At 71.6% G+C, this 86,089-nt stretch carries 77 protein-coding genes and 7 pseudogenes (1 of these 84 running past the window's edge); 50 read left to right on the top strand and 34 right to left on the bottom strand.

Translation table 11 applies throughout. The features are described 5' to 3' along the window. Positions 1-180 precede the first annotated feature (180 nt). The 5 genes from BIV25_RS07530 to BIV25_RS07515 all read left to right on the top strand — a co-directional run bounded on the left by BIV25_RS07530 (position 181) and on the right by BIV25_RS07515 (position 6,693). Positions 181-789 (top strand): hypothetical protein, encoded by a 609-nt coding sequence (locus BIV25_RS07530; protein WP_107485969.1) that lies wholly within the window; start codon positions 181-183, stop codon positions 787-789. Between the two features lie 5 nt (positions 790-794). Further along, positions 795-1,691, top strand: a complete 897-nt coding sequence (locus BIV25_RS07525) for an SgcJ/EcaC family oxidoreductase (protein ID WP_071371354.1) — start codon at positions 795-797, stop codon at positions 1,689-1,691. A 16-nt stretch (positions 1,692-1,707) separates the two neighbouring features. Continuing rightward, entirely contained in the window at positions 1,708-2,583 is an 876-nt protein-coding gene (locus tag BIV25_RS54230; RefSeq protein ID WP_218158444.1) for an NAD(P)H-binding protein, read from the top strand. A gap of 95 nt (positions 2,584-2,678) precedes the next feature. After that, positions 2,679-3,899 (top strand): permease, encoded by a 1,221-nt coding sequence (locus BIV25_RS07520; protein ID WP_071371353.1) that lies wholly within the window; start codon positions 2,679-2,681, stop codon positions 3,897-3,899. Positions 3,900-4,395: 496 nt separating this feature from the next. Then, on the top strand, positions 4,396-6,693 hold the full coding sequence (locus BIV25_RS07515) for a transglycosylase domain-containing protein (RefSeq protein ID WP_256255655.1): 2,298 nt from the start codon (positions 4,396-4,398) through the stop codon (positions 6,691-6,693). A gap of 79 nt (positions 6,694-6,772) precedes the next feature. On the opposite strand, the pseudogene BIV25_RS46520 reads toward BIV25_RS07515, so the two are convergent. Both BIV25_RS46520 and BIV25_RS07510 read right to left on the bottom strand, forming a co-directional pair. Further along, a pseudogene (locus tag BIV25_RS46520) lies at positions 6,773-7,213 on the bottom strand (MFS transporter); the annotation flags it as partial. Between the two features lie 181 nt (positions 7,214-7,394). Then, positions 7,395-7,589, bottom strand: coding sequence for a hypothetical protein (locus tag BIV25_RS07510; RefSeq protein WP_143076591.1), 195 nt, complete (start codon positions 7,587-7,589; stop codon positions 7,395-7,397). Positions 7,590-8,401: 812 nt separating this feature from the next. Between BIV25_RS07510 and BIV25_RS07500 the strand changes: the two genes are divergently transcribed. Then, a complete protein-coding gene (locus BIV25_RS07500; RefSeq protein ID WP_071371350.1) occupies positions 8,402-8,848 on the top strand; it encodes a hypothetical protein in 447 nt (148 codons plus the stop codon). A 198-nt stretch (positions 8,849-9,046) separates the two neighbouring features. Continuing rightward, positions 9,047-12,190: a BTAD domain-containing putative transcriptional regulator gene (locus tag BIV25_RS07495; RefSeq protein WP_071371349.1), complete on the top strand. Its 3,144-nt coding sequence runs from the start codon at positions 9,047-9,049 to the stop codon at positions 12,188-12,190. Here the strand turns inward: BIV25_RS07495 and BIV25_RS07490 are convergent. Together BIV25_RS07490 and BIV25_RS07485 are read right to left on the bottom strand one after the other, a co-directional pair. Then, positions 12,168-12,962, bottom strand: coding sequence for an ABC transporter permease (locus BIV25_RS07490; RefSeq protein ID WP_071371348.1), 795 nt, complete (start codon positions 12,960-12,962; stop codon positions 12,168-12,170). The genes BIV25_RS07495 and BIV25_RS07490 overlap by 23 nt on opposite strands. Continuing rightward, complete coding sequence (locus tag BIV25_RS07485; protein ID WP_071371391.1) at positions 12,959-13,954, bottom strand: ATP-binding cassette domain-containing protein; 996 nt, start codon at positions 13,952-13,954, stop codon at positions 12,959-12,961. Before BIV25_RS07485 ends, BIV25_RS07490 begins: the two co-directional genes overlap by 4 nt. 599 nt (positions 13,955-14,553) lie before the next feature. Between BIV25_RS07485 and BIV25_RS07480 the strand changes: the two are divergent. From BIV25_RS07480 to BIV25_RS07445, 8 genes and pseudogenes are all read left to right on the top strand, one after another. Continuing rightward, positions 14,554-15,162: pseudogene (locus BIV25_RS07480) on the top strand (lipase family protein); the annotation flags it as partial. Positions 15,163-15,285: 123 nt separating this feature from the next. Further along, positions 15,286-16,296: an STM4015 family protein gene (locus BIV25_RS07475; protein ID WP_107485965.1), complete on the top strand. Its 1,011-nt coding sequence runs from the start codon at positions 15,286-15,288 to the stop codon at positions 16,294-16,296. A gap of 261 nt (positions 16,297-16,557) precedes the next feature. Beyond that, positions 16,558-17,106: a hypothetical protein gene (locus BIV25_RS07470; protein WP_071371347.1), complete on the top strand. Its 549-nt coding sequence runs from the start codon at positions 16,558-16,560 to the stop codon at positions 17,104-17,106. A gap of 143 nt (positions 17,107-17,249) precedes the next feature. Further along, positions 17,250-19,067, top strand: coding sequence for an FAD-dependent oxidoreductase (locus BIV25_RS07465; protein WP_071371346.1), 1,818 nt, complete (start codon positions 17,250-17,252; stop codon positions 19,065-19,067). A 172-nt stretch (positions 19,068-19,239) separates the two neighbouring features. Further along, the gene (locus BIV25_RS07460; protein ID WP_071371345.1) at positions 19,240-19,818 is read left to right on the top strand and encodes a HutD family protein; all 579 of its coding nucleotides are present in this window, start codon (positions 19,240-19,242) and stop codon (positions 19,816-19,818) included. A 138-nt stretch (positions 19,819-19,956) separates the two neighbouring features. Further along, on the top strand, positions 19,957-20,673 hold the full coding sequence (locus BIV25_RS07455) for an NADPH-dependent F420 reductase (RefSeq protein ID WP_071371344.1): 717 nt from the start codon (positions 19,957-19,959) through the stop codon (positions 20,671-20,673). A 117-nt stretch (positions 20,674-20,790) separates the two neighbouring features. Next, positions 20,791-21,093 carry a hypothetical protein gene (locus tag BIV25_RS07450; RefSeq protein ID WP_071371343.1) on the top strand — a complete coding sequence of 101 codons (303 nt, stop codon included), beginning with the start codon at positions 20,791-20,793 and terminating at the stop codon, positions 21,091-21,093. Between the two features lie 97 nt (positions 21,094-21,190). Continuing rightward, positions 21,191-21,808 carry a GNAT family N-acetyltransferase gene (locus BIV25_RS07445; protein WP_071371342.1) on the top strand — a complete coding sequence of 206 codons (618 nt, stop codon included), beginning with the start codon at positions 21,191-21,193 and terminating at the stop codon, positions 21,806-21,808. A 19-nt stretch (positions 21,809-21,827) separates the two neighbouring features. Here BIV25_RS07445 and BIV25_RS07440 read toward each other — a convergent pair whose 3' ends face one another. From BIV25_RS07440 to BIV25_RS07430, 3 genes are all read right to left on the bottom strand, one after another. Beyond that, a complete protein-coding gene (locus BIV25_RS07440) occupies positions 21,828-22,130 on the bottom strand; it encodes an ATP-binding protein (protein ID WP_256255654.1) in 303 nt (100 codons plus the stop codon). A 366-nt stretch (positions 22,131-22,496) separates the two neighbouring features. Beyond that, positions 22,497-22,682: a hypothetical protein gene (locus BIV25_RS07435; protein WP_071371341.1), complete on the bottom strand. Its 186-nt coding sequence runs from the start codon at positions 22,680-22,682 to the stop codon at positions 22,497-22,499. A 121-nt stretch (positions 22,683-22,803) separates the two neighbouring features. Further along, complete coding sequence (locus tag BIV25_RS07430; RefSeq protein ID WP_071371340.1) at positions 22,804-23,859, bottom strand: aldo/keto reductase; 1,056 nt, start codon at positions 23,857-23,859, stop codon at positions 22,804-22,806. A gap of 108 nt (positions 23,860-23,967) precedes the next feature. On the opposite strand from BIV25_RS07430, the gene BIV25_RS07425 reads away from it, so the two are divergent. Beyond that, positions 23,968-24,609, top strand: a complete 642-nt coding sequence (locus BIV25_RS07425) for a TetR/AcrR family transcriptional regulator (RefSeq protein WP_071371339.1) — start codon at positions 23,968-23,970, stop codon at positions 24,607-24,609. A gap of 422 nt (positions 24,610-25,031) precedes the next feature. Here the strand turns inward: BIV25_RS07425 and BIV25_RS07420 are convergent, their stop codons facing one another. Next, the gene (locus tag BIV25_RS07420) at positions 25,032-25,763 is read right to left on the bottom strand and encodes a hypothetical protein (RefSeq protein WP_071371338.1); all 732 of its coding nucleotides are present in this window, start codon (positions 25,761-25,763) and stop codon (positions 25,032-25,034) included. Between the two features lie 276 nt (positions 25,764-26,039). On the opposite strand from BIV25_RS07420, the pseudogene BIV25_RS52445 reads away from it, so the two are divergent. The 4 genes and pseudogenes from BIV25_RS52445 to BIV25_RS07405 all read left to right on the top strand — a co-directional run. Beyond that, positions 26,040-26,303 (top strand): annotated as a pseudogene (locus BIV25_RS52445) (2,4-dichlorophenol 6-monooxygenase); the annotation flags it as partial. An 85-nt stretch (positions 26,304-26,388) separates the two neighbouring features. Beyond that, positions 26,389-27,270, top strand: a complete 882-nt coding sequence (locus BIV25_RS07415; protein WP_071371337.1) for a dioxygenase — start codon at positions 26,389-26,391, stop codon at positions 27,268-27,270. Further along, positions 27,267-27,978, top strand: a pseudogene (locus BIV25_RS07410) (iron-containing alcohol dehydrogenase); the annotation flags it as partial. The gene BIV25_RS07415 and the pseudogene BIV25_RS07410, both read left to right, overlap by 4 nt. A gap of 151 nt (positions 27,979-28,129) precedes the next feature. Further along, positions 28,130-28,402, top strand: a complete 273-nt coding sequence (locus tag BIV25_RS07405; protein WP_256255653.1) for a carboxypeptidase-like regulatory domain-containing protein — start codon at positions 28,130-28,132, stop codon at positions 28,400-28,402. A 62-nt stretch (positions 28,403-28,464) separates the two neighbouring features. Here BIV25_RS07405 and BIV25_RS07400 read toward each other — a convergent pair whose 3' ends face one another. Next, entirely contained in the window at positions 28,465-29,148 is a 684-nt protein-coding gene (locus BIV25_RS07400; RefSeq protein ID WP_071371335.1) for a response regulator, read from the bottom strand. After that, positions 29,145-30,791 (bottom strand): sensor histidine kinase, encoded by a 1,647-nt coding sequence (locus BIV25_RS07395; protein WP_071371334.1) that lies wholly within the window; start codon positions 30,789-30,791, stop codon positions 29,145-29,147. Before BIV25_RS07395 ends, BIV25_RS07400 begins: the two co-directional genes overlap by 4 nt. A 201-nt stretch (positions 30,792-30,992) precedes the next feature. Here BIV25_RS07395 and BIV25_RS07390 point away from each other — a divergent pair, with 201 nt between their 5' ends. After that, positions 30,993-32,549, top strand: a complete 1,557-nt coding sequence (locus tag BIV25_RS07390; protein WP_177235179.1) for an SLC13 family permease — start codon at positions 30,993-30,995, stop codon at positions 32,547-32,549. Positions 32,550-32,645: 96 nt separating this feature from the next. Continuing rightward, positions 32,646-33,212, top strand: coding sequence for a DUF6817 domain-containing protein (locus BIV25_RS07385; protein ID WP_071371332.1), 567 nt, complete (start codon positions 32,646-32,648; stop codon positions 33,210-33,212). A gap of 48 nt (positions 33,213-33,260) precedes the next feature. Here BIV25_RS07385 and BIV25_RS07380 read toward each other — a convergent pair whose 3' ends face one another. The 4 genes from BIV25_RS07380 to BIV25_RS07365 all read right to left on the bottom strand — a co-directional run bounded on the left by BIV25_RS07380 (position 33,261) and on the right by BIV25_RS07365 (position 37,015). Next, complete coding sequence (locus BIV25_RS07380; protein ID WP_071371331.1) at positions 33,261-34,838, bottom strand: serine/threonine-protein kinase; 1,578 nt, start codon at positions 34,836-34,838, stop codon at positions 33,261-33,263. Between the two features lie 208 nt (positions 34,839-35,046). Then, entirely contained in the window at positions 35,047-35,490 is a 444-nt protein-coding gene (locus BIV25_RS07375; RefSeq protein ID WP_071371330.1) for a hypothetical protein, read from the bottom strand. Continuing rightward, positions 35,487-35,975 (bottom strand): hypothetical protein, encoded by a 489-nt coding sequence (locus BIV25_RS07370; protein WP_071371329.1) that lies wholly within the window; start codon positions 35,973-35,975, stop codon positions 35,487-35,489. Before BIV25_RS07370 ends, BIV25_RS07375 begins: the two co-directional genes overlap by 4 nt. A gap of 62 nt (positions 35,976-36,037) precedes the next feature. Continuing rightward, the gene (locus BIV25_RS07365; protein WP_177235178.1) at positions 36,038-37,015 is read right to left on the bottom strand and encodes an Lrp/AsnC family transcriptional regulator; all 978 of its coding nucleotides are present in this window, start codon (positions 37,013-37,015) and stop codon (positions 36,038-36,040) included. 194 nt (positions 37,016-37,209) lie between these two features. Here BIV25_RS07365 and BIV25_RS07360 point away from each other — a divergent pair, with 194 nt between their 5' ends. Continuing rightward, complete coding sequence (locus BIV25_RS07360; RefSeq protein WP_071371328.1) at positions 37,210-38,640, top strand: M14 family zinc carboxypeptidase; 1,431 nt, start codon at positions 37,210-37,212, stop codon at positions 38,638-38,640. A 9-nt stretch (positions 38,641-38,649) separates the two neighbouring features. On the opposite strand, the gene BIV25_RS07355 is transcribed toward BIV25_RS07360, so the two are convergent. The 3 genes from BIV25_RS07355 to BIV25_RS07345 form a co-directional block, all read right to left on the bottom strand. Continuing rightward, positions 38,650-41,319, bottom strand: a complete 2,670-nt coding sequence (locus tag BIV25_RS07355; protein WP_079176476.1) for a lectin — start codon at positions 41,317-41,319, stop codon at positions 38,650-38,652. Then, positions 41,312-42,373: a hypothetical protein gene (locus BIV25_RS07350; protein ID WP_256255652.1), complete on the bottom strand. Its 1,062-nt coding sequence runs from the start codon at positions 42,371-42,373 to the stop codon at positions 41,312-41,314. The genes BIV25_RS07355 and BIV25_RS07350 overlap by 8 nt, the downstream gene beginning before the upstream one ends. A 171-nt stretch (positions 42,374-42,544) precedes the next feature. Continuing rightward, positions 42,545-43,105, bottom strand: coding sequence for a nitroreductase family protein (locus BIV25_RS07345; protein ID WP_071371326.1), 561 nt, complete (start codon positions 43,103-43,105; stop codon positions 42,545-42,547). Between the two features lie 317 nt (positions 43,106-43,422). Between BIV25_RS07345 and BIV25_RS46515 the strand changes: the two genes are divergently transcribed. The 12 genes and pseudogenes from BIV25_RS46515 (at position 43,423) to BIV25_RS54225 (ending at position 54,887) form a co-directional block, all read left to right on the top strand. Then, the gene (locus BIV25_RS46515) at positions 43,423-44,010 is read left to right on the top strand and encodes an MFS transporter (protein WP_079176475.1); all 588 of its coding nucleotides are present in this window, start codon (positions 43,423-43,425) and stop codon (positions 44,008-44,010) included. 6 nt (positions 44,011-44,016) lie between these two features. Next, positions 44,017-44,692 (top strand): annotated as a pseudogene (locus tag BIV25_RS07340) (cyclopropane-fatty-acyl-phospholipid synthase family protein); the annotation flags it as partial. Positions 44,693-45,111: 419 nt separating this feature from the next. Beyond that, positions 45,112-46,584, top strand: a complete 1,473-nt coding sequence (locus BIV25_RS07335; RefSeq protein WP_177235185.1) for an MFS transporter — start codon at positions 45,112-45,114, stop codon at positions 46,582-46,584. 113 nt (positions 46,585-46,697) lie between these two features. Next, positions 46,698-47,570, top strand: coding sequence for an alpha/beta fold hydrolase (locus tag BIV25_RS07330; RefSeq protein ID WP_071371324.1), 873 nt, complete (start codon positions 46,698-46,700; stop codon positions 47,568-47,570). 140 nt (positions 47,571-47,710) lie between these two features. Then, the gene (locus BIV25_RS07325) at positions 47,711-48,793 is read left to right on the top strand and encodes a hydrogenase expression protein HypE (protein ID WP_071371323.1); all 1,083 of its coding nucleotides are present in this window, start codon (positions 47,711-47,713) and stop codon (positions 48,791-48,793) included. 19 nt (positions 48,794-48,812) lie between these two features. Continuing rightward, positions 48,813-50,594, top strand: coding sequence for a nickel-dependent hydrogenase large subunit (locus BIV25_RS07320; protein WP_071371322.1), 1,782 nt, complete (start codon positions 48,813-48,815; stop codon positions 50,592-50,594). Between the two features lie 34 nt (positions 50,595-50,628). Continuing rightward, positions 50,629-51,540 (top strand): NifU family protein, encoded by a 912-nt coding sequence (locus BIV25_RS07315; RefSeq protein ID WP_071371321.1) that lies wholly within the window; start codon positions 50,629-50,631, stop codon positions 51,538-51,540. Then, positions 51,537-52,166 (top strand): DUF5947 family protein, encoded by a 630-nt coding sequence (locus BIV25_RS07310; protein ID WP_071371320.1) that lies wholly within the window; start codon positions 51,537-51,539, stop codon positions 52,164-52,166. Before BIV25_RS07315 ends, BIV25_RS07310 begins: the two co-directional genes overlap by 4 nt. Further along, positions 52,163-52,810, top strand: a complete 648-nt coding sequence (locus tag BIV25_RS07305; protein WP_071371319.1) for a DUF6084 family protein — start codon at positions 52,163-52,165, stop codon at positions 52,808-52,810. Before BIV25_RS07310 ends, BIV25_RS07305 begins: the two co-directional genes overlap by 4 nt. Continuing rightward, the gene (locus BIV25_RS07300) at positions 52,807-54,210 is read left to right on the top strand and encodes a hypothetical protein (RefSeq protein WP_071371318.1); all 1,404 of its coding nucleotides are present in this window, start codon (positions 52,807-52,809) and stop codon (positions 54,208-54,210) included. The genes BIV25_RS07305 and BIV25_RS07300 overlap by 4 nt, the downstream gene beginning before the upstream one ends. Beyond that, positions 54,207-54,767 carry a hydrogenase maturation protease gene (locus BIV25_RS07295; protein WP_071371317.1) on the top strand — a complete coding sequence of 187 codons (561 nt, stop codon included), beginning with the start codon at positions 54,207-54,209 and terminating at the stop codon, positions 54,765-54,767. Before BIV25_RS07300 ends, BIV25_RS07295 begins: the two co-directional genes overlap by 4 nt. A 3-nt stretch (positions 54,768-54,770) precedes the next feature. After that, the gene (locus tag BIV25_RS54225; protein ID WP_371272998.1) at positions 54,771-54,887 is read left to right on the top strand and encodes a hypothetical protein; all 117 of its coding nucleotides are present in this window, start codon (positions 54,771-54,773) and stop codon (positions 54,885-54,887) included. Here BIV25_RS54225 and BIV25_RS07290 read toward each other — a convergent pair. Continuing rightward, positions 54,863-55,282, bottom strand: coding sequence for a helix-turn-helix transcriptional regulator (locus BIV25_RS07290; protein ID WP_071371316.1), 420 nt, complete (start codon positions 55,280-55,282; stop codon positions 54,863-54,865). The two genes, BIV25_RS54225 and BIV25_RS07290, sit on opposite strands and share 25 nt — an antisense overlap. A gap of 95 nt (positions 55,283-55,377) precedes the next feature. Here BIV25_RS07290 and BIV25_RS07285 point away from each other — a divergent pair, with 95 nt between their 5' ends. From BIV25_RS07285 to BIV25_RS07255, 7 genes are all read left to right on the top strand, one after another. Next, positions 55,378-55,776 carry a hydrogenase maturation nickel metallochaperone HypA gene (locus tag BIV25_RS07285; RefSeq protein ID WP_071371315.1) on the top strand — a complete coding sequence of 133 codons (399 nt, stop codon included), beginning with the start codon at positions 55,378-55,380 and terminating at the stop codon, positions 55,774-55,776. A gap of 3 nt (positions 55,777-55,779) precedes the next feature. Further along, positions 55,780-56,529: a hydrogenase nickel incorporation protein HypB gene (gene hypB, locus BIV25_RS07280; protein WP_071371314.1), complete on the top strand. Its 750-nt coding sequence runs from the start codon at positions 55,780-55,782 to the stop codon at positions 56,527-56,529. Further along, positions 56,526-58,898, top strand: coding sequence for a carbamoyltransferase HypF (gene hypF / locus BIV25_RS07275; protein ID WP_071371313.1), 2,373 nt, complete (start codon positions 56,526-56,528; stop codon positions 58,896-58,898). Before hypB ends, hypF begins: the two co-directional genes overlap by 4 nt. A gap of 10 nt (positions 58,899-58,908) precedes the next feature. Then, positions 58,909-59,253 (top strand): HypC/HybG/HupF family hydrogenase formation chaperone, encoded by a 345-nt coding sequence (locus tag BIV25_RS07270; RefSeq protein WP_071371312.1) that lies wholly within the window; start codon positions 58,909-58,911, stop codon positions 59,251-59,253. Next, positions 59,250-60,371 carry a hydrogenase formation protein HypD gene (gene hypD, locus BIV25_RS07265; RefSeq protein WP_071371311.1) on the top strand — a complete coding sequence of 374 codons (1,122 nt, stop codon included), beginning with the start codon at positions 59,250-59,252 and terminating at the stop codon, positions 60,369-60,371. The genes BIV25_RS07270 and hypD overlap by 4 nt, the downstream gene beginning before the upstream one ends. Positions 60,372-60,462: 91 nt before the next feature. Next, positions 60,463-61,452 (top strand): hydrogenase expression/formation protein HypE, encoded by a 990-nt coding sequence (gene hypE / locus BIV25_RS07260; RefSeq protein ID WP_177235184.1) that lies wholly within the window; start codon positions 60,463-60,465, stop codon positions 61,450-61,452. 65 nt (positions 61,453-61,517) lie between these two features. Continuing rightward, entirely contained in the window at positions 61,518-62,480 is a 963-nt protein-coding gene (locus BIV25_RS07255; RefSeq protein ID WP_256255650.1) for an alpha/beta fold hydrolase, read from the top strand. 116 nt (positions 62,481-62,596) lie between these two features. On the opposite strand, the pseudogene BIV25_RS52440 reads toward BIV25_RS07255, so the two are convergent. Further along, positions 62,597-62,894 (bottom strand): annotated as a pseudogene (locus tag BIV25_RS52440) (PadR family transcriptional regulator); the annotation flags it as partial. A 117-nt stretch (positions 62,895-63,011) separates the two neighbouring features. Between BIV25_RS52440 and BIV25_RS50825 the strand changes: the two are divergent. Next, on the top strand, positions 63,012-63,155 hold the full coding sequence (locus BIV25_RS50825) for a hypothetical protein (RefSeq protein ID WP_177235177.1): 144 nt from the start codon (positions 63,012-63,014) through the stop codon (positions 63,153-63,155). A 28-nt stretch (positions 63,156-63,183) separates the two neighbouring features. Here BIV25_RS50825 and BIV25_RS07250 read toward each other — a convergent pair whose 3' ends face one another. The 5 genes from BIV25_RS07250 to BIV25_RS07230 all read right to left on the bottom strand — a co-directional run bounded on the left by BIV25_RS07250 (position 63,184) and on the right by BIV25_RS07230 (position 67,906). Next, entirely contained in the window at positions 63,184-64,050 is an 867-nt protein-coding gene (locus tag BIV25_RS07250) for an RNA polymerase sigma-70 factor (protein ID WP_071371308.1), read from the bottom strand. Next, complete coding sequence (locus BIV25_RS07245) at positions 64,047-64,604, bottom strand: carboxymuconolactone decarboxylase family protein (protein ID WP_071371307.1); 558 nt, start codon at positions 64,602-64,604, stop codon at positions 64,047-64,049. The genes BIV25_RS07250 and BIV25_RS07245 overlap by 4 nt, the downstream gene beginning before the upstream one ends. Positions 64,605-65,067: 463 nt before the next feature. Continuing rightward, positions 65,068-65,868: a cupin gene (locus BIV25_RS07240; protein ID WP_071371306.1), complete on the bottom strand. Its 801-nt coding sequence runs from the start codon at positions 65,866-65,868 to the stop codon at positions 65,068-65,070. After that, the gene (locus tag BIV25_RS07235) at positions 65,862-66,794 is read right to left on the bottom strand and encodes a PmoA family protein (RefSeq protein ID WP_071371305.1); all 933 of its coding nucleotides are present in this window, start codon (positions 66,792-66,794) and stop codon (positions 65,862-65,864) included. The genes BIV25_RS07240 and BIV25_RS07235 overlap by 7 nt, the downstream gene beginning before the upstream one ends. Beyond that, the gene (locus tag BIV25_RS07230; protein ID WP_071371304.1) at positions 66,791-67,906 is read right to left on the bottom strand and encodes a Gfo/Idh/MocA family protein; all 1,116 of its coding nucleotides are present in this window, start codon (positions 67,904-67,906) and stop codon (positions 66,791-66,793) included. Before BIV25_RS07230 ends, BIV25_RS07235 begins: the two co-directional genes overlap by 4 nt. Positions 67,907-68,178: 272 nt before the next feature. Between BIV25_RS07230 and BIV25_RS07225 the strand changes: the two genes are divergently transcribed. Beyond that, entirely contained in the window at positions 68,179-68,949 is a 771-nt protein-coding gene (locus tag BIV25_RS07225) for a maleylpyruvate isomerase N-terminal domain-containing protein (protein WP_218158443.1), read from the top strand. Positions 68,950-69,021: 72 nt separating this feature from the next. Here the strand turns inward: BIV25_RS07225 and BIV25_RS07220 are convergent. Then, positions 69,022-69,873, bottom strand: a pseudogene (locus BIV25_RS07220) (C45 family autoproteolytic acyltransferase/hydolase); the annotation flags it as partial. 177 nt (positions 69,874-70,050) lie between these two features. Then, positions 70,051-71,166: an alcohol dehydrogenase catalytic domain-containing protein gene (locus BIV25_RS07215; RefSeq protein WP_177235176.1), complete on the bottom strand. Its 1,116-nt coding sequence runs from the start codon at positions 71,164-71,166 to the stop codon at positions 70,051-70,053. A gap of 149 nt (positions 71,167-71,315) precedes the next feature. On the opposite strand from BIV25_RS07215, the gene BIV25_RS07210 reads away from it, so the two are divergent. Beyond that, positions 71,316-72,209, top strand: a complete 894-nt coding sequence (locus tag BIV25_RS07210; RefSeq protein WP_071371303.1) for a LysR family transcriptional regulator — start codon at positions 71,316-71,318, stop codon at positions 72,207-72,209. A gap of 43 nt (positions 72,210-72,252) precedes the next feature. On the opposite strand, the gene BIV25_RS07205 is transcribed toward BIV25_RS07210, so the two are convergent. Next, on the bottom strand, positions 72,253-73,323 hold the full coding sequence (locus BIV25_RS07205; RefSeq protein WP_071371302.1) for a RimK family alpha-L-glutamate ligase: 1,071 nt from the start codon (positions 73,321-73,323) through the stop codon (positions 72,253-72,255). 201 nt (positions 73,324-73,524) lie between these two features. Further along, positions 73,525-75,516: a protease pro-enzyme activation domain-containing protein gene (locus tag BIV25_RS07200; protein WP_256255649.1), complete on the bottom strand. Its 1,992-nt coding sequence runs from the start codon at positions 75,514-75,516 to the stop codon at positions 73,525-73,527. Between the two features lie 402 nt (positions 75,517-75,918). On the opposite strand from BIV25_RS07200, the gene BIV25_RS07195 reads away from it, so the two are divergent. Further along, entirely contained in the window at positions 75,919-77,058 is a 1,140-nt protein-coding gene (locus tag BIV25_RS07195) for a serine hydrolase domain-containing protein (RefSeq protein WP_371273000.1), read from the top strand. Continuing rightward, positions 77,055-78,632 carry an alpha/beta hydrolase gene (locus tag BIV25_RS07190; protein ID WP_071371301.1) on the top strand — a complete coding sequence of 526 codons (1,578 nt, stop codon included), beginning with the start codon at positions 77,055-77,057 and terminating at the stop codon, positions 78,630-78,632. The genes BIV25_RS07195 and BIV25_RS07190 overlap by 4 nt, the downstream gene beginning before the upstream one ends. 25 nt (positions 78,633-78,657) lie before the next feature. Here the strand turns inward: BIV25_RS07190 and BIV25_RS07185 are convergent, their stop codons facing one another. After that, on the bottom strand, positions 78,658-79,551 hold the full coding sequence (locus BIV25_RS07185) for a virginiamycin B lyase (RefSeq protein ID WP_071371300.1): 894 nt from the start codon (positions 79,549-79,551) through the stop codon (positions 78,658-78,660). Positions 79,552-79,873: 322 nt separating this feature from the next. Here BIV25_RS07185 and BIV25_RS07180 point away from each other — a divergent pair, with 322 nt between their 5' ends. Beyond that, positions 79,874-80,095, top strand: a complete 222-nt coding sequence (locus tag BIV25_RS07180; RefSeq protein WP_071371299.1) for a hypothetical protein — start codon at positions 79,874-79,876, stop codon at positions 80,093-80,095. Between the two features lie 18 nt (positions 80,096-80,113). Here BIV25_RS07180 and BIV25_RS07175 read toward each other — a convergent pair whose 3' ends face one another. Beyond that, complete coding sequence (locus tag BIV25_RS07175; RefSeq protein WP_071371298.1) at positions 80,114-81,121, bottom strand: LacI family DNA-binding transcriptional regulator; 1,008 nt, start codon at positions 81,119-81,121, stop codon at positions 80,114-80,116. A 109-nt stretch (positions 81,122-81,230) separates the two neighbouring features. Here BIV25_RS07175 and BIV25_RS07170 point away from each other — a divergent pair, with 109 nt between their 5' ends. After that, positions 81,231-82,385 carry a Gfo/Idh/MocA family protein gene (locus BIV25_RS07170; RefSeq protein WP_071371297.1) on the top strand — a complete coding sequence of 385 codons (1,155 nt, stop codon included), beginning with the start codon at positions 81,231-81,233 and terminating at the stop codon, positions 82,383-82,385. A 46-nt stretch (positions 82,386-82,431) separates the two neighbouring features. Here the strand turns inward: BIV25_RS07170 and BIV25_RS07165 are convergent, their stop codons facing one another. Together BIV25_RS07165 and BIV25_RS07160 are read right to left on the bottom strand one after the other, a co-directional pair. Then, entirely contained in the window at positions 82,432-83,133 is a 702-nt protein-coding gene (locus BIV25_RS07165; RefSeq protein ID WP_071371296.1) for a metal-dependent hydrolase, read from the bottom strand. A gap of 147 nt (positions 83,134-83,280) precedes the next feature. Next, positions 83,281-83,784 carry an LURP-one-related/scramblase family protein gene (locus BIV25_RS07160; protein ID WP_071371295.1) on the bottom strand — a complete coding sequence of 168 codons (504 nt, stop codon included), beginning with the start codon at positions 83,782-83,784 and terminating at the stop codon, positions 83,281-83,283. Positions 83,785-83,895: 111 nt separating this feature from the next. On the opposite strand from BIV25_RS07160, the gene BIV25_RS07155 reads away from it, so the two are divergent. Further along, positions 83,896-84,306 (top strand): hypothetical protein, encoded by a 411-nt coding sequence (locus BIV25_RS07155; protein ID WP_071371294.1) that lies wholly within the window; start codon positions 83,896-83,898, stop codon positions 84,304-84,306. Between the two features lie 114 nt (positions 84,307-84,420). On the opposite strand, the gene BIV25_RS07150 is transcribed toward BIV25_RS07155, so the two are convergent. Next, entirely contained in the window at positions 84,421-85,500 is a 1,080-nt protein-coding gene (locus BIV25_RS07150) for a S1 family peptidase (RefSeq protein ID WP_071371293.1), read from the bottom strand. 414 nt (positions 85,501-85,914) lie between these two features. Beyond that, positions 85,915-86,089: the end of an isoprenylcysteine carboxylmethyltransferase family protein gene (locus BIV25_RS07145; protein WP_071371292.1), read on the bottom strand. 467 nt of this gene lie beyond the right edge of the window; the window shows 175 of its 642 coding nt (coding positions 468-642); the start codon falls outside the window, past its right edge; it ends in the stop codon at positions 85,915-85,917.

Below are 86,089 nucleotides of genomic sequence, written 5' to 3'. Positions count from 1 at the left end.
CCTTTGACCCTTGAAGTTCGTGAACTCTCAAGTAAACTCCCGATCGCCCGCCCTCCCCTCCGGACTCCTCACCCCCACCTCAACGGAGACCCACCCCCCATGTCCGTCATGGCGAACACACCTGAATCGGCATTACCGAACGCCCGATGTAGCACCCCCGAAGGCTCCGCCGCTCTCGGCGTGACGCCCGCTCTCCCCACCGTCCTGATGGACGAGCAGGCACTCACGGACTTCCTCGAAGCCGCCGTCGGCGAGTACCAACTCATCACCGCCCAGGCACCGTTGCCCTGCTTCGCTCTCCTGCTCGGCCACGCGGAGGCGGCGACGTACCACGTACGGCGCATCGCCCTCGGCCGGAACGCCCGCACAACGGATCCGTCGGCACGGCGGGAGTTCCGCGACACGATCGTGCCGGCGTTCGGGCCGGCCTACGAGAACGAACACCGCGGCTGGTGGATGGACTCCCGCGACCTTCTCCGCGCGTCCCGCGAAGCCGACGCCCTGGGGATGGATCTGCTCGGCTCCATCCACATGCACCCGGACTGGCACCGGTTGGGCCCGCCGTCGGAACGGGGGCAGGTGCTCAGCGAGCGCCCGACACCCATGGACCGCCATCTCTTCGGACGGACCGGATGGCCCCTCAACCTCATCTGCTATCTGGAGCGCCGCGGCGACGCGTACTACCACGCGCTGGCAGCCTGGGCCCCGCCTTCCCCGCACCCGTCCGAGGACATCGCCTGCCCCGAACTCGCCCTGCTCGTCCCGACGAGTTCCCTGCTGAAGGTGTGAGAACGATGCATCAGCCCGAAGAAACGCACGCCCCTGGCTCGCACGGCTCCCACGGACACACCCACGACGGCGCCGCCGGGGACGACACTCAGGAGATCCGGGCCCTGTGGTCGCGGATGACCCGTGGCTGGGCGGCGGGTGACGCCGCACTCTTCGCCGCGAGCTTCACGGAGGACTGCGACTTCACCACCGTACGGGGCGAGAAGCCGTCCGGCCGAAGCGGCATCGAGGCGGGCCACGAGGCCCTGTTCCAGGGGCCGTTCGCCGACACACTCCTCGACATGCGGATCGTGGCCGTCCGATTCCTCCACCGCGGTCTGGCCACCGTCGAGGCGGAGTCGACCATCACCTCCCGCAGCGGCGAACCGTTCATCTCCACACACGCGTTGGCCGTCGTGGAACGGACACCTGAGCGTCCCTGGCTGATCAGGGCGTTCCACAACATGGTCCCCGCACCCCGCCCGACCGAGGACACCCTCGACGCGAAGGATTCCGCCATGGACGAACCCACCGGCCGGCCAAAACTCCGCCACCTGGCCATCGTGGCCCGCGACCCGGAGAAACTGGCCGAGTTCTACTCCTCGGTGTTCGCGATGGAGCTCTTCCACCGTGATCCGGACGGCAGTTGCTTCCTCTCCGACGGCTGTCTGTCCCTCGCCCTGATCAAGCACCGGCTCGACGGCGAGACCCCGGTGGGAATGAACCACTTCGGCTTCCATGTCGAGGACACGGCAGCCACGTCCGAGGCGCTGGTGTCGGCGGGCACCCCGAAACCCGCGGAGCGCTTCACCGATCGCCCCTTCGCCGAGTACCGGGCCATGGATCCGGAAGGGAACTGGTTCGACCTCTCGGAACACGGCTTCGGCGGCCCCCGCCCGAAGCCCGACCCCACCGGAACCTGACCACCTGCCGCCCCTGATGATTCTGGTGACTGGCGCGAGCGGGAACGTCGGAACGGCTCTCCTCACCCCTCTGCGTGCCGACGGCATGGCCGCGCGGGCGGCTTACCGTGATCCGCAGACCGCGGCCCAGGTGATCACGTCGGGCGGTCGGGCAGTGACACTCGACCTGGCCGCGCCGGAGACGATCGGTCCCGCACTCGACGGCATCGAGACGGTGTTCCTCATCGGCGCGACGGGCCCCGACCAGGCGAAGCACGAACTCAACATGCTGGATGCCGCCCGCGCGGCGGGCGTCCGGGTGGTCAAGCTGTCGGTCTGGCGGGCCGACGAGGGACTCACACCGATCGCCCGGCTCCATCAACCCGTCGAACAGTCGCCGGCGACCTCCGGCCTGCCCTGGATGATCCTGCGCCCTGACTTCTCTCCGCAGAGCTTCCTCCGGCAGCCGTCCATCCGCGAGGCCGGGCAATTCGGCTTCCCCCCTGATCACCGCGCCCATCAGCTTCATCGACGTCGCCGACATCGCCCGTGTCACGGCGCGGGTGCTCACCACCGGCGGCCACGACGGCCGCGTCCACGACCTCACGGGGCCGAAGGCGCTGATCTACGCCGAAGCCGCCGAAGAGTTCTCCGACGTCCTCGGCAGGCCCGTGCGCTACGTGGGCCTGCCGGACCACGAGTCGCGCACCGCGATGCTGAGTCGCGGGATGCCGGAGTTCCACGTCGATGCCCTGATCGCAGTCGCCCGCGCCTACCGCGACGGTGGTGCCGAGACCGTCATGTCGACCGTGGCCGACCTCACCGGCCACGCACCCCTCGAGCGCCGATTTCGTACGCCAGGACCGCGACGCCTTCGCCTGACCGTGAGGCGAGGCACTGCTTCCCCGGCTGAGGCCGCGGATACTGCGCCGCACGACCTAAATACCCCGAGGGGGTATAGACTTCGTCCCGACGGCGGCGGCCCACGGCGAAGGGCAGGCGGGCACCATGCATGCGATCGTGCACGCGCTCTCCCTTGCCGGGTCGATGACCTGGGAGATCACCTGGGCCTTGATCCTCGGCTTCGCCCTCTCCGCGGTCGTGCAGGCGGTGGTGCGCCGCGAGACGGTCGTACGGCTCCTCGGGGACGACCGGCCCCGTACCCTCGCCCTGTCCGCGGGACTCGGCGCGGCGTCCTCGTCCTGCTCCTACGCCGCTGTCGCGCTCGCCCGCTCGCTGTTCCGCAAGGGCGCCGACTTCACCGCGGCCATGGCTTTCGAGATCGCCTCCACCAACCTGGTGATCGAGCTGGGCGTGATCCTGGCCCTGCTGATGGGGTGGCAGTTCACCGCCGCGGAGTTCGTCGGCGGCCCGATCATGATCATCGTCCTCGCCCTGCTGTTCCGGTTCCTGCTGCGCGAGCGGCTGCTGCGCCGGGCGCGCGAGCAGGCCGAGCGCGGACTGGCCGGCTCCATGGAGGGGCACGCGGCGATGGACATGTCCGTGGGCGGTGAGGGCGGATTTGCCCGGCGGCTCTTCTCCCGGGACGGCCTGACGTCCGTGTCGCACATCTTCGTCATGGAATGGGCGGCGATCCTGCGTGACCTGGTGGCGGGACTGCTGATCGCCGGGGCGATCGCCGCGTGGGTGCCGGACGACTTCTGGCACACGTTCTTCCTGGCCGGCCATCCGCCGACGGCCAGGCTGGTCGGGCCGCTGATCGGCCCACTGGTCGCGATCGCCACATTTGTCTGCTCCATCGGCAATGTGCCGCTTGCCGTGGTGCTGTGGAAGGGCGGCATCAGTTTCGGCGGAGTGATCGCCTTCATCTATGCCGACCTGCTGATCGTGCCGATCCTGAACATCTACCGGAAGTACTACGGCGCCCGGATGGCCGCCTTCCTGCTGGTCACGTTCTTCACGGCGATCGTGGTGGCCGGGTACGTCGCGGAATTCGCCTTCGGCGGTCTCGGGCTCGTCCCCGACCAGGCCGACGCCAGGATCCCCGAGGATGGGATCACCTGGAACTACACGACCTGGCTCAACATCGCCTTCCTGCTGCTGGCCGCAGCCCTGCTCGTCCGCTTCCTGCGCACCGGCGGTCCGGCGATGCTCCGCATGATGGGCGGCCCGCCGGACCACGAGGAACGCGACGACGGGCATGGAGACGGACACCGGTACGGGCATGGGCACGGGTATGGGAGCATGCACGGCGGGCACCGCGGATAGGCCGCCGGACGGTCGTCGTCCGCGCCGCAGGACTTTGCCCGGGGGCGGTTGTCGGCGCACACCGAGCACCGCTTACTCTTACAACTTGTAGGAGATGCCGGGAACGGCAATCCACCCCAGGTCAAGCCCCCGTCAGGCTCTGCGCCGGGACGGGCCGGCCGCAGCGCAGCGGGGGCGTACGCCTGGTTGAGGAGTGGCGAGTATGAGTGAACACCGGCGCCGAACGTCGGGGAATGCCGGGCCGTCCGGCTCGGACGGCGTGCCCTACGGCGGCCGGGCCGAGGCGCGCAGGGCTGCCCGGGGAGACGGCGGACGGCGACGTCGCCCGGCGGACACCGAACGTGCGACGGACACGCGGCGTGCGGCGACGGGTACTCGGCGTGCTGCGCCGGACGGTCGGCGCGCACCGGCCAGGCGTTCCGGCCGGCGCCGTCTCATCAACTACCCGCAGGCGGACAGACACGGCTTCCGGCGGTGGCTTCCCTCGTGGAAGCTGGTGTCCGGCACGTTCCTGCTGTTCCTGGGCGGTGTGGTGGGCCTGTTCGGGTACGCCTACGCCACGACGACGATCCCCAGTGTGAACCCCAGCACACAGGCGCAGAGCAACACGTACTACTGGTCGGACGGCTCGGTCATGACGACGCAGGGGTCGACCAACCGGCAGAACATCGACCTCGCCCAGGTCCCGAAGCTGGTGCAGTGGGACTTCCTCGCGGCGGAGAACGCCACCTTCTACACGGACCCCGGCGTCGACACCCAGGGCATGCTCCGCGCGGTCTACCACATGGCCTCCGGCGGCGAGGTGCAGTCCGGGTCCACCATCACCCAGCAGTTCGTGAAGAACACCTACCTGACCCAGGACCAGTCGGTCACCCGCAAGCTGAGGGAGATCATGATCTCCCTGAAGATCGGTGGCCAGCTGTCCAAGCAGCAGATCCTGCAGGGCTATCTCAACAGCTGCTACTACGGCCGTGACGCCTACGGCATCGAGGCCGCGGCGCGCACCTACTACCACGAGCACGCCTCCCAACTGACCGTCAGCCAGGGCGCGTTCATCGCCGCCACGGTCAACGAGCCGAGCCTGCTCATGCACGCCGACACCGACCCGCAGGCCAAGGCCCAGGCCACCGGGCGCTGGAAGTACGTGCTGGACCGCATGGCCAAGATCAACAAGATCACCGCCGCGCAGGAACAGCAGTACCTGACCGCCGGGTTCCCGACGCCCAAGGCCTACACTCCGTCGGCGGGGATGGACGGGCAGACCGGCTATCTGGTGCAGACCGCCGAGAAGTACGTCGAGGCCCACACGTCCCTCACGGACCAGCAGTTGGGCCACGGCGGTTACCAGATCTACACCACCTTCAACAAGAAGAAGGTGAACGCGCTGTCGGCGTCCGTGGCGGCGATGGAGAGCAAGCACCTCGACCCGAAGCAGCGCTCGGCCGACAAGGACGTCCAGGTCGGCGCGGCGTCCATCGACCCGTCCACCGGTGCAGTCGTGGCCCTGTACGGCGGCGCGGGCTGGAACAAGGGCCACTGGACCAACAACGCGGATGCCACGGGTGTGCCGGTCGGCTCCACCTTCAAGCCCTTCGACCTGGCCGCCGGCCTCGACCACGGCGCCGTCCTCTCCCCGGGACAGCCGGCCTCGCCGATCACCCCGGACTCCAAGTTCAACGGCGACGACGGCATCACCATCAAGAACCAGCAGGGCCAGCAGATGCCGGACCCGGGCGACCCCTCGGGCCTCCTGCACCAGCGCAACGACGTGCCCACGAAGTGGGGTTACATCACTCTGCGCAAGGCGATGGAACAGTCGGTCAACACCCCCTACGTCCAGCTCGGCGAGTACGTCGGCTACGACAACGTGGAGGGCGAGGCCATCAAGGCGGGTCTGCTGCGCAAGAGCCTTCAGTACGACACCCCCGGCTTCTACATCGGCACCTCCACCCCCTCGGCGATCCGCATGGCCGACGCGTACGCCACCTTCGACGACAGCGGTGTCCAGCACGAGCCGTACTCGGTGACCAAGGTCGTCGCGGACGGCCACCAGCTGCCCGGCTTCGAGGCACCCAAGGGCACCACCGCCATGCCCTCCTCGACCGCCGACACCGTGACCGACGTCCTGCAGGGTGTCGTGAAGAGCGGAACCGGCACCAACGCGCAGGCCCTGGGCCGCCCGGTGGCCGGCAAGACCGGTACGACCGACGACTACAAGTCCGCCTGGTTCATCGGCTACACCCCGCAACTGACGACGGCCATCAGCATGTTCAAGGAGGACCCGAAGAACTCCGGCCTCCAGTCGATGAAGGGCGTCGGCGGCTTCTCCAAGGTCTTCGGCGCCGACATGCCCACCGAGGTGTGGACCGGCTACATGACCGCCGCTCTCCAGGGACAACCCGTCCAGCAGTTCCCGCCCGCACCCACGCTGGGTCAGGGCGCGAACGAGTTCGGCATCCCGACGGCCACGCCCTCCCCGACCGCGAGCACGCCCTCGGCCACGCCGAGCAAGTCGGGCGCCCCGGGCTCGTCCACCGGACCCTGCCGCCACCACAAGAAGAACTGCGTCAGCCCGAGCCCGACGGACAGCTCCGGCGCCACCACCGGCGGCACCGGTGGCCTGACCGGCGGCGCAGGCAACGGCGGCCTGCTCGGCGGCGCCACCGGAGGGACGAACGGCGGAACGAACGGCGGAACAAACGGCGGCACCACCGGGGGCACGACCGGCGGGACGACCTCCGGCACCACCGCCGGCACGTCGTCCAACCCCACCGGGCCCGGCCGGCATCCCTGACAGCGCCTGACGTCACGGACTCCGCGCTCCGCGCACCCGACACCGAGGCCCCCGGCTCCCCCGAGCCGGGGGCCTCCTCCCCGAGGGGCACCGCGGAGAAGATCACTGACGTGGCGCGACCGACCGACCCCACCGGCACCAGGCGCTCGGCCAGTCCGGCACCGATGGACCAGAAGCCGCCGATGACCACACCCACGACGGCACGGGAGACCAGCACCAGCCAGTAGCCGGGCGCCACCGCGGCCAGGAAGTTCGCGACGGCCAGCAGCAGCGTGAAAACGCACAGCATCAGCCGCCGGTCGAGGCGCGCCGTCGCCACCGTGACCAGCGGCGCGGAGACGGCTGCGAGGAGCCCGGGCATGGTCATCATGAGGCCCGCCATGCCGTCGGAGACCGCGAATCCGGATCCGATCCGGGTGAGCAGGCCGATCGGCAGGATCTCCGTCGTGACGATCGAGAAGATTCCCAGCATCACCGACACCACGGCCGGCCACCCGCTCGACGGATACCGCGTCGGCATGACGTGTGGTGCCGGTATGCGTCGCGGCCATGGTGTCCGCCCTTCCACGCTGCTGGAGGCCTGTCGTTGCACTGCCAGCTCACCAGGCTCCACGCGCACGAAGCCGGCAGTTCAGCGACATCACCCCTGCGGGAGGACGGTGATGTCGCGGAGCTGCCGACGAGGCCTCCTGGTTCCCCCGTCAGTCGCAGGCGGAGGCGTTGCCGAGCACGTCGTCGACGTGGCAGATGAGGCTCACCGGCGTGTCCAGGACCGAGAGGCCCGTGGCGTCGTCGTTGGTGCCCGGGGCGGAGCCGCTGTGGGCTGCCGCGGTGGTCGCGCCTCCGAAGGCCGTTACGGCGGCGGCAAGGACAACAGCAGCGAGAAACGTACGCACGTGCATCACACTCCCTTGTCTCAGAAGGACCGAACGCCTCAGGAGATGACCGCCTCGCCGCCCGCCGAACCGACCGGGGCTGAAGATCACTCACAGGGACGCACGCGCACGGCACCGTTGCGCGGCCATTGGCCCGACGCGACGGTTACCCGATTCGGCCGCCGGCAATTACGGCGGGCCACGGTGGAAAGGTGCAGTTGGCACAGATCGTGCGCCAGGGGTGAACTGGTGGGCGGCGCCGGGCCGTTGGTCTCGGGCGCCCGCCACCCCTCTCCGTGAGCAGGCGACCCATCTGCGGCGCGCAATCGAGGAGTTGGACCGTCTGCCCATCTCGGAGCTCCGCGGAACGTCTCGGACGGGGTCGGGCAGTCGGCGCGTGCCGCCGTGACCGCGTCGGAGAGCGCGGCCGCGACGAGCGAGGTCACCCAGGGCGGGGCGGCGCCCGGCGGCAGCACGGTCCCCCAGGTCCGGGCGCCAGGCATCAGAACGGCCGAGCCTCTGCGCAGTGGCGCCGCCGGCTGTGGTCAGCTGCCGCGCTACGACCGCGAGAGCGAGCCGGGGGGATCAGCCGACCGGGCGAGCCCATTCGTGTCGTACACGGGCATTCGTGTCGTCCACGACCCCGCCACGCCGCGCGCTGACTGGCGGGCCCCGCACATCACACTGATCCTGTTCATGGTCGGCAGGCAACGCGGCGCGAGGGAATTCCGTCTTGCGGGGTATCAGGCTGCGGTCGAAGTGCAGTCGCCGACACCGGTCATGGGCGGCGGCCAGGCCGCGGATGGGGACCAGATGAGGGGCAGGACAGCAAGATGAACCGTGGTATCGGCTCCGCCGGGAAATCCGGCTTCCGCCGTCAGGGGGCCAGGGTCGTCGCAGTGGGCGCTCTGGGTGCGGCCGCGGCCGTGCTGGCAGTGACACCGGCGTTCGCCAAGGGCGACGTCGTTCTGACCGCGTCGCCCGGCACGGTCCGGACAGGTCACACCGTCCATGTCACCGGGCACGGCGGCAGCGACGCGGTGCGCTACGCCAGGCTCTGTGCGCAGGAGCGCACGGGGACCCGCGGCGCGTGGCACACCGTCGCATGTGGCCGGATCGTGGAGATCGGGGGCCACGATGCCAAGGTCGACGTGAAGACCAAGGTCACTCACCGCGGCGTCGTGCAGTTCCGCGGCGTGCTCTACGGCGTCGACGGCCTGCGTGGCGGCCACCCCCACGCGGACATCAGCACGTCGGCCAGGACCGTCCACGTGCGCTGACACGCTCACCGCACACGACTCCTCGGCCGGCACGGGTGTGAACACGGCCGGCCCGGTGCGGCGCCGAACCGGACGTCCCGCGCGAAGTCCCTCGACCGCAGGGCTTGTTGGGGACCTCGCTGCGGTACGACGTGCTCAGCCGTCGGGAAACGCCACTGGCCAGGTGCGTCTCGACGCCCCGCTGGCTAACCTTCACGCGTGACCATCGAGTTGACCCTGCTGCCCCGAGTCGCCTGTCGCGGACAGGAGATCACGGCGCCTCGGCTGCGCGGACTGCTGGCGTTGCTCGCCGAGGACCTGCGCACCGGGTGCAGCACGGGCCGACTGGTCGAAGGGCTGTGGCCGGACGAACTGCCAGGGCGTCCGGGCAAGGCGGTGCAGGTGCTGGTGTCGCGGCTCCGGGCACAGCTGGGTGCCGGACTGATCGAGAGCACACCGACGGGATACCGGCTCGCGCTGGCCGAGGCGCAGGTCGACAGCTCGGCGCTGCTGGCACACGAAGCCGCGAGTGCCGAGTGTGCCCGTACGGGGGATCACGAGGGCGCCCTGGCCCGGGCCGAGGCGGGCCTGGCGCTGTGGGACGGCGGTCTGAGCGCCGCGGCGGGCGAGGAACGGCACGACCCGGTGACGGCGCTGCGTGCCGCCCGGGTCCGGGCGTTCCGTTCACTGGTACGGACCCGGGCGCTCGCGCTGGCCCGGCTCGGGCGCACGGAGGAGGCCGCGGCGCCGCTGGCCGAACTGGCCGGCGAACTGCCCCGTGACGAGGAGCTGTTGACAGAGCTGCTGCGCTGCGAGGCGGCCACGGCGGGGCGGGCAGCGGCACTCACCCGGTACGACACCTATCGACGCGGGCTGCGCGACGAGCTGGGCACGGATCCCGGGCCCCGGCTCAGGACCGTGTACCAGGAGTTGCTGCACGCGGACGCACCGCCCGTGCGTCACGGCGTGCCGCACGAGCCGAACCCGCTGCTGGGGCGGGACGCCGACGTCGCCGCCGTCGGCCGACTGCTGCGCGACGCCCGGGTGGTCACCGTCACCGGCCCCGGCGGGCTGGGCAAGACGCGGCTCTCCCACGCGGTGAGCAGGGCGGCCGAGCAGCCGTTGGTGCACTTCGTCGCCCTGGCCGGTGTCACCGCCGACGAGGACGTGGTCGGCGAGGTGGCCTCGGCGGTCGGCGCCGGGGACGGCCGGCAGTTCACCGGCGGGGACGCGGTGAGCGGCATCGTCGCCGCGCTGGGCCCCCGCCCCGCCCTGCTGGTGCTGGACAACTGCGAGCATGTGCTCGCCGGCGCGGCAGGCCTCGTACAGGCACTGGTGTCGCGCTCGAAGGAGCTGCGGGTACTGGCGACCAGCCGGGCGCCGCTGGGGCTGACCTCGGAGTCCGTGTACTCACTGCCGGAACTGTCCCTGACCACCTCCTTCGAGCTCTTCGAGCAGCGCGCGCGGGCGGCCCGGCCCGGCGTGGAGCTGCCCGCCGACAAGGTGGCCGAGATCTGCCGTCACCTGGACGGGCTGCCGCTGGCCGTGGAACTCGCCGCGGCCCGGGTGAGAGTGCTCTCCGTGGCCGACATCGCGTGCCGGCTGCGGGACCGCTTCGCACTGCTGCGCGGCGGCGCCCGGGACGCGCCCGAGCGGCATCGCACGCTGCAGGCCGTGGTGGAGTGGAGCTGGAACCTGCTGGGGAACGACGGCCGAAGGGCGCTGTGCGCGCTCTCGGTCTTCCCCGGGGGCTTCACCGTGGAGGCTGCGGAGTACGTGCTCGGGGAGACCGGGGGCGCGCTGGATCTGCTGGAGCAGCTGGCCGGGCAGTCTCTGATCAAGGTGGGTGACAGCCCTTCCGGGGTGCGCTTCCACATGCTGGAGACACTGCGGGAGTTCAGCGCCGCCCGGCGGTGGGAAGCGGGCGAGGACGAGGCCGTGACCGGGCGATTCCTCTCCTGGGCCCGGGACTTCGGCCGGGCGCACCACGACGCGATGTACGGCGCCGACGCGGTGTCCTCCGTCGACCGCCTCCGCGCCGAGCAGGACAACCTCGTCCTGGCGTTGCGGCACGCCCTGACCCGTGCCGACGGGCCGGCCGTCGCCGCCGCCACCGCCGTACTGGCCTCCTTGTGGTCCACCGGCAACAACTACACCCGGTTCCTCACCCTCGCCACCGAGACTGGCGGGCCGTTGTCCCGTTTCCGCCCGGGGCCGGAGCACCCCGAGGACGTGGAGGTGGTCCGGAGCGCGGCGGTGGTGTGCACGGCCGGCCTGTTGATGGGCTACGGCCCGCGCGCCGTACGGCAGTTGGCCGTCCTGCGCCGGCTGCCGCCCGGCCGTCCGGACACCGTGCTGCGGGCACTGTCCGTCGTGCTGTGCGCCGTGCCGGACCTGCACCCGCCGCAGTACTCCCGGTTGCGGGAGCTGTGCGACGCCGACGAGCCGATGCTGGCGGGCATCGCGTCGGGCGTCGCCAGTTATGTGTGGGAGTCCGAGCACGAGACGGAGCGTGCGCTCGGGTGCGCGCGCCGCATGCTCGCCGCGCTGGAGCCGTTCGGCAATCCGTTCATGCTGCTGCTCAGCCACGGGCGGATCAGCGAGCTGTGCCTCAAGACCGAGCGGGGCGCGGAGGCGTACGACCATCTGCGGGCGGCGGACGCACTCGGCGTGGTCGGCGACTGGTCCGACTCCATCGGCGTCCGCTACGGGCTGGTGTCCGCATGTCTGCAACGCGGGGAGGTGGACGAGGCGGAGTACTGGCTGGGCCTCGCCGCCCAGGACCGGCAGTTGGAGTCCGCCCAGGACTTCACGGCCGAACTGCAGGCGGCCAGGGCGGAGGTCGCGCTGGCCCGAGGACTGAGCGAGCTCGGACTCGGCCTGTGGCGCAAGACGGTGGAGGGAATGCGGGAGTACAGCCTGCTGCACCCCGGTGATCCCTTCCTGGATCAGTGGTGCCTTCAGCTGCAGGCGACCGCGCTCGCCGCGCACGCGCAGCACGGCCGGCTGGAGCCGGTGGCCGACCTCCTCGTCCACCTGCGGGAACGGCTGCTCGACCTGTTGTCCGGCTCCCCCCGCACCGTGGACATGGTGGAACTCACGGTGTACGGCACGGTTCTGCTGGCGCTCGGCCACGCCGGACTCGCTCGTGGTGACACGGCGGCGGCGCGGCTGATGGCACTGGCGGAGCGGATGCCGGTGCTGCGCGACTACCCCACCCTGTCCTCGGCACGGTCCCGGCAGGCGGTCGGGAACGCCGGCAGGGCGGCGTACACCGAGGCGTGCTCGGCGTACGCCGCCCTGGGGCGGGAGGAGTTGCGGGCCGCGGCGCTGCGCGAGCTCACCGCCGCGGCTCACGGTTGAACCGCGCCTTGGACCACAGGTAGCCCAGCAGGCTCAGCCCCAGGGACCAGGCGACAGCGAGCACCGCGTTCCCGGTGCCGACGTGGGTGCCCAGCAGGAGCCCCCGCAGGGTCTCGATGGCGGGCGAGAACGGCTGGTACTCGGCGAACCAGCGGAAGCCGTCCGGCATGGTGCCCACCGGTACGAACGCGCTGGAGAGCAGCGGCAGCAGCGTCAGCGGCATCCCGAGGTTGCTGGCTCCTTCGGCGTTGGGACTCACCAGGCCGATGCCGACCGCGATCCAGGTCAGCGAGAGGCTGACCAGAGCCATCAGCCCGGCGGCCGCGAGCCAGTCCAGCGGCGTCGCGTGGGGCCGGAAGCCGATGGCCAGTGCGATACCCAGGATCAGCACCAGAGCCAGCAGTGTCTGGATCACGCTGCCGATCACATGGCCGACCAGCACCGAGGGGCGGGAGATCGCCATGGTGCGGAACCGGGCCATGATGCCCTCGGTCATGTCGGTGGCCACGGACACCGCGGTGCCGAGCGAGATCATGCCCACGGTCATGAGGAGAACGCCGGGGACGAGGTAGGCGACGTACTCGGCACGGTCCGCGTGGCCTCCGGTGATGCCTGCGCTCATCGCGTTGCCGAAGACGTAGACGAACAGCAGCAGGAGCATCACGGGGGTCAGCAGGACGTTCAGGGTGAGCGAGGGATAGCGGCGGGCGTGCAGGAGGCTGCGGCGCAGCATGGTCAGGTTGTCGCGGAACGCGTAGCCGGCGACGCTCATCGGGCGGTCTCCTTGTCTGCGGCACCGGCGGAATGTGCGGAGCCGGTGGACTGGGTGGGGACGGGGTTCCCGGTGAGTGCGAAGAACACGTCGTCCAGGTCCGGGGTGTGCACGGACAGTTCGTCGGCCTCGATGCCGGCGCTGTCGAGCCAGTCGAGGATGGCGCGCAGTTCGCGCTGGGTTCCGTCGCTGGGAATCTGCACGGCGAGCGCGGCGTCGTCCCGGGTGGTCTCGCGCAGTGCGGTGGCCGCCTGTTCGTAGGCGACCGGGTCGGAAAAGCGCAGCCGCACATGGCCGCCGGGGACGAGCCGTTTGAGTTCCTCGGCGCTGCCTTCGGCGACGAGCCGGCCGTCGTTCAACACCGCGATGCGGTCGGCGAGTTGATCGGCCTCGTCGAGGTACTGGGTGGTGAGGAAGACGGTGACGCCGCCGGAGACCAGTTCGCGGATGATCTGCCACATGGTGTGCCGGGAGCGGGGGTCGAGGCCGGTGGTCGGTTCGTCGAGGAAGATGATCCGCGGGTCGCCGACCAGGGTCATGGCGATGTCGAGGCGGCGCTTCATGCCGCCGGAGTAGGTGGAGGCGGGCTTCTTCGCGGCGTCGGCGAGGTCGAAGCGCTCCAGCAACTCGGTGATCACCCGGCGGCCCGCGGTACGGGAGAGGTGGTGCAGGTCGGCCATGAGCAGCATGTTCTCCTCTCCGGTGATCAGGCCGTCCACGGCGGAGAACTGGCCGGTGACCCCGATGGCGGCCCGCACCGACTGCGCTTCCGCGGTGAGGTCGTGCCCGGCGATCCGCGCCTGCCCGGCGTCGGCGGAGATCAGGGTGGAGAGGATGTTGACCGCCGTGGTCTTGCCCGCGCCGTTCGGCCCGAGGAGGGAGAAGACCGTGCCGGCGGGCACCCTGAAGTCGATGCCGTCGAGGACGGTCCTGTCCCCGTAGGACTTGCGCAGCCCGGTGGCCGCGATCGCGAATTCGTGGTGCTTCGTCATGCCGCAGAGCGTGCGGCCGAGGCGGTTCAACGTGGTCTCAGTGCGGATTCAGTGCGGTGTCAGCCGAGGGAAGGCCTGGGGGGGGGAGAGACGGTTCGGTCCCGCGTCCGGTGGTGGGTGGTGATGGCGGCGTTCCTGGAGGGCCGGGGGTCCGGCTATGAGGCGGGCACCGGGCACGGATCCTCGCGTCGAGATCGAGACGCTCGGCATCAGGCACGCGGACGAGAGCCTGCTCGGCGTGGTGATGTTCCACCCCGGCAGCCCCGGCCACGCCCGGCAGGCTGGTCTGCCTCTGCACCGGCGGGCAGGTGGGCGGCGGCGCCCACGACCGCACGGCTTGGGCGTACGGCGCGACCATGACGCTGCGACTCGGCATCGGCCCGGCCGCGTGGTCGGCCACCGGCCGGCGCCGGAGACCCCGGCTCCGGTGGCCGCCGAGAACGGCATCGCCCGGGACCGGATCGGACTCGCCGGCGCGAGCGGCGGCGGGGCGGCGGGAAGGCGGGGCGCCCGCCACGGTCACCGCGCTCATCATCCGCGACCGCGGCGACCGCTGTCCGCGGCCGCTGTGGCCGAACTACCCGATGCTGGACGAACGCGACGTCCCACTCGCCGGCACCTACGCGGGCGCGCCGCCCGCCGATCTGACCGCGGTCACCAAAGCCATCGACGGCAGCGAGCTGGCCGGCGCCCTGGGCTGGTCCCTCAACGGCTTCCTCCAGTCCGACCCCTCGCTCAGGCCCCTCGCCGAGGCACACCTCAACGCCGCCGGCAAGGCCGCCCTCTCCGATCTGTCGGCCATGTGCGTCGGGGACGCCATCTTCGGCCACGGGTACGCGAAGAGCACCAAGTGGACGACCGACGGACGGTCCGTCAGCGACATCATCGCCGCCACTCCCGCGCTGCAGCGGTTCCTGGACCAGCAGCGCATCGGCACACTGAAGCCGTCCGGGCCAGTCCGCGTCGCGACGGGCGTCAGCGACAACCTCGTTCCGCACGGCCAGGAACGTCAACTCGCCGTCGACTGGTGCCACAAGGGAGCCGACATCGCCTACAAGCCCGTCGTGCTTCCCGACGTCGGCAGCGCCCTGCTCAACCACTTCGCCCCGCTGCTCACCGACCAGGGCGAAGCCATCGGCCGGCTGACCGACCGTCTCTCCGGCGAACCGGCCCCCGCCACCTGCCCGTCCCTGCCCGCCCAGCCCTGACCGGTCGGCCGCGCCCGGTACAGGAACCCGAGAGGCGCGAGGGAAAGGAGTGGGCCTCCTGCTCGCTGCTGGTAAAACTGCTGCCTGCAACCACCCCTTGACACGTCGGCACATCGCACGTCAATGAAGACCCAGGACGACCACCTCAAGGAACTGTTCGGTCTCCCCGCATTCGCCTTCCCCCTGCCCGGCGAGACGACAAGGCTGCCTGAGCCGGACACCGTGGCCTGGCGGATCGGCCACGAGAGGTGGACGTCCAGCGAGCTGTGGGGTGATGCATTCGGCCGCTTCTGCGCCGAAGTCGACCTCACCCGGGTCCGCGCTCTGATCATCGGCATCTGGGACGACGTGGAAGACACCGATCCCTCCGAGGTCGTCGAAGCGCTGTTGGCCGTGCGTGACCGGCTGCCCGCCCTGCGGTCGGTATTCCTCGGGGACATCACGGACAAGGAGTGCAAGCTCTCCCGGATCAGCCAGACCGACGTCACACCGCTGCTGGCGGGCTTCCCCGCGCTGGAGGAGTTCGGCGTGCGCGCGGGCGAGGGCACCAGCGTGGGCGAAACCCTGAGGTTGAGGTTCCCCGCACTGCGTCACGACTCGCTGCGCAGGCTGGTCGTGGAGAGCAGTGGCCTGCCGGTCGACGTCGTGCGTGGTGTGGGCGCGAGTGAACTGCCCGCGCTGGAGCACCTCGAACTGTGGCTGGGTCGCTCGGACGACGGTGCGGACTGCACGGCGGCAGACCTGGAGCCGGTTCTGTCCGGTGCCCGGTTGCCCCGGCTGCGGCACCTGGCCCTGCGTAACTGCGAGATCCAGGACGAGGTGGCCGCCGCCGTGGCGTCGGCCCCGGTGGTCGGTCAGCTCAAGGTGCTCGACCTGTCCATGGGCACGCTGAGCGACGAGGGCGCCGCCGCGCTCCTCGGCGGCCGGCCGCTGACCCACCTCAAGAAGCTGGACCTGCACCATCACTTCCTCAGCGAGCCCTTCCAACAGCGCATACGCCGAGCGCTCGAACCCGCGGGCGTCGAGGTGGACCTCGGCCAGGACTGCGTCCTGGACATCAACGGCCCCCGCCTGCCCGACACACATGACGACCTCTGCGAGTCTGACATCTGCGTCGGACCAGTCAGCCACTGAGGAGGAGCGTCTTGCCCAACCAGGCCTGCGGCCACCTGAATTCCCCCATCGACACCTGTCGGCTCACACGTCCGGTGCACCACTCGACCATGAAGCGGACACAAGGCTCCGCATGCCTTCCTCACCCCGAGCGAAACCATGCATGCCGAGTCGTCGAGGAGGCGCGAACGCCGGCCGGGCACTGGTCTGGGTGGTGGAAGTCTTCGGTGCCCGACGGTGTCTGGGCGGGCGGCAGCGCCTTCGCTGGGTGAAGCTGAATGCGTGAGCATCAGGAGCGGGAGCCCGGTAAGCACTGAGCAGATCCACGCAGCGCTGGCTGCACTGGGGGCTGAGCCGCCGGCAGATCCCAAGAAGCGGCCCGAGGGGCCACAGGAAGATGACCGCCTGCGGCTGCTCGGCGGTCTTCTGGCGAAGACAGAGCTTGAGATCACCGACGCGACCCGGCTGACCGAGGAAGAGGAGATCGAGGACGTCCTAGAGACGCTGCTCGGCTGGGGAGACCAGGTGGGGGCGGATCCCGGTCTCGAAGTCAACGTCGTGACGAACCGACTGCAACGCACCGCGGTACAGATCTCCCAACCCGAGGAGGAAGAGCTGCCGCCCGGCCGCGAGGCCGCCTTCGCCGCCGTGATGACAGCGGTCTACACGCTCGGCGCCCAGCTGCACGCGGAACGCGGCGATACGGAGGGAACCCGACGCGCTCTGAGCGGGGCGGAAGAAGCCCTCATCGACATCCTGCAAGGCATGCACGACCTGCGCGTCGCCATCGGGGACACGGCCGGCCCCGAGGACGAGGCGACCGACGGCTGACCCCCTCATCCCAGGATGTGTACTGACCTGCCCGAACAGGACACCCACGGGCACGGCTGGCCAACACCACCATCGTGAGGATGCTGTGGAGGACGAGAAACACACTTCCGGGCCCCCGGAACCCTCTCTACCCTCCCGGAATCATGGCAACAGACCACGCGCAGCAACCCCAGCCGACCGCCGGACATTCCCGCAGACGCTTCCTCACGGCCGCCGGCGGCGCGGTCGGCGCGACCGCGTTACGGCCCGCAACGCGAGCAGCCGCGGCCACCCCCTCCCGCCGGCACGTCGCCGTCCTCGGCGGCGGCGTCTCCGGGCTCAGCGCCGCCCACGAACTCGCCGAACGCGGATACGCCGTCACCGTCTACGAGTACTACGACATCCTCGGCGGCAAGGCCCGCTCGATGGACGTCCCCGGCACTGCCGCCGGCGGCCGCAAGCCGCTGCCCGGCGAGCACGGCTTCCGCTTCTTCCCCGGCTTCTACCGGAACCTGCCGGACACGATGCGCCGCATCCCCTTCCCCGGCAATGCCTCCGGCGTCCACGGCAACCTCCGTAATGCCACGGAGGAGTTGTTCGCCCGCGGCTCGGGCCGCCCCGACCTGCACTTCCCGCTGCGCCGGATCACGACCCCGCCGGCGCCCGGCGACATCACCGCGTCCTGGCTCCGCGACCAGATCCTGTCCGCCCTGGATGTGGTCACCCGCCTGCCCGCCCGCGAGGTCGCCTACTTCGCCGACCGTCTCCTGGTCCACCTCACCAGCTGCGACGCCCGCCGCGAGGACCAGTGGGAGAAGGTCGCCTGGTGGGACTTCATCCGTGCGGGCGAGATGAGCAAGGAGTACCAGACGCTCCTCGGCATCGGGCAGACCCGTAACCTCGTCGCCACGCGCGCCGAGGTGGCGTCGACCAGGACCGTCGGCCGCGTCATCATCGAGGCCCTGATCCTGTGGGGCCTGCTCGGCCGCGGGCTGGACGGCGACGCCGACATCGACCGCGTCCTGAACGCGCCCACCAGCGAGGCCTGGATCGACCCCTGGGAGGCACATCTGCGCTCGCTCGGCGTCGACTTCGTGACCGGCACGCAGGTGCTGGAGGTCGGGTACCAGGGCGGGCGGGTGACCGGAGTCCGCGTCGCGGCCCGCGACGGCGGCCACGAGCGCACGGTCACCGCCGACCACTACGTCTCCGCCATGCCCGTCGAACACGCCCGCGCCACCTGGGGCGGGGCCCTGCGCGCCGCCGACCCGCAGCTCGGCCGGTGCGACGCGCTGAGGACGGACTGGATGACCGGCGTGATGTTCTACCTGCGCACGCCCACACCCGTCGTGCACGGGCACATCAACTGCCTCGACTCGCCCTGGTCGGTGACGGCCATCGGCCAGGCGCAGTTCTGGGACGTACGGGACTTCTCCCGCGACTACGGCGACGGGCGGGCCCACGACTGCCTCTCCGCGATCATCTCGGAGTGGGACAAGCCCGGCATCCTGTACGGCAAGACGGCCAAGGAGTGCACCCGGGACGAGATCGTCGCCGAGCTGTGGGCGCAGCTGAAGGACGGGCTGAACGACGCGGGCAAGACCACGCTCAGGGACGAGGACCGCCTCGGCTGGTTCATGGACCCGGCGGTGACGGGCCTGGGCGGCCCCGACCCGCACAACCGCGAACAACTCCTCATCCACCCGACGGGCACGCTCTACCATCGCCCCTCGGCGCGGACGGCGATCCCGAACTTCTTCCTCGCGGGCGACTACGTACGCACCGACGTCGACCTCGCGACCATGGAAGGCGCGAACGAGTCCGCGCGGCGAGCCGTCAACGCCCTGCTCGACGCCGACGGTTCGGATGCCGAGCGGTGCCGTGTGTGGGAGCTGTACCGGCCGCCGGAGATGGAGCCCCTGAAGCGGATCGACGAGGCGCGCTACAGACTGGGGCTGCCCAACACCTTCGACCTGGGCTGAGCCGGAAGGACCGCTGCTCCGGCGGGAGCGACGAGAGGGCCGTCGCGTACAGTGCGGTGTCGAGGGCCTCACGGTCCGGGCGCGCAGCCTGACCCACGCGGTCCTCTCGTCCTGTCCGCCGCCGATCCGCGACGAACGGGCTCGGTGGCCGTCCCATCCGGAAGGAAAGCGCATGGCACTGCGGATTCTGCGGGCGCAGGACAGAACTCCCGCGCCGTGGAAGAACGGCGGCGGTGTCACTTCCGAGGTCGCCGCCCACCCCGAGGGCGCACGGACCGACGATTTCGTCTGGCGTGTCAGCATCGCCGATGTCGCCCGGAGCGGGCCGTTCTCGGTGTTCGAGGGTGTGGAAAGGATCATCACCGTCCTCGACGGTCCCGGCATGGCCCTGACGGTCGACGGCGTCCGGCATGTGGTGGCCGTCCCGTACGAGCCGTTCGCCTTCGCCGGTGGCTCCGACACGCAGTGCGACCTGCTCGGCGGCCCGATCGTCGACTTCAACGTCATGGTGCGGCGCGCCGATGCGTCGGCACGGGTCCGGATCGTGCGCGACCGCGTCACGGTACGGCCCGAGGCCGGCACGTGCCTGCTCGCCGTGGTCCTTCACGGGGCTGCCACCCTCGGCCGGGAGTCCGTCCGCCTCGACCACCTGGATGCCGCACTGTTCGCCGCAGGAGACGCCGACGACATCGACATCGACATCGACGGAGTTCTCGCAGTGGTCACTGTCACCGACCACACCTCCGACTGACCCGGCGCCTCCCGCGTGCGGAGTCTGTCTGCCGAGCTGCTGCTGTACGGATCTCGGCAGATGCGCTTCGAGCGCTGGCGTTCGCGTTCGTGCAGGACTCGGACGGAATACGCGCGAATCCCTGCTGGTTGGCTCAGCGTGGCTACTTTAGGACTGATCGGCAGCGGACGGATCGGCACCACGCTCGCGCGACTGGCCGTGAACGGCGGACTCGACATCGTGCTGAGCAACTCACGCGGGCCGCGGACACTGGCCGGTCTGGCCGCGGAACTTGGTCCCCGGGCCCGGGCTGCGACAGTGGCGGAGGCCGCGGGCGCAGGCGACTGGGTGGTCGTCAGCGTGCCGTTCAGAGCGTACGACTCCTTGCCGCGCCGGCCTCTCGCGAGCAAAACGGTGATCGACACCGGCAACTACTCTCCGCAGCGCGACGGCAGCGTCGAGGCCCTGGACGACGGCTCGACCACGAGCAGCGAGCTGCTCCAGCGCTACCTCGGTGAATCGGCGCACGTCGTAAAGGCGTTCAACAACATCCACCACACACACCTCGCCGTCCTGAACAGGCCGGCAGGCGCCGAGGACCGCACCGCGCTCCCCATCGCCGGAGACAGCGACGAGGCCAAGCGGCACACGACCGAACTACTCGACGCCCTTGGGTATGACGCCGTCGACGCGGGATCACTCGCGCAGGGCAGGCTGTTCGCACCGGGCACGCCGGCATACGGCGCCCCGTACACGGAGCTGCCCGGCGAGTCGTTCGGCTCCCTGGCAGCCGGCGCTGCCCCAGCTGCGTTCCTCTCTCTGAAAGCAGGCCCGGCTTCGGCAGCCGAGGTACGAGCGCTCCTGGCGAAGGCGTAGTCAGAGCGGCGGGGGAGCCCGCGTCGGCCGGCTTCGTCACCCGCAGTTCCGTTGAACCCGGGGCACGCCTCCGTGCGTCGGCCCCGACGGCAACCTCCTCGGCGTGCGGCAGGACCGATGAACGCCGAGCCCGCACCGGTGGCCGGCACATCGCCGAACGGCGCCCCGTACCAGGAGCCGCTGTCCTTCGACTGGAACGGCGGAGCACTGCTGGTGGCCACTCCGGCCGACAGCCCGACCGGCAGGAACCTGGCCGCCACCCGGACCACCCCGCCGGCGCTGGGACACACCCGTGACGTCGCCGTACTCGCGGGCACGGTCGAGATCGTCGAGATCGACGCGCTGCCGCCTCAAGAACTACGCGCACGCGAGTTGATGCGCGACGGGCGTTGTCTGGTGTCACACTCGCCGGACACCTGAACGCGCAGACAGATGAACGGGCTTGTCCAAGCGGTGACTTGGCCTTGTGCCGAACACCAGGAAGACGCCGGGCTGGTCGGCCGGACACAATGCCACCATGGTTGATCACGTGCGAAGTGCTTCACGCCCCGCCTTCCTCAGCAAGCCCTCGCTGAAGGGAGAACAGGTGCTGCTCCGGCCGGTCACGGTGGATGACGTGCCTGCGCTGATGCCGATGTTCCGGGACGCGGAGGCATCACGGCTGACGGGCGGTCATGACGGGGAGGAGCCCGACGAGGCGCGCATACGCACCTGGTACGACACTCGCCAGGAGCAGGACGACCGGCTGGACCTGGCCGTGGTCGAGCGGGCGACGGGGAACGTCATCGGCGAGGCGGTGCTCAACGACTGGGACCCGGGCAACGGCAGTTGCGGCTTCCGTATCTGCCTGGTGCCCGGCGCATACGGCCGCGGCCTGGGGACGGAGGCGACCCGTCTGATCGTCGGTTACGGCTTCGAGGAGCTGGGGCTGCACCGCGTCTCGCTGGAGGTCTACGCGTTCAATCCGCGGGCCCGCCGCGTGTACGAGAAGGTGGGGTTCGTCGCCGAGGGCGTCCTGCGCGACGCTCTGCTCTGGGAGGGCGAGCGGGTGGACGCGACGGTGATGTCGATCCTGGCGCCGGAGTGGTTCCGGCACGGTGGGCGTCCGGACGCAGGCGCCTGCGCGTCACCTTGACCGGTCGCCGGATTCCTCATCACTCCTCATCACCGTACGGCTCCTGGTCCAGGGCAGGGATCCGGAACCGCACGAGGACGGCCTTGCCGTCGTGATCGACGGCCTTCTCCGCGCTGACGCCGCCGTTGTAGTCGGCGGCCAGCTCGGCCACCATCCGCAGCCCGGCGCCCATGCGGTCGTCGGTGAGGACGGGCAGTCGCGGTTCGGCGTCCTCAACGCTGACGACCAGTTCCCCGCCCGTGATCGCTATCCCCACGTCCGTCACGGGGGAGCCTGCCGCATGCCGTAGCACGTTGGTGACCAGCTCACTGACCACCAGCACCACCCGTCCGCGAAAGCCGAACCCGGAGCGACACCGGCCCGGATGAACTGTGCCGCCACCGCTTCCCGGGCCTGGCGGACCGCGTCCGGCCCCACCCGCACCGACACGACATGCCGCAGCCCCCGCGGCGGGACGTGTTCCACCACCGCGGCGGGACGTCGCCGGGACCAGGGCAGCCGGAACCCGCGCACGCCGCCGGTCACCGCACCGCGACCGTGGTGCGCGTGCGCGGTCCACCGAGAAGGTCTTGGCGCCCGGCCGGCTCATACGTCGACGAACGACGCGGCGCCACCAGCTGCTGAGACGAATTCGACGGCTCGGCCTCGCTCTTCGTCTTCGCCTCGTACACCGGAACCGGCATCCCCGTCACCCCTCGCCCGCCCCCGGACCGGTATCGGCGTCGATCCCGTGGCGCAGCGCCACCCGCAGCGCGTCGTCCAGCTCGTCCTGCGCCACGGCCACCTCATACGCGTCCTCGTCCTGGAGAGCCGCCGAGAGCGCGGCGCGCGCATCGCGCACCCGCTCCCGAACGGCATCGGCGAACCCACCCACCGACGGCCACTCCTCCCTCAGGACATGCCTGGATTGGAAACTGGCGAATTGAAGAACTCTTCAAGAGTACGTCTCCCTGTCCGGCCGTACGCTCTGAACCGGTGTCAGACGGCAGCGGGTGTCAGGCCGCAGCCGAGGGCCCGAAGGCCACCGGCGGGTTGAGCCGGGCGAAGCCCTCCTGGCGCTCGTAGGGGAAGTATGGATACGGCGCCGGCTTGCTGCTGGCCGCGTCGAGTCGTGCCGCCTGGTCGGCGGTCAGGGACCAGCCGACGGCACCGAGGTTCTGGCGGAGCTGCTCCTCGTTGCGGGCTCCGATGATGACGGAGGACACGGTCGGCCGTCGTAGCAGCCAGTTGATGGCGATCTGCGGGACGGCCTTGCCGGTCTCCTGCGCGATCTCGTCGAGCGTGTCGACCACACGGTAGAGATGTTCGTCGTCGACCGGCGGGCCGTAGGCGGCGGTGTCGTGCAACCGGCTGCCGGCGGGCAGCGGTCGGCCACGGCGGATCCTGCCGGTGAGCCGTCCCCAGCCGAGCGGGCTCCACACCAGCGCCCCGAGTCCCTGGTCGAGGCCGAGGGGCATCAGTTCCCACTCGTAGTCGCGGCCGACGAGGGAGTAGTAGACCTGCTGCGCGACGTAGCGTGGGCGGCCGTACCGCTCCGCGAGTGCGAGGGACTTCATCGTCTGCCAGCCGGAGAAGTTGGAGACTCCCAGGTAGCGGACTTTTCCCGCGCGGACGAGGTCGTCGAGCGTGGACAGGACCTCCTCGATCGGGGTGCCGGCGTCGAAGGCATGCAGCTGGAACAGGTCGATGTGGTCGGTCCCGAGCCTGCGCAGCGCGTCCTCGCACGCGGTGATCAGCCGCGACCGGGACGAGCCCGCGTCGCCAGGGCCGTCCCCCATCGGGAGGCTGGTCTTGGTGGACACGATCACCTGGTCCCTGCGGCCCTTGATCGCCTCGCCCAGCACTTTCTCGGACGCACCACCGGAGTAGACGTCAGCGGTGTCGAACATCGTGATCCCGGCGTCCAGGCAGACGTCCACGAGCCGACGCGCCTCGCGGACATCAGTGGTGCCCCAGGCGCCGAACACCGGCCCCTGGCCGCCGAAGGTGCCGGCGCCGAAGCTCAGCGCGGGGACCTTCAGCCCGGACGCGCCCAATCGCCTGTACTCCATGACTACTCCCCCATTCTCCTCAGCCCGCCAACTAATGGGCCATGAGTTCCGTTAGGATCTGCCTTCAACGTAACATGCAAAGACGACTAATGAAACTGGAGTACCGTTATGGATGGGGTGGGTGCCGATCCGACGTCCTCCGAGCCGGGTACCGTCCGGCCCGGCGGACGTACGGCGCGGGTGCGGGCGGCGGTGCTCCGGGCGGCCGGGGACACCCTGGCCGAACAGGGCTTCGCCCACCTGGACCTCGGGGAGATCGCCCGGCGCGCCGACGTGGGCAAGACCACGGTCTACCGTCGCTGGGGAACCGTCACCGGCCTGGTGGCCGACCTGCTGACCGACATGGCCGAGCAGTCACTGCCACGCGCCGAGACCGGCTCCCTGCTCGGCGACCTCACGGCCAACGCCCGCCTCGTACAGCGGACTCTGGCCGATCCGCGCCAAGGAGCCCTGTTCAAGGCCGTCATCGCGGCCGCCACCTGCGAGGCCAGAACGGCCGAGGCCCTGCATCGCTTCTACGAGGTCCGCGTCACCGAGTGGGCTCCCTGCGTCCAGCAGGCTGTCGACCGGGGTGAGGTACCCGAGGGCACCGACCCCCACGAGGTGATCCGCGCCGTCTCCGCACCCCTCTACTACCGCCTGCTGACCACCGACCGGCCGCTCGACGAAGCCGCCGCCGTCCGGGCCGCCGAGGCGGTCGAGGCCGCTGCGCGCGCCGGGGTGTACGTGCGCGGTGACCGCGCCTTGTGACGGGCCTGCCTCCAGCGGCGATGAACGTGGCGGAGCCCGGGAGTCGTATCCAGCTCCCGGGCCCCTGGGGATGCCACCCAATTGCGCACGCCGGCGGCGTTTAAGAGGACGGATCAGTCATCATGCCGTCGTGTTCTTCCTTTGAACTACCGCACCGCGTGAGAGGTGCAGGCGAGAGTCGAACTCGCATCCGACGGCGTTCGTCCGGCCTCGGTCGATCCGGCGATCGGCGGCGATGCTGAGACTGGAGCGAGAGTCTGAGATTGACGGCGGCACCTTTGCGGCACCGCTTCTTCAGGCTGAACTTCAGTGTCAGCTTGCGCTCATCGCGCGGGCCGGTCCTCAATCCGGTCCGCGCCTGTCGCGCACCCCCGCGCTCGCACGCGGGGGCGATCATGGATGCTGCCTATGGTCGGCCGGTGTCAGCCGAGCAGGTAGCCGAACACGGCGTCGCCGATCCGCTGGTCGGTGACCTCGGCGCCGTTGGCCTCCTCGCGGGCGAACTTGACCGACTGCTGAAGCCTCTCGACGCGCTCCACCAGTTCGTTGACCCTCCGGGCGGGAAGAGCTCCGGAGAACTTCACGGTCGTCCAGTACCCGATGGGCACGTCCTCGTAGTACACCTCGACCTGCGCCGGGTGCTTCTCGGTGGCCTCCGCCTTGACGTGGTTGCGCGGGACCTTCTTGGTGCGGATCGTGCGCACCGGGTCCGTCTTCCACCAGTCCGTGGAGGGGTCGTGCGACCAGGACTCGGCGGCGTCGAGGGTGGGGAGCTTCCTGACGAACGCGTGCAGGTCGGTGAGCTGCTTCTCCAGGAAGAGGAGGTAGCTGACCGGGACGTCGGTGAGGATCGTCCGGCCGTCGACCGTGACGTCCGCGCGGGCCGCGCAGTTCGCCCAGTCCTTGGTGGCGGTCACGTCGAAGAGCCGGGTGAGCGACGCGGACATCTCCCGCAGTACGTCCTCGGCCTGCACCTGTACGCGTGTGGACTCGGGCGGCAGTTGCTCGCCCTCCTCGTCCTTCGGCTGGTACGCACGCGAGATACCGGCCAGCAGAGCCGGCTTCTGCACCTTGTGGTGTGCCGCGGTGATGTCCTGGAGCGACTTGCTCTTGACACCCTTCTCTACGGCGATGATCTGGTTCAGTTTCGCCACTTCGGGTCCCCCTTCGAACAGACAGGAACGTATCCCACCGGCTCGAACGCCCGCACCTTCTTTATCGACTGGGCGAGCAGCACGGCCCTCACCACGTGCGCGGCGCCCGGATGCGGCGACGAAAGGTCCTGCCGGCGGTCGAGGAAGTGCTCGGGACCGTGGCCCGGCAGGAGCGGAGACCGGCTGCCGGAGGTCGTGCGGCACCCCGAAGAACCGGGCGCGCCGTCATGCGGCGACGGCCTCGTCCGGCACACCGTCGGGCAAGGGACGCCCTGTTACGACTCGGACGCCATCATGCCCGACGGCACGCCCGACCCCGGCTTCACCCGCGACCCGGAGCTCTGCAACCAACCCTCCTCCCGCCCCGGCGCGAAGCTGCCGCACGTCTGGATCACCTCCGCCGCCCGGGGCTGGGTGCGCGCCGCGCAGGCGCAGGAGGTCGACATCGCCACCGTGGTGATCGGTCCCGGCCAGGAGTACGAGGACCCGGACGCCGAAGGGCTGCTGGCGGGCGCGCTGCGGCGCATCCTTGGCACAGCTGAACTCAGGCGGTGGGAAGGCGAGTCACCGTGGACACCGAACGCGGAACGCCGCAGTGGGCTGCCGCAGACGACAAGGAGCTCGTATGACCAGCAGCGCGGGAGAGGCCTTCGTCGAAGGGGCCGTCACCGAGGAGGCCGTCGCCAGTCTGCGCGCGACGGCCGATCCGCGGTTGCGGGAATTGCTCGGCGGACTGATCCGCCATCTGCACGACTTCGTGCGCGAGACCCGGCTCACGCAGGAGGAGTGGGAGCGGGCCATCGGCTTCCTGACGGCGACCGGACAGACCTGCACGGACACACGGCAGGAGTTCATCCTGCTGTCGGACGTGCTCGGCCTGTCCATGCTCGTCGAGACCGTCAACGGCGGCCGCGGCCCCGGCGCCACCGAGTCGACCGTCCTCGGCCCCTTCCACCTGACCGAGTCGCCCGCCCGCCGGCTCGGCGACGACATCGACCTGGTCGGCGGCGGAGAGCCGTGCGTCGTCAGCGGACGGGTACGCTCGCCGGACGGCTCCCCGCTGCCCGGCGCGGTCCTGGACGTCTGGCAGGCGGACGCCGAGGGCTACTACGACGTACAGCAACCGGACGTCCAGCCCGCGGGCAACGGCCGCGGGCTGTTCACGGCCGACACAGAGGGCCGGTTCTGGTTCCGCACCTGTGTACCGGCCCCCTACCCGATCCCCACGGACGGCCCGGTCGGCACCCTGCTGCGCGCCACCGGCCGGCACTCCTACCGCCCCGCGCACATCCACTTCATCGCCACGGCCGACGGCCACTCCCCCGTCACCACGCACATCTTCGTGGCCGGCAGCGACTACCTGGACTCCGACGCCGTGTTCGCGGTGAAGCAGAGTCTGGTGCAGGAGTTCACGCGGATCGACGACCCGGCTCTGGCCCGGGAGCTGGGCGTCCCGAACCCCTTCCGGCAGGCGCGCTTCGATCTCGTTCTGGAGCGGGCGTCATGACGTTCACCGCCGACGTCGTGTACGAGACCCGGCCCGTGCGGGTCGTCTTCCGGGCCGGCGCCTCCGTGTCCGCGGTCCCGGGTGAGGCCCGACACCCCGGTCTGCGGCGGCTGTTGGTGGTCTGCGGAAGCCGGGGTGAGACCACCGCGAGGGCGGTGGCGGAGGCGCCCGGCGACGCCTGCGCGGGACTCCACGCCGAGGCGCGGACGCATGTTTCCGTCGACGTCGCCGACCGGGCCGTCGCGGTGGCGCGGGCGGCCGGGGCCGACGGGTGCGTCGCGGTCGGCGGCGGCTCGGCCATCGGCCTCGGCAAGGCGATCGCGCTGCGCACGGGACTGCCGCTGATCGCCGTGCCGTCCACGTACGCGGGTTCGGAGATGACCCCGGTCTGGGGCCTGCCGGAACACGGGGTCAAGCGCACCGGCCGCGACCCGGTGGTCCAGCCGCGCAGCGTCGTCCACGACCCCGAGCTCGCCCTCTCCCTGCCGGTACCGCTCACCGTGACCAGCGGCGTCAATGCGCCGGCCACTGGTCTCGCTGATGGCGCAGGAGGGCGTCCGCGCGATGGCCGAGGCGCTGCCGCTACTGGCCGCCGAACCCACCGGGCGCGACGCGCGCGGCCGGGCCCTGTACGCGGCGTGGCTCTGCGGAGCGTGCCTCGGCGGCACGTTCGGACTGCCGCACGCGGAGACGCACACGGTGGTGCTCCGTACGCCCTCGCGTTCGAGGGGCGGGACGTGACTGTCTCGTGTTGAGGCACCTTGAGACACCCGTGCCCATGCGTCGTACCGCACGAACGAACGGGGGGTGTGACCATAGGCGGGCGCGGCTGCGCCAACTGTCGCGAAACGTGAACGTCATGGCTTCGCACTGCTCCGGCGTCGGCGTCCCGAGGGCGGCCCCGGCCGAGGCGGCGGGCCCTTCGCTCTCCCTCCCCAGCGACGCGGGCGGTGTGGGCCGCGAGGTCGTCGACCCCATGGGTTCGCCCATGGCGGCCGCGGACGTCACGGTCACCGCGCTGGACACGCGCCGCGTCGTGGCCCCCGGCACCACCGACCCGTACGGCTTCTTCCTCGCGGCACTGCCGCCCGGCCGGTACAGCCGGCCGAACCCACCGAGGACTACACCCTGAACTGGCGCACCATGCCGGCCCGCGGGATCACGGTGGTGGGCCCCGCGCTGGGGCGGCGGGGCTCAGTCCTGGTCCGGTTCCGTGTCGTCGCCGCTCCACGAGTAGAGGTGCTCCGGGCGGCCGGCGGCGCCGTACCGCAGTTCGATGCGGATCGTGCCGGCCGCGGCGAGGTCGGCCAGGTAGCGCTGGGCCGTCGGGCGCGAGATGCCCAGGCGTTCGGCGAGCGCGCTGGCGGTGATCGGGCCGTCGAGGGCGGCCACGGTGTCCGCGACGAGTTTTCCCGTGGGGGTGGCGCGCGGCGGCCGGGCGCGGACGGTGCGGTCCGTGCCGTGCAGGGCGCGCAGCGCACGGTCCACCTGGTCCTGGGCGAGGGAGCGGTCGGTGGACAGCTGGGCGTGGAAGCGGGCGTACGCGGCCAGGCGGTTCCTCAGCTCGCGCTCGTCGAAGGGTTTGATGAGGTAGCCCATGGCTCCGCGTCCCAGCGCCGCCCGCACCTGCGCAGCGTCGGCGGCGGCCGTCACCATCATCACGTCGCCCGACAGCGCGGGCAGCACCTCGGTGCCCAGCCGGTCGGGCAGATACAGGTCGAGCAGAATCAGGTCGGGCCGCAGTGCGCGGCTCAACTCGACTGCCTTCGCGGCGGAATGGGCCGTACCGGCGACCGTGAAGCCGTCGACCGCGTTCACGTAGCGGGCATGCAGTTCGGCGACGCGATAGTCGTCGTCCACGACCAGGACCCGGATCACTGCTCGCCTCCTTGTGTTGCCGCGTGTTCGGCCTCGGTGCCCGGCGGTGCCCACCGTTCCAGTACTGCGGGGAAGCGGGCCAGGAAGACCGCGCCGTGTGCGTCCCCGCCGGGCTGGCCCAGCCGCAGCTCGCCGCCGTGCTTGGTCGCGAGCTGGCGGGCCAGGGTGAGCCCGATGCCGTGCCCGGCCCGCTCCTGCGGGTCCCGGGTGGTGAATCCGCGGCTGAAGAGCCGTTCGACGTCTTCGGCCCGGACCCCGTCCCCGCTGTCGGCCACGGCCACGTGCAGGGTATCGCCCTCGGCCAGCACGCTCAGCTCCGCCCAGGCAGGACGCCGATGTCCGCTCTCGGCCGCTCGTACGGCGTTGTCCAGCAGGTTGCCGACGACACTGACCACGTCCAGCGGCTCGGTGAGCCGTCCCGGCAGATAGGAGTCCGGATCCAGCCGCAGCTCCACGCCGTGCTCGGAAGCGGTCGCCGTCTTGGCCGCGAGCAGTCCGCGCAGGTAGGGGTCGACCAGGCGAGCGCCGTCGCGGCCCTCGGTGGCGAGCGGTGCGGCGGCCAGTTCGCGCAGGTAGTCCTGCGCCTCCTCGGTGCCGCCGGTGGCGAGCATGCCGGAGAGGGTGTGCAGCCGGTTGGTGTACTCGTGCGCCTGGGCGCGCAGGGCGTCGGAGAGCGCGCGCAGCGCGGACCGCTCGCGCTCCAGCTCGTCCACCTCGGTCCGGTCCCGCAGCGTGACCACGTGGCCGAGGTCCTGCTCGCCGCGCCGGACCGCCTGCGCGCTCAGCACGAGCAGCCGTCGGCCCACCACGGCCACGCTCTGCCGTAGCTCCTGCCGTTCCGCCAGCGCGCGGTGCACCGGTGCGGGAAGGCCGGCGTCGCCGAGCGGGGTGCCCGGCCGTACCGGGCCGTCGAGCAGCCGGGCCGCCTCTTCGTTGCACACCGTGATCCGGTTCGCGGGGTCCACGGCGAGGACGCCGTCGCCCACACCATGCAGTACGGCCTGCTGTTCACGCAGCAGCTCGGCGAGTTCGGCCGGTTCCAGGCCGAGGGTCTGCCGCTTGAGGCGGCGGGTCAGCAGGGCGGCCGCGCCGATGCCGACGAGCAGGGCACCGGCCGAGAACGCGGCCTGCTCGCGGATCAGCGGTACGGCGGCCTCCAGTGCCGTCGTGACCCGGACGCCGGTGCTGACCTCGCCGACCACGGCTCCGTCGGCGGAGCGCAGCGGGACCTTGGCGCGGGCGGAGGTGCCGAGGGTGCCGCGCTGGATGGACACCGACTCGCGGCCGTTCAACGCGGTGGGCGCTGTGCTGACCTCCTTGCCGACCTCGGTCGGGTCCGGGTGCGACCAGCGGATGCCGCGCCGGTCGGTCACGACGACGAAGAGCATGCCGGTGCGTCGTCGTACCGCCTCCGCGAGGTGTTCCACCTCGCCGCCGGGATCGGAGCGGGTGCCGATCCGCCGGGCCACGTCCGGATTCTCGGCGACGCTCCGGGCCACCGCGAGGGCGCGCTGCTCGTACTGCTGCTCGGCGGAGTTCCGCAGCAGGGTCACCGTCAGGGCGAAGCCGGCACCGAGGACGACGACGAGCGCCAGGGCCTGGGCGAGCAGCGCCTGCGTGGCAATACGGGGACCGCGGAACATGACGTCAGGGTATCCGGGAGAACGCTCCGCCGACCCGCGTGCACAATACGAGCAGAACGCACGGAAAGATTTACGTCGCCCTCAATTAACGCAACGGTTACACCCCTGGTGACGCGGCGTCGCTTGCGCATACGGTGCCCGGAAATTCGATTACGGGAGTTCCCGGGAATTAGGGAAAGCTGAATGCGCATGATGGCAGCGTTGGCATCACAATCCGCGAAATCGGCCCCGGCGGCCGTGGCCTGGACCGGCCACGACACCTGGCTGCTCGCACTGGTCGGTATCTCGATCGCGGTGGTCGTCCTCCTCATCAGCTGGGCGAAGCTGCACGCCTTTCTGGCACTGATGGTGGGTGCGCTCACTGTCTCGGTGCTGTCCGGGGCAGGCGTCGAAAAGGCGGCGGATTCCTTCACCACGGGCCTCGGCAACATCATGGGAAAGGTCGGCATCCTCATCGTTCTGGGAGCCGTGCTCGGCCGGCTGATGGCCGATTCCGGCGGCATCGACCAGATCGTCGCGACGCTCACCCGTGTCGCCGGGCCGAAACGACTGCCCTGGGCCGTGACGGCGATCGCCTGCATCGTCGGTCTGCCGATGTTCTTCGAGGTCGGCTTCGTGATGCTGGTGCCGCTGGTCCTCCAGATCGCCCGGCGCGCGGACTACCCGGTGCTGCGGGTCGGCATCCCCGCGATGGCCGGTCTGGCCACCGTGCACGCGCTGGTGCCTCCGCATCCCGGGGTGCTCGTGGCCGTCAACGCGGTGCACGCCGACATCGGTCTCACCCTCGTCTACGGCCTGATCGTCGCGATCCCCTGCGCGATCGTGGTCGGGCCGCTGTTCACCGCGTACATCTGGCCGCGGGTCAGCGCCCGTGTCCCCGACTCGGCCCTGGCGGCCTTCACCACCGCCGCGCCGCCGAGCGCCGCCGTCACCGCCGCACTCGATCACGCCCGCTCGCACGTGCGGGCCGGTGCCCGCGGCTCCACCTCCGCGTCGGCGTCGGCGGCCTCGACGGGCGTCGCCGTGACGGACCGTCCCGAGGCACCGACGGACGCCGTCCGCGAGGGCGGCGAGCCGCGGAGCCGGCGCCGCACGCCGCGGTTCTCCGTGACGGTCGGCACCATCCTGCTGCCGATCGCGCTGATGATGCTCAAGGCGAGCTGCGACACCTTCCACTGGGCGCACGGCGCCCTCCTGACCAGCGTCGAGTTCCTCGGTACGCCGATGATCTCCCTGCTCGCGGCGATCGTGGTGGCGCTGTTCACCTTCGGCTGGGCCGTCGGCTCCTCGCGCCGTGAGGTCCAGGACACGCTGTCCCGTTCCTTCCCGCCCATCGCCGGTGTCCTGGTGATCGTCGGGGCCGGTGGCGGCTACTCCGCGGCGTTGCAGGACTCCGGCATCAACTCCGCGATCGGCGAGGCCGCCCAGCATCTGCACATCTCCCTGCTCCTGCTGGCCTGGCTGGTGGCGGCCCTCATGCGCACGGCGACCGGTTCGGGCACGGTGGCCACCGTGGCGGCGGCCGGCATCGTCGGCCCGCTGGCGCAGGGCCTGGACTCCCCGCACGCGGCTCTCGTCGCCCTGGCGCTCGGCTCCGGCGCCGCGTTCCTCGGGCATGTCAACGACGCCTCGTTCTGGATGTTCAAGGAGTACTTCGGGCTGTCCGTGGGCGGCACGCTCCGCACCTGGACCGTGTCCCACACGCTGCTGTCGCTGACCTCGCTGGGCGTCATCCTGCTCCTCAACACCGTCGTCTGACGTCACCGGCACCGTCGTCCGACGGCTGACTCGTGCCCCGGCCGGAACGCTTCCGGCCGGGGCGCCACACCGCGCATCGGCGTTACGCTCGGCCCCATGGCCCCAGCCCGGCGGCACCACCTGACGGAACGTGAGCAGCAAGCGGTCGAGGCGTTTCTGCGGGATCGGGGAGCCGCGCTGATCCCTCATCCCGGGGGGACGCTGCTGGGACACCTGGAGCGCGTGCGCCGGCTGCTGGCCGACTGGGGAGCGGACAGCGTCGTCCAGACCGCGGGTCTGTGCCATGCGACATACGGAACGGACGGCTTCGAGCCGACGCTGCTGCCCGTCACGGACCGGGCCGCACTCGTCGCGCTGATCGGTCAACAGGCCGAAGCACTGGTCTACTTCTACGCCGGCTGCGACCGCGCCGCCACCTACCCCCGCCTCGACGGCACCGAGGCGGTCGTCTTCCGGAACCGCTTCACAGGCCGTGAGCACCAGCCGCCGGCCGAGGCCCTCCGGGCGTTTCTCACCATCACGGCCGCCAACGAACTCGACGTGCTGGCGCACAACTCGGACCTGGCCAGGCAGCACGGCCCCGGACTGTACCGCCTGCTCACCCGGGTGGGTCCGCTGCTGCCGCCCGCCGCACGCGACGCGGTCGCCCGCCGACTGGGCTGACGCCCGCCGGCCGCTACGACGCCGCAGCCATCTGCTTCCGGCCGCCGGTCAGTCGGTGAACCCGTCGCGCACGTGGTCGAAGACGGGACGGTACGTGTCCCACCGGGCGTCCGGCGCCGACAGGTAGATGTCGTACTCCCGGCCGCCGGCCGTGCCGTATCCCAGGTCGATGGCGCGGAAGACGCGGGCGCGGCCGCGGAAGGTGAACTCCCACACCGCGGCCGGCTTGCCCTTGAAGGTGGTCTGCTGCATGCGCAGCCTGCGGTACGTGTCGTAGTTGACCTTGGTGTTCGCCTCGATGTCCGCGAAGTGCTCGATGGGGTGCGAGCCGGCCGGGTCCACCATGCCGATGGTGATGCCGGCCAGGCCGGTCGGGTCGGCGTAGGTGACCTCCCCGTTCGGCCCCTTCTTCGGCTGCCAGCCGTCCGGCACGGGGAAGGAGACGCCGAGCCGCTGGTCGCGGACCAGGTGGTAGCCGTCGGGGACGGGCGAGGGCGTGGCCGATGCGGTACCGGTCGAGGTGCCGCCGGAGCGGTGAGCGCCGGCCTTGGCCCCGCCTTCGTGCGAGGAGGCGTAGAAGGCCGCCGCGGCGGCGGACGCGACCACCAGGGCGGTGACCGCCGGCACCAGTGCGCGCCGCGGGCGCCCGCGACCCCGGCGGCCTTCGTGTGGGTCCGCCGAGTCCTCCCGGCCCCCGGCGTACGGCGCGGGCGGCGCATGCCGTGCCGGGGAGGTCGAGGCCGTGTACCGGGTGTCCTCGGGCCGCAGGCCGGCGAGGTCGGCCGACGACGCGGTGCCGGTGGGCGGGGCGCCGGACACGACGGCTCGCAGGGCCTGTTCCGTCTGCTCCGCCGTGGGGCGGTCCGCGGGGTCCTTCGCCAGCAGTGCCTCGACGAGCGGCGCCAGCGGCCCGGCCCGCCGCATCGGCTGCAGCGGGTCGACGGCGATGGCGTACGCGGTCTCCATGGCGGTGTCGCGGCGGTACGGCGGGCGTCCCTCGACCGCCTGGTACAGCGTGGCGCCCAACGACCACAGATCGGAGGCGGGGCCGGGATCCTGGCCCCGGATCCGCTCCGGGGCCATGAAGTCGATGGACCCGACCATCTCTCCGGTCTGGGTGAGCGTCGAGGACCCGGCGGTCCGGGCGATGCCGAAGTCGGTCAGGACGACGCGGTCTCCGGCGCCCAGCAGGACGTTCGCGGGTTTGATGTCGCGGTGCAGGACACCTGCGGTGTGCGCCGCCCGTACGGCGGCGATCATGCCGAGGCCGATCCGGGCGGCCTCGTCCGGGGGCAGGGTCCGGCCATCCTTGAGGGCGTCGCCGAGCGTGGGCGCGGGGACGTACTCCATGACGATGCAGGGCCGCCCGTCGTCCTCGGCGACGTCATGGACGACGATCACGTTGGGATGCACGACCCGGGCGGCACTGCGCGCCTCCCGCCGGGTCCGCTCGTACAGCGTGGCGACCTCGGCGTCGGAGAGGTGGGGCTGTGTGTGGAGCTGCTTGAGTGCGACCTGCCGGGCGAGCACCTCGTCCTCGGCCCGCCAGACCGTGCCCATGCCGCCACGGCCGATGCGCTCGACCAGCCGGTAGCGTCCGGCGACGAGTCGCCCTTCGTCCGACACAGCCCTGCCCTCCGCCTGCTCCGTCCCCCCTTATGTCACTGATCGTGCACATTAACCGACCTTGTCGGGAGACCGGAAGCCGGTCCGCCATGTGGAGCGGTACCCGGTGGAGAGGAGACGGACTGCCCCGTGATGGTTCCGTACCCGTCGTTGTCCGGGCCGGTCCGAGTCTGGGACGATCACAGCCGCCCGGCGGTGCCGAGCGAGGTCACGTCGGTGATCGCGCGCTGCCCGCGGCGGCGGCCGGCGATGTGCTGGTGGGCGACCAGGGGGTGGAGCGGGCGGTGGCGCCCGCGCCGACGCCGAGCGCCGTGCCGTCGAGCCGCGTGCCGGTGACCGGTCCCGTGATGAAGGCGTTGTCGGCCACGTCGTGCCGGAAGGTGCCGCCGGAGTTCCCGGCCGTGTACCCGCCCTGGGAGTCGTACACGACGTTCCCCACGAACTGGGTGTCGGCCTTGGCCGGCGGGTTGCGGTTGTGCACGTCGGTGAAGACGTCGCGGTACCAGGTGACCGGTCCGCCCTCGGTGTGCACGGCGAACCGCTGTCCGATCGGATCGGCGATGATCGGGTTCTGCACAGTGATGTTCTTGGCGCCGACGGCGTCGATGTCGTCCCACGTGGCGAACTCGACCGGCACATGGTCGAAGATCATGTCGCTCGCCTTGGCGAGGGCGAGGCTCGCCGTGCCGTTCGCCGGGTCGAGCGTGCCCTCCCGGAAGCGGACGCACGCACGATGTCGTTCGCGGAGCCGGAGAAGGACACCTCCCTGCCGCGCAGGCCGATGCCCTGGCCGGGCGCCGTGTCGCCCTCGACGGTGATGTCGTCGGCCACGGGGACGGCGGAGTTCAGGGTGACGTATCCGGCCACGTCGAAGCCGACGATGCGGTGCGGTGCGCTCACCGCGGCCCGGAACGAACCGCTGCCGGAGTCGTTCAGGTTGGTCACGTGGTAGGTGGTCCCGCCCGTTCCCCCGGTGGCTGAGGTGCCGTAGCCCACCGCGCCGTCGAACGCCACCGCCGCGCCGGCGGCCGGAGTCCGACCGGCCCAGGATCCGGGAGCGGGCACGGCGACGGCTGCCGCGCCCAGGGCGTGGAGTCGCCGGCCGGCATGGATCGGTTGCCGCCGATCGACGCGCATGGGGGACGCGCCGGGCGTTGCCACGTGCGACCAGGCACGAAGGCCGCCGTGCTGCTGGGCGCTCAGAGGCTGCCCGGCCGGACCAGACCGGTCCTTTTGACCCCTGTGAGGATGGGGGTGACCTCGATGGTGGAGACGTGGTGGAGGGCGCCGACGGTGTCGGTCAGGAAGTGGTAGAGCGCGTCGAGGCCGGCCGCGGCGACGGCCACGAGGAGGTTGGCCGGGCCGGTGGTGGCGGAGACGAAGCGGACTTGCGGGTGGCGGCTGAGCTGTCGGCCCGTCTCTTCCAGGCCGCCGGGTGCGACACCGATCCACAGCAGTGACTCGGTCCGGATACCCAGCCGGGCGAGGTCGATCTCGGTCGCGAGCCGGAGGGCCTGGCCGCCCAGGAGGGCCTCCAGGCGACGGCGGGCGGTGAGGGCGGTGGTGTCCGCGCGGCGGGCGAGGTCGGTGTACGAGGCCCGCCCGTCCTCGATGAGCGCGGCGATCAGCTGGTGGTCGACGGGCTGGAGGGCGGAGCGGGTGGGCGCGGCCGGGGCGTCCTGCCGCAGGCTGGTCAACTCCGTCTCGGACAGTAGACCGCCGCTCCAGTCGAAGCCGGCCGGGAAGACCCGCAGCAGCACGTGGGAGGTCCATGACTGGACGGCGGGTGTGGCGGGGAGGTCGCGCAACAGCAGCGCGTTGCGGGCGTCCGGCCCGTCCAGGAACAGGACGGTGCAGATTTCGTCGCCGCCGCCGAGGACGTCCACCCAGATCGTGTCGGGGCGGCGTGCCAGCGTGGCGGCGATGGCGCTGATCCGGTTGGGCTTGCACCGGATGCGCAGGGCGAGCGGAATCAGATCGGGGAACCGCACGGGGTTGCGGACGGCCGTGGCACGCAGTGTTCCGTCGTGGAACAGCGGTGCGGCACGGCGCACCACGGTGCGCTCGGAGATCCCCAGTACGCGGCCGACCGTGCGCCACGAGGCGCGCGGGGAGGCCATCATCGCGGCGGCGATCCGACTGTCCGTCTCGTTCAGGCGACGGCTCACTTTCTCCATGTCGCGAGATCGTATGCCGTCGCTTCACGTGCACCGCCCGGCTCGGCGACGGAGCCCACCCGCCGCGCCGAACTCCCTTTCTCCTTCGGCGCGTTCCACGTCTACCCCGACAGCCCGATGCCGCGCACCCCGTATCGCTCCCTCCATGGACATGTCATATTGAGGTTGACCATCCCCCACGAAAGGTCACCTCCATGGCATACAAACGCCTGGCGGGCCTGACCGCCGGTGCCGTCATCGTCGCCACGGCCCTGCTGCCGCAGGTGGCACAGGCCGGCACCGGCGCGGACGCCACAGCGGGCCGCGCCACCACCACCGGCCGCGCCCACGGCGGGCACCGTACGGTCGTCGTCTACCGCGTGCCCACGCGCAATCCGCTCGCCGACGCCGAGCGGCTCGCCGACTCCGGATACGACCTCCTGGAGAAGCGGCAGGGCAACACCCTGTTCGTCTCCGGCGACGCCTCCACCGCGGCCGGACTGCGGCGGCTCGGATTCGCCCCCGTGATCGCCGACACGCTGACCGAGGCCATCCCCTCCCCCGCCGCGATAACGCGCGCCGCCGCGGGCGACACCTTCGACGGCGGCTACCACACGGTCACCGCCCAGTACTCCCACCTGGACGACACCGCGTCCCAACACCCCGACCTCGCGAAGGTGGTGACATACGGTCAGTCATGGCTCAAGCAGCACGGGCGCGGCGGTCGCGACCTCAAGGCGATATGCATCACCAAGCTCCAGGCGGGCGACTGCGCGCTCAGCCCGAACTCGGCCAAGCCTCGGTTCTTCCTGATGAGCCAGATCCACGCCCGCGAACTGACGACCGGTGAGATGTCGTGGCGCTGGATCGACGCGCTGACCAGCGGCTACGGCAAGGACGCGACGATCACCAAGCTGATGGACAGCACCGAGATGTGGGTGGTGCCCGACGCCAACCCCGACGGCGTCGACATGGTCGCGGCGGGCGGCGACAACCCCGTCCTCCAGCGCAAGAACGCCGACGACTCCCACGGCTCCCAGTGCGGGGTGAGCGCCTACAGCCAGATCGGTGTCGACCTCAACCGCAACGCCGACACCCACTGGAACACCACCGGCACCTCCAGCGCACCGTGCGACCAGACGTACGACGGTCCCGCAGGCGACTCGGAGGTGGAGAACAGCGCCCTGGAGAGTCTCTTCCGTGAGCTGTTCCCCGCGGTCCGCACCGGCACCGGCGACACCGCCCCGGCGCCGTCGGACGCCAAGGGCATGATGATCACCCTGCACAGTGACGCGAGCATGGTGCTCTTTCCCTGGGAGTACGACTCCACCGTGCACACCGGCAACGACACCGCCCTGCGCGCGCTGGCCGCGCACATGGCCTCGCTGACCGGTTACCAGTACGGCCAGGCGGGCGAGATCCTCTACAACGCCTCGGGCGGAACCGACGACTGGACGTACGACAAGCTCGGCCTCGCCAGCTTCACCATCGAGATCGGCGACAGCAGCGGTGTCGGCTGCGACGGCTTCACACCGCCGTTCTCCTGCCAGGACAGCTATTTCTGGCCGAAGATGGAGCCGGCGCTCCTGTACGCCGCCCAGCACGCCGCGTCCCCGTACACCACCACGTCCGCCGCACACCACTGACGATCCGCCTCACGAGGACGGCAGGGTCCAGCGCTGGCCGGTACTCCCCGTGCACGTGGCGAGGGTCAACCGGGTCTTGTCCGTGGCTCCGTTGCTCGCGTCGGTGAGACAGCGCCCCGAGACCGGGTTGACGAGTTCACCCGTGCTGTCGGGCTGCCATCGCTGGGCCTCGGTGCCGTTGCAGGTGTGGAGTTGGATCTTCGTGCCGGAGGTCGTCGCGCCGTCGGTGACGTCCATGCAGTCGTTCAGCACCTGGAGGGTGCCGTCGGGGACGGCCTTCCAGGTCTGGGCGTCGCTGCCGTTGCAGGTGTAGACCTGGATGGCCGTGCCGTTCGACGTCCCGGCCCCGGCGTCGTCGACGCACTTGCCGGTGGCCGTCTCGGTGAGCGGTCCGCTGGGCTGGGCCACGCCCGTGCCCGGGGTGCCGTCGTAGGAGGGCGGCGCGGCCGAGGTGTCCGACGCCCAGTGGGTGTCGGCGGTCGGGGAGAGGGTGAAGTCCAGCTCGGCGGACGAGCCGAGGGCGGAGGCCGGCACGTACGCCTTGTTCCACGCAGTGCCGTTGAGCGTCAGGGCCTGGACGTACGGCGAACTGTCCGACGCCGCAGGGGCGTTGACGGTCAGCGTGTGCCTGCCCGACGTGACCACGGCCGAGGTGAACAGAGGGCTGCCGAGGGCCAGGTCGGCGGTGCCCGGTGTCTCCGGGTACAGGCCGAGCGCGGACCAGACGTACCAGGCGCTCATCTCGCCGAGGTCGTCGTTGCCGGGCTCGCCGCCGGCGGCGTCCGTCCACAGCTGGTCCTGGACGGCGCGCACGGTGGACTGCGTCTTGTACGGCTCGCCGACCCAGTCGTACTCCCATGGCAGCCCGATGCTGGGTTCGTTGCCCATGTTGGACTGGGTGCCGATCACGCTGCCCAGCCCCTGGTAGCCGCTGAGCACGCTGTCCAGGTACGACGCCAGGGAGGAGGCGCCGCCCTCCAGGGACGCCAGCTTGGCCACGTTGAAGGGGATCATCGGGGTGTAGGTGAAGGCGTCGCCCTCGGCGAAGTCGTTGCTCGACGTGCCGGTGATCAGCTTGGCGGCGAAACCGTCCATCCAGCGGCCGTTGGAGTGCCGTGGCTGGATGTAGCCGGACGACGTGTTGAAGATGTTCTGCCAGTCCTGTGCCCGGTCCTGGAACTTCTTCCGGTCCGCGCTGTCGCCGAGTGCGCCCGCGAACGCCGACAGGGCGAAGTCATCCGTGTCGTACTCCAGTTGGGTGGAGGTGGTGGCGTATTCGTGGCAGCAGCCGTACAGCGAGTTGGTGGGCAGATAGCCGAACGAGTCCAGGTAGGTCACGCCAGGGGTGACGTCGGTGTCGGTGGTCTGCTCCTTGATCATGGCGGACAGGGCCGTGGCGGTGTCGAAGTCGCGTGCGCCGAAGGCGTAGTAGTCGGCCAGTACGGGCACGGCCGGATCGCCGACCATGATGTGTGTCTCGCCGGTGTTCATGCCCCACTTGGTGAGCGCGCCGCCCTGCTGGTGGTCGTTGACGATCGACTGCGCCATGTCGGAGGCGGCCGACGGGTCGAGCAGCGCGGTGAGCTGGGCCTGCGAGCGGTAGGTGTCCCAGTTGGAGAAGTCGGTGTACTGGGCGATGTGGCCGCTGGTCACGGTGTGCACCGCGCCGTCGTAACCGCGGTAGGAGCCGTCGGCGTCGCTGACCACGCTGGGGAAGAGAGAGGCGTGGTAGAGGGCGGTGTAGAAGACGTGCTGCTGGTCGCCGGTGCCGCCGCTGACCGTGATCTTCGACAGCTCGTCGCGCCAGGCCGTCGTCGCGGCGGACTTCACGGCGGCGAAGCTCCTGCCGGTGACCTCCGCGTCCCGGTTGGCGGCCGCCTCGGCCGTCGACGTGTAGGAGATGCCGACCCGGGCCTCGACCGTCCGGCTGCTCGTGGTGTCGAACGTGAGGTGCTCGCCGCCGCTGTAGCCGCCGCTGGCGGTGAAGGGGTGGTCGAAGGTGAGGGCGAAGTAGACCGTGAACGGGTTGGCGGCCTCGCAGAAGCCGGTGCTGGTCACCGAGCCGGTCACCGTGTCGTCACCGGTCACGTTCAGCGTCGAGGAGGCGTACGGGGTCTGCGTGCCGTTCAGTTTGAGCAGCAGGCCGGCCTGGGTGGAGGCGGGGAAGGTGAACTGGCCGATCCCCGCGTGCGTGGTCGTGGTGAGTGCCACGCCGGTGCCGTTGCCGAGGGAGACGGCGTAGGAGCCGGGTGACGCCGACTCGTTCGTGTGGGAGAACGACTCCGTCGTGGAGCCGGGATCGGAGCCGGTCGAGCCGACCACGGGCAGGATGGGCAGATCCCCGGCCGCGTCGCAGCCGACGCCGGAGACATGGGTGAGGCTGAAGCCGGAGACGGCGGAATCGGCGTAGTTGTAACCGCCGCCCTTGGGCCGCGAGGTGGTGTCCGGGGACCACTGGACCATGCCGTGCGGGACGTCGGCGCCGGGAAAGGTGTTCCCGGCACTGAAGTCGCTGTTGGAGCCGGTGCCGATGTACGGATCGACCAGCGGCACCGGGTCGGAGACAGCCGTCGCGGCCCGTGCCGACGGGGCGAGTTGGCCGGGCAGGGCGAAGGCGAGTGCCGTCACCCCGGCCGCCAGGAACCGCAGCAACGTGCGGGAGTTCGGGGCGTCAGCCACGGGTGAGCACCTCGCCGAGCACGCCGTTCGCCGGGGCGGTGATCCAGTCGGTGGAGATGTACGAGGCGCCGTCGGAGGCGAGTTCGGCGACGCGGGCCCGGGCGTCGGCCAGGGAGGGGTCGGACGAGCTGAGGGCGGGCGACACGTCGTAGGCGTCGGTGACGACCGTCAGGTAGTGGTTGGTGTCGTACCACTGCGTGTCGCCGTCGCCGGCCCAGGCGGCCGCGTCCGCGTCGAAGACCACGAACCAGGGGCGCAGGGTGGTGTCGCTGTAGCGGGTGCGCGGGTCCACCGCCTGCGCGCCGAGGACGCTGGGGAAGACGGTGGCCCGGTCGATGGTTCCGGCGGCGGCCAGGTCCTTCAGGTGCTGGGCGTAGACGACGTCCACCCAGGTGGAGGCGGGGTCGACGGCCTGCTCGAAGGTGCCGGGGATGATCTCCACGATCGCCTTGCCGTTCAGGGCGGTGCTTCCGGCCCAGTTGTTCGCGCGGGCGGCGGTGTCGAGGTCCGGGTAGCGGCTGCCGTCGCTCTTGGTCAGCAGGTCGGCGGGGGTGTAGAGGGCGCTGCCGAGGTGGGCCTTCATGTAGGCGTCGAACGAGGTCGGGTTCATGCCGAGGAGGTCGTCGAACCCGTTCTTCATCTCGATCTTGACCATGATCGGGTGGCCGGCGGGGTGGGCCTGCAGCCAGATCCGGATGTCGTCGAGGCAGCTGTCGAGGTTCTGGTTGCGGTCGCCGGTGTAGAGGTCGGCGGCCGTGCTCGCCTGGACGCAGTTGTTGTCGCTGCCGAGCGGGTTGGTGTGGCTCACGTTCCACTTGCCGGTGAACACGTTGGCCCAGGTGTCCAGTTCCACCAGGGAGGTGCCGGTGTCCAGGGCGTCGGCGAGGTAGGTGTACGCCGACTTGTCGTCGTACGTGTTGTGGATGCCGGTGCCGGACACCTCGGCCAGCGTCGCCCCGGCACGGTCGGCCGCGTGGGCGGTCGGCATCGTTGTCGCGGCGAGCAGCAGAGCCGAGACGGCCAGCATCAGGAGCCGCACTCTTCGGCCAATCATGCGCATGCCAAACCCTTCCAGCAGTGCTCGGTCGTGGTCGCGCAGAGCCTAGGGGTGACGGGGGTCCGTTCGCTACGCCTCGGTAACCGCTTTCCCAACATCCCGGAACGGTTGTGGGTGTGCCGCGACAGCGCTCCTTCGAACCGCACCGGCGATGCGGCTCAAGTGGGGCTACTCCGGCAGGGCCCAGGGAGCGGACAGCAGATCGGCCACGCTGCGCCGGTCGCGGCGCTCCGGCGGCGCTTCGGCCGCCTTCCCCAGCGCGATCATGGAGATGATCGCCCACCCCGGGTTCGGGCTCAGTTCTTTGGTGAGGCCTTCCAGGTCGAAGGCGCGGAACTGATGGGCCGCCAGTCCCATCGCCTGGGCCTGGACGGTCATCTGGGCGACGGCCTGGCCGAGGTCGTAGTCCGCGAACTCGGAGTAGAGCAGCTGCGTCTCGTCGACGTGGCGGTGCGTCAGCGTGACGACGAGCAGGCCCGCGTCCGACGCCCACCGGGCCGAGCTGGGCGCAAGGTGACGCACCACCCGCTCGTGCTCCGGCTCACCGGGCCGACTCGTGAAGAAGCCCCAGGGCTGGGAGTTGCCGGCGGACGGCGCCCACCGCGCGGCCTCCAGCAGCCGACCGAGGCAGTCGTCGTCCACGGCGGCCGACGGGTCGAACCGGTAGGGGCTGAACCGTCCGGCCAGCAGAGGGTGGATGCCGCCGGGCGGTTCGTGATCACGCTGCATGTCCGGGTGCAACCAGCCGGCCCGGGGGCGTATTCCCCACGCCGAGGGAGGTCAGGGCGCGTGCTACCGCCACGGGCCGCGCATACGAACCGTCCCGGCCAGGGCACTTCTCTCTCCGTGTGCACGAGAGCAAGCTGATCCGCACCGGACACGAATCGCCGCGCCACCGCCCTCTGTCGTCACTCCCCCCACAGCCGAATCGAGGTCCCGTGACGATCAACAACCGCACCAGCGCGTCCGCCTCCGCTCCCCACCGGGCCGGACGCCTCACCACGGCCCAACGCCGCGCCTTCTAAGGCTCGTTCGGCGGCTGGGCCGTGGACGGGTTCAACTGGACCGTCTTCGGACTGCTCCTCGCCCCCACGATGGACACCCTGCTCCCCCGCGCCGGTATCGACCCCACCCCCGAGAACATCGGCTGGTACGGCCAGATCAGCACCGCCCTCTTCCTCCTCGGCTGGGGCTGCTCCGCCATCTGGGGTCCGGTCGCCGACCGCTTCGGCCGCAAGCCCGCGATGACGGCCTCGATCCTGATGTACGCGATCTTCACCGCCCTGGCCGGTATCGCCTCCGGCCTCTGGGAATGGAACGCCTACCGTCTCCTCGCGGCGGTCGGCGTGGGCGGCGAGTGGGCGATGGCCGCCACCCTCCCCGGTCGAGGCGCCGGCGGATGTCGTCGTAGTCGCTCCAGTCCCAGCCCATACCGGCCCAGCCGTCGTCCTGACCTGTCACCATGCCCCCTCCAGCAACGATCGGACTGCCTCCGCGCAGTCCCCACAGACTCGCACACGGGTCTGACAACAGCCCGCCACCGGCGGGAGACTTGTGGATCACCACCCGCCGCCACCCGACAGGCAGGGCCTGCGGGACAGGAGTTCAGGTGGACGCGGCCGGTCTCGCGGTAGCGCGAAGCGAAGCTCGCCGCCCTCGGGCCAGCGCCCGGGGCGCGCGTGCTCGATCCGGCCTGCGGTTCCGGCGAGTTGCTGTGCACCTGGGCCCGCGAGCACCGGATCACCGGGACCGGGGTGGACATCAGCACGGTGTTCACCGCCCGCGCTCGTGCCCGCGCCCTGGAACTCGGCGTCGCCGACCGGGTCACGTTCGTCCACGGCGATGCCTCGGGGCACGTCGCCGACGCGCCTGTCGACATCGCGGCATGCATCGACGTCACCTGGATCGGCGGCGGCCTCGCCGGACGCCGGCACGGTCCGTCTGCTGGGCGGAAGCCCCCGCCCCGGCGGGACGATTCTCGTCGGGGAGCCGTTCTGGCGTCGCGAGCCCCCGAGCCAGGAGGCCGTCGAAGCCTCTCATGCGGGCAGCCGTACGGACTTCCTTCCGCTGGCCGGGCTGATCGAGCGGTTCGGCTCGCTCGGCTGCGACGTGGTCGAGATGGTGCTCGCGGACCAGGACAGCTGGGACCGCTACCGCGCCGCCCAGTGGCTCAACATCCGCCGTTGGCTGGACACCCACCCCGAGGACGAACTCGCCCCCGCTCCCCGCGAGGAGCTCACCACCGGCCCCGTCCGCTACGCGCGCTACAAACGGGAGTACCTGGGCTGGGGCGTCTTCGCGCTGGTGCGCCGCTGACCACGGTCGGTGGGTCGGCGGCGGGCCGCACACGGGCGGAATCGCGCCGACTCACCGGCCGGGCCGGGTCGTGCGGTTCTGTTCAGGGCCTGGGCCTGAAGGCGTTCGGTGGCCTCCTGCGGTCGCGTACTGGGCCGGCGACCGAGAGCGCGCCGTAGCGGACGGGGGGTGGGGAAGATCGCCGACATCGTGCCGGGCATCGTCACCAGGGACAGGCCCATCAGCACCAGGCCCACCGCGATGAGGCCGACGTCGCCCTGCATCACGATGAGCTTCGTACCGGGCCCGGTCGGTGGCCTGGCGTGACGGCTCGCCGGCGAGGGTTCCGGTTGCAGGCTGTGGTGTGTGCCTGTGCGCTGGTGGGGAACGTGGTCCGTCCGGGTGCGCACCGAGTGAGAGGAGTCCTTGTGACTGCGTCGATGCCGGCGGCGGGCGGCCGCGACCGGGCGGGACCTCAGGAGCCCGGATACCAGCCGGACCCGCAGCGGTGGCGGGCCCTTTGGGTCACCCTGGTCGCCGGTTTCATGAGCCTGCTGGACGTGACGATCGTGGCGGTCGCGCTGCCCACCATCCAGCGTGACCTGCACGCCTCCGCCGCCCAGGTGCAGTGGGTCGTCTCCGGCTACGCCCTCAGCTTCGCCCTCGCCCTCGTCACCGCCGGGCGGCTCGGCGACGCGCTGGACCGGCGCCGTATCTTCCTGCTGGCCCTCAGCGGTTTCGTGGTCTTCAGTGCGGCCTGCGGAGCGGCTCCCGACATCACGCTGCTGGTCGTGGCCCGGCTCGCGCAGGGGCTGGCGGCCGGATTCATGGCACCGCAGAACTCCGCGCTGATCCAGCAGTTGTTCCGCGGCGCCGAGCGCGGCCGCGCCTTCGGCTTCTTCGGCGCCACCGTCGGCATCTCCTCCGCCGTCGGCCCGCTGACCGGCGGCACCATCCTCGCCCTGGCCTCCGGTGCGCAGGGCTGGCGCTGGATCTTCTACGTCAACGTTCCCATCGGTGTCGTCGCCGTTCTCCTCGGCCGCCGTCTGCTGCCCCGCGCCCGCCGCCCCGGCCGAGGGAGCGGCCACCGGCGCGGCCGTGTGGACCTGCCCGGCGTCGTGCTCCTCGGCCTCGGTGTCCTGGCGCTCATGTATCCCCTGGTCCAGGCCGACTCGGGCGGGCTCGGCCGGCTGTGGTGGCTCTTCCCCGTCGGCGTCGTCCTCCTCGCCGCCTTCACGCAATGGCAGCGCCGGCTCGTCACCCGGGGCGCCCAGCCACTGCTCGATCCGCGTCTGTTCACCACCGTGCGCGGCTACGCCATCGGCGCCTGCGTCGGCACGCTGTACTTCATCGGGTTCAGCGGTGTCTGGCTGGTCTTCGCGCTCTTCTACCAGCACGGCCTGGGCTACTCCCCGCTCCGCTCCGGCCTGGCCGTCACCCCTTTCGCCGTCGGGTCGGCGAGCGCCGCCGTGATCGCCGGCCGGCTCGTGGAGCGATACGGCCGCACGCTCACCGTCTGCGGCCTCACGGGTGTACTCGTCGGCCTGGGCGGCACCGCGCTCCTGCTCCGCTGCGCACCGCTCGGCACAGCGCCCTGGGCCGCCGCGCCGCTGCTGCTCCTCGGTGGCGTCGGCAGCGGTTTCGTGGTCTCCCCCAACATCACCATGACCCTGCGGGACGTCCCCGTGCACATGGCCGGTGCCGCCGGCGGCGCGCTGCAGACCGGACAGCGTCTGGGCGCCGCGGTCGGCACCGCCGCCCTGCCCGGCCTCTTCTACGTCACGCTCGGCAGGAACGGCCACTACCCGGCCGCCCTCTTCACCGCGATCGGCGCCGCTCTCGTCGGCATGGCGGCCTCCCTGGCCCTCGCCGCGTACGACTGGCGACGCGACCGGACCCCCGGCCAGCCCTGAGCCCCGTCCTCCCGGAAATCCATCCTAACCCCCAAATTGTCCTTGACAGGTTATGTCTCGCCGCGCTCGACTCAACTGCATAACCTCTGAAAACCGAATGAAAGGTCAGAGCCATGGCCCCTGCAGTGCACCACCGCACCACCACCGTCAACGGTCTCGACGTCTTCTACCGGGAGGCCGGCGACCCCCAGGCGCCCGTGGTCGTGCTCCTGCACGGCTTCCCGACGAGCTCACACATGTTCCGCGGGCTGATCCCCGCCCTCGCCGACCGGTACCGCGTGATCGCCCCCGACCACATCGGGTTCGGCCAGTCCGCGATGCCCGCCCCGGAGGACTTCCCGTACACCTTCGACGCGCTCACCGAGATCACTTCCGGCCTGCTCCGGCAGCTGGACGTCGACCGGTTCGCGATGTACGTGCAGGACTACGGCGCCCCCATCGGCTGGCGTCTCGCCCTCCAGGCACCGGACCGCGTCACGGCGATCATCACCCAGAACGGCAACGCCTACGAGGAGGGCTTCGTCCAGCCCTTCTGGGAGGGTGTCTTCGCCTACGCCAAGAACCCGGGACCGGACACCGAAGGCCCCATGCGCGGCGCCCTGACGCCCGAGATCACGCGCTGGCAGTACGTGAACGGCGTCCCCGACCCCAGCCTGGTCAGCCCCGACAACTGGGTCCACGACCAGGCGCTGCTGGACCGTCCCGGCAACGCCGAGATCCAGCTCAGGCTGTTCCGCGACTACCCCACCAACGTGGACCTCTACCCGCGGGTCCACCAGTACTTCCGTGACTCCGGAGTGCCGCTGCTGGCGGTGTGGGGGGCGGGCGACGAGATCTTCGGGCCTGCGGGCGCGGAGGCGTTCCGCCAGGATCTGCCCGATGCCGAGATCCATCTGCTCGACTCCGGGCACTTCGCCCTGGAGAGCCACCTGGAGGCCGTCACCGGACACATCCGCGACTTCCTCGCACGCGTCCTCGTCCCCTGATCCACGTCCCCTGATCCGCCTGACCCTCCTGACGCGCGGGTAGGGCCGGATCGCACTTACCCGCGAGCCGTCGGCGGTGCTACACCGAAAGGGGTTGCTTCGCACCACCCCGTTGCCCTGCGCGGATTCGAGGAGGGTTCATGAATGCCTCGACCGACACCGTGGCCGATCCGGCCGCCTCTGTTGATCAGCGGGACGAACCGACCGTACACATACTCTGGATCAACGCCGGTCTGAGCTGCGACGGGGACTCGGTCTCCCTGACCGCGGCGAGCCAGCCGAGCATCGAGGAACTCGCGCTCGGCGCACTGCCCGGGCTGCCGAAGGTGGCGGTGCACTGGCCGTTGATCGACTTCGAGTGCGGGCCGGTACAGGGGGCGGACAATTTCGTCGACTGGTTCTTCAAGGGCGAGCGGGGCGAGATCGACCCGTTCGTTCTGGTCGTGGAGGGGTCCATCCCGAACGAGCGGGTGAAACCCGAGGGTTACTGGTGCGGCTTCGGCGACGATCCGGAGACCGGCCAGCCGATCACCACCAGCGAGTGGCTCGACCGGCTCACCCCGAAGGCACTCGCGGTGGTGGCCATGGGGACCTGCGCGACGTACGGCGGCATCCACGCGATGGCCGGCAACCCCACCGGTGCCATGGGGGTGCCCGACTATCTCGGCTGGGACTGGAAGTCCCAGGCCGGCATCCCCATCGTGTGCATCCCGGGCTGCCCGGTGCATCCGGACAACGCCTCCGAGACGCTGCTCTACCTGTTGTACCAGGCCGCCGGGGCCGCACCCATGATCCCGCTGGACGCGGAGCTGCGGCCGACCTGGCTGTTCGGCGCCACCGTGCACGAGGGCTGTGACCGGGCCGGCTACTACGAGCAGGGCCAGTTCGCCGAGGAGTACGGCTCGCCGCAGTGCCTCGTGAAGCTGGGCTGCTGGGGCCCGGTGGTGAAGTGCAACGTACCCAAGCGGGGCTGGATCAACGGCGTGGGCGGCTGCCCGAACGTCGGCGGCATCTGCATCGCCTGCACCATGCCCGGCTTCCCGGACAAGTTCATGCCCTTCATGGACGAACCGCCGGGGGCGCAGGTCTCGTCGACGGCCAGCACGGTCTACGGCTCGGTCGTACGGCGGCTGCGGCACTTCACGGAGCACACCGTGGACCGGGAACCGAAGTGGCGGACCAAGGGCGAGAAGCTCACCACGGGCTACCGAGCACCGTGGTGACAGGAATCGGAGCGGCATCATGGCGACGGTGAAGGACAAGTCGGCCGGTGGCAGCCTGGTGGAGATGTCCTGGGACCCCATCACCCGCATCGTGGGCAGCCTGGGCATCCACACGAAGATCGACTTCAAGGCCAAGCGGGTCGCCGAGTGCTACAGCACGTCCTCGGTCTTCCGCGGCTACAGCGTCTTCATGCGCGGCAAGGACCCGCGGGACGCGCACTTCATCACCAGCCGCATCTGCGGCATCTGCGGTGACAACCACGCCACGTGCTCGGTCTACACGCAGAACATGGCGTACGGCGTCGTACCCCCGCACCTCGGCGAGTGGATCATCAACCTCGGCGAGGCCGCGGAGTACATGTTCGACCACAACATCTTCCAGGAGAACCTGGTCGGGGTCGACTACTGCGAGAAGATGGTCCGGGAGACCAATCCGGGCGTGCTGGAACTGGCCGAGCGCACCGAGGCGCCGCACGCCGCCGAGCACGGCTACCGCACCATCGCCGACATCATGCGCTCGCTGAACCCGCTGGAGGGCGAGTTCTACCGCGAGGCGCTCCAAGTCAGCCGCTACACACGGGAGATGTTCTGTCTGATGGAGGGCCGCCATGTGCATCCCTCCACGCTCTACCCGGGCGGCGTCGGCACCGTCGCCACGGTGCAGCTCTTCACGGACTACCTCACCCGGCTCACCCGCTACGTGGAGTTCATGAAGCGCGTCGTCCCGCTGCACGACGACCTCTTCGACTTCTTCTACGAAGCGCTGCCCGGGTACGAGGACGTCGGCCGACGGCGGGTCCTGCTGGGCTGCTGGGGCGCGCTGAACGATCCGGAGCACTGCGACTTCAGCTACGCCCGGATGTCCGACTGGGGCCGGCACATGTTCGTCACCCCCGGTGTCATCGTCGACGGCAAGCTGGTCACCAACGACCTCGTCGACATCAACCTCGGCATCCGCATCCTGCTGGGCTCCTCGTACTACGAGGACTGGGCCGGGATGGAGAAGTTCGTCGAGTACGACCCGCTCGGCCACGAGGTCGACGAGCGCCATCCCTGGAACCAGCACACCATCCCCGCCCCGCAGAAGCGCGACTTCGAGGACAAGTACAGCTGGGTGATGTCCCCGCGCTGGTTCGACGGCACGCACCACCTGGCCCTGGACACCGGCGGCGGCCCCATCGCCCGGCTGTGGTCCACGGCCCTGTCCGGGCTGGTCGACATCGGATATGTGAAGGCCACCGGAGACAGCGTCCAGATCCATCTGCCGCGCACCATGACCAAGCCGGAGACCACCCTGGAGTGGCACATCCCGAAGTGGAGCAACGCCATCGAACGCAACCGCGCGCGCACCTACTTCCAGGCGTACGCGGCCGCCGCCGCACTGCACTTCGCCGAGCAGGCGATGGCCGAGGTCCGGGCCGGGCACACCCAGACCTGGGAGAAGTTCGACGTGCCGGACGAGTCGATCGGCTGCGGCTTCACCGAGGCCGTCCGCGGGGTGCTGAGCCACCACATGGTCATCCGCGACGGCAAGATCGCCAACTACCACCCGTACCCGCCCACGCCGTGGAACGCCAGTGTCCGCGACACCTACGGCACCCCGGGGCCGTACGAGGACGCGGTGCAGAACACGCCGATCTTCGAGGAGAACCCGCCGGAGACCTTCAAGGGCATCGACATCATGCGCGCCGTGCGCAGCTTCGACCCCTGTCTGCCGTGCGGCGTGCACATGTACGTCGGCGGCGGACGGACCGTCGAGCACACGCACCTGCCCACCGGCCTGAGCGGGCTGTCCGCCTGATCCGGCCTGACCTGCGCGAGAGGAGGGTCCGTCGATGGCCGGACCGGACGTGGGCGGGCGGATCGCCGCCCTCCTCGACGAACTCGGACGCACGGCCGACCCCGAGGTCCGCGCCAGGGCCGATGAACTGGTACGCACACTGGTCGAGTTCTACGGCGAGGGGCTCACCCGTGTGGTGCGGCTGCTGCGCAACGCCCCGCCGGGCGCGGACCCGGTCGCCGTCCTCGTCGCCGACGAACTCGTCGCCGATCTGCTGATCCTGCACGACCTGCATCCGGACGACACCCTGACCCGGGTCGAGCGGGCCCTGAACAGGGTGCGTCCCTACCTCGGCTCGCACGCGGGCGACGTCGAGGTCGCCGGGCTCGACGTCGCGGCCGACGACGGGCCGGTCCTCCGGCTGCGGCTGCGGGGCAGCTGCGACGGCTGTCCGTCGTCGGCCCAGACCGTGCGCTGGACGATCGAGGAGGCCGTCGCCCGGCTCGCGCCCGAGATCGCCCGCATCGACGTGGAGAGCGCGGGCGCCACCGCCGACTCCGGGCCGGCCCTGCTGCAGATCCTGCCCCGTCCGCCCGACGACGCGCCCGTCCCGAGCCCCGCCGACGGTGCGGCGCCGGGTCCCGCGCACTGGCACACCGTCGTCGCCGACCGGCTCCCCCGCCGGGAGGAGACCCTGGTCACGACGCAGGTGGACGACGCCCGCCTGCTGCTCGTGCGGCTGCCGGGCGGGCTGTACGCCTACCGCGACCACTGTCCGGTGTGCGGTGCCCGGCTCGGTGGCGCCGTGCTCGCCGGGGACCTGCTGCGCTGCGCCGGCTGCGGCACCGACTACGACGTACGGCACGCGGGCGCCGGAGCCGACGGGCACCTCGACCCGCTCCCCCTGTTGCAGGAGGACGGCGCGGTGCGTGTCGCGCTGCCCGAGCATCCGGAGGCGGTGCCGTGACCACCGACGTCCTGCGGCAGTTCGCCCGCCGGCCCCCGCCGCCGGGCGAACGGTGCGAGCTGTGCGGGGAGCCGTTGCCCGCCGAGCACCGGCACCTGGTCGACACCCGGCTGCGCTCCCTCAAGTGCGTCTGCCCCTCCTGCCATCTGCTGCTGGACCGGCCCGGGGCGGGCGGCGGCCGGTTCCGGGCCGTGCCGGCCCGCTATCTGGCCGACCCCGCCTTCCAGTTGGACGAGCAGGACCGTGCCCGGCTCCAGATCCCCGTCGGACTCGCCTTCTTCTTCCGGAACTCCGCGCTGGACCGGCTGTGCGCCTTCTACCCCAGCCCGGCCGGCGCCACCGAGAGCGAGCTCGATCCGCGGACCTGGGACGAGGTCCTCGGCCGCAGCCGGCTGACCGCGCTGCTCGAACCCGACGTCGAGGCCCTGCTCGTCCAGCGGGCGGACGGTGCGGGGCCCGGCCTGTGCGCACTGGTCCCGGTGGACGTCTGCTACGAGCTGGTCGGCCGGATGCGCCTGCACTGGAAGGGGTTCGACGGCGGCTCCGAGGCGCGCGCCGACCTCGCGGCGTTCTTCGAGCGCGTCCGGGCTGCCGCCCGCCCCCTCGGCCCAGGGGACACGCCATGACCGACCTCGAATTCAGCTGCACCGGCGTACGGCCGGAGGCGTACGGCACGGGTCCCACGCTGCTGTTCGGGCTGCGGATCGAGGAGAGCGACCACCAGCCGGTGCACGCCGTCGCCCTGCGCTGCCAGATCCGTATCGAGCCCGCCCGGCGCACCTACGAACCGGAGGAGGTCGACATGCTCGCCGACCTGTTCGGCGAACCGGGACGCTGGAGCACCACGCTCAAACCCCTCCAGTTCGCGCACGCGTCCCTCAGCGTGCCGGCCTTCACCGGGGTGACCGAGGTCGACCTGCCCGTGCCGTGCACCTACGACACGGAGGTGGCCTCCGCGTCGTACTTCCGGGCGCTCACCAAGGGCGAGATACCGCTCCTGCTGCTGTATTCCGGCACCGTGTTCACCGGGCGCCAGGGCTTCCGCGCCGAGCCCATCCCCTGGCACAAGGAGTCCACGTTCCGGATGCCGGTGCAGGTCTGGCGGGACATGATCGAGGCCTACTTTCCGGGCACCGGCTGGATCCGCGTACGCAACGACTGCCTGGAGGAGTTGCGCCGCTACCGGTCCCGGCATGCCCTGCCGTCCTGGGAGCAGGTCTTCACCGAGCTCCTCACGGCCGCCGACGCGCACGGGAGGCGAGGGACATGACCGGTGCCCGGCACACCGAGGACACTCTGGCCCACGCGCGCGCGGTCGCCGACGCGGTGCTCTACGAGGGCTATGTGCTCTACCCGTACCGCGCGTCGGCGGCCAAGAACCGGCTGCGCTGGCAGTTCGGGGTCCTGCACCCGCCCGCCCTGACCGCGCCGGGTGAGACCTGCGAGCTGCGGACCGAGTGCCTGCTGGAGCCGCGCGGCGCGCCGAAGGTCGATGTCGAGCTGCGCTTCCTGCGGGTCCGGCGGCGCACCGTCGAGCGCCTCGCCGCAGACGGCACCGCCGTCGAGGTGTCCGAACTGGAGCTGCCGGACCGCATCGTCGTGCCGTGGGACGAAGGTGAGGAGGAGCGCATCCGCATCCACCTGCCCGTCCGTGTCCCGCCCCCGGACGGCGAGGACCTGGACGTGGCGTTCGACCTGCCCGCCGCCACGAGCCGGGAACCGGTGCCGGACGCGGCCGGCCGGACCGTGGGCCGGCTCGTGCGCCGTACCGCACGCGTCACCGGCACCATCGCCCCGGCCCTGGCGGAACTGCCCGGCCCCTACCGGGTCCTGCGGCTCACCCTCACGGTGCGCAACACCACGGCCGTTCCCCCCGCGGAGACCGGGCGCTCCGCCGCGCTCGCGCACGCGATGATCGGCACCCATCTGCTGCTCTCCGCGCCGGGCGGTCACTTCCTGTCGATGACCGACCCTCCGGAGTGGGCCCGCGCCGACGTCGCCGCGTGCCACAACGACCACACCTGGCCCGTCCTTGCGGGCGCGGACGACGCGGACGACGTCGTGCTCTCGGCGCCGATCATCCTGGCGGACCATCCCGCGCTCGCCGAGGAGAGCCCGGGGCCGCTCTACGACGGCACGGAGATCGACGAGATCCTCTCCCTGCGCACGGCGGCCCTCACCGACCGGGAGAAGCGCGAGGCGCGGGGGACCGATCCGCGCGCCGCCGAGGTCATCGACCTCGTCGAGAGCATGCCGCCGGCCGTACGCGACCGGCTGCACGGCGCGATCCGCGAACTGCGCGACAGCACGGCGGCGCCCGCATCCGGGCTGGAGCTGCCCAGCGGGACCGGGCACCCCTGGTGGGATCCGCGAGCGGACCCCGAGGCCGAGGAGGCGGTCACGGCGGTGGTCGTCGACGGCGTCCTCGTCGGCGCCGGAAGCGCCGTGGTGCTCGCGCCGGGCGCCCGCCGGACGGATGCCCAGGACGCCTTCCTGCGCGGGCGGCACGCCACCGTCGAGGCCGTGGTGACCGATCTGGACGGCGAGACGCACCTCGCGGTGGTCCTGGCCGACGACCCCGGGACCGACCTGCGCCGCGCCCAGGGCCGGTTCCTGTACTTCCGGCCCGACGAGGTCAGGCCACTCACCGGCACCGAGGAGGAGCCATGACCGGCGCACCCGCGCCGAGCGGCCCGCCCGTACTCGTGGCCGGCATCGGCAATGTGTTCCGGCGGGACGACGGGTTCGGGGTGGAGACCGTCCAGCACCTGGCCCGCCGCGGCCCCGGCGCCCTGCCGCCGGGGACGGAGCTGATGGACGTGGGCATCCGCGGACTGCACCTGGCCTACCGGCTGCTGGACGGCTGGGGCACGCTCGTCCTGGTGGACGCCGTGCACCGGGACGGCCCTCCCGGCACGCTCCACACGATCGACGCGGGCCGGCCGGCGGAGTACGCGGAGTACGACGACGGCACGGAGTCCGGCGGCGGTCCCGGCGAGCTGGACGGTCACGCGATGGATCCGGCCGCCGTACTGCGGCTGACACGGAACCTGCAGGCCGCCGTGGGCGGCACCCTGCCGGAGCGCCTCTACGTCGTCGGCTGCGTGCCCGGCGACGTCGGCGACGGTCTCGGACTCACCCCGCCGGTGGCGGCAGCGGTGGAACGCGCCGCCGGTCTCGTCGCGGATCTGGCGCGACGGGCGGCATTCACAGCGACGAGGAGTTGACTCATGAACGAACACCCGGGTCTGGCCTGGATGGGCCTCGCGGTCGGTCTGGTGCTCGCCTACGAGATGGTCCGGAACCTGACGGACGTCTCGCGCTATTTGCGCATGCGACGCATGTGAGCGGCGGACGCAGGGTCGGTGGGGGGTGCCGACGGCCGGTCGTCCCCGCAGCCGGTGGCATCCGTCAGCTGGACGTAACGCTCCAGGAAGACATGGAGGATGCCGTGCAGCTCCCCGAGGCGCACGAACCACAGCGCCAGTTCCATCGCGCCCTGATGGGTCAGCGCGTACACGCGCCGGGCCGGTCCGTGGTCCGAGGCGTCCCAGTGGGAGGTCACGGCGCCGCAGGTCTCCAGCCCCCGCAGCACCCGATAGACGTGTGCCGACTCCGCGTCCCGCCAGCCCATGTCGGCCAGCCTGCGCACCAGTTCGTAACCGTGTCCCCGGCGCTCGGCCAGCAACAGCAGCAGAACGGGCGTGAGCAGCGTGCGGCGTTCGGCCTCGTACGGGTTCATCGCTCTCTCAGCCTAGCCAATCCGCCTCCCGCGCACCGTCCGAGAGCCAGGGCACGGGAGAAGCACGAGGTCAGGAGGGACAGGAGGGAACGACCATGCACGAGCTGTCCATCGCCACGGCCGTCGTCGACGAGGTGCGGCCGCTGGCGGGCGCGGACGTCGTGCGGTCGGTGACGCTGCGGATCGGCGAGCTGGCCGCGGTCGTCCCGGAGGCGCTGGAGTTCGCCTTCGCGGTGGCTGCCGAGGGCACCGCGCTGGCGGGCGCCGAGCTGCGGATCGACACTGTTGAAGGACGAGCCCGCTGTGACGGCTGCGGCCGTGAGGGGCCCACCGGGATGCCCCCGGTGCTCTGGTGCGAGGCATGCGCCCGGCCGCTCGTCCTGCTCTCCGGCCGTGAGCTGGAGATCGTCCGGCTGGTCACGGACCCCGGTCCCGGACCGGCCCCCGCCGCCCCTGCCGCCTCGGACGAGGAGCGCTCCCCCACCCGGAGGTAGCCCATGTGCCGCTCGGTCGACCTGCACCGGGCCGTCCTCGCGAGGAACGACGAGAACGCCACCGCGCTCCGCCGCTATCTCGACCGGCACGGCACGATCGCCGTCAACCTGATGTCCAGCCCCGGCAGCGGCAAGACCGAGCTGCTGGAACTCCTGCTCACCCGTGCCCGCGCGCAGGGCACGCCGGTCGCGGCCGTCACCGCCGACCTCGCCACCGAGAACGACGCCCGGCGGCTGGCCCGCTCCCGCGCCCCCGTCCGGCAGATCCTCACCGACGGGCTGTGCCATCTGGAGGCGGGCATGCTCCAGGCCCGGCTGGAGCCCTGGCTGCCCGAGGGCACCCGGCTGCTGTTCGTCGAGAACGTCGGCAACCTCGTCTGCCCCGCCTCCTACGACCTCGGGGAGACCCTGCGGATCGTGCTGGTGTCGGTCACCGAAGGCGAGGACAAGCCGCTGAAGTATCCGGCCGCGTTCGGGCTCGCGCAGGCCGTCGTCGTCACCAAGAGCGACCTCGGCGACGCCGTCGGCTTCGACCGGGCCGGCTTGCTCGCCGGGCTCCGGCAGGTCAACCCGCACGTCCCCGTCTTCGAGACCTCGGCCCGCACCGGCGCCGGCGTCGACGACCTGCTCGCCCATGTCATGGCCTGCGCCGACGGCCGGGCCCCGCACACGCCGGTGCTCGCGCGGCAGCACGAGGACCTGCTGCACCGCCACGCTCCGAGCACGGCGACCGCACCGGGAACGGCGCCATGACCACGGCACGCGCGCGTCGGCACGTCACCGTGCGGGGCGTCGTCCAGGGCGTCGGCTTCCGTCCGTTCGTCCACTCGCTCGCGGCCGAGCACGGGCTCACCGGCTGGGTCGCCAACGACGCGCGCGGCGTGGACAGCGAGGTCGAAGGGCCGGTGGCCGCCGTCGAGGCGTTCTGCGAGGAGATCGGCACCCGCGCGCCGCCGCTCGCCGTGGTCGAGTCCGTCGAGCACCACGGCGTACCCCTCGGTCACGACACCGGCTTCACCATCCGCCCCTCCGGCAGCGGCCCGGGGCGCACCCTGGTCTCCCCGGACACCGCGACCTGCGACGCCTGTCTGTCCGAACTCGCCGACCCGGGCGACCGCCGCCACCGGCACCCGTTCATCACCTGCACCCACTGCGGCCCCCGTTTCACGATCATCACCGGGCTGCCGTACGACCGGGTCACCACCACCATGGCCGGCTTCCCGCTCTGCCCGGACTGCGCCCGCGAGTACGACGACCCCGCCGACCGGCGCTTCCACGCCCAGCCGATCGCCTGCCCGCGCTGCGGCCCCCGGCTCGCCCTGCTGCACGCGCCGGGCACCGCCCACGCCCTGCCCGGCGCGCTGGACGCACCCGGGGTCGCCCGGGACGCCGAGGCGCTCGCCGAGGCCCGCCGGATGCTGGCGGACGGGGCCGTCGTCGCCGTCAAGGGCATCGGCGGCTACCACCTGGCCTGCGACGCGTCGGACCGGCTGGCCGTGCGCACCCTGCGCAAGCGGAAGAACCGCGGCCCGAAGCCGTTCGCCGTCCTCGCCGACGGCATGGCGACGGTCGAGCGCATCGCCCACGTCGGCGACGCCGAACGCGCCCTGCTGCTCGGCCCGCGCAAGCCGATCGTCCTGCTGCGCCGCCGCGCACCGGCACCAGGTGACGTGACGGCGGACGTCGCCCCCGGCAGCCCCGACCTCGGGGTGATGCTGCCGTACTCACCGCTGCACCGGCTGCTCCTTGGCCTGCCCGGCGACCCGCCCGGCCCCCGTGTGCTCGTGCTGACCAGCGGCAACCGGGCCGGCGAGCCGATCGCCACCGACGACGCGGACGCACTGGGCCGGCTGGACGGCCTGGCGGACGCCTGGCTGCTGCACGACCGGCCCATCCATGTGCCCTGCGACGACTCCGTGGTCCGTATCTGTGACGGCGCGGAGCTCCCCGTGCGCCGCTCCCGGGGCTACGCCCCCTTCCCCGTCGCACTGCCCGCACCGGTCGTGCCGGCGCTCGCCGTCGGGGGCGACCTGAAGAACACCTTCTGCGTGGGCGACGACCGGTACGCGTGGCTGTCCGCGCACGTCGGCGACATGGACGACCTGGCCACCCTGACCGCGTTCGAGCGAGCCACGGCCCACCTGGCGGACCTGGCCTCCGTCGCCCCCCGGCTGCTGGTGGCCGACCTGCACCCCGGCTACCGGTCCGCCCAGTGGGCCGTGCGCGCCGGACATGAGCGCGGGCTGCCGGTCGCCCGCGTGCAGCACCACCACGCGCACATCGCCTCGGCCATGGCCGAGCACGGCCTCGACGGCTCCGCGCCGGTCATCGGGGTGGCCTTCGACGGTACCGGCTACGGCGACGACGGCACCGTGTGGGGCGGCGAGGTGCTGCTCGCCGACTACGACGGGTACCGGCGCCTCGCCCACCTGCGCTGCGTGCCGCTGCCCGGCGGCGACGCGGCCGTACGCAATCCGTACCGGATGGCCCTGTCCCACCTATGGACCGCGGGCCTGCCGTGGAGCCCGGGGCTGCCGAGCGTCCGCGTCACCACGCCCGGCGAACGAGCCTTGCTGGAGCGTCAGTTGGTGCGCGGCTTCAACTGCGTTCCCACCTCCAGCATGGGCCGTCTCTTCGACGCGGTGTCCTCGCTGACGGGTGTGTGCCACCGGGTCGCCTACGAGGCGCAGGCTGCCATGGAGCTGGAGTGCGCGGCGCTGACGGAGCCCGGCGACGGCACGCGCGACGGCCCGGCGTACCGGTTCGCGCTGCGGCCCGAATCCGACGCCCCCGGCGCCCCGTTGGTGGCCGACGCCGCACCGGTGCTGGCCGCCGTGGCCGTGGAGGTGCTCGCCGGGATCCCGGCGGGGCGGGTCGCCCGCCGGTTCCACGACGCCGTGGTCACGCTCGTCCTCGACGTGTGCCGCGCGGTCCGGCGGCGCACGGGAGCCGGCACGGTCGCCCTGTCCGGCGGGGTGTTCTGCAACACCCTGCTCACCTCGGGCTGCCGCGGCGTACTGGAACGGGACGGGTTCGCCGTCCTCGCACACCACAGGGTGCCCCCCAACGACGGCGGCCTGGCCCTGGGGCAGTTGATCGTCGCCGCCCGGACCGGAACGTGAGGAGCTCATCATGTGCCTGGCCGTTCCCGGCCGTGTGCTGGAGATCGAGGAACGGGACGCGACGCGCATGGCGAAGGTCGACTTCGGCGGCGTGATCAAGGACGTGTGCCTGGAGTACGTGCCCGAGATGCAGGTCGGCGACTACGCGATCGTGCACGTGGGGTTCGCGCTGCAACGACTGGACGAGGAGTCCGCGAAACAGACCCTGGAACTCTTCGAGAACCTCGGGGTCCTGGATGAGGAGTTCGGCGACGCCTGGGCGAAGGCGGCCCGCGACGCCGGTGCGGAGCGACCCGCGGGCACCACGCCCCCACCGGCGCCCGCGCAGGATGCCGACGAGGAGGGCCGGCCATGAAGTACCTCGACGAGTTCAACGACCCGGTGCTCGCCCGGCACCTCTTCGACGACATCAGGGCGCTCACCACGCGCCCCTGGTCGATGATGGAGGTGTGCGGCGGACAGACGCACTCGATCATCCGGCACGGCATCGACCAGTTGCTGCCGGACGAGATCGAGCTCATCCACGGCCCCGGCTGCCCCGTCTGTGTCACCCCGCTGGAGACCATCGACAAGGCGCTGGAGATCGCCTCCCGCCCCGAGGTGATCTTCTGCTCCTTCGGTGACATGCTGCGCGTGCCGGGCAGCGGACGGGACCTCTTCAAGGTGAAGAGCGAGGGCGGCGACGTCCGGGTCGTCTACTCCCCGCTGGACGCGCTGCGCCTCGCCCAGGACAACCCGGACCGCCAAGTGGTGTTCTTCGGGATCGGGTTCGAGACCACCGCTCCGCCCAACGCCATGACCGTGTACCAGGCGGAGAAGCTCGGCATCACCAACTTCAGCCTGCTCGTCTCGCATGTGCGGGTGCCGCCCGCGATCGACGCCATCATGAACTCCCCCGACTGCCGGGTGCAGGCGTTCCTCGCGGCCGGTCACGTCTGCACGGTGATGGGCACCGCCGAATACCCCGAACTCGCCGAACGCCACAAGGTCCCCATCGTGGTGACCGGCTTCGAACCGCTCGACATCCTGGAGGGGATCCGCCGCGCGGTACGGCAGTTGGAGACGGGCCGGCACGAGGTCGAGAACGCCTACCCGCGCGCCGTACGGCCCGAGGGCAGCCCGGCGGCGAAGGCCATGCTCGCCGACGTCTTCGAGGTGACCGACCGGCCCTGGCGCGGCATCGGCGTGATCCCGCAGAGCGGCTGGCGGCTGTCCTCCCGCTACCGGGACTACGACGCCGAACACCGCTTCTCGGTGTCCGGCATCGACACCCAGGAGTCCACGGTCTGCCGCAGCGGCGAGGTCCTCCAGGGGCTGATCAAGCCGCACGAGTGCGCCGCCTTCGGCAAACAGTGCACCCCGCGCAACCCGCTCGGCGCCACCATGGTCTCCAGCGAGGGCGCCTGCGCGGCCTACTACCTCTACCGCAGGCTCCAGCTGCCGACCACGGAGGAGGCGAGTTCCGTTGGCTGACGCACTCGACGCGACCGGTCCGGCGTACGCGCCGGCCGACTTCTCCGGCTGGACCTGTCCCGCTCCGCTGCGCGACCACGACCGCATCGTCATGGGCCACGGGGGTGGCGGAACCCTGTCGGCCGAGCTGGTGGAGCACCTCTTCGTGCCCGCCTTCGGCAACGACGTGCTGTCCGAACTGGGCGACTCCGCACGGCTGCCCGCCTGCGGCGAACGGCTCGCCTTCTCCACCGACTCCTTCGTGGTGCGGCCGTTGTTCTTCCCCGGCGGGAGCATCGGTGACCTGGCGGTCAACGGCACGGTCAACGACCTCGCCATGGCCGGGGCCCGGCCGCTCTTCCTGTCCTGCGGGTTCATCCTGGAGGAGGGCGTCGAACTGGCCGTGGTGGCACGGGTGGCCGAGGCGTTCGGCGCGGCGGCGCGCGCGGCCGGGGTGACCGTGGCCACGGGTGACACCAAGGTGGTCGAAGCCGGCCACGGGGACGGCGTGTTCATCAACACCGCCGGTATCGGCCGCATCCCCGACGGCGTCGACATCCACCCGCGCCGGGCCCGGCCGGGCGACGTGATCCTGGTCAGCGGTGCCATCGGGGTGCACGGGGTGGCCATCATGAGCGTCCGCGAGGGCCTGGAGTTCGGGGTGGAGATCGAGAGCGACACCGCTCCGCTGGGCGACCTGGTCGCGAACCTGCTCGCCGCCTGCCCGGACATCCATGTGCTGCGCGACCCCACCCGCGGCGGCCTCGCCACGACCCTCAACGAGATCGCCGCCGCGTCGGGCGTCGGGGTGGCCCTGGAGGAGGACGCGCTCCCCGTGCCGGACACGGTCGCCAACGCCTGCGCCCTGCTCGGCCTCGATCCCCTGTACGTCGCCAACGAGGGCAAGCTGGTCGCCTTCGTGCCCCCGGACCGGGCGGACGCCTGCCTGGCAGCGCTCCGGGCCCACCCTCTGGGCAAGGAGGCGGTGGCCGTCGGCCGCTGCGTGCCCGACCACCCGGGCATGGTCGTCTCGGCCACGGGCCTGGGCGGCACCCGCGTGGTGGACATGCCCCTGGGGGAACAGCTGCCCCGCATCTGCTGAGGGTTCGGGTGACCTCCGTGTCCGGGGGCGGTGACCGAAGATCACGACGAGCGTAGGCTCGTGCCATGGTTGAGCACCGCATGATCGACGTGAACGGCATCCGCCTCCACATCGCCGAGCAAGGCAGCGGCCCCCTGGTGGTGCTGCTGCACGGCTTCCCGGAGTCATGGCACTCCTGGCACCACCAGTTCGGCCCCCTGGCCGACGCCGGCTACCGCGTGGTCGCCCCCGACCAGCGTGGTTACGGACGCAGCGACCACCCCGACGAGGTCGACGCCTACACCATCCTCCACCTGGTCGGCGACGTCGTCGGGCTGATCCAGGCGCTGGGCGAGGACAAGGCGTTCGTCGTCGGGCACGACTGGGGCGCCCCCGTCGCCTGGCACACCGCGCTGCTGCGTCCCGACATGGTCCGCGGCGTTGCCGGTCTGAGCGTGCCGCCGCCCTTCCGGGGCGCGCAGCCGCCGCTGGCCGCCATGGAGAAGCGGTTCGACGGCCGCTTCTACTGGAACTACTTCAACCGGCCCGGGGTCGCCGACGCCGAGTTCGCCCGGGACGTGCGCACCACGCTGCGCAAGTTCTTCTACTCCGCCTCCGGCTCCGCCCGGTCCGACGGCAAGGTCACGCAGCCGCTGATCGAGCACGGCCACGGCTGGCTGGAGAAGCTGCCCGACCCGGAGGTACTGCCGGACTGGTTCACCGAGGAGGACCTCGACGCGCTCACGGAGAGCTTCTCCGGGGGCTTCACCGGGGCCCTCAACTGGTACCGCAACCTGGACCGCAACTGGGAGCTCACCGCCGCCTGGCAGAACGCCACGGTCACCCCGCCGGCGCTGTACATGTACGGCGACCGCGACCTCGTCCCGGCCTTCCCCGGCACGCCCGAACTCATCGCGAAGCTTCCCCACCTCATGCCCAACCTGTGGCGTGACCCGATCGAGCTCGCCGGCTGCGGGCACTGGACACAGCAGGAACGCCCGAACGAGGTCAACACCGCCCTCCTCGAATTCCTCAAGGCCCACTCCTGATCGCCCCGGGCCCCGGCGACGGCCACGCCGGGGCCCGCGAGGCGACGACTCACGGCCTGCCCCGGCCGTGACAGGCGTGCGGGAGTTCCCGTACGGGCCGCCCTGCTGAGCAGTGGTCAGGTGCCGTGCTCCAGTTCCGCGATCGTCCGCTCCAGCCATGCCGTCTCGGCCTCGGACGTGGCGCGCGCGATCAGCAGGACGCCCCGGCGGAAGGGGTCGTCGACCTCGGCCGCCGAAGGGGCTTGTCGCCCCGGTAGAAGAAGCTGCTGGGTTCGCCGAGGAACGCCCGCCGGCGGCGCCGGATCTCGGCCTGCCGCCGCCGGTCGGGCTCAGTACGTGGCGCGGGGCGGCGGCAGCGCCGGGCTGTGCCTCGCGCCGCAGCAGACCCGCCTTCTCCATGCGTCTGATCGCCGGTTACAGCGTCCCATGGCTGATTCCGAGCGGCTGAATCCACCGGCCCGGCGGCGTGGCTGGGCCGGTGGAGCGGCCGGTTCGGAGCAGGGTGGTCGCAGCCGCCGTCGAGGAGGAATCGTGAAGCGTCGTGTCGTCGCCGTCCTGGCCGTTGTCGCCGCCGCACTGATGCTGTACGCGGTACCGGCCGCGGCGCGGGACGGTCATGGCCAGAGCGAGAGCGACGACTGGAACGTCCCGCTCACCAACATCGGCCTGTTGTAGTACGGCGGAACCACCGGCCACGGCGCCGTCAGTCGCCCAGACGGACGCGCGTGAGCTTGTCGGGGTTGCGGATCAGCCGGATGGCGCTGATGGTGCCGTCCTCCGCGAGGTCCATGCACGCCACCGAGTCCGGCTGGTCGCCCGAGGTGACGAGGCGGCCAGGACGGCCGTTGACCAGCACGTCGTGCACGGCGAACTCCGGAATGTGGGTGGCGAGGACGCCGAGGATCCAGCGGGCGACCTTGTCGGGACCGTGGATCGGGCGCAGCGCGGCGCGGATCTTTCCGCCGCCGTCGGTCCAGGCGGTCACGTCAGGGGCGAGCAGGGTCATCATCCGGTTGAGGTCTCCGCCGAGGCAGGCGGCCAGGAACTCGTCGGTGGCCTTGCGCCGTACCTCGGCGGGGGCGTCGTAGCGGGGCCGGCGGGCCTGCACATGGCTGCGGGCCCGGCTGCCGACCTGGCGTACGGACGCCTCGGTGCGCTCCAGCATCCCGGCGATCTCGGGATAGCCGAAGCCGAACACCTCCTTGAGGACGAACACCGCACGCTCCAGTGGCGACAGGGTCTCCAGGACCACCAGCATCGCGAGCGAGATCGCCTCCGCCTGCTCGATCCCGTCGCCCGCGTCCGGCGCGGTCACGAGCGGCTCCGGGAGCCACGGGCCCACGTACGACTCGCGCCGGACGGCGGCGGACTGCGCGCGGTTGATCGAGAGGTTGGTGACGATCCGGCACAGGTACGCACGGGGATGAGTGATCGAGTCGGCGTCGACCGTACTCCATCTGAGCCAGGCGTCCTGGACGATGTCCTCGGCGTCGGCGGCACTGCCCAGCATGCGGTAGGCGATGCCGAACAGCTGCGGCCGGTGTTCCTCGAAGAGTTCAAGTGCGCTCACGCACGCGACGGTACCGCGCAGCGATCCGAGAAGCCCTGGCCGGTCAGGCCGAAGGCGCTGTTCATCCGGGAGCGCAGGTTCTCCACGGCGACGATCGCGGTGAGTTCGACGAACTCGGGCTCACCGAGCCGCTCGATCAGCCGGGCCGTCAGTTCGTCGGTGACGGTCGGCCGGGTCTCGGTCATCGCCTCGGCGTACTCCAGGACGTCCAGCTCCAGTTCGGTGAACTCCGTACGGCGCTCGCGCCAGACGGGTACCGCGTGCAGCTTCGCGCTCGGGATGCCCTCGTTGCGGGCCTCCCAGTAGCCGAAGTCGGTGCACCAGGAGCAGCCGATCACGTGCGAGCCAGCCATCACGGCGAGCAGCTTCAGCCGGGCGTCCAGCGTGTTCCACTTGGCGAGCGACATCTCCATCCGCGCGTCGGTCAGCATGACCTTGCGGTTGTGGGCCAGCGCGCGGACGGGGTCGAGGACGGCGCCGTAGGTGCGCCTGGAGTACCACTCGCTGATCCGGTTGAGCAGGGTGCGCGGCGGGTCGAGCGAGATGCGGGCCATGGGGATCGCCTCCGGTGTCGGGACGGCGTCCGGAACACCGTCGTCACCAGGGCGGACCGGCCGGCCCGCCCGGCTGTGACATGCCGACCGGATGATGTGACCTGGACCACACGCGGACAGGTCTTCCGCCACGCCCGCCAGAAGCGTAGGTTCCGGTTACCCCGCGACGGCGCCCGCAAAGGCGCTGGTCCGCCAATCCCGGGCAGGCGGACCAGCGGGGGCCAATTCCATCTCTCCACCTCGCAACGCATGCGACCGACACCTGGCGACACCCCCGCCAGCCGTCGGCGGCGGCCGGTGAGGGACTCGCAGCGCCCGCAGGCGCGCAGCGCGACGCGTGCCGCACCCACCGTGATCTCCGTGGGGCGACCGTGAAGGGCCGCCGCGCAGACCGGTGCGGGTCAGGGCGGGACAGCCTCATGGCATCGGCTACATCGCCGCCGACGGCCCAGGTGGCGCAAGGTCACCCCTTCCTCCGCGTGCCGGCCGGCGCCCAGGTCGTCCTCCTGCCGTCGTACGGCAGCGTCGTGCCCGGCAGGGCGTACTCGTCGCGGCGCCCGCACATCCCGAAACCGCCCAGTCGGCTCGGTTCGCTCCGGTACGCGGTCGCGGCCGCGAGGTAGGCCGGCTCACCGGCCTCCAGGGCGTCGAGCTGGGCGCCGGTGCGTTCGGCGGCGGCGCGGGCGCCGGCCCGCCACAGCTCGCGCCAGGCGGGCACCCGGGCGCGGACCAGGCGGGCGGCGGTCTGCTGGAAGGCGCGGTACGGGCCGCTGTCCCCGGCGATCAGAGGTTCACGCAGACCGAGGTAGCCCTCGACCGCGAGGTCCCGGCGGCGCCGGGCGGCCACCTCGGTCTCCGGGCCGGTGCCCGGCGGGAGCGTGGCGGCGGCCGCGTACCGATCAGGGTCGGCGAGCACCTCGGGCGGGAACGTGAACACGGCGTCCCCGGCCTCGGGCAGGCCGCTGTTCTGCATGAGCACGGTGATCCGCAGGTCGCCGCCCTGCACCATCCGGTGCACGGTGCCGGGGGTGAACCAGGCGAGGGAGCCGGGTGCCAACGAGATGTCCCGGTAGCCGTCGGGGCTCAGGGTCTGCACCGCGCCCCGGCCGCCGGTGACGACGTACGCCTCGGTGCACACCAGGTGCACATGCGGGCTGCCGCCGCAGACACCGTCGGCGGCCTCCCAGTCGTAGGCACTCAGATGGGACAGGCCCACGGCGCCGGGCAGCGGATGGGACGGCCCGGGCTCGGCTTCGTTCACCATGGCAGGCCTTCCAGGTGGCGGCTCACGCGCTCGCGGTCCCAGGCGCCGTCGGCGACGACCACCCGGTAGCGGTAGCCGAAGCTCTCGCCGGGCGGGAGTGCGAACTCCTCGAAGAAGGCCCAGGAGAACGCGACGGTCGGAATCGGTTCGGAGCGTACGAACCAGTGCGAGGCGTGGATCGCGGACGACTCGTCCAGGTTCTCGGGGGCGTGGGCGAAGACGAGCGTGGAGTGCGCGTCGGTCCCGTCGTGCTCGGTACTGAAGGCCAGCCACGGTCCCTGACAGCCCATCACCTTCTCGGCGCCGCAACCCGGTTCGGAGTCGGGTGTGAACACGCCGCCGCCGGTGAAGTCGCGCGGTCCGCGCCACTGGAGGCCGGTGTAGCCGGCCATCTCACGGCCGGCGGTGGTCGGCGAGCCGAACAGCAGGGTCTTGTCATGGGTGTTGGTGAGGCGGATGGACCAGTCCAGGGTCCACGCGCCGGCTTTCTCGTCCACCGTGTGCACGGCGAGCGCGCGTACCTCTCGGGCCCACTCCCGGCCGCCGTTCTCGATCCAGGTCAACTCCTCGGTGACGTCGAGGCGTTCGTCGGTGACGGTGAGGCCGGTGAAGCCGTCGTGCCGCATCGAGCCGACCCGGTCGGGCAGACACAGGTAGCCCTCGCCGTGCACATAGCAGTTGCCGCCCCAGAAGTTCTGCCCGGACACATGACTGGCCGTCATCTGCAGGCCCTTGTGCCAGCGGTGGTCGTTCGGCCGGTAGCCGGTCACGGTGCGCCCGGCGAGGGTGCGCACGGGGTGGGCATAGGGCTTGCGGGCCTCGAAGGCGTCCGGGTCGGGGCGGTAGACGTAGCGGAGGATCTCGGTGCCGTTCGCCGCTTCGACCGCCAGGTGTTCGCCGTGGACGTGGCTGACTCGGATGGTCACGCGCGCTCCTTGGGGGCCCAGTCGGGGTGGTCACCGTGCATGGCCGCGTAGTAGGGGTCACCGGGGCCGATCTCGCCCGCCCGTACCGGCTGTCCGGTGAACGCCGCCTTGTAGAGGGCGGTGGCGAACTCCAGGGTGGCACGGGCGTCCGGGCCGCTGCCCGGGGGCCGCTCGCCGCGGTCGAACGCGTCCAGGAGAGTGGCGAGTTGGGCGGTGTGCGAGCTGGGCACATCGGCGGCGGGGGGGTGCCAGAGCGCGGCGCGCTCGGGATCGACGTGCGGCGCGGGGGTGTAGACCCAGTCGTCGTTGCCGTGGCCGTAGAGGTGGGTCAGTTGCAGGGTGGCGTCGGAGCAGTCGATGCGGATGCGGCTGACCTCGTGCGGGGACAGGACGCTGTTGACGACGGTGGCGAGCGCTCCGCGGCGGAACCGGACGAGGGCGGTGGAGACGTCCTCACTCTCGACGTCGTGGACCAGCCGGCCCGCCATGGCCCGCACCTCCTCCCACTCCCCCAGCAGGTGGAGCAGCAGGTCGTACTGGTGGATGCCGTGCCCCATGGTCGGCCCGCCGCCCTCGGTCGCCCACCGGCCGCGCCACGGAACGGCGTAGTAGTCGGCGTCCCGGTGCCAGGTGGTCTGGCAGTGCGCCACCAGCGGGGTGCCCAGTTCGCCGCGCGTGAGCAGATCCCTGGCGTGCACGGCACCGGAGCCGTAGCGGTGCTGGAAGACCACCGAGGCGTAGGCGCCGGAGGCCTGCTCGGCGGCGGCGATGTCGTCGTACTCGGCGAGCGACAGACACAGCGGCTTCTCGCACAGCACCCAGGCACCCGACGCGAGCGCGGCCACGGTCTGCTCGCGGTGCGGCGCGGGTGGGGTGCCGATGAGGACCAGATCCGGGCGTACGGCGTCGAGCATGGCCTCCGTCGAGGTGAACCCGGCGACCCGCGCCCCCGCCTCCTTCCGGAAGGCGTCCAGTCTGCCCTCGTCCACATCGACGGCGGCGACGAGTTCGACGCGCTCGGCATGGGCTCTGAGTGCGGGAAGGTGGCTGCCGGTGACGATGGCGCCGGTGCCGATGACGGCGACGCGGCGGCGTGGTGCGGCGAGAGGCATGCAACGCTCCTGAGGGCTCGGCAGACGGAGTCAAGCACCACGTCGAGCGCCTTATCGAGCGCTTGGGGGAAAGCGCTTGCCCCGTACGAGGCGACCCTAGGGGCGACGGGATTGTCAGGACAACCCCTGTGCGGGGACATTCGCTGGTACGGGGCCGGATGGGCCCGCCGAGGAAGAGGCGGGAAGCCGCCCTGCCACGGAAGGCCCCGCCGCGCGGCACCGGCCTAGCGGGAGCTGGTTTGGGCGGCGGTCGTCCGGGCTACCCATGGCGCGTGATTCCCTCCCGGGTCGAGGAGACCCTGCCGGAGCTGGTCCCCTTCGTGCGGGCCGTCCGGGCCAGGCGGCCCGACGACGGCACGTGGTGCGAGGCGTGGACGGTGCGGGACGTGCTGGTCCACCAGACGGGCAATGCCGAGGAACTGGCCCGGGTCCTCCAGGCGTTCCTCGACGGCGCCCCGGTGGAAACCCGGGGTTTTGATCGCGAGGATCCCCATCGGCGACTGTCCGACCCCGACCTGTGGGCGACGTTCCTGAACCGCTGCGAGCGACTCGCCGAGGTCGCGGCGGCTGCCGCGCAGGAGCTGCCCCCGGACACCGAGGTGAGGTGGGCCGGGCGGACCGTGAGGGCCCCCTTCTTCGCCGAGCACATGCGTGAGGAACTGATCCTGCACCGCTGGGACCTGACCGGTGACGACCCTACGGCGATGCGGGCGCTCGACGAGCCGTGGATGACGGAACACAGCGTGACCTCGGTCGGCCGGCCCCTGCTGGAGCGTGGCCGGGCCGGGCTGCGGCCGGGGCCCGCGGGGCGGGTCGAGGGACGCCTTCGCACGCCGGGCACGGACGACGTGGTGGTGACCGCCGACGCGGACTCCGGCACCATCCGGCTCGCCGCGCCCGAGGGCCCCGCCACGATCGAGAGCGACGCGGCCACGCGGGTCCTGCTGCTGTGGGGCCGCCGCCCCGCGGACCCGGCGCGCTGGCACAGCTCCGCCGGCCCGGAGACGCTGCGCAGGGTACGGCGCCTGCTGGGCGGTTACTGAGGGCTCCGCTCCCTCCCCCGGTCCGGGCGCCGGGCTCCTCCCGGTGCCACGGGGCACGCCCCGCCCCCGGGCTCAGTCCGCCCGGCCGATCGTCACGGTGCGGGCCCCTGGAGCGAAGCCGGCGAACGACTGTGCCCAGGACTCGCCGGGCCAGTAGTAGGTCACCCGGCCCTCGGAGGGCCGGTAGTGGGCGGTGTAGACGGTGCCTGACCCCTCCTCATACTGCGACTGGTACAGCGGCGGTCGCAGCATCGCCGACACGTCCGTGCCCGCCGCACGGACGGCGCGCAGCCGCTCCTGGGTCCGGGAGACCCGCTCCCGCTCGTCGGGCACCGGCAGGTGCTGGTGGTTGGCGGCGCAGGCGTCCGGTGCCCCGGTCAGCGGGATGTCCGGCCCCACGAACACCGTCACCGCCCGTTCGGGGTCGACGAGGGTGACGTTCTGCGGCAGGGAGATCGGGATGGCCCGCAGCCTGCCGATCGCCTCGCCGACGGTGTCGCACGTCTCCAGCACGTAGCGCAGCACGATCAGGACGGCGAAGCCGGGGCCGCGGAGGAACCGTCCGCCGAAGGCGAGCGAGACCGCGAGCCCGGCGTCGTTCATCCCGTCGAGCAGTCCCCAGGCCGCGTCCTGCGTGCCGATCACGGGGCGGAGGAAGTGGGAGGAGACGATGGTGCCTTCGCAGTCGTCGGGGGTCGAGTCGTAGTTGCGCAGCAGGGCGCCGGTGGCTCCGGTCTGGGTGCAGCCGGAGAAGAACGGCCGCAGGGCCGCGAGGGTGAGGAAGGCCGCGCCGTCGGGCCGGTCGAGTCTGCGGGCGAGCCGGTCGAGGACCGGGGCCAGTTCCGGCATGTGCGTCTCGAACAGCTTCCGCGCGCGTTCGGCGCCCTGCGCGGTACGGCCTTCGTCGGTCAGCCATCCCTGGGTGACCGGCCAGAGCGCCTGTGCGTGGGCCGCTCATCGTCCGTCGCTGCCGTCTCCGACCTCGATGGCGCGGAACGTCTTCTGCTGCTGGCTCATGCCTGCCGCTCCCTTGCGGGCGTCCGGTGAAGTGGCAGCAACTCAGCCAATTTCGCAGCGAATTGACCACCTTCGCGGTTCAGGTCATGAGCGCGCGAGTCGCCGACCGTGTCCGTCGGCGGCCGGAGTGAGGACGGTGCGGTCGAACGGACCCGCGTGCACGGCGGCGTGGGCGATCGCGTCGTTGACGGCATCGAGCGGGAAGGAGCGGACCTGTTCACCCGCCAGGTCCAGGGTGCCGCCCGCGAGGAGCCGGATGATGCCGACGTTCGCCGTGCGCGGGAACAGCCACTGGCCGCGCACCGTCACCGAGTTGCGCATGAGCCACGGGTACGGGACCGCGAGGTCGGCCCCGCCGAGCATCCCGACGCCGCCCATGAGGACGACGCGGCCGTACTCGCGCACGCTCATGGCCGCCGTGCGGACCGCCGTGCCGGGCGCGCTCGGCGGCAGCAGATCGAGGACCATGTCGATCGGGCCGTCGGCCGCCGCGGTCATCGCCGCGCGGTCCGCGTCCTCCTGTCCGGTCAGCTCCACCGGGCGTACGCGCGGGCCGAACCGCTCCGTGAGAAGGGTGAGGACGGCCCGGTTCCGGCCCGGGGCGATCACCCGGCCCGCGCCCATCGCGAGCGCGACCGCCACCGCGCTGCTGCCGAGGTTCCCGGTCGCGCCGCTGACGAGCAGCGTCTCGCCGGCCTCGAACCCGCCCGCCAGCAGCCCGCCGTACGGAATGCCGTACACGCTGAGCGAGGCCCAGCGGGCCGGGTCGTCGCCCGCCGGCTCGGGCAGCGGGAAGACGTTCTCCGTCGGGACCCGCATGCGTTCGGCGAACGCCCCGTGGTGCAGATGGCGCGCCAGGCGGGCGCCGCCGTCGCCCCGGGAGCTCCAGCCCTGGAGCGTGATGTCGGGCGTCAGCGCGTCGTCCCGGGAGCGCACCGTCGGGTCGCACCACACCAGGTCACCGACGCGCAGCCGGGTGGCGTCCGGGCCGACACGGACGATGCGCCCCACGCCGCCCGTACCGGGTACGACGGGCGGGACCAGGGGGTAGTTCCGGGCGCCGCTGAACACCTCGGCGGCGTAGGGCAGTACGCAGGCGGCGACCACCTCGACCACCACCTCGCCGTCCCGCACCTCGGGGTCGGGCAGCTCCCGCACCGCGAGCGGGGCGCCGAAATCCGTCAGAACTGCTGCGCGCACGTGTGGACCTCCGTGTTTCTCTCTGTTGCTTCTCTTCGTGGTCTCTGCCATCGCCTGCTCGGTGTTCCTCGTGCTGCGTCGTCGAGGTTAGGAATCCGAGGGGGCATTCGGGAAGCGAGGATCTGGCATCCGTGGTATGCGTAAGGCGCATGGACCTCTCCACTTCGGGCCTGCGCGTCCTGCGGCAGATCGCGGAGTCCGGCAGCTTCACGGCGGCTGCCGCGCGCCTCGGCTACACCCAGTCGGCGGTCTCCCGGCAGGCCGCGTCTCTCGAACGCGGCGCGGGCGCCGTCCTGTTCGAGCGCCGCGCCGACGGGGTACGGCTCACGTCCGCGGGGCTGACCCTGCTGCGGCACGCCCGCACCATCCTGGACTCCCTCGACGCGGCGGAACGCGACCTGACCGGGACCGCACCGCAACGGGAACGGGTGCGGCTCGGCGTGTTCCTGAGCGCGGGTGCGGTGCTCCTGCCCACCGCACTCGCACGGGTCACGGACCGGCATCCGCAGGTCACGGTCACGACGAGCGAGGGCACGACGCCCCGCCTGGTCCGGGCGCTGCGCGCCGGCTCGATCGACCTCGCCCTGCTGACGTCCCGGCCGCCCCACCGGCCCCCGGACGGTGAGTCGCCGCGCCTGCACGTCGAGACGGTGGAGGACACCGAACTGCTCGTGGCCGCGCGGACAGCGGGGATGTTCGCGGGCCGCACCTCGGTGCACATCGACGAGCTGGTCGACGTCGCCTGGATCGCCGCCCCGTCGTCGAACTCCGAACCGCTGCTGGGCGTCTGGCCCGGCCTGCCCGGCCGGCCGCGGGTCAGCCATGCCGTGCGCGACTGGCTGACCAAGCTTCACCTGGTCGCCGGCGGCTTCGGTGTGACGACGGTGCCGTCCCGCATGTCGGCGGTGCTGCCGCCCGGGGTGACCCTGCTGCGCGTCGAGGGCGCGCCGCGCGAAGTCCGCCGGATCCTCCTGGCGCGGCTGCCGGGGCGCCCCACCCCGGCGATCACGGCCGTCGCTCAGGCGTTGACGTCGACCGCCTGAGCGCCGACCGCGCCGCGGGAAGTCACCTGAGGCGAGCCGGGTCTCACTCCCCGGCCGGCATCGCGGTGCCGCGTCGGTCCGCCGCGCTCGGCTGAACCGCGGTCGGCTCCTGCTGCCGCTCCGCCGGTCTCGTGGGCGGGCAGGGCGCGCCCGGGTGAGGTGCCTGCGCCGCCTCGCGACGGCGGACGGCCAGGCGGCGGGCGACGCAGGCCACGATCGCCGGGGCGACCGCGGTCATCTCCGGGCGCCAGCCCGGGACGGCGTTCACCTCGCAGACCGTGAAGGTGCCGTCGGCCGCGAACAACAGGTCCACCCCGGCGATGTCCAGGCCCAGGGCGCGGGCCGCGCGCACCGCCAGCTCCTCCGCCTGCGGATGGCGGCCGGCGCACAGCGTGGCGGAGCCGCCGTTGGCGATGTTCGCGGCGAGGGCGCCGTGCCGGGACGCGTGCAGGACGCTGCCCACCGGCTCGCCGTCGACCACGACGACACGCAGGGCGCGGCCGTGCGAGCCGGCCACGTACTCCTGGAACAGGAACGGCGTCCCGGCCGCCAGACTGCCGGACAGCTCACGCAGCAGGCCCCGCTCGCGGGCGAGGAAGACCTGCCGGCCCTTGGTGCCGCTGACGGCCTTCACCACGCACGGCGTGTGCAGATGCGGGCTGTGTACGACGCCGTCCAGGGGGGCGGTGGCGTACGAGAGCGTGTCGGGCACCGGCAGTCCCGCCAGGGCGAGTTCCTGCACCTGCCACACCTTGTTTCCGGCCGTCAGCTGGGCGTCGGCCGGATTGACGAGGGTGCTGCCCATGCGCTCCAGGTGGCGTAGCAGGGTCGTCTCCCGGTCGCTCCGCATGGAGCTGGGCATCTGGCGTACGCACACCACGTCCGGGGCCGGCAGGTCGACGCCGCCCAGGGTGTGCAGGACGAGCCTGCCGCCTCGGACGCCGAAGAGCAGTTCGTCGGTGTGCCAGAGGACGAAGCGGGGTCCGAAGGCGGCGGTGAACGCCCCTGCCAGTTCGGCAGTGGACCGCCGCAGCGCGATGGGCCGCTCCCGCACCAGCATCCACACATCGGCCGGTACCGGAAGCTCCGGCCGCCCACGGTGCCGTGTGTCCACTGCGACTCCTCGTCTCTTCGCCGCCCGCCGCTGCCGGGCCGTCGAGCACCACTGTCACACATACGTGATCACGGGATCACGGAACGCGACACGATGGCGGATACGGCACGGTCGGCCGGGGAGCCGGCCGACCGCTGCCCGATGTCGGTGCCGTGGAGCGGGAGTTGGGGCGTGGACGAGGTGACCGGGCGGCCGGGCCGGTCAGGGGGCGGCGCGGCGCAGCCCGGCGATGAAGGCGGCGCCGTTCGGTGTGCCGACGCCCGTCATCGTGTCGTAGCCCTTGGCGGCCACCTGATCGGTGGAGGCGCGTTCCTGGGAGCCGAAGACGTCGACGCCCGAGGCACCGCCGGAGCCGTCCGCCGCGAGGTAGGCGGCCCTGTTCTGCTGCGGCATCCGGGAGTCGACCGGCAGGACGTCGTGGTACGCGCGGGTGCCGGCGAGCCGGTAGATCAGCGGGTTGCTGAAGCCGAACGCCGTCTTCCGGCCCTGCTGGGCGTCGGCGATCAGACCGGCGATCAGCGGACACGCCAGGCTCGTGCCGGCGTTCACCATGGTCCGGTACGGCCCCGGCTTCCCGTCGCTCCCCGACTCGGTGTACCCGGTCAGGAGCCCGGTGTCGAGGTCCGCGTCGGCCGCGATGTCGGGCACTGCCCGGTCGGTGGCGACCCGCTTGCCGACGCGGACACGTGACATCGACGCGGGGACGACGCCCTTCTGGTAGGCGGGCTGGCCGTGGACGAGGCTCGTGCCTCCGCCGCCCCCGCTGATGCCCAGGTCGCTCCACCTGCCGTGCTCCAGGGAGCCGTAGTCGCTGGACCACCCGGTCTCGAAGACCCGGTTGTCCGTCGCCCCGATGCCGAGGCTGGTGCCGCCGACCGCCACCGCGTACGGGTCGGAGTCGGTCACCGTCAGCCCGGGTGTGTCACCGGAGGAGAAGTACATGCCGACTCCCTCGGCCGCGGCCCGCACGTCGATCGCGTGCACGGTCTTCTCCGGCACCATGCCCAGGGGGATCTGCCACGAGTTGGAGACGATGGAGGCGCTGGGGTGCTTGCCGTCGCCGGTCAGCACGGAGAGGGCGGCGTCGAGCAGGGCCTGGTCCTCGTCGCAGCCGTCGCCTACCACCATCAGCTGGGTGGCTCCGGGCGCCATGGCGTAGACGGCCTCGGAGTCCATCTCCGCCTCGTCGTTCACAGCGGTCGCCTGCGCCGCGCCCCGCGTGGCGGTGCCGCAGGACTTGCCGGCCCGGACCTCCCGGAACTGGGAGGGTTTCGGCGCGGGCAGGTGATTGGTGCGCGCGTACTCCGTCAGCGTCCGGAACATCGCGGTCGGTGCCTCGTCCTCGGTCAGGGCCACGGTCTGGCCCTTGCCGGTGTCCGTCCAGGTCGCCCCGTAGGCGGCGCGGATCTGACGGGCGGAGTACCCGCACACGGGCAGCGATGCCGTACTCAGCCCCTGATAGGCCGGGTGGAGCGGGTGCGTGTGCTGCGCCCAGTACCCGGAGCAGGTCGGCGCCTTGGGCGCTGCCGTGACGTGCGCCTGCGCCCGCGCCGGTGTCCGGGGACGAGTCTGCGTCCGCGGTACGGCCGCGATCCGGGTGGTGTCGGGCCGGGCGCCGCTCATCCCGGTCACCCCGAGGACGTCGGGCGCGAGCGGGGCCGGCACCGACACGTCGCGGTCGTTGGACTGGATCAGCGTGGTCCCGCCGAGCGGGTCCTGGGCCCGGTACCGGTTGATCCGCATCTGGAACGCCGACTGGACCGTCGACGCCGGCCCCGTCGCCGAGACGTAGTCACGGCCGTCGCTGATGTGCACCCCCGTCAGGCCCTTGGTGCTCAGCCAGGCCGCGACCGCCCTGGCGTGCGCGGCGGACGGCCCGAAGCGGGCGGTGTAGGCGGCAGGGCCGAGGTAGTGGTGGAACTCGGCGCTGCCCGGCGTGGCGACCGCGTCGGCGAACGCGGCGGCACCGGCCAGATCCGGTTTCAGCCACACCTGGACAGTCATGTCCTGGGCAGACGGCACGGCACCGGCGAGGGGCATGGTGTGCACGGCGGGGGAAGCCGTCCCCGGCACCGTCGTGGTGCCCGCCGCCTGTGCGGTGCCGGGCACCCCCAGCAGCGCACCGGCTGCCAGCACGGCCGTACAGCCGGCCACGGCGGCGACGGCCCGCCTCCGGCCCCGACGCCGCGTCACCGCACCCGCTCCCCGCCCGTTCACGCACACTCTTTCCACGTGCATCCCCCAGCCCGGCCCGAACCCTCGGGCACCGCCGCGTTCCCGATCCGGCATCTCCTGAACCTGCTTTGCTTCTCCTACGACGACGGCCCGCGGCCCGGGGTTGCGGTCATCCGGTGCACATGACCGAATCCAGTGCCTCGTGGCGCGTGGGGGTAATGCCCCCTCAGGCCCTGACGCTGTCCCCACCCCGAAGCCTCCTGCCTGCCGGAGTGATCAGGTCCCGGCCGATGCCTAGCGTGCTGTCCCATGCCGATCCCCCTCCTGAACCGATTACTCCGCTTGCTCCGCGTACTCCGCGTACTCCGCGGACGTTCCGGCCTCGCGGCCACCGCCACCGCTGCGGCCACGGCTGTCGTGCTGGTCGCCGCACCCATGGCAGCCGCCCAAACTCCACCACCGCCTCGTGCGTCCCGCCCCTGCGGCACCCACGACGCCGTACGCCGGTCCCTGCACCGCCTGGTCGTACACGACCGGATCGCCGGTGCCGCGGTCCTCGCCGACGGCGCCGGCGCGGACGCAGGCTGCGCCCGCTGGACCGCGACGGACGGAGTGGCCGACCTGCGCTCCGGCCGCCCGATGAACACCACGGACCGGCTGCGCGTCGGCAGCGTCACCAAGACCTTCACCGCGACGGTCATCCTCCAACTTGCCGCCGAGCGGCGTCTGTTGCTGGACGCGCCGGTCGAGCGGTATGTGCCCGGACTGATCCGGGGGCATGGGTACGACGGCCGCCGGATCACCGTCCGGCAGCTCCTCCAGCACACCAGCGGACTGCCCGACCACCTCGACGCGCCCGCCTGGGACCACCCCGAGCCGCTGCGCTACCGCCACTTCACACCGCGCGAACTCATCGCGGACGCCCTGCGGTTGCCCCGGCCACGGCAGACCTGGCACTACTCGACCACCAACTATCTCGTCGCCGGTCTGATCGTCCGCGCGGTCACCGGCCGCTCCCCCGAGTCGGAGATCACCCGCCGCGTCATCGCGCCCCTCGGGCTGCACGACACGTACTGGCCCGGTGACGACGCCCGCCTCCACGGGCCGCACTCCCACAGCTACTTCACCACGGACGACGGCCGCCGCGCCGACGGCACGAGCTGGAACATGACCTTCGGCGGGGTCGGCGGGGCCCTGGTGTCCACACCGGCCGACCTGATCCGGTTCGGCACCGCCCTGTTCGGCGGGCGCCTGTTGCCAACGGCCGAACTCGCCGACATGCGGCGGACGGTGGCCGCCGGTCCCGACCGGCTCTGGCCCGGCGCCCGGTACGGGCTCGGGCTGATCTCCTCGCCTCTGTCCTGCGGCGGGACCTGGTGGGGTCACGCGGGCACCGTGCCCGGCGGCCACCGCGCCCTGGTCGCCGTCGGCCCCGGCGGCCGAAGCATCGCCGTGGCCCTGAACGGGATCCCGGCGACGCTCCAGGCCGAACGGGACTTCCTCGACGTCGTCGACACGGCCTTCTGCGAGGCGCTTCCTTCCGAAAGGACCTCGGCATGACCGCCCCCACCCCACGCGGCCCCGGTCGCCGCTCGCGCCGCCGTACCGCACGGTGCGCCGTGGCCGCCGCCCTCTGTCTCGCGGGCGTACTCACCCTGGGCAGCGCCCCGTCCGCCACCGCCGCGTCCGCCGGCGGTCCCCTCGCCCGCTACGACCACCAGCGCCTCCACTGGAAGAGCTGCCGGCTCGGACCCGACGACGCCACCGGCAAGGAGCTGGAGCAGGCCGGTGCCCAATGCGCGGACGTCACCGTGCCGTTGGACCACGCCCGCCCCGACGGCCGTACGATCACCGTCGCGATCTCCCGGATCCGGGCGACCGACACCGCCCACCGCATCGGCGCACTGCTGCTCAACAGCGGTGGCCCGGGCGGAGCGACCATCAGTGATCCGCCGTGGGTGCGCACGGCGATGAAGGACGTCGGCAAACGCTACGACGTGGTGGGCGTGGACCCGCGCTTCGTCGGCCGGAGCACCCCGCTGGACTGTCACTGGCCCACCGGCAGCATGTTCCGCGGGGCGGGCACAGGCCGCGCCGGCTTCGACCGGATGGTCGCCTTCTCAGCCGACCTCGCCCGCCGTTGCCGTACCTACGCGGGCGACCTGATCCCGTACGCCGCCACGCGGAACACCGCCCGGGACATGGACGTGATCCGTGCCGCCCTCGGCGAACGGCGGATCTCGTACCTCGGCTATTCGTACGGCAGTTATCTCGGCCAGGTGTACGCGACGATGTTCCCGGACCGGACCGACCGGGTGGTCCTGGACGGTGTGATAGATCCCGCTCGCTACGGTCCGCGGCTGTTGCTGAGCGCGGTGCAGGCCAACCGCGACGCTCTGGGTGACTGGGCCGTCTGGGCCGCCGCGCACGACGCGGCCTACGGCCTCGGACGCACCCGGAGCGCGGTGCTGGCGACCGTCGACGCGGTCCGGTCGGCCGCCGCCCGCACACCCCTGCGGCTCGGCGCCCACCGGGTGGACGAGCACATCGTCCCCGTCCTCGTGTTCAACGGACTCTCCCAGGACAATCCCGCGGCCTACGGCGACCTCGCGCGGGCCGTGCGGGACCTGCGGCGGGCCGCCGACGGCCGTATCGTCACCCCGTCCCCGTGGCTGGCGGATTCGCTGGACTTCCTGCTGACCGGGCACGACTCCGCGTACGGCAGCGCCCAGACGTCGATCCTCTGCGGCGACGTGGCCGCCCCGCACGCCGCGGAGACGTACTGGCGCGATCTGACCCGCGCCGGGTCACGCGACCGGATCTTCGCTCCCGTCGCGAACGACATCAACCCGTGCGCGTTCTGGGCGCCGCCCCGTGAGCGCCCGACGACGATCCGCAGCGACCTGCGGGCCCTGCTCGTGAACGCCACCGGTGACCCGCGCACCGTCTACCAGGGTGCCGAGGCGGTCCGCCGCGGCTGGCCCGGCTCCCGCCTGGTGACCCTGCGCGGGGCGGACCAGCACGCGGTGTTCGGCGTCTTCGGCAGCCCCTGCGTGGATGCCACGGTGAACGCCTATCTCGCGACCGGCCGCCCACCGGCCGGCGACGTCACCTGCCCCCGGCATGCCGCATGAGGTGACAGCGCTGGTGCCTCTGGGACTACGGCGCGACCCGGGCGACTCCGCCCGTCTCCAGCGCCGCCCAGAGGGCGCCGTCGGGGCCCACGGTGATGCCGTGCGGTTCGCAGGACGGTGACGGCAGGTCGTACTCGGTGATCTCGCCGCTCGCCGTGATCCGCCCGATCCGGCTGGCTCCCCATTCGGTGAACCAGCAGTCCCCGGTGGCGGCCGCGACGACGGCATGTGGTTTCGCCGTGCGGTCGGGCAGCGGGAACTCGTCGATCCGGCCGTCCGTCGAGATCCGGCCGACCTGTCCCGCCCCGATCTCGACGAACCACACGGCGGCGCCGTCGCTGGTGATACCCACGGGCGCGGCGCCCGGGGTCGGCAGCGGGTACAGCGCGGTGTCGCCGTCGGTGGTGATACGGCCGATCGCGTTCGCCTGGTTGAGGGCGAACCACAGGGCTCCGTCGGGGCCGTTGGTGATCGCCGCGGGAAAGGCGCCTTCGACCGGGAGGGCGAACTCGCCGATCTCCCCCTTGCTCGTGATCCGGCCGATCCGGCCGGTGTTCATCTGCGTGAACCACAGCGCGCCGTCCGGACCGGCAGTGATGCCGTAAGGCCCGCTCTCGGGTGTCGGCAAGCCGAAGGACTCCGCCTCGCCCTCGGTGGTGATGCGACCGATCCGGTGGTCCTGGGACCGGGTGAACCACAGTGCTCCGTCCGGTCCCGGGGTGATGACGGTGGGCCGGCAGGACGGCATGTCCAGGGGAAATTCCCTGAGTTCGCCGTCCAGGGCGAGACGCGCGATGCTGCCGCTGTGGACGAAGGTGAGCCACAGCGCGCCGTCGGGGCCGGTCGTGATGCCGTAGGGCCCGGCGTCCTTGTCAGCGACGGAGATCTCCCTGACGACGGGAGAGTCGGACTGGTGCACAGCAACTCCTGGAGGGGCGGGGGACGAACCGCGATGACGCGCTGCACCGCTGTCGTCGACGTGGTCTGAGCGGCGTCGAACAGCGGCATGGCGATGTCGTCCACGGCCGCTCCGCCTGGATCACCTGCCGGACGGCCGCGAGGCTGTAGCGGTCGACGGTGTCCATGTACCGCATCCTCGCATCCGGCGCCCGAAGGCGGCGACGCCGGGCACCCGTCGTGCGGGGTCGGCCACCCCATCGGGTTCGCCGCCGTGGAGGAGGCGTCCGAGCGGGCGGGCCGGTACGGCCGTAGCCCTCGCCGTACCGCCGACCGCACGAGCGGTGCCCGGTGCCCCCGAGACGGACGAACTCCTTGAGCACGCGATCGGCTCGCCCGAATCACACGGACCGCGCCTGCTCCTGTTCACCCTGGCGGAGACACATGAACTGCTGGGCGTCCTTCAGCACTTCGGCACGACCGACCACGACCGGGGAGCCTGGCCCTGCCACTTCGCGGCCGAACTCGCGGCCCGTGTCCCCTTCCACGACGCTTGTGACACCTAGGGGGTTCCTGGATGACTGTCAGGTGGCGGTGCGCGGTGGGGCGGTCGTACCTCTCGCTTCGAGGGACGGGGTCGCGAGGTCGACCGCGGCCGGGCGGTCCGGTTCGGCGATCCGGTCGAGCAGCCGCTGGGCGGCGCGGCGGCCCACGTCGTGGCCGGCGTTGTCCACGGTGGTCAGCCACAGATGGCGCAGGCGCGACAGGTAGGTGTTGTCGTAGCCGACCAGGGAGAGGTCCCGCGGGACCCGCAGGCCGCTCTCCTCGGCGGCCGAGAGTGCGCCGACGCAGGTCATGTCGTTGACCGCGAAGACGGCGGTGGGGCGTTGCGGGCGGCTCAGCAGCCGGACGGCGGCGCGGTAGCCGCCCTCCTCGGTGAGGTCGCCCTGCTCCACGACCGCCGTGTCGGCGAGTCCGTGCTCGCCCATGGTGGCCTCGAAGCTGCGCCGGCGCAGTTCGCCGACCGCGCCCCGGCCGGCGATGTGGGCGATGTGCCGGTGTCCGAGGCCTATGAGGTGTTCGGTGGCCAGGCGGGCGCCGTGTTCGTCGTCGTTGGCGACGATGTCCACGCCGGACAGCACCGGTTCCCGGGCGCCGGCGACGACCGTGGGGATCCGGCCGACCGCGGTGCGCAGGGCCTCGGGGTCCCGGAGCGTGCCGACGGCGATCAGGCCGTCGACGCGCAGTTCGGTGAAGGTCCGGGTGAGGTCCTCGCCGAGCCGCCGGTTGAGGTGGCCGTCGGCCAGCAGGACGTGCATCCCGCTGTCGTACAGCCGCCCGTTCAGGCCGTCGAGCAGTTCCACGAACCATGGGTTGCGCAGGTCGTTGAGCAGCACCCCCACCGTGTGGGTCCGCCGCTCGCTGAGGCTGCGCGCGGCCGCGTTGGGCCGGTAGCCGAGGGCTTCGACCGCGGCCAGGACGGCATCGCGCTTCTCCGGCCGTACCCCCGCCGAGCCGCGCAGCACCAGCGAGACCAGGGACTTCGACACACCGGCCCGCTCGGCGACGTCACGGATGGTCGGATTGCTCATGTCTGGACCGTTCCATATTCTGCCCGACCCTGTAAAGCCCTCTTGACATTTGCGAGAGCCGGCGTTCAGGGTGTGCGCAAGTTCTGGAACGGTCCAAAGAAGGGCGCTCATGGTGAACACGCTCGGCGTCGCGGTCGTCGGATTCGGCTGGATGGGACGGGTGCACACGCAGGCGTACGCCCGTGTGCACCACCACTTCCCCCAGCTGTCCCTACGGCCGGAACTGGTTGCCGTCGCCGACGAGGTACCGGGCCGGGCGGAGGAGGCGGCCGGGCTCTACGGCTTCGCCTCCGCCACCCGGGACTGGCGCGAGGTGGCCGCCGACCCCCGGGTCCGGGCGGTCAGCGTCACCGCCCCCAACTTCCTGCACCGCGAGATCGGCGTCGCGATGGCCGGAGCCGGCAAGCACATCTGGATCGAGAAGCCGGTCGGACTGACCGCCGAGGACGCCCGGGCCGTGGCCGACGCGGTCGCCAAGGCCGGGGTGCAGGGCACCGTCGGCTTCAACTACCGCAACGCGCCCGCCGTCGAGGCCGCCCGCGAGCTGATCGCCGCCGGGGAGATCGGCACGGTCACCCATGTCCGCATCCGTCTCTTCAGCGACTACGCCGCCCACCCTCAGGGCGCTCTGACCTGGCGCTACGAGCGCGCGCGTGGGGGCAGCGGGGTGCTCGGCGACCTCGCCTCGCACGGCGTCGACCTGGCCCGTCATCTGCTCGGCGAGATCACCTCGCTCACCGCCGACACGGCGGTCTTCGTCCCGGAGCGGGCCCGCCCGACCGGCACCACGGCGGGGCACAGCCTCGCCGACGGCGGCGAACTCGGCCCGGTCGAGAACGAGGACTACGTCAGCTGTCTGCTCCGCTTCGCCTCCGGCGCCCGGGGCGTCCTCGAAGCCTGCCGGGTCTCCGTCGGCGAGCAGAACAACTACGGCTTCGAGGTGCACGGCACCAAGGGCGCCGTCTTCTGGGACTTCCGCCGCATGGGCGAGCTCGGCGTCAGCCGCGGCGCGAGCTACCAGGACCAGCCCGTCAGCACCGTGTACGTCGGCCCCGGCCACGGCGAGTACGGCGCGTTCCAGCCGGGGGCGGCCAGCAGCATGGGTTACGACGATCTGAAGGTGATCGAGGCCCACCGCTTCCTGCGCTCCATCGCCGAGGGCACTCCCGTGGGCGCCACCCTGGAGGACGCCGTGGCCAGCGCGGTGACGCTGGACGCGATCGGGCGCTCGGCCGAGCGGGGAGCGTGGGTGGACCTCGTCTGAGCACCGTACGTCCCACGACGCCTGTGGTCGGCGCCGGCGGCCGGTCTCAGTGCAGGGGGTGCGGCGACAGCACGGTGAGCCAGAGGAGGGCAATCGTCCCGGCGCCCATCAGGGGGGTCAGTATCTCGGTCTCCAGCTTGTTGCCGCTGCTCTTGATCAGCACGATCTCGTAGCGGGTCCTGAGGGGCCACAGCCACGGCGCGCCCTGCTTGGTGATGGAGTCGCCGAGGAGATGGGCCAGGCAGCCGAGGCCGACGGCGTAGGGCAGCCAACCCGGTGCCGAGGGGATGAACTTGTCGATGGCGGCGGTGCCCAGCGCGGCCAGCGCCACGTTGGTGCCCCAGGCATGGAAGCCGTGTCCGGGCGGGCAGAGATTGAGTGCACGCACCGCGAGCGCCAGCAGGAAGAAGCACATGCCGAGCGTGAACGGCCGTCCCAGATAGGTGACTCCGGCCCACGTGCCCGCGGTCATGAAGGCGATGAAGAACAGGGAGTGGGTGGCATGCCGATGGCCGCCGGAGACGAAGGCGACGAACCGGCACAGCATCTTGGAGACCGGGCCGAGGAAGTTCGCGATCGTGCCGTCGTGGTGGTCCAGGTCCGGCAGCAGTGCGGCGCCCGCGCACAGCACCGTGCCCATGAGGATCTCCTGGGGTGACAGATGCGTGTGCAGCAGCACGGGCGGCAGGTAGGGAGCGGTGCCGGCGAACAGCAGGGCGCCGCTCACGGCATGCGAATGGCCCATCATGGTGAGGTTGTTCTCCCCCGGTTGGGCGCCGTGACAACGGCGCGTCGGTGTCCGAGCGTCTCAGAGGTGCGTGCGACCGGCGATGTGTGCGCGGTCGGTGATGTATGTGCTGACGGTGAGGTGTGTGCGGTCGGCGGGGTGGCTGGCTCAGAGGTTGGTGAGCTGCTCCCCCTCGCCGTCCTCGATGATGTGGTCCACGCACACCGCGAGGATGATCAGCAGCAGCCAGTCCGGTTCGCTCATCACGTCGACCGCGTAGGCGTCGCGGATGGTGAACCAGCGGCGCGATATGTGTGCCAGGGTCCCGCTGTCGTCCGCGATGTCGAACTCGCGGTCCCAGAGGTTGCCCGCGATCCGCAGCCGGCGCCCGCCGCGCAGGGTCACCTTGTAGCGGTCCCTGAAGATCCGCAGGGTCCGCTTGCTGATGCGGCCGACGGTCTCGCCGTTCTGCTTGATGAGGATCGTGTGGTGGAAGGTGAGCGCCTTCTTGACGATGCGGGCCACCTGCTCGCCCTCGGTGTCGACGAAGTCGAACGTGGTGCGCAGCCGCAGCAGTTTGCGGTTGACCTTGAAGAGCTTCTCCCGGTGTTCCGTCTCGACCCAGGCCCCCTCGTGGAAAGCCAGCATGCGGTCGCGTACCAGGTAGCGCATGAGTACCCCGTCCAGATCCCGAGAGAGGAAGAATCACTGTCCGCCGCGATAATAGTTGCGGCGTTGCGCAAGACAGCAACTCCATCCGCACCGCACACGGGGAGGGCATGAATGACCATCACGCACCGACCGGGCCGAAAGGGCCCCGTCGCCACCGTACTTCTGACCCTGCTGCTAGGCCTCGGCCTGGCGGTGACACCGGCCGCCGCCGCGCCGGGCGCCGCTCGACAGTCCACGACAGCCGTGACGACTTCGACAGCCGCGGCGACCACCGGCACTGTACGCGCCGGAACGGCACGTCCGGGCGCCGTCTCCACCATCCGCCTAAGGCGCACCACTTCCACACATCACGTGTCCGCGACCCACCTTCGCAGGACGAAGCCCAAGAAGAAGAGTTTCCTCAAGAAGCTCGGCATCTTCCTCCTGGTCGTCGTGATCCTCGTGATCCTCTTCGTCGTCCTGGTCATCTGGTTGCTGGTGCACCTCGTCCGCCGGGTCTTCCGGGGCGGGCGGGCACGCTGAGCAGCCCGCCGGTGACGGCGCCCTGAACCGAGAGAGGCCTCAACCGGCCCCGCACGAGGGCCGGTTGAGGCGTACCGTGCACGCGACGCTGCTGACGTCGCGGACCCCCGACGGTTACGGAAGAGTGGCCCCCTCCGCGCTCAGCGCCGCCGGCACCGGCTGGAAGAAGGTCTCACCGCCGGACGTGCAGTCACCGCTGCCGCCCGAGGTCAGGCCGATGGCCGCGTCGGAGTCGAAGAGCGCGCCGCCGCTGTCGCCGGGCTCGGCGCACACGGTGGTGTCGATGAGCCCGGAGACCGAGCCCTCCTGGTAGTTCACGGTCGCGTCGAGCCCGGTGACGGACCCGCTGTGGACCCCCGAGGTGCTGCCGCTGCGCGTGACCGACTCACCCACGTACGCATCGGCGGCGTGGGTGATCTGCTGGCTGCTGCCGTCGTAGAGGTCGACGGCGCTCGCGTGGTCGCCGCTCCCGTCGTCGTACTGCACCAGGGCGTAGTCGGTGCCGGGGAACTGCGAGTCGACGGTCTGGCCGACCTCTCCGCCGCCCTGCGAGTCGGACCACGTCTGCGACGCGTTGCCGCAGTGTCCGGCGGTCAGGAAGTAGGGCGCGCCGTTCACGGTCACGTTGAATCCGAGGGAGCAGCGGACGCTGCTGCCCCAGATGGCGTCGCCGCCCGCGATGAGCGGCTTGAACGGGGAGGTGGTCCGGCGTACGACGACCTTGTCGCCGAGCGAGTCCACCACGGAGTTCAGCCGGGCACGCTGGGCACCGGTGACCGTCGGGTCGACGGTCACGACCACCTTGTCCTGTCGGGGGTCGATCGACCAGGCGGTGCCCGCGATCCGGGCACGCTGGGTCAACGTGCCCTGCACTGCGCGCAGTTGGGTGGTGGAGTAGCGCACGGTTCTGGGAACGGCGCCGGTCGCGCGGACCTGGGCGGCCGCGGACGGGTCGGTGATGCCGACGACGAACCGCTGGGCCACGGTGTCGTAGTAGGAACCCGCCGCGCGGTCGCCCAGTCGTGCGACGAGGGAAGCGGCGGAGGCGGCGCGGGCCGCGGCCGGGGTGGTCGCGGCGGCGGGAGCGGCCGTGGCCGAGCCGGCGCCGGGGAGCAGGGCCGCGGCGGCCGTGAGGACGATGACACCGGCTCCGGAGAGCGCGCGGGTGGTGCGGGTGGTTCGGCGTTGCGCCATGTGAGGCCTCCAGTGGGGGTTGCCCCGCCCGATCGCCGAGCCGGGGCCGGAGGAATGACAGACACGGGCACGCCCCGAACCCAGGGATCGGTCGTGCCCATGCCAAGCGCCGACGAGTATGGCGAGTCGCTCCCGTCACGACAAGGAGGGTTTCCGGCCTGACCTCCGGCACCACGGACACGCAGGCGCCGTCACCGTCCCCGCACTCCGTGCACCGGCGCGGGCGCCCGGTGTCACGCACGGTCGCCGCCACCGCGCCCGCCGTCCACGCTCGGTTCACCAAGGGCTGGCCGGTACGCACTGATCCCGTTCGGAATTCGAACCAATCGTCCTTTATTTAGACCACTCTTGGCCTACTGATGACCTGACGCGACCCCACCCTCGCATGCCTACGGCTCCATGTCCGTCGCATGCCTACGGCTTCACGCTGTCCCGGTGGTCGGCGTCCGTCCGCGCACGGCGTATCCAGGGGATCAGTGCCGGGACGCGGGCGCGGTAGGCCTCGTAGCCCGGACCGAACCGGTCGGCCATCAGGCGGTCCTCGGCTCGGACCCGCAGCAGCATCCAGGGAACCGCGACGATGAGGCAG

Source organism: Streptomyces sp. MUSC 14 (genome assembly GCF_001866675.1).
Lineage (GTDB): Bacteria > Actinomycetota > Actinomycetes > Streptomycetales > Streptomycetaceae > Streptomyces.
This window is presented reverse-complemented; position numbering and strand designations above follow the sequence as displayed.

What these genes read in the sequence shown, in the direction of transcription:
- BIV25_RS07230 (WP_071371304.1), bottom strand. Translation starts at nt 67,906, where the DNA reads ATGCCTCTCGCCGCACCACGCCGCCGCGTCGCCGTCATCGGCACCGGC.
- BIV25_RS07475 (WP_107485965.1), top strand. Translation starts at nt 15,286, where the DNA reads ATGAAGACCCAGGACGACCACCTCAAGGAACTGTTCGGTCTCCCCGCA.
- BIV25_RS07325 (WP_071371323.1), top strand. Translation starts at nt 47,711, where the DNA reads ATGAATGCCTCGACCGACACCGTGGCCGATCCGGCCGCCTCTGTTGAT.
- BIV25_RS07300 (WP_071371318.1), top strand. Translation starts at nt 52,807, where the DNA reads ATGACCGGTGCCCGGCACACCGAGGACACTCTGGCCCACGCGCGCGCG.
- BIV25_RS07405 (WP_256255653.1), top strand. Translation starts at nt 28,130, where the DNA reads ATGGCTTCGCACTGCTCCGGCGTCGGCGTCCCGAGGGCGGCCCCGGCC.
- BIV25_RS07190 (WP_071371301.1), top strand. Translation starts at nt 77,055, where the DNA reads ATGACCGCCCCCACCCCACGCGGCCCCGGTCGCCGCTCGCGCCGCCGT.
- BIV25_RS07450 (WP_071371343.1), top strand. Translation starts at nt 20,791, where the DNA reads ATGAACGCCGAGCCCGCACCGGTGGCCGGCACATCGCCGAACGGCGCC.
- hypB (WP_071371314.1), top strand. Translation starts at nt 55,780, where the DNA reads ATGTGCCGCTCGGTCGACCTGCACCGGGCCGTCCTCGCGAGGAACGAC.
- BIV25_RS07430 (WP_071371340.1), bottom strand. Translation starts at nt 23,859, where the DNA reads ATGGAGTACAGGCGATTGGGCGCGTCCGGGCTGAAGGTCCCCGCGCTG.
- BIV25_RS07370 (WP_071371329.1), bottom strand. Translation starts at nt 35,975, where the DNA reads ATGCGCGTCGATCGGCGGCAACCGATCCATGCCGGCCGGCGACTCCAC.
- BIV25_RS07335 (WP_177235185.1), top strand. Translation starts at nt 45,112, where the DNA reads ATGCCGGCGGCGGGCGGCCGCGACCGGGCGGGACCTCAGGAGCCCGGA.
- BIV25_RS07445 (WP_071371342.1), top strand. Translation starts at nt 21,191, where the DNA reads ATGGTTGATCACGTGCGAAGTGCTTCACGCCCCGCCTTCCTCAGCAAG.
- BIV25_RS07525 (WP_071371354.1), top strand. Translation starts at nt 795, where the DNA reads ATGCATCAGCCCGAAGAAACGCACGCCCCTGGCTCGCACGGCTCCCAC.
- BIV25_RS07315 (WP_071371321.1), top strand. Translation starts at nt 50,629, where the DNA reads ATGGCCGGACCGGACGTGGGCGGGCGGATCGCCGCCCTCCTCGACGAA.
- BIV25_RS07415 (WP_071371337.1), top strand. Translation starts at nt 26,389, where the DNA reads ATGACCAGCAGCGCGGGAGAGGCCTTCGTCGAAGGGGCCGTCACCGAG.
- hypE (WP_177235184.1), top strand. Translation starts at nt 60,463, where the DNA reads ATGGGCCACGGGGGTGGCGGAACCCTGTCGGCCGAGCTGGTGGAGCAC.
- BIV25_RS07155 (WP_071371294.1), top strand. Translation starts at nt 83,896, where the DNA reads ATGACCATCACGCACCGACCGGGCCGAAAGGGCCCCGTCGCCACCGTA.
- BIV25_RS07240 (WP_071371306.1), bottom strand. Translation starts at nt 65,868, where the DNA reads ATGGTGAACGAAGCCGAGCCCGGGCCGTCCCATCCGCTGCCCGGCGCC.
- BIV25_RS07255 (WP_256255650.1), top strand. Translation starts at nt 61,518, where the DNA reads ATGGTTGAGCACCGCATGATCGACGTGAACGGCATCCGCCTCCACATC.
- BIV25_RS07245 (WP_071371307.1), bottom strand. Translation starts at nt 64,604, where the DNA reads ATGGCCCGCATCTCGCTCGACCCGCCGCGCACCCTGCTCAACCGGATC.
- BIV25_RS07320 (WP_071371322.1), top strand. Translation starts at nt 48,813, where the DNA reads ATGGCGACGGTGAAGGACAAGTCGGCCGGTGGCAGCCTGGTGGAGATG.
- BIV25_RS07150 (WP_071371293.1), bottom strand. Translation starts at nt 85,500, where the DNA reads ATGGCGCAACGCCGAACCACCCGCACCACCCGCGCGCTCTCCGGAGCC.
- BIV25_RS07210 (WP_071371303.1), top strand. Translation starts at nt 71,316, where the DNA reads ATGGACCTCTCCACTTCGGGCCTGCGCGTCCTGCGGCAGATCGCGGAG.
- BIV25_RS07285 (WP_071371315.1), top strand. Translation starts at nt 55,378, where the DNA reads ATGCACGAGCTGTCCATCGCCACGGCCGTCGTCGACGAGGTGCGGCCG.
- BIV25_RS07305 (WP_071371319.1), top strand. Translation starts at nt 52,163, where the DNA reads ATGACCGACCTCGAATTCAGCTGCACCGGCGTACGGCCGGAGGCGTAC.
- BIV25_RS07295 (WP_071371317.1), top strand. Translation starts at nt 54,207, where the DNA reads ATGACCGGCGCACCCGCGCCGAGCGGCCCGCCCGTACTCGTGGCCGGC.
- BIV25_RS07465 (WP_071371346.1), top strand. Translation starts at nt 17,250, where the DNA reads ATGGCAACAGACCACGCGCAGCAACCCCAGCCGACCGCCGGACATTCC.
- BIV25_RS07270 (WP_071371312.1), top strand. Translation starts at nt 58,909, where the DNA reads ATGTGCCTGGCCGTTCCCGGCCGTGTGCTGGAGATCGAGGAACGGGAC.
- BIV25_RS07350 (WP_256255652.1), bottom strand. Translation starts at nt 42,373, where the DNA reads ATGATTGGCCGAAGAGTGCGGCTCCTGATGCTGGCCGTCTCGGCTCTG.
- BIV25_RS54225 (WP_371272998.1), top strand. Translation starts at nt 54,771, where the DNA reads ATGAACGAACACCCGGGTCTGGCCTGGATGGGCCTCGCGGTCGGTCTG.
- hypF (WP_071371313.1), top strand. Translation starts at nt 56,526, where the DNA reads ATGACCACGGCACGCGCGCGTCGGCACGTCACCGTGCGGGGCGTCGTC.
- BIV25_RS07520 (WP_071371353.1), top strand. Translation starts at nt 2,679, where the DNA reads ATGCATGCGATCGTGCACGCGCTCTCCCTTGCCGGGTCGATGACCTGG.
- BIV25_RS07290 (WP_071371316.1), bottom strand. Translation starts at nt 55,282, where the DNA reads ATGAACCCGTACGAGGCCGAACGCCGCACGCTGCTCACGCCCGTTCTG.
- BIV25_RS07360 (WP_071371328.1), top strand. Translation starts at nt 37,210, where the DNA reads ATGGCATACAAACGCCTGGCGGGCCTGACCGCCGGTGCCGTCATCGTC.
- BIV25_RS07165 (WP_071371296.1), bottom strand. Translation starts at nt 83,133, where the DNA reads ATGATGGGCCATTCGCATGCCGTGAGCGGCGCCCTGCTGTTCGCCGGC.
- BIV25_RS07160 (WP_071371295.1), bottom strand. Translation starts at nt 83,784, where the DNA reads ATGCGCTACCTGGTACGCGACCGCATGCTGGCTTTCCACGAGGGGGCC.
- BIV25_RS07490 (WP_071371348.1), bottom strand. Translation starts at nt 12,962, where the DNA reads ATGAGCGTCGCCGGCTACGCGTTCCGCGACAACCTGACCATGCTGCGC.
- BIV25_RS07330 (WP_071371324.1), top strand. Translation starts at nt 46,698, where the DNA reads ATGGCCCCTGCAGTGCACCACCGCACCACCACCGTCAACGGTCTCGAC.
- BIV25_RS07395 (WP_071371334.1), bottom strand. Translation starts at nt 30,791, where the DNA reads ATGTTCCGCGGTCCCCGTATTGCCACGCAGGCGCTGCTCGCCCAGGCC.
- BIV25_RS07345 (WP_071371326.1), bottom strand. Translation starts at nt 43,105, where the DNA reads ATGCAGCGTGATCACGAACCGCCCGGCGGCATCCACCCTCTGCTGGCC.
- BIV25_RS54230 (WP_218158444.1), top strand. Translation starts at nt 1,708, where the DNA reads ATGATTCTGGTGACTGGCGCGAGCGGGAACGTCGGAACGGCTCTCCTC.
- BIV25_RS07500 (WP_071371350.1), top strand. Translation starts at nt 8,402, where the DNA reads ATGAACCGTGGTATCGGCTCCGCCGGGAAATCCGGCTTCCGCCGTCAG.
- BIV25_RS07175 (WP_071371298.1), bottom strand. Translation starts at nt 81,121, where the DNA reads ATGAGCAATCCGACCATCCGTGACGTCGCCGAGCGGGCCGGTGTGTCG.
- BIV25_RS07460 (WP_071371345.1), top strand. Translation starts at nt 19,240, where the DNA reads ATGGCACTGCGGATTCTGCGGGCGCAGGACAGAACTCCCGCGCCGTGG.
- BIV25_RS07425 (WP_071371339.1), top strand. Translation starts at nt 23,968, where the DNA reads ATGGATGGGGTGGGTGCCGATCCGACGTCCTCCGAGCCGGGTACCGTC.
- hypD (WP_071371311.1), top strand. Translation starts at nt 59,250, where the DNA reads ATGAAGTACCTCGACGAGTTCAACGACCCGGTGCTCGCCCGGCACCTC.
- BIV25_RS07485 (WP_071371391.1), bottom strand. Translation starts at nt 13,954, where the DNA reads ATGACGAAGCACCACGAATTCGCGATCGCGGCCACCGGGCTGCGCAAG.
- BIV25_RS07365 (WP_177235178.1), bottom strand. Translation starts at nt 37,015, where the DNA reads ATGGAGAAAGTGAGCCGTCGCCTGAACGAGACGGACAGTCGGATCGCC.
- BIV25_RS07170 (WP_071371297.1), top strand. Translation starts at nt 81,231, where the DNA reads ATGGTGAACACGCTCGGCGTCGCGGTCGTCGGATTCGGCTGGATGGGA.
- BIV25_RS07385 (WP_071371332.1), top strand. Translation starts at nt 32,646, where the DNA reads ATGGCCCCAGCCCGGCGGCACCACCTGACGGAACGTGAGCAGCAAGCG.
- BIV25_RS07375 (WP_071371330.1), bottom strand. Translation starts at nt 35,490, where the DNA reads ATGATCTTCGACCATGTGCCGGTCGAGTTCGCCACGTGGGACGACATC.